Annotated in this window: 72 protein-coding genes and 1 pseudogene; 45 read left to right on the top strand and 28 right to left on the bottom strand. The window is 32.2% G+C overall.

All coding sequences use genetic code 11. The features are described 5' to 3' along the window. Positions 1–624: 624 nt before the first annotated feature. The 5 genes from ABZP37_RS13110 (at position 625) to ABZP37_RS13130 (ending at position 9,643) form a co-directional block, all read left to right on the top strand. Entirely contained in the window at positions 625–1,194 is a 570-nt protein-coding gene (locus ABZP37_RS13110) for a uracil-DNA glycosylase family protein (protein WP_366183579.1), read from the top strand. Between the two features lie 158 nt (positions 1,195–1,352). Beyond that, a complete protein-coding gene (locus ABZP37_RS13115; protein WP_366183580.1) occupies positions 1,353–2,645 on the top strand; it encodes a DUF4010 domain-containing protein in 1,293 nt (430 codons plus the stop codon). A 687-nt stretch (positions 2,646–3,332) separates the two neighbouring features. Further along, complete coding sequence (locus tag ABZP37_RS13120; RefSeq protein WP_366183581.1) at positions 3,333–4,061, top strand: TIGR00730 family Rossman fold protein; 729 nt, start codon at positions 3,333–3,335, stop codon at positions 4,059–4,061. 157 nt (positions 4,062–4,218) lie between these two features. Continuing rightward, positions 4,219–7,038, top strand: a complete 2,820-nt coding sequence (locus ABZP37_RS13125) for an aminopeptidase (protein ID WP_366183582.1) — start codon at positions 4,219–4,221, stop codon at positions 7,036–7,038. Between the two features lie 193 nt (positions 7,039–7,231). Then, the gene (locus ABZP37_RS13130; protein WP_366187538.1) at positions 7,232–9,643 is read left to right on the top strand and encodes a thiamine pyrophosphate-dependent enzyme; all 2,412 of its coding nucleotides are present in this window, start codon (positions 7,232–7,234) and stop codon (positions 9,641–9,643) included. 389 nt (positions 9,644–10,032) lie between these two features. On the opposite strand, the gene ABZP37_RS13135 is transcribed toward ABZP37_RS13130, so the two are convergent. From ABZP37_RS13135 to ccsA, 4 genes are all read right to left on the bottom strand, one after another. Further along, the gene (locus ABZP37_RS13135) at positions 10,033–10,971 is read right to left on the bottom strand and encodes a hypothetical protein (RefSeq protein WP_366183583.1); all 939 of its coding nucleotides are present in this window, start codon (positions 10,969–10,971) and stop codon (positions 10,033–10,035) included. A gap of 28 nt (positions 10,972–10,999) precedes the next feature. Further along, positions 11,000–12,811: a RagB/SusD family nutrient uptake outer membrane protein gene (locus ABZP37_RS13140; RefSeq protein WP_366183584.1), complete on the bottom strand. Its 1,812-nt coding sequence runs from the start codon at positions 12,809–12,811 to the stop codon at positions 11,000–11,002. Positions 12,812–12,858: 47 nt separating this feature from the next. Further along, positions 12,859–16,002: a TonB-dependent receptor gene (locus ABZP37_RS13145; protein WP_366183585.1), complete on the bottom strand. Its 3,144-nt coding sequence runs from the start codon at positions 16,000–16,002 to the stop codon at positions 12,859–12,861. A gap of 364 nt (positions 16,003–16,366) precedes the next feature. After that, positions 16,367–19,570, bottom strand: a complete 3,204-nt coding sequence (gene ccsA, locus ABZP37_RS13150; RefSeq protein WP_366183586.1) for a cytochrome c biogenesis protein CcsA — start codon at positions 19,568–19,570, stop codon at positions 16,367–16,369. Positions 19,571–19,969: 399 nt separating this feature from the next. Between ccsA and ABZP37_RS13155 the strand changes: the two genes are divergently transcribed. Both ABZP37_RS13155 and ABZP37_RS13160 read left to right on the top strand, forming a co-directional pair. Then, positions 19,970–21,037 (top strand): DUF3667 domain-containing protein, encoded by a 1,068-nt coding sequence (locus ABZP37_RS13155; protein ID WP_366183587.1) that lies wholly within the window; start codon positions 19,970–19,972, stop codon positions 21,035–21,037. A 644-nt stretch (positions 21,038–21,681) separates the two neighbouring features. Beyond that, complete coding sequence (locus ABZP37_RS13160) at positions 21,682–24,669, top strand: PAS domain S-box protein (protein WP_366183588.1); 2,988 nt, start codon at positions 21,682–21,684, stop codon at positions 24,667–24,669. 293 nt (positions 24,670–24,962) lie between these two features. Here ABZP37_RS13160 and ABZP37_RS13165 read toward each other — a convergent pair whose 3' ends face one another. The 8 genes from ABZP37_RS13165 to ABZP37_RS13200 all read right to left on the bottom strand — a co-directional run bounded on the left by ABZP37_RS13165 (position 24,963) and on the right by ABZP37_RS13200 (position 33,133). Continuing rightward, entirely contained in the window at positions 24,963–25,526 is a 564-nt protein-coding gene (locus ABZP37_RS13165) for a hypothetical protein (RefSeq protein WP_366183589.1), read from the bottom strand. 52 nt (positions 25,527–25,578) lie between these two features. Next, positions 25,579–25,728, bottom strand: a complete 150-nt coding sequence (locus ABZP37_RS13170; RefSeq protein ID WP_366183590.1) for a hypothetical protein — start codon at positions 25,726–25,728, stop codon at positions 25,579–25,581. Positions 25,729–26,194: 466 nt separating this feature from the next. Continuing rightward, positions 26,195–27,478, bottom strand: coding sequence for a DEAD/DEAH box helicase (locus tag ABZP37_RS13175; protein ID WP_366183591.1), 1,284 nt, complete (start codon positions 27,476–27,478; stop codon positions 26,195–26,197). A 646-nt stretch (positions 27,479–28,124) separates the two neighbouring features. Beyond that, a complete protein-coding gene (locus ABZP37_RS13180) occupies positions 28,125–28,607 on the bottom strand; it encodes an ABC transporter ATPase (RefSeq protein ID WP_366183592.1) in 483 nt (160 codons plus the stop codon). 181 nt (positions 28,608–28,788) lie between these two features. Continuing rightward, positions 28,789–29,580 carry a (Fe-S)-binding protein gene (locus tag ABZP37_RS13185; protein WP_366183593.1) on the bottom strand — a complete coding sequence of 264 codons (792 nt, stop codon included), beginning with the start codon at positions 29,578–29,580 and terminating at the stop codon, positions 28,789–28,791. 71 nt (positions 29,581–29,651) lie between these two features. Continuing rightward, on the bottom strand, positions 29,652–30,953 hold the full coding sequence (locus ABZP37_RS13190) for a 4Fe-4S dicluster domain-containing protein (RefSeq protein ID WP_366183594.1): 1,302 nt from the start codon (positions 30,951–30,953) through the stop codon (positions 29,652–29,654). Position 30,954: 1 nt separating this feature from the next. Next, positions 30,955–31,923 carry an MlaD family protein gene (locus ABZP37_RS13195; protein ID WP_366183595.1) on the bottom strand — a complete coding sequence of 323 codons (969 nt, stop codon included), beginning with the start codon at positions 31,921–31,923 and terminating at the stop codon, positions 30,955–30,957. A 49-nt stretch (positions 31,924–31,972) separates the two neighbouring features. Then, positions 31,973–33,133 carry an N-acetylmuramoyl-L-alanine amidase gene (locus ABZP37_RS13200; RefSeq protein WP_366183596.1) on the bottom strand — a complete coding sequence of 387 codons (1,161 nt, stop codon included), beginning with the start codon at positions 33,131–33,133 and terminating at the stop codon, positions 31,973–31,975. Between the two features lie 135 nt (positions 33,134–33,268). Between ABZP37_RS13200 and ABZP37_RS13205 the strand changes: the two genes are divergently transcribed. Continuing rightward, positions 33,269–35,959, top strand: coding sequence for a putative LPS assembly protein LptD (locus ABZP37_RS13205; protein WP_366183597.1), 2,691 nt, complete (start codon positions 33,269–33,271; stop codon positions 35,957–35,959). 79 nt (positions 35,960–36,038) lie between these two features. After that, positions 36,039–36,419, top strand: a complete 381-nt coding sequence (locus ABZP37_RS13210; RefSeq protein ID WP_366183598.1) for a RidA family protein — start codon at positions 36,039–36,041, stop codon at positions 36,417–36,419. Here the strand turns inward: ABZP37_RS13210 and ABZP37_RS13215 are convergent. The 5 genes from ABZP37_RS13215 to ABZP37_RS13235 form a co-directional block, all read right to left on the bottom strand. Further along, positions 36,400–36,780: a methylglyoxal synthase gene (locus ABZP37_RS13215; RefSeq protein WP_366183599.1), complete on the bottom strand. Its 381-nt coding sequence runs from the start codon at positions 36,778–36,780 to the stop codon at positions 36,400–36,402. The genes ABZP37_RS13210 and ABZP37_RS13215 overlap by 20 nt on opposite strands. Positions 36,781–36,785: 5 nt before the next feature. Continuing rightward, positions 36,786–37,640 (bottom strand): N-acetylglucosamine kinase, encoded by an 855-nt coding sequence (locus tag ABZP37_RS13220; RefSeq protein ID WP_366183600.1) that lies wholly within the window; start codon positions 37,638–37,640, stop codon positions 36,786–36,788. 120 nt (positions 37,641–37,760) lie between these two features. Further along, positions 37,761–38,765 (bottom strand): type I glyceraldehyde-3-phosphate dehydrogenase, encoded by a 1,005-nt coding sequence (gene gap, locus ABZP37_RS13225; protein WP_108741187.1) that lies wholly within the window; start codon positions 38,763–38,765, stop codon positions 37,761–37,763. A 44-nt stretch (positions 38,766–38,809) separates the two neighbouring features. Beyond that, positions 38,810–39,796, bottom strand: coding sequence for a 6-phosphofructokinase (pfkA, locus tag ABZP37_RS13230; protein WP_366183601.1), 987 nt, complete (start codon positions 39,794–39,796; stop codon positions 38,810–38,812). 233 nt (positions 39,797–40,029) lie between these two features. Beyond that, positions 40,030–44,460: a translocation/assembly module TamB domain-containing protein gene (locus tag ABZP37_RS13235; RefSeq protein WP_366183602.1), complete on the bottom strand. Its 4,431-nt coding sequence runs from the start codon at positions 44,458–44,460 to the stop codon at positions 40,030–40,032. A gap of 210 nt (positions 44,461–44,670) precedes the next feature. Between ABZP37_RS13235 and tsaD (ABZP37_RS13240) the strand changes: the two genes are divergently transcribed. From tsaD (ABZP37_RS13240) to ABZP37_RS13265, 6 genes are all read left to right on the top strand, one after another. After that, positions 44,671–45,693: a tRNA (adenosine(37)-N6)-threonylcarbamoyltransferase complex transferase subunit TsaD gene (tsaD, locus tag ABZP37_RS13240; protein WP_366183603.1), complete on the top strand. Its 1,023-nt coding sequence runs from the start codon at positions 44,671–44,673 to the stop codon at positions 45,691–45,693. A 3-nt stretch (positions 45,694–45,696) separates the two neighbouring features. Then, entirely contained in the window at positions 45,697–46,407 is a 711-nt protein-coding gene (locus tag ABZP37_RS13245) for a 16S rRNA (uracil(1498)-N(3))-methyltransferase (protein WP_366183604.1), read from the top strand. 5 nt (positions 46,408–46,412) lie between these two features. Next, positions 46,413–47,051, top strand: a complete 639-nt coding sequence (locus ABZP37_RS13250) for a DUF4159 domain-containing protein (protein ID WP_366183605.1) — start codon at positions 46,413–46,415, stop codon at positions 47,049–47,051. 64 nt (positions 47,052–47,115) lie between these two features. Continuing rightward, positions 47,116–48,207, top strand: a complete 1,092-nt coding sequence (locus tag ABZP37_RS13255) for an AI-2E family transporter (RefSeq protein ID WP_366183606.1) — start codon at positions 47,116–47,118, stop codon at positions 48,205–48,207. A gap of 2 nt (positions 48,208–48,209) precedes the next feature. Next, positions 48,210–49,391, top strand: a complete 1,182-nt coding sequence (locus tag ABZP37_RS13260) for a class I SAM-dependent methyltransferase (protein WP_366183607.1) — start codon at positions 48,210–48,212, stop codon at positions 49,389–49,391. 8 nt (positions 49,392–49,399) lie between these two features. After that, positions 49,400–49,966 (top strand): hypothetical protein, encoded by a 567-nt coding sequence (locus ABZP37_RS13265; protein WP_366183608.1) that lies wholly within the window; start codon positions 49,400–49,402, stop codon positions 49,964–49,966. 97 nt (positions 49,967–50,063) lie between these two features. On the opposite strand, the gene ABZP37_RS13270 is transcribed toward ABZP37_RS13265, so the two are convergent. Further along, on the bottom strand, positions 50,064–50,927 hold the full coding sequence (locus ABZP37_RS13270) for a hypothetical protein (RefSeq protein ID WP_366183609.1): 864 nt from the start codon (positions 50,925–50,927) through the stop codon (positions 50,064–50,066). 409 nt (positions 50,928–51,336) lie between these two features. Here ABZP37_RS13270 and ABZP37_RS13275 point away from each other — a divergent pair, with 409 nt between their 5' ends. The 3 genes from ABZP37_RS13275 to ABZP37_RS13285 are packed head-to-tail and all read left to right on the top strand — an operon-like array spanning position 51,337 to position 54,004. Further along, positions 51,337–51,558 carry a hypothetical protein gene (locus ABZP37_RS13275; protein WP_366183610.1) on the top strand — a complete coding sequence of 74 codons (222 nt, stop codon included), beginning with the start codon at positions 51,337–51,339 and terminating at the stop codon, positions 51,556–51,558. A gap of 46 nt (positions 51,559–51,604) precedes the next feature. Next, the gene (locus tag ABZP37_RS13280; RefSeq protein WP_366183611.1) at positions 51,605–53,326 is read left to right on the top strand and encodes a hypothetical protein; all 1,722 of its coding nucleotides are present in this window, start codon (positions 51,605–51,607) and stop codon (positions 53,324–53,326) included. A gap of 9 nt (positions 53,327–53,335) precedes the next feature. Then, entirely contained in the window at positions 53,336–54,004 is a 669-nt protein-coding gene (locus tag ABZP37_RS13285) for a response regulator (protein WP_366183612.1), read from the top strand. 557 nt (positions 54,005–54,561) lie between these two features. On the opposite strand, the gene ABZP37_RS13290 is transcribed toward ABZP37_RS13285, so the two are convergent. Next, positions 54,562–54,732 carry a hypothetical protein gene (locus ABZP37_RS13290; protein ID WP_366183613.1) on the bottom strand — a complete coding sequence of 57 codons (171 nt, stop codon included), beginning with the start codon at positions 54,730–54,732 and terminating at the stop codon, positions 54,562–54,564. Between the two features lie 359 nt (positions 54,733–55,091). Here ABZP37_RS13290 and ABZP37_RS13295 point away from each other — a divergent pair, with 359 nt between their 5' ends. The 4 genes from ABZP37_RS13295 to ABZP37_RS13310 all read left to right on the top strand — a co-directional run bounded on the left by ABZP37_RS13295 (position 55,092) and on the right by ABZP37_RS13310 (position 57,610). Next, positions 55,092–55,310, top strand: coding sequence for an HTH domain-containing protein (locus tag ABZP37_RS13295; RefSeq protein WP_366183614.1), 219 nt, complete (start codon positions 55,092–55,094; stop codon positions 55,308–55,310). A 63-nt stretch (positions 55,311–55,373) separates the two neighbouring features. Continuing rightward, a complete protein-coding gene (locus ABZP37_RS13300; RefSeq protein ID WP_366183615.1) occupies positions 55,374–55,727 on the top strand; it encodes a DUF6565 domain-containing protein in 354 nt (117 codons plus the stop codon). 14 nt (positions 55,728–55,741) lie between these two features. Continuing rightward, positions 55,742–57,295 carry a hypothetical protein gene (locus ABZP37_RS13305; protein ID WP_366183616.1) on the top strand — a complete coding sequence of 518 codons (1,554 nt, stop codon included), beginning with the start codon at positions 55,742–55,744 and terminating at the stop codon, positions 57,293–57,295. A 27-nt stretch (positions 57,296–57,322) separates the two neighbouring features. Continuing rightward, entirely contained in the window at positions 57,323–57,610 is a 288-nt protein-coding gene (locus ABZP37_RS13310; RefSeq protein ID WP_366183617.1) for a hypothetical protein, read from the top strand. On the opposite strand, the pseudogene ABZP37_RS13315 reads toward ABZP37_RS13310, so the two are convergent. Both ABZP37_RS13315 and ABZP37_RS13320 read right to left on the bottom strand, forming a co-directional pair. Then, positions 57,591–58,269: pseudogene (locus tag ABZP37_RS13315) on the bottom strand (ATP-dependent 6-phosphofructokinase); the annotation flags it as partial. The gene ABZP37_RS13310 and the pseudogene ABZP37_RS13315 overlap by 20 nt on opposite strands. Before the next feature lie 233 nt (positions 58,270–58,502). Continuing rightward, entirely contained in the window at positions 58,503–62,933 is a 4,431-nt protein-coding gene (locus ABZP37_RS13320; RefSeq protein WP_366183602.1) for a translocation/assembly module TamB domain-containing protein, read from the bottom strand. A 210-nt stretch (positions 62,934–63,143) separates the two neighbouring features. Here ABZP37_RS13320 and tsaD (ABZP37_RS13325) point away from each other — a divergent pair, with 210 nt between their 5' ends. The 6 genes from tsaD (ABZP37_RS13325) to ABZP37_RS13350 all read left to right on the top strand — a co-directional run bounded on the left by tsaD (ABZP37_RS13325) (position 63,144) and on the right by ABZP37_RS13350 (position 68,439). Then, positions 63,144–64,166 (top strand): tRNA (adenosine(37)-N6)-threonylcarbamoyltransferase complex transferase subunit TsaD, encoded by a 1,023-nt coding sequence (tsaD, locus tag ABZP37_RS13325; RefSeq protein ID WP_366183603.1) that lies wholly within the window; start codon positions 63,144–63,146, stop codon positions 64,164–64,166. Between the two features lie 3 nt (positions 64,167–64,169). Then, positions 64,170–64,880, top strand: a complete 711-nt coding sequence (locus ABZP37_RS13330) for a 16S rRNA (uracil(1498)-N(3))-methyltransferase (RefSeq protein ID WP_366183604.1) — start codon at positions 64,170–64,172, stop codon at positions 64,878–64,880. Positions 64,881–64,885: 5 nt separating this feature from the next. After that, on the top strand, positions 64,886–65,524 hold the full coding sequence (locus ABZP37_RS13335; RefSeq protein WP_366183605.1) for a DUF4159 domain-containing protein: 639 nt from the start codon (positions 64,886–64,888) through the stop codon (positions 65,522–65,524). 64 nt (positions 65,525–65,588) lie between these two features. Further along, the gene (locus ABZP37_RS13340) at positions 65,589–66,680 is read left to right on the top strand and encodes an AI-2E family transporter (protein ID WP_366183606.1); all 1,092 of its coding nucleotides are present in this window, start codon (positions 65,589–65,591) and stop codon (positions 66,678–66,680) included. Between the two features lie 2 nt (positions 66,681–66,682). Beyond that, entirely contained in the window at positions 66,683–67,864 is a 1,182-nt protein-coding gene (locus tag ABZP37_RS13345) for a class I SAM-dependent methyltransferase (RefSeq protein ID WP_366183607.1), read from the top strand. 8 nt (positions 67,865–67,872) lie between these two features. Beyond that, positions 67,873–68,439, top strand: a complete 567-nt coding sequence (locus tag ABZP37_RS13350; RefSeq protein ID WP_366183608.1) for a hypothetical protein — start codon at positions 67,873–67,875, stop codon at positions 68,437–68,439. 97 nt (positions 68,440–68,536) lie between these two features. Here the strand turns inward: ABZP37_RS13350 and ABZP37_RS13355 are convergent, their stop codons facing one another. Then, positions 68,537–69,400, bottom strand: a complete 864-nt coding sequence (locus ABZP37_RS13355; RefSeq protein ID WP_366183609.1) for a hypothetical protein — start codon at positions 69,398–69,400, stop codon at positions 68,537–68,539. 409 nt (positions 69,401–69,809) lie between these two features. Between ABZP37_RS13355 and ABZP37_RS13360 the strand changes: the two genes are divergently transcribed. Genes ABZP37_RS13360 through ABZP37_RS13370 form a run of 3 tightly spaced genes read left to right on the top strand, consistent with a single transcriptional unit; the run spans position 69,810 to position 72,477 of the window. Next, entirely contained in the window at positions 69,810–70,031 is a 222-nt protein-coding gene (locus tag ABZP37_RS13360) for a hypothetical protein (RefSeq protein WP_366183610.1), read from the top strand. Between the two features lie 46 nt (positions 70,032–70,077). Further along, positions 70,078–71,799, top strand: a complete 1,722-nt coding sequence (locus tag ABZP37_RS13365) for a hypothetical protein (protein WP_366183611.1) — start codon at positions 70,078–70,080, stop codon at positions 71,797–71,799. A 9-nt stretch (positions 71,800–71,808) separates the two neighbouring features. Further along, on the top strand, positions 71,809–72,477 hold the full coding sequence (locus ABZP37_RS13370) for a response regulator (protein ID WP_366183612.1): 669 nt from the start codon (positions 71,809–71,811) through the stop codon (positions 72,475–72,477). A 557-nt stretch (positions 72,478–73,034) separates the two neighbouring features. Here ABZP37_RS13370 and ABZP37_RS13375 read toward each other — a convergent pair. Further along, entirely contained in the window at positions 73,035–73,205 is a 171-nt protein-coding gene (locus ABZP37_RS13375) for a hypothetical protein (RefSeq protein ID WP_366183613.1), read from the bottom strand. 359 nt (positions 73,206–73,564) lie between these two features. Between ABZP37_RS13375 and ABZP37_RS13380 the strand changes: the two genes are divergently transcribed. The 13 genes from ABZP37_RS13380 to ABZP37_RS13440 all read left to right on the top strand — a co-directional run bounded on the left by ABZP37_RS13380 (position 73,565) and on the right by ABZP37_RS13440 (position 87,794). Then, entirely contained in the window at positions 73,565–73,783 is a 219-nt protein-coding gene (locus ABZP37_RS13380) for an HTH domain-containing protein (RefSeq protein WP_366183614.1), read from the top strand. Between the two features lie 63 nt (positions 73,784–73,846). Next, positions 73,847–74,200, top strand: a complete 354-nt coding sequence (locus ABZP37_RS13385) for a DUF6565 domain-containing protein (RefSeq protein WP_366183615.1) — start codon at positions 73,847–73,849, stop codon at positions 74,198–74,200. Between the two features lie 14 nt (positions 74,201–74,214). Next, the gene (locus ABZP37_RS13390; protein ID WP_366183616.1) at positions 74,215–75,768 is read left to right on the top strand and encodes a hypothetical protein; all 1,554 of its coding nucleotides are present in this window, start codon (positions 74,215–74,217) and stop codon (positions 75,766–75,768) included. A 27-nt stretch (positions 75,769–75,795) separates the two neighbouring features. Further along, the gene (locus ABZP37_RS13395; protein ID WP_366183618.1) at positions 75,796–76,131 is read left to right on the top strand and encodes a hypothetical protein; all 336 of its coding nucleotides are present in this window, start codon (positions 75,796–75,798) and stop codon (positions 76,129–76,131) included. 18 nt (positions 76,132–76,149) lie between these two features. After that, positions 76,150–77,805, top strand: coding sequence for a hypothetical protein (locus tag ABZP37_RS13400; protein WP_366183619.1), 1,656 nt, complete (start codon positions 76,150–76,152; stop codon positions 77,803–77,805). 10 nt (positions 77,806–77,815) lie between these two features. Beyond that, entirely contained in the window at positions 77,816–81,694 is a 3,879-nt protein-coding gene (locus ABZP37_RS13405; RefSeq protein ID WP_366183620.1) for a hypothetical protein, read from the top strand. Positions 81,695–81,700: 6 nt separating this feature from the next. Then, positions 81,701–83,038 carry a hypothetical protein gene (locus ABZP37_RS13410; RefSeq protein ID WP_366183621.1) on the top strand — a complete coding sequence of 446 codons (1,338 nt, stop codon included), beginning with the start codon at positions 81,701–81,703 and terminating at the stop codon, positions 83,036–83,038. Positions 83,039–83,167: 129 nt separating this feature from the next. Then, positions 83,168–83,728 carry a TerD family protein gene (locus ABZP37_RS13415; RefSeq protein ID WP_366183622.1) on the top strand — a complete coding sequence of 187 codons (561 nt, stop codon included), beginning with the start codon at positions 83,168–83,170 and terminating at the stop codon, positions 83,726–83,728. Between the two features lie 23 nt (positions 83,729–83,751). Then, complete coding sequence (locus ABZP37_RS13420; protein ID WP_366183623.1) at positions 83,752–84,405, top strand: TerD family protein; 654 nt, start codon at positions 83,752–83,754, stop codon at positions 84,403–84,405. A 19-nt stretch (positions 84,406–84,424) separates the two neighbouring features. Further along, positions 84,425–85,207 (top strand): OmpA family protein, encoded by a 783-nt coding sequence (locus ABZP37_RS13425; protein WP_366183624.1) that lies wholly within the window; start codon positions 84,425–84,427, stop codon positions 85,205–85,207. A gap of 368 nt (positions 85,208–85,575) precedes the next feature. Continuing rightward, positions 85,576–86,574, top strand: a complete 999-nt coding sequence (locus tag ABZP37_RS13430; RefSeq protein WP_366183625.1) for a hypothetical protein — start codon at positions 85,576–85,578, stop codon at positions 86,572–86,574. Positions 86,575–86,632: 58 nt separating this feature from the next. Continuing rightward, a complete protein-coding gene (locus tag ABZP37_RS13435) occupies positions 86,633–86,929 on the top strand; it encodes a DUF6804 family protein (RefSeq protein ID WP_366183626.1) in 297 nt (98 codons plus the stop codon). A 31-nt stretch (positions 86,930–86,960) separates the two neighbouring features. Then, the gene (locus tag ABZP37_RS13440) at positions 86,961–87,794 is read left to right on the top strand and encodes an endonuclease/exonuclease/phosphatase family protein (protein WP_366183627.1); all 834 of its coding nucleotides are present in this window, start codon (positions 86,961–86,963) and stop codon (positions 87,792–87,794) included. Positions 87,795–87,985: 191 nt separating this feature from the next. Here the strand turns inward: ABZP37_RS13440 and ABZP37_RS13445 are convergent, their stop codons facing one another. From ABZP37_RS13445 to ABZP37_RS13465, 5 genes are all read right to left on the bottom strand, one after another. Further along, the gene (locus ABZP37_RS13445; RefSeq protein ID WP_366183628.1) at positions 87,986–88,651 is read right to left on the bottom strand and encodes a M15 family metallopeptidase; all 666 of its coding nucleotides are present in this window, start codon (positions 88,649–88,651) and stop codon (positions 87,986–87,988) included. A 113-nt stretch (positions 88,652–88,764) separates the two neighbouring features. Then, positions 88,765–89,247 carry a hypothetical protein gene (locus ABZP37_RS13450; RefSeq protein WP_366183629.1) on the bottom strand — a complete coding sequence of 161 codons (483 nt, stop codon included), beginning with the start codon at positions 89,245–89,247 and terminating at the stop codon, positions 88,765–88,767. Beyond that, positions 89,247–89,759 (bottom strand): hypothetical protein, encoded by a 513-nt coding sequence (locus ABZP37_RS13455; RefSeq protein ID WP_366183630.1) that lies wholly within the window; start codon positions 89,757–89,759, stop codon positions 89,247–89,249. The genes ABZP37_RS13450 and ABZP37_RS13455 overlap by 1 nt, the downstream gene beginning before the upstream one ends. Positions 89,760–89,810: 51 nt before the next feature. Beyond that, positions 89,811–90,464, bottom strand: a complete 654-nt coding sequence (locus ABZP37_RS13460; RefSeq protein WP_366183631.1) for a hypothetical protein — start codon at positions 90,462–90,464, stop codon at positions 89,811–89,813. 18 nt (positions 90,465–90,482) lie between these two features. Further along, positions 90,483–91,169 carry a sugar-binding domain-containing protein gene (locus tag ABZP37_RS13465; protein ID WP_366183632.1) on the bottom strand — a complete coding sequence of 229 codons (687 nt, stop codon included), beginning with the start codon at positions 91,167–91,169 and terminating at the stop codon, positions 90,483–90,485. A 639-nt stretch (positions 91,170–91,808) separates the two neighbouring features. Between ABZP37_RS13465 and ABZP37_RS13470 the strand changes: the two genes are divergently transcribed. Next, positions 91,809–91,994 (top strand): transposase, encoded by a 186-nt coding sequence (locus ABZP37_RS13470; RefSeq protein WP_366187540.1) that lies wholly within the window; start codon positions 91,809–91,811, stop codon positions 91,992–91,994. Positions 91,995–92,087 lie beyond the last annotated feature (93 nt).

The raw sequence follows: 92,087 nt of genomic DNA on the forward strand, positions 1-92,087 counted from the left end.
AATACAAAAATACTTTCTTTTAGGTCTAATTTTCGATTCATATGGTTTTAATAATATAACTTTTAGTTAAACTTTATAGTAATCATTGTTGTTCGATAATAAAGACGCCAAAATCGTTACTTAAATACAATGAGCTAGAGTAATCAGTTTTTCATACAGCTGCTTTCTTTAATTGATTGAGAAAATCATAAAAAACGAAGTCAGGGATATGATACTTGTAGGTACACTAAACGGTTTAAGTCCATAAACCCCTTAATAACAATGCGAATCAAGGGTTGAAAAATTAATTTTATAAAAGCGTAGGCTATTTTCCAAAATTATGGACTAGTAATCCTTTGCTTGACCTAACTTTAATAGTTTGGAGTTGCTAATTTTACCCGCAGATTGAGTTAAGAATAAAAAGAGGAGTTATAACATCTCATCTAAATCTGACAACTATTTTTCTTTATACACGAGTAATATTATCAAGTCGAGTACAGTCGAGACTCGTTTTTAAATTCACTTTCAGCCTAAAAGAACTCTTGACTTCGCTCAATCTGATAAATTTTTATTATCAACTTCACTCAAACATTTAAATTGAGTATCTTGCTATATCAACTTCAGTCATTACTAAATCAATTAGCCATGAAGGTACTTTTGGAACAAATAAGAGCGTGTACAGTATGTGAAAAATTCCTTCCACTGGGTCCTAATCCAATTGTTGCGGCTAGTTCTAAAAGTAAAATTATAATCATAGGTCAAGCGCCGGGAAGAATCGTACATAATACAGGTATTCCGTGGAATGATAAAAGTGGCGACAACTTACGAAACTGGTTAGGCGTTGATAAAGCTACTTTTTATAATCCTGATATTTTTGCTTTGATTCCCATGGGATTTTGTTATCCTGGAACTGGAAAATCTGGAGATTTGCTACCAAGACCTGAATGTGCACCGCTTTGGCACGAGAAGTTATTGGAATCCATGCCAAATGTAAAAATGATTTTGTTGGTTGGTAAAACGGCTCAAAACTATTATTTGCATACAAAAATCAATTTGACCACTACAGTACAGCAATTCGAAAACTATTTGCCTAAATACTTTCCCTTACCACATCCTTCGCCAAGAAATAATATTTGGCAAGCAAAAAATAAATGGTTTGGACAGAAAGTAGTTCCTCACCTGAAAAGTAAAATTACAAGTATTATTACAGGCTAAGAACATTTTTTGATCTAAAAAATATTTTTCATTCTATTAAAGTTTTGTACTTTTAACTAGTATGTCTCCCTTATTTACATAAACTTAATACCGAACCAAATTAAAAATAATAATCTTGTTGCAATACAAGTGGCTTTTTTTAACCCAAATTATTAATTATGGTAAACTACACCGAAATATTAAGCCTATTCCCTAAGGAACTAATCAATTTTGTACTTGTTGTCCTTTTCTCTTTAATAATCGGTTTAGAGCAACGCAGACATTTTGCAAAATCATCAATGGAAAGTATTTTTGGTACGGATAGAACTTATACTCTTTTTGGAATTTTAGGCTTTGTTTTATATACCATTAGTCCCACAACGCTCATTCCATTTATGGGTGGTGGACTCATAATCGGATTACTATTAGCTATTTTTTATTATAATAAAATAGCCCTTAAAAACACTTATGGAGTTACCTCAATTATAGTCGCACTTATCACCTACTGCCTGACTCCTATCATCTATACACAACCTGCTTGGTTTACCATTTTATTGGTAGTCACCGTTCTGGTTTTGGTAGAAATGAAGGAAACACTCTTTAAATTTTCCGAAAGTATGAATGCGAATGAGTTCATTACCCTGGCAAAATTTCTTGTAATTGCTGGTGTGATACTTCCGCTCTTTCCTGACGAACCCATTTCTGAAATTATTACCATTTCACCTTATAAATTCTGGTTAGCTATTGTAGCGGTATCAGCTATATCCTATTTGAGTTATTTGCTAAAAAAGTTTGTTTTTCCAAATTCAGGAATTGTGCTCACTGGAATATTAGGCGGGTTGTATAGCAGTACAGCCACGACATTCATATTAGCAAGGAAAAGCAAGGAACTAGATGAAGATTATAAAATAAGTGCGGCCATTATTCTAGCAACAACAATGATGTTTATTCGGATTTTCATTCTTGCTCTTTTGTTCAACAAGGCAATTGCTCTAATTCTAGCGCCTTCATTTGCTGTTTTCACAATCGCATCTACAATAATAGCACTCTACTACTTACGATTAGATAAAATAAAGAACAAAGACAATAAGAAATCCTATTCCATAGAATCCAATTCAAATCCACTCGAAATTAAAACTGCTTTTATATTTGGTGTACTTTTTATTGTTTTTGCTATGCTGACCGGATATGTAAACACAAACTATGGAACGGAAGGAATTAAAATTCTTTCTTTCGTGGTAGGTGTTACCGATATTGACCCCTTTATAATTAATATTTTTCAAGGGAAATGGAATATCTCTAACGGTGTAATTGCAATGGCTGTCATCAACGCTGTAACGAGCAATAATCTTTTGAAAATGATATACGGGATTTCATTATCAAAAAAAACCATTCGCAAACCACTACTAATAGGGTTTAGTATTCTTGTAGTCATTGGACTCCTTACTTCTATAGTATATTTAAATTTTTAGAATCCCACTTTACAGATTTATAGATTTTGGTAGCGTAGGTTTGCATTTTGTGAACAATATTATTGATACATCAGTAAAATTAATTACAGAGTAAAATACCATAGCATCACTACTGCGCTACCTATGATGTTTTAGCTTAAATACATAATTTACAGATACTTAAAAAAAAAAAAAAAAAAAACACCCCTAACCCCTCTCAAGAGGGGAAATAGAAGTGCTAACATTCAAATAACGTCATTTTATATTGCTTTTTTTAGAATAAAAATTACTCCTCGATCTGACAAACAAAAACGGACCTAATTAAAGATTTAAGAATGCTATCTAAATAATTAGACAACAGCTTTCCTTCATTAAAGTATCTCGACTGCGCTCAATGTGACAAAAGAAGTATTAACCTATTTGTAAAATAAAAGCTAATACGTAATATCCCTTAAACATAGTACTAGAATCAAAAACAATAAAGTCTTTATCAGTTTTTTTTAAAAAAATAAATAGGCTTCTTTTATTGGATTTTTCTTTAAAAAAAGCTATATTCGTTAGCAGTTCACTAGCCTAGTTTCGGGGTCTTACAGCAAAAATCATTATAATTACATTTTGTTTTTTTTGTGTACAACTGAACTGAACTTCAAAGAAAAAGACTAGAACTGACTCCTAAACCTATTACTAAACCTATTAACTTTCTATTTTATGAGACTTGAAGATTTTGACAATGACGAAGAAAAAGTAATCCAAGATAGTTTAAAACAAAAAACTTGGAATGAAATACGAACCAATGACAGTTGGGCAATTTTTAAGATAATGGCCGAATTTGTCAATGGGTATGAAAACATGGGACGAATTGGTCCTTGTGTTACAATTTTTGGATCCGCGAGAACCTTAGCTGAAGATCCTTTTTATCAACTAGCCGAAAACATAGCTTTTAAAATAAGTCAGGCTGGTTATGGGGTTATTACTGGTGGTGGACCTGGAATTATGGAAGCGGGTAACAAAGGAGCGCATTTAGGCGGTGGTCCTTCTGTGGGACTGAATATTGTCTTACCATTTGAGCAACATTTCAACCCTTATATTGACTCGGACAAGAATTTAAATTTTGATTATTTCTTTGTCCGCAAAGTAATGTTTGTAAAATATTCGCAGGGTTTTGTCGTGATGCCTGGTGGTTTTGGTACCATGGATGAATTATTTGAAGCTTTAACATTAATTCAGACTAAAAAAATCGCCAAGTTTCCTATTATACTTGTCGGAACACATTTTTGGACAGGATTAGTAGATTGGATTAAAACCGTTTTAATTGAAGGTGAAAAAACCGTAAGTCCAGAAGATATGAATTTAATTAAAATTGTAGACACTGCTGATGAAGTTGTTACTGTTTTAGATACTTTCTATAAAAAATACAATTTGAAACCCAATTTTTAAGGCTAAAGCTGCTCCTATGAGTAGCTTTTTTTTATAATTTATACTTCCTCTATTCCATCCATTTTTCTTCAAAAAAAACTTAGAGATTCATAAAACTACAAATCCCTTTTTACTTCTATTATTTAATGTATATTAGTGATATTAAATACCGCCCCCATTGAAATTACCTATCAAAATATTGCTTCTTTTATTGTTTTCAATCAAACAGTACGGTCAACATCATTCAAAAATGTTTGTTGAAGTAAATATTGAAGATAAAATCCTAAACATTCAACAAGAAATCACTTTTTTCAATCAATCAACTGACACCATCAACACTATTGTATTGAATGATTGGAACAATGCCTACTCTAATGTGAATTCGGCCTTGGCTAGACGTTTTTCAGATGAATTTTACCGAGGTTTCCATTTGGCAAAAGAAGAAGAAAGAGGCAGTACGCAAAACCTAACCGTTATAGATCAGAACAAATTATTTCTTTCTTGGAACAGAAACACAACTGTTCCTGATGTAGTTCATGTTCGATTGAGAGAACAACTGGCTCCTAATGAAAAAATAACTATGCAACTTACTTATGTTGTAAAAATACCTAGTGATGTTTTTACAAAGTATGGGTATGATACAAAAAAAGGAATGAATTTGAAAAATTGGTTCCTCACTCCTGCCCGATACACCAATCATAACTTTGTAAAATACAACAATGAAAATCTTGACGATATTGCCAATGCTATTTCTAATTTTGACATTGAACTGAAAATTCCTTTGAATAATTTCATCACTACAGACTTAAACAATGAGAACTTTATTCGTGACAACAATAGTACTATTTATAAAATTTCTGGTAAAAACCGAACAGACTTCAACTTAAATATTGAACCTATTCCGACTTTTGAAAGCTACCAATCTAACGGATTAACTGTTCTAACTAATATTGATGATAATAAAATTTCCTCCATTCAGAAATCGCAAATTATAGATTGTGTGGTCCAGTTTGCAAACGCAACTATTGGCAAATATCCTTTTGAGAAAATTGTAATTTCAGAAACCGACTATGAACGAAATCCCTTTTATGGATTAAATCAGTTACCCGCTTTTATCAGACCTTTTTCAGACAATTTCACTTACGAAATAAAGTTTTTGAAAACCTTTTTGAATACCTATCTAAACAACAGTTTGTTTATCGACCATAGGAAAGAAGCTTGGATTCATGATGCTATTCAAGTATATGCCATGATGAAATATATTGAGTTGAATCATCCCAATAGTAAAATGTTAGGGAGCGCATCAGGCTTTAAACTCTTGAAAAGTTTTAACTTAACCAATCTAGATTTCAACGAGCAGTACAGCTATTTTTATATGCTTATGGCTAGAAAAAACTTAGACCAACCCTTAAATACTCCAAAAGATGCTTTAATAAAATTCAACGAACAGATTGCTAGCAAGTATAGAGCTGGGTTAAGTTTACGTTATTTAGATAATTACCTAGAAAAAAATACCGTTCCTAATAGCATCCGAGAATTGTATTTGAGCAAACAAGGATTAGATGTTGAAAAAGATGACTTTGAAAGTATATTAAAGAAAAATTCAGAGAAGGACATTAACTGGTTTTTCAGTACTATTATCAACTCTCGAAAAGCGATTGATTATAAATTCGCTTCTTTTTCTAAAACTCAAGATAGCATCTCGTTTTCAATTAAAAACAAAACAGGAGTTGTTGTTCCTATGCCTATTTATGGAATAAAAAATGGTGAAATTGTCTTTAAAAAATGGTTAAATTTCCAAGACAAAGACAGTCTCTATACCATTGAGCGAAAAGAGGCTGACAAAATTGTCCTTAATTACAAAAATGAAGTTCCTGAATACAATTTGAGAAACAACTGGAAGTCCTTGAAAGGTTTTTTTCCAAACAATCGTCCCGTGAAATTTGTATTGATGAAGGATTTAGAAGATCCTTATTACAATCAAATTTTATATGTCCCAACAATCGAGTTTAACATTTATGATGGCTTTATCTTAGGAATGCGTTTGCATAATAAAACAATCCTCGACAAACCTTTTATTTTTGATATTACTCCTGCCTATTCTACAAATACGGAGTCTCTTTCAGGATCAGGTTCTATATCCATCAATCATAACTACAGGAATAGCACACTTTTTAACGCTAAATATGCCTTATCAGGTTCTTATTTTCATTATGCGCCTGATGCTACCTATTTTAAATTCAATCCTTCAATTCAATTGCGTATTAGAGATAATGACTTTAGAGACAATCGCAAAGAGTTAATTTATCTTCGACAAGTTTTAGTAAATCGTGAAGTAAGCCAAATCATCAAATCTGATTTTAACGAAAATTATTCCGTTTTCAATGCTAAATACTTCAATACTAAAACAGAGGTAACTAATCACTTTAGCTTTATGTCTGAAATACAAGTATCTAGCAAATTCAGCAAAGCTATTGCCGAAGTGTCTTATCGGAAATTATTTGAAAATAACCGTCAAATGAATCTTCGATGGTATGCAGGAGCTTTTATTCATAATAACACTAACAGTGATTTCTTTAGTTTTTCACTGGATCGACCTACAGATTATATGTTTGATTATAATTATTATGGAAGGTCTGAAGATACTGGTTTTTTTAGCCAACAAATAATTATTGCCGAAGGGGCATTCAAATCTAAACTAGCAACTCCTTTAGCAAACCAATGGATGACTACTTTAAATGGAGGTTATGGCATTTGGAATTGGGTAGAAGTCTATGGTGATGTTGGTTATCTAAAAAGTAAATACCACAGCGATCGTTTTGTATTTGATAGTGGAATTCGGTTGAATTTAGTAACTGATTATTTTGAAGTGTATCTTCCTGTCTACTCTTCAAACGGATGGGAAATTAATGATAACAATTACAATGAAAAAATCCGTTTTATAGTTACTTTATCACCTAAAATCTTCCTAAATCTATTCAATCGAAAATGGTTTTAAAAAATTATGCATTTAATTTTATTTAATTGCATAATACTTACTTATCCCGTGTTAAAAAACAAAATAATCGTCAAAAATACACAAATACATACATAATCCTCAATAAAATTAAATCTATATTTTTTTTATTGCATTATGAAATTCCCTAGTTTTTCAGTAAATTTGCAATAATTAAGCTATACCTTCATATATGATGATAAAAGAAAAAAGCAACACTGCATTAACCTTTGAAGATTTCAAAACAGAAGTATTGAATGATTATACCATTGCTATAACAAGTAGGGAATGCAGTTTGTTAGGGAGAAAAGAAGTATTAACCGGGAAAGCTAAATTTGGAATTTTCAGTGATGGAAAAGAATTGCCGCAAATAACTATGGCGAAATTTTTCAAGAATGGAGACTTTCGTTCTGGATATTACAGAGATCAAACTTTTATGATGGCCATCGGAGAATTAACTCCTGAACAATTATTTGCTGGTTTATACGGAAACACGGATATCAACGAAGAACCCATGTCAGCAGGAAGACAGATGGGAGGCCATTTTGTAACGCATAGTTTGAACGAGGATGGTAGTTGGAAAAATCTTGTGCAACAAAAAAATTCTAGTGCTGACATCTCTCCTACTGCGGCTCAAATGCCCAGACTTTTAGGCTTAGCCCAAGCCTCTAAAATATACCGAAATATTACAAACATACCCAATCAAGATAATTTTTCTAATCAAGGAAATGAAATTGCTTGGGGAACTATAGGAAACGCCAGTACATCCGAAGGCGTATTTTTTGAAACAATCAATGCTGCTGGAGTACTACAAGTTCCTATGGTCATTAGTATTTGGGACGACGAGTACGGTATATCTGTACATGCCAAACACCAAACAACTAAGGAAAATATATCCGAAATTTTAAAAGGATTTCAAAAAGAAGCTAATACCAATGGCTTAGAAATAATAAAAGTTAAAGGTTGGGATTATTCGGATTTGATTGCTGCTTATGAAAAAGCGGAAAAGATTGCCCGTGAGCAACACATTCCTGTAGTTATTCACGTGGAGCAATTAACACAACCTCAGGGACATTCTAGTTCAGGTTCCCACGAGAGATACAAAAGTAAGCAGCGTTTGGATTGGGAAAAAGAATATGATTGCGTGAGACAAATGCGATTGTGGATGATTGCCATCAATATCGCTTCTCCTGAAGAATTAGATATCATTGATGCTCAAGCTAAAAAAGAAGTTGTTGAAGCTAAAAAGAAAGCTTGGACTACTTTTATCACTCCAATTATTAAGGAACAAAAAGAACTTGTTGCCATATTAGAAAAAATAGCTCATGCTTCTTTAAATCCAAAAGTAATTTTGGCTCATGCCAAAAAACTAAACGGAATTAAAGAACCTTTAAAGAAAGAAATTCTAGTAACTGCTCGTAAAGCAAATCGCTTATATACTGCTGGTGATGAAAAAACCGAACTAGTACAATGGATGAAATCTTTTGCAAATAAATATCGCGATGCTTTCAGTACCAAACTATATTCTGAATCGGAATGGAATGTATTTTCAGCTAAAGAAGTAGCTCCTGAATATCCTGAAGAAGAAGATATTATTGATTCGGACGGGCGTATGATTATTAGAGATAACTTTGACGCTATTTTCACCAAATATCCCGAAGCTTTAATTTTTGGAGAGGATTCTGGAAAAATTGGAGATGTGAATCAAGGATTAGAAGGACTTCAAGAAAAGTATGGTGAAATACGCGTTGCCGATGTAGGAATTCGAGAGGCTACCATTATTGGACAAGGAATCGGAATGGCTTTGAGAGGGTTAAGACCTATTGCTGAAATTCAGTATTTGGATTATTTACTCTATGCCATACAAATTTTAAGTGATGACTTAGCCACTTTACAATACAGAACTTTTGGAAAACAAAAAGCGCCTTTAATCATTCGTACTCGCGGACACCGATTGGAAGGGGTTTGGCACTCTGGTTCTCCCATGGGAATGATCATAAACTCTATTAGAGGAATTCACGTTTTAGTTCCTAGAAATATGACTAAAGCTGCTGGTTTTTACAATTCATTAATGGAATGTGACGAACCCGCACTTGTTATAGAATGCTTAAACGGTTATCGTCTTAAAGAAAAAACACCTATCAATTATGGTGAATTCAAAACCGCTATTGGTGTCGTTGAAACTATTAAAGAAGGAAGTGACATTACCTTAGTTTCGTATGGTTCTACTCTGCGTTTGGTGATGGAAGCTGCCAAAGAATTATCAGAAATAGGAATTACATGTGAAGTGATCGATTTGCAATCATTGATTCCATTTGATATCAAACATGACATCGTTAAAAGTGTCATGAAAACCAATCGTCTTCTTATAATTGACGAAGATGTTCCTGGTGGCGCTTCCGCTTATATTTTACAGCAAATTATAGAAGAACAAGATGCGTATAAATACTTAGATAGCAAACCACAAACTTTGTCAGCTAAGGCACATCGCCCAGCTTACGGAACGGATGGTGATTACTTCTCTAAACCGTCAATAGAAGATATTTACGAGAAGGCTTATGCCATGATGCATGAAGTCAATCCAACTAAATATCCTAGTATATATTAAAATTCAAAGGTCTGCTATATAAGCAGACTTTTTTTTTGAATACCACTTTTCTAATGAAATGTTATTGTATTAAATAATCTGATAATATCGATTACTGCTCCAATAAAGTTCAAAAACCCCTGTCCCAACGCTTTGGGATGGGTGCTTTAGTTATAGGCAACGTATCGGCATAATACCCTAATATTTTAAATTACCATATACAGACAATTTGTTTTATTTCTGTTTATTCGGCTATGGTTTCAAATTTTCAAAGACTGATTAAATTACTTCATTAATTTTAGCCATTTAAATAAAAGTGCTATTTAAGTAAAAAAAAGAGACTGCCCAAAAATCACTTTTCGAGCAGTCTCTTTTGAAACATATATTTGTATAAACAAACTATTATACCCTTACGGAACTACTCTAAATGTTGCTGGTATATTATAGATATCAGTATCATTCGGTAAGGCACCTGCAGCTGTTGAAGCTCTACTTGCAGTAAATGTACCTTTAAAATCTCCTACAGTATTAAAAATCAGCAAACCATTGTTGTTATTAGGAATTGCTGCAGTATTATTTAAAGTTAATGTAGCAGCTCCTATTTTCCATGTACGTGTAGTTGGATCACCTTTTTCTGTTAGATCAATAAATTGGAGTCTTGTTCCTTTTTTGATTGTAATTACATCTGTTGCATTTTGATGAGAAACCGTAGTTGTTACTCCTGCAACCGTTTGGGTTACTTGCATTTTTGCCACAATAGTATCCACTACTTTTACATTGAACGTATAGTCGATAACCCATTTGTCACCAACTTTTACTGCTGGTAAAACGGCGTCCATTCTTGGAACAGCAACAACAGCAGGAGCAGCAGCTACAGCAGGAACTGCAGGGGCATCACCTGTAGCAGGAACTGCAGCTTTGGCAACCACTGCAGCTTTGGCAGCAATTGCAAAAGTTTTATATCTGTACGCTACGTAGTCGTTGAACGTATTGTATAATCTCACTTTCTGGAAACCCTCATTTTTAAAATACACATGTATTGTTTTATCGGTAGTTTCTACAGCTCCTGGATAAATGATATAACTATCAAATTTTGTTTCCTTTAATGCGATTGGACCTTTCAAAAAAGAATTACCTTCTTCAATTGTCCAGGTATGATCCAAAGTACCAACTGACGCATCTGTAAATGAAGCGAATTGTCCTTTGGCAACAACAAAATTTTCTTGTTGAAAAGCACTAGTGTACCATCCCACATCAGAAAAAGCAGGTGGCGCCTCGTATGTATTATCGGTGCAGCTTGTAAATATACCAGCTATCATCAAAAGGATTATTATAACTTTATTTTTCATAATCTATTATTTTAATTATTTAAAAAAATTAATTTGTGAACGAATTATTAGAGGTTAGTTCACTACTAGGTATATCCCAATACGAATGCTTAGTTGGATCAAAGTTTGTCGCAGTGTTTCCAAATTCGTTAAAAGTAATATTAGGTTTTACTAGAACCGTACCGTTTACAGGAGTAGGAACAGGATCATCATTATCACTTAATAAAGCACCAAATCTTGTTATAGCTTTACCAGTAACTAAACTTACAGGGATTAAATGATCTGTCACATAATATCTTCTTGTTGCCAATTCCTGGAAACGAGCTTTTGCAATTCCCCATCTTCTCATGTCAATTGTTCTGATAGCATGACCTTCGATCGCTAATTCTAATGGACGTTCTGTAAACATTAAATGATTCATTAATGTAGCAGCTGTATAGGTACTATTATCGTGGTCATTGGAAGGAAATTCACCAGATCCATCAGGACCCAATAATTGTACCGCCGAACGATGTCTCACTTTATTTACATATAACAAAGCCTCTGATAAACCTGCCTCTTTTGTACCACCTTCTATCATTGCTTCAGCATACATCAAATAAACATCAGCTAATCGAATAACGCGGAAATTTATTCCAGAACGGTAAAATGTTGAGGCAACATTTTTTTCATTACTCACAATATCCCAGTTCGTGTATTTTCTAAAATACCCTGGTTCAGATCCGTTAAAAAGTGTTCCTTCTCCAGCATTTGGAGTTAAATAATACGGTGTAAAATCATCATCTGCTAAAGCTAAAGACTGAGAAGCTCTTAAACTATATTTTCTTGCTTTTACAGTGACTCCATCAGATGACAATGCCATATTTCTAGGATCTTTAGTGTCAGGCTTGTCTTTTTTATACGCCATAGTTAACCATGATGACGGCAATACTGTTCTAAAACCTCCTAGATTTCCGGGAGCCATTGCGCTACCTAGTGTATTAGATACTTGCTGTAGATCATTGGCACTAATTCCATTTTTAAAATCAGTAGAATAATTAATTTCTAAAATAGATTCAGAATTATGTTCGTCCCTAGTTGTAAAATTGCTGCCAATATCTGCTGCCAAAGAATAACTAGTATTATTAATTATCTCCTTGAAAAGCGAGGCTGCCATAATATAATTTTTTTCAAACAAATAACTTTGCCCCATCAAAGCGGTAACTGCAGTACTTGTAATTCTACCTTTCTCGGCTGTAGCTCTTGTAGCTGGTAAGTTCGTTTTTGCATATAGCAAATCATCAAGGTAAAACTTTTGAATAGTTGCGGCTGGGCTTAATGGCTTGTGAAAATCGTTTGTATCTGATGGGTCATGTTCAAATAACATCACAGAGCCATTGTTAAAAGAAGAGTACAAATAAAAATAAAACATCCCTCTCAAAGCTCGAGCTTCTGCATAATAAGCTTTTACTCGAGCAATATCTGTCACACTAGTCAGTGTAGGCAAAATTCGATCATAGGCGTCAATTACTTGATTGGCTCTAAAGATTCCGCGATACAAAGCCCCCCATTTATTATTTGGAGCAGAAGCCGAGTTATTAAAAATTTGCAAATAGTAGACATCGCCAGTATTTGGTTTCCCAAAACCTGGAAAAGCCAAATCGCTCCTTTTAGTTTCTTCACTAAGAAGCATGATGTCTTGGCTTTTTAAAGCATTATACACCGAAGTTGTTCCTATTAACAAATCATCTGCTGTTTTCCAAAAAGCAGCTACATTAGTTTGGTTCGGATTTGTTTGCTCCAAAAAACTATCGCTGCAGCCAGTGAACACTGTTGCAATTGCAACAACCACTACTATTTTATTATAAATTGTTTTTTTCATTACTTTAAAGTTTAAATATTAAACTAACCTTTTGTTTGATGTATTACTTAAAATTCTAATTGAACCCCTCCTCTTAATTGAGAAGTAATAGGGTAATTACCACGATCAATTCCTTTAGTACTTAGTCCGTTGTTTCCAACTTCAGGATCAAATCCAGTGTACTTTGTCAAGGTAATGATGTTTTGCGCTGCCAAATAGAAACGTAATTTTGAAATGGTTAGTTTAGACAATGCTTTTTTGGGAACTGAATATCCAATAGCAATATTTTTTAGTCTTGCAAATGTCCCATCCTCTAACCAATAATCGGTGTATCCTCTGTAGCTAAGGTAATCTCTCCCTCTATCTGCAGGTATGTTTGAATCAGGATTTTGTGGAGTCCAAGCGTAAACTAGATCACGGTGAGAACCGTATTTGTAACCAGCCGCTTTACTACCATTAATTACTTCGGCTCCAAAAGAAGCGTACCATTGCATAGAAAAATCAAAGTTTTTATAATTGGCTCCAAGGTTCCATCCCATTTCAAAATCAGGAGTTCCGCTTCCTGCATATTGGCGATCATTGTTATCAATAATACCATCTCCTTTATCTAGTATTCCATCACCATTTGAATCAATAGTCAAAGCATCGACAAATTTTAGATCACCTAGTTTTGCTCCCAATGTTGGAAATTGTGCATTATATTCGGATAATTCAATTGGGTCATTAATAACGCCATCTGTTTTTAAAAGATAAAACGAACCTGCTTCATGTCCCAAAGCTAATGCTGAAACGACATCTTCATTTGGAACCCCAGTCACAACGGTACTAAAAGCTAAATAGGATATTTTAGTATTTCCGTTTAATCTTGTGATTTGATTCTTATTCTGAGAAAAAGTCATTGCAGAATTCCAATTGAATTTCCCTTTATTTGCCGATTTATAATTTACAGCATATTCAACTCCTAAATTCTCCATGTCTCCAATATTTTGAATAAATGTTCCATTATTACCATTGGATATAGTACCTGCCGAATTAGGCAAAAGACTTCCTACCAATAAGTTTTTCTTTGTTGTTTTATATAAATCAGCAGTAAGCGTCAATCTGCTTTTTAGAAAAGAAAGGTCATACCCAAAATTAGTTTGGACAGAAGTTTCCCATTTTACATTCAAATTAGCAAAATCTGTTTGTGAAGCGCCACTGAATAAGGTTTGACTTGAACCATTTCCAAATACATAGTCTTGCTTAAGTGCAATGGTATTGGAATAACTATAATCTGGTAAACCTTGATTTCCGGTTGTACCATGACTCAGCCTAAGTTTAAAGCTATTGGCAACTCCTTTATAAGGTTTCCAGAAATCCTCGTCTGAAACATTCCAACCCATAGAGATCGATGGGAATATTTCGAATCTATTATCCGCAGAAAATCGAGAAGAACCATCTCTTCTTGCACTCAAACTCAATAAATATTTTCCTTTATAATTGTATTGAAATCTAGCTAACGTACCTGTAAGTGTATTTACTCTATCAGGCCCAGAAACTGCGATAGCTTCATCTGCAAGTGTACCGTTAAGTGTCGTATTGTTATTCTCAAAAATATCATACTTTTCAACAGAAAACGCAGTGAATTTATATTGTTCTGCTGAATAAACCCCCAATAAATTTATATTATGATCACCAAAAGATTTTTTGTAGCTAACAATATTCTCAATCGAATAGTTACTTGCAGCACTATCATAATTATAAACGGAAGTTCTAATTTGGGATGGAATTGCAGCACCCGTAAGATCATATGCCTTAAAGGATGGATTAATTCTTATTCTATTGTTATTAGTATAACCAATACCTGATCTAGAAGTGAATTTTAAATTTTTTGTTAGATCAAAATCAATAGTTAAGTTTCCTGTAAAGTTGTTCCCTTTGTTATTATCTTCTCTTTTGATAAGTGCATTAAGAATAGATGTTCCCACAGCATCATTATTGGTTCCGTTTGCAGAAACTTCATCAATAACTGGTTTTGCAGGATCTACATCTGGTTGATAAGGGAAATAGTTGTAAATCCTTGTCAACATGTCACCCGATAGATACTGTTTATTTTCAATTCTTGCTCCAAAACCAGTTGTAACAGTCCATTTTCCACTTTTTAACTGGGAATTTGCACGTATATTAAATCGATCATATCCTGAATTAATTACAGAACCTTCTTGATTGAAATAAGTCCCCACTACGCTATACGTAGCACCTTGTCCTCCACCAGAAACAGATAAAGAGTGGTTTTGAATTGGAGCATTTTGCACTAAAAGTCTATTTGACAAATCGGTATTGTTGGTAAATTGTGATTTGTTATTCTCAAAAGTGGTAAACGAATTATTGTAAAAAGTACCATTAAGAGTTTGTAACCTATTAAAACGGATATAGATATCTTCTTCAAAATTTGCTTTAGGCATTTCAGAGTAGATGTCTTGTACACCATAATAACTATCCAATTTAATTTTCATTTTACCTTCTTTCCCTTTTTTGGTGGTAATCAAGATAACTCCACCGGCACCACGAGTACCATAGATTGCAGACGAGGCAGCATCTTTTAATACATCAATAGTTTCGATTTCATTATTACTAATGTTAGGATTACCATCTTGAGGGATACCATCTACTACATACAATGGCCCATTGTACCCAAGAATAGAAGAAAGTCCACGAATCGAAATATTTGATTCTGAACCAGGTTCTCCAGAGCTAGCGATTACGTTCACCCCCGAAATTTGACCTTGCAAGGCTTGCCCTAAATCTGAAGTGGAGTTTTGAATTAAGTTTTCTCCTTTAAGTTGCGCCACAGATCCTGTTACTTCCTTTTTCTTTTGTGTTCCATAACCTACCACTACAACTTCGTCTAGAGACGATGCTATTGCTTTTAAAGTAACATTCAAAACTAATTTATTGACCTTGAATTCTTGACTTACAAAACCAATATATGAAAACACTAGGACATCAGTTTCTTTAGCCTTGATTTTATAATTACCATCAAGATCAGTAACAGTACCTACCTTGGTCCCTTTGATAAGAATACCTGCCCCTGGCAGTACGTCCCCATCACCCTTTACTACTCCAGTTACATTCACAGCGTTTTGTGCTTGTACCCCTCCTACGCTAATTATCAGTAAAATTGCTAATAATTTGCTCTTGAGTTTCCATTTAAAAAATAATCCTAATCGCATACATGGTTAATTAAAAGTTAAATAACGAAAGTATTGAATATGTCATAACACAAATCAAACAGATGGTTAAAATACTGTAACATATGAGCTAAATTTTTAAAAATTTGATAACTAAAAACGGAAAAACAACACCTACAAAAGCAACTGACTAGATTTTTTAACATATTTTTGTAGTCTTTAAGAGTATGTAACCTCTTAAATATCAGCAATCCCAACTAGACAACAAAAAAAAAAGAATTTTTGTCTAGTTCTACCAAAGGCGACACCCCTCTTATTGATGATCTTCTAATCTGTCATTTTATAAAATAAAAAAGCCAATAGAAATCAAATTCCTATTGGCTCATTTTGGTTATTATTACAACAACTATTTCTTATAATACTTTCTATATTTTGGATAAGTAATCGCTCCAATTACCGAAATCCCGCCTAACATATAGTAAATCCAATCTAGTGATTTGGCTTCACCACTTGCGTAAGAGTGTAATCCTACCAAGTGAAAGTTCACCCCATAATACGTAAACAAAATGGAAACAAAAGCAAACATACTCATCAGGTTAAAGATCCATTTCCCTCTTAGTGACGGAACAAATCGAGCGTGAATCACAAAGGCATACACCATAATACTAATTAAAGCCCAAGTTTCCTTTGGATCCCATCCCCAGTAGCGTCCCCAGCTTTCATTGGCCCATTGTCCTCCAAGGAAGTTTCCTATGGTTAACATTATCAATCCAATTGTCAAGGCCAACTCATTTATATAGGTAATCTCTTGAATATTCAAATCCATTTTGGTTTTGTTCTTTTCGTTGGTAAAAAAGATTAGCAATAACGAAACAAAACCTAAAATCATTCCTAAGGCAAACGGCCCGTAACTCGCCACAATCACTGCTACGTGAATCATCAACCAATACGAATTCAATACCGGCTGTAAATTGGCAATTTCTGGGTCAATCCAGTTCATGTAAGCTGCCATCAAAATCATTGCAGAAACAAAAGCAGATGAAGCTACGGTTAATTTTGATTTAATATCAAAAGCCAAACCAAAGAACATCGTTGCCCAGGCAATATAAATAATCGATTCGTACGCATTACTCCAAGGCGCATGTCCTGAAATGTACCAACGTGCGATCAATCCCAAAGTGTGTAATCCAAACAACAAACCTATAATAACGTGCATCGTGTTCACCGCTATATTCAAAATCTTACGCTCTTTGAAAATTTGTATGATAGTAAAAAACAACATTAAAATAGATGCGTAGATATACCAATAAGAAAGGTTTTGAAACACATCGTATTTGTTATATAAAATCTCAGCAGTTACTTTATCTTCAGACGGCATTACTTTAGTTCCAAATTTACGTTGAAAACCATGTAAGCTTTCCAATAATTCATCGGCATTTTTATAGTCGCTAGATATTGAAGCATTGTTTAAAGAACCAAAATACAAAGGCAAAATACTCTTTGTATAAGTAGAATCCATCCCCTTTAATCCTGCGTGTTCTGTCTCCAAATACGAAATCCATTTATTGTTGGCATCACTAGGTATTGGGAAAATTTTCATAATAGAACCACTCAAAGCCGATTCCATCAAGTTCACTTTTTTATCTGTTTCTACAAAATCCTTTTGGAACTGATTTGGGTTTGCCGTTTTATAAGCATCATCTAGATAAGGCGATAATTTGTAATTCCCTTTTTCATCAAAAAAGGCAATAAAAGGTGCATATTTTGCTTTTGCATCAATTCCAATTATTTTTCGAATACTATCATTTCCTGATTTTATATAAATAATAGGTACTTCTATCCATAGTTTAGCATATTGCGACATTGACAAAAATACTTGATCAGAATTCAATCCCTTATAATCATTTGCATGACTAACTTTTCGCAACAACTCCGATGCAAAAGTATTAATTGGTTTCATTCTTCCACCGGCATCTTGCACGACCAAACGACCAAATTTAGCCGCATGTTCAGGAGATACTTTGAACCTCGTAATCAACGAATCCAATTCTTTTTCCGTTGGTCTTCTTTGTACATGAGCACTGCTCGAGCTTTGTGTTTGCTCTTGTGCATGATCATGGTCGTGCCCATCCTCGTGGTCATGATCATGCGTTTGTGCAAAGCCATTAAAACTCAATACCAATACAAGAATCGTAATTAATTTTGCTTTTTTCTCTTTCACCACTTCCAGTTTGCGTTTGATATCAGCAAAACGAGAATGTTTGGTAAACATAATTGCCATCATAGCAAAGAACAACATAAAATACCCAAAATAAGTAATATTCGTTCCCCAAAAGTCGTGGTTTACAGACAATACGGTCCCTTTTTCGTCAGGGTCAAATGACGATTGAAAAAAGCGGTAGCCTCTATAATCCAAAATGTTATTCATAAAAATATGAGCATCAAAAGTTTCCGTATCTTGTACCGTTACCAAACTTTCAAAAGACGAATAACTCTTCTCCGTACCCGGATATTTCTTAGCAATAAAATCGTTTAGTTTTATTTTAAACGGCAATTCATACGCCTTACTACCGTAAAAAATACTGTAATCCTTGTTACCAATTTTTACCGTTTTGGACTCCCCTACTTTCCCTTTTGAGCCAGTAAGCGTTACCATTTTCTCTTGCCCTTCGGCAATTACTTTTACAATCAGCGCATTGTCGCCACCTTTGGCTTTGTAATCTTTTTTTGACTCATAAGCAATCACACCTTTTACAGGCATATCTGGCAATACAAAACGCATTTCGCCTATGCTGTATAACGAGCGCATCATTAACGGCTGCACATTATCTTTGGTCACTTTTCCTTGCAATTTATCTGCCATTCGCATAAAATCACCTTCAAACGGAGTCTGAATCGTAAAGGCCGTACCTGTAGTATTGATGTTGATAGCACCATCGGTCTGCTTGTTCAACGAGAATAAAACGTTGTGAATATTCTGCACCTCGCCCTCTTTCAAGAAATGTTCATGACGCCCACCATCACCGGCTTCGACAATCTTCATATACAAAATACCGTTTTTATCTTCCTTGATATACTCAGTGGCATTCATGATAAAATCTTGGTATTCTACCGCAAAAGGTGTTTCATCAAATTTCCCCGTAAGCGCAAAGTCATTGTTAGTAGCAGGCGAAAGCAACACTGGTTTGTCAAAAACCCTACGTTTCATTTCCCCCTTGTATTCCCCATCTACAAAAACAGTCAAAAAAGTTTTGTCCGAGTAAAACTGGTTTTCGGCAGCGCCTTCCCGTATTGGCATCACCCCTTCAAAACTAATGTAACGTGTCACAAAAGCCCCCATCAGGATAAATACAAAAGCCAAATGCAGCATCAAAGTCGCCCATTTCTCTTTTTTCCACAATTGGTAGCGCTTGATATTTCCGGCGAAATTAATCATAAAGAACACCATAATTCCCTCAAACCACCAAGCATTATATACTAAAATTCGAGCTGTATCCGTATTGTACTTGCTTTCAATAAAAGTTCCCGTAGCCATAGCAATTGCAAAAGTCAAAAAAAGCACCGCCATCAGTCGGGTCGAAAACAAGAAAGAAACTATTTTTTTATCCATTATTTGAGGAATATTATAAATTTTAAAAGTGCAACAAAAGTACTCAAAAATGTTCAGTTTGCCCGACGCTCAGTTGTTAATTTAATCCAAAAATAAGCGTATTTACTTCTTTTTTAGCCCGTTCATTTGGGCGTGCCACCAGTAGAAAAATGGGCTTATTTCACTTTGTCTTTATAAAGCCCCTTTCTCTACTTCCGTCGGGCTTTACGCGCTACTTCGGTAGCCTGCTTCAATCCCTCACGCACAACATCATTAAGATAAGTATTTACACTACTTAAAACCAACAACTTAAGCCTACTTACCCCTAAACTCACAATACTATTTAACATCATTTAATTCGCCATTAGGTCAGTTTAAAACAATATCTTTACAAAAAATAATCCATTCCAATTTACACCTGTGGCAAAAGAATCAGTACGCTTAAATAAAACCTGCCAAAATTGTAATCATTTGGTTGAAGAACGTTTTTGTCCTAATTGTGGACAAGAAAACATTGAAACTCGAGTAAGTTTTCATCATATATTTAAACATTTTCTAGAAGATTTAACTCATTATGATAATACATTTTGGAAAAGCATCTTTTATTTACTTTTAAAACCAGCGTCATTATCTATAGCGTATATTAATGGTAAACGGTTACACTATTTAAATCCTTTTCGTCTTTATATTTTCATCAGCTTTATAACCTTTCTTACTTTATCATTATTTTCAAATGAAATTGGTGTGGAAGCTACGCCTCCTAATGAAAAAAAAGAAGAGAAGACCAATGTTATAACTATTGATTCGTTACATATTAAAGATAAAAGTATTGAAGGACTCACAAAAATTGGTGTGATTAGTCAAGATAATAATGATACCATAAAAAAAATACTTAGTGGCACTGATAAAATTAATACAGAAGGAATTGTAAATTTGGGGTTTAAAAAAATTGACAAACTAGATTCTTTTAAAACAACAAGTTCTAATACATTAGAGGAAAACAGATCTGAAAACTGGCTTCTAAACAAATGGCAAACTATAAGCAAAGAGCATACAGAAGACGCAAATATTAATGATTTCTCAAAATCTTTTAATATTAATTTTCAAAAGATTTTGTTTTTATACATGCCTGTTTTTGCATTTATTTTATGGCTTTTTCATGATAAAAAAAGGTGGTTTTATTTTGACCATGGTATTTTTACACTTCATTATTTTTCATTTTTACTTTTAATGTCATTACTCATTTTTGGTTTAAATAAGTTAGAATATTTGGCAAATATATCACCCCTTTTGGGTTGGATTCAATTTAGTTTAAAAACATTAGGATATTTATATATGCTCTATTATTTTTTTCCAGCACACCGACTTTTCTACGGCGATAAATTTTTCCTTTCGTTTTTTAAAAGTTCTATTGTTTTTATAATAAACATAGTGGTTTTTGGTCTAATTATGGTGGCCTTTAGCTTGTACACTTATCTAAATTTATAAAATACAAAACCTGATAGTGGCGATTTACAATCCATGTCCACAACATTGTACCATAATCTAAACCAAATAAAGTACCGCTAACACTTTTGTGTTTTTTATATTTTTAAGAAACTCTCATTTTACTCATTGTCAACCTTTACAGGCACAGAAAGTTCTTAGGAACACATTCCCTGCAATTAAGACTTTTATTATTGGTAATTATTTCTCCTTTCTTAAAAGCAAACGAATTTTCTTTGGAAAGGGTCTCTAATACTCAAATTGTAAATTCACAGATAAAAGGTGAAGAATTTAAGAAATTTATACTACACAATTTAATAACGAAACTGTTATTAAATTGTGTAGTATAGCAAAAATTCACATAACTTACAATATGAAGTTACGGAATACAACAAACTTCAAAAAAAATCATCCTAAGCAAAGAAAAGAGAATCCAGTCCTACTCAAAATGAATCTTTAAAAATGTTCCGCATAACGCAGTTAATCAATATATAAAGCTTTGGTGGAATTACCGTTTTAATTCGTATTTTTGTTCAACAGAAAATACTCGGTTTCTACCGCATATAAATCATGTAGCCGCCAAACGGTATAGCTAATACTAAGAGAACAGCAACGTATACGATTTCATCCTTTAAAACAATATTATTATGGACATTGAGGATAAAACCAATGACGAACTCAGAACCAAGTTAAATAAATTACTTCAAGAAAAAAATTCCTTATGGGGTCAAATAGAAAAACTTGCAGCAGGGTTAGTCATTGCAAATGAAAAACTTTCTATTCAAAATAAAGAAAAAGAAAAACGTGCAGCTGAATTAATCATTGCTAACAAAGAACTTCTCTTTCAAAATGGAGAAAAAGAAAAACGTGCTGCTGAATTAGTTATTGCTAACAAAGAACTTGCTTTTCAAAATGAAGAAAAAGAAAAACGTGCTGCTGAATTAATCATTGCCAACAAAGAACTCCTCTTTCAAAATGAAGAAAAAGAAAATCGTGCAGCTGAATTAGTGGTTGCCAATAAGGAACTTGATTTTCAACACAAACAAAAAGAAAAACGTGCAGCTGAATTAATTGTTGCCAACAAAGAACTTGCTTTTCAAAATAAACAAAAAGAAAATCGTGCTGCTGAATTAATCATTGCCAACAAAGAACTTGCTTTTCAAAATGAAGAAAAAGAAAAACGTGCAGCTGAATTAATTGTTGCTAACAAAGAACTTCTCTTTCAAAATGTAGAAAAAGAAAAACGTGCAGCTGAATTAATTGTTGCCAACAAAGAACTTCTCTTTCAAAATGGAGAAAAAGAAAAACGTGCAGCTGAATTAGTGGTTGCGAATAAGGAACTTGCTTATCAAAACAAACAAAAAGAAAAACGTGCTGCTGAATTAGTGGTTGCCAATAAGGAACTTGCTTTTCAAAATAAACAAAAAGAAAATCGTGCTGCTGAATTAGTGGTTGCTAATAAAGAACTTGCTTTTCAAAATAAACAAAAAGAAAATCGTGCTGCTGAATTAGTGGTTGCTAATAAAGAACTTGCTTTTCAAAATAAACAAAAAGAAAATCGTGCTGCTGAATTAGTGGTTGCCAATAAGGAACTTGCTTATCAAAATAAACAAAAAGAAAAACGTGCAGCTGAATTAATCATTGCCAATAATGAACTTCAATTTCAAAGTGAAGAAAAGGTAAAGCGTGCTGCTGAATTAATTGTATCGAAAGAAAAGGCGGAACTTTATCTGGACATGGCCGGAAGTGCTTTTGTATCTCTGGATCAAAAAGGGAATATCCTTTTAGTAAATCAGAAGTGTTTGGAAATCCTAGAGTATGATAGAAGTGAAGATTTGAAAGGTAAAAACTGGTTTGAAACCTGTATTCCTTCAGAAATTAACAAGGAGGAAAAGCAAGACTATTCCAAAATTATGAAAGGTAAGATGGAATTAGTAGAGTATTACGAAAATGAAGTTATTACAAAATCAGGTAAGCGAAGATTAGTTTACTGGAATAACTCTCTCATCAAAGACGAAGAGGGCCAGATTAAGGAGTTACTTAGCTCAGGAATTGATATCACCAAACGAAAGCAATCGGAAGAAGCATTGATTAAAATTAAAGATGAGTTTCACTTGTTAGCAGAGTCAATGCCTCAAATTGTATGGATTACTCTTCCTGATGGGATGAACATTTACTTTAACCAACAATGGGTGGAATACACAGGTCTAACATTGGAAGAAAGTTACGGCGAAGGGTGGATTAAACCTTTCCATCCTGAAGACCAAGAACACGCATGGAATGCTTGGCAAAATGCGGTTATAAACAATGCTGGATATTCGCTTGAATGTCGTCTGCGTCAAAAGGACGGTGCCTATTTTTGGTGGTTAGTTCGGGCGGTACCTATTTTCGATAAAAAAGGAAATATCATCAAGTGGTTTGGGACCTGTACAGATATACAGAACATCAAAGAAACAGAAATAGAATTATTGAAGGCAAAAGAAAAAGCCGAAGAATCAGACCTATTAAAATCTGCTTTTCTAGCCAATATGAGCCACGAGATACGCACTCCAATGAATGGCATTCTAGGGTTTGCTGAATTATTGAAAGAACCTGGTCTAACAGGTGAAATGCAACAAGTATATATATCAATCATAGAGGAAAGTGGTGCTCGCATGCTCAATGTTATTAATGATATAGTGGACATTTCAAAAATCGAAGCTGGACTAATGGAAGTTAATATACTGGAATCAAATATTAACAAGCAAATCGAATTCATCCATACTTTCTTTAACCCTCAAATTAAAGAAAAAGGATTACATTTTTTAATTAAAAAAACTTTATCTGAAAAAGAGGCCTTTATAAAATCCGACAGTGAAAAAATTTATTCAATACTTACCAACCTTGTTAAAAATGCAATTAAATTTACCGATGAAGGAACAATAGAATTGGGCTATACTTTAAAAACAGAAAACGGGTCTGCTGAACTGGAATTTTACGTGAAGGACATGGGCATTGGTATACCTAAAAATAGACAGGTAGCCATATTTGAGCGTTTTATTCAAGCCGATATATCAGATAAAATGGCACGTCAGGGAACAGGTTTGGGGTTGTCAATTTCAAAAGCCTATGTGGAAATACTTGGAGGGAAAATATGGGTTGAAAGTGAAGAAGGAAAAGGTTCAATATTCTATTTTACTCTTCCGTATCAAACTGAACCAGTTGAAAAAATCGTTCCTGATAGAGATAATTGGTCTGAAAAATTAACTTACGAGGCTAGTACTAGCCTTTCTAGTCTTAAAATATTAGTTGCAGAGGACGATAAAATATCGAGAATGTTGATATCCAAAATAGTAAAAGGAAATAGTAAAGTATTACTAGAAGCAAGTAATGGTATTGAAGCTGTAGCTATTTGCCGTAATAATCCTGACATTGATTTAATATTAATGGATATACAAATGCCTGAATTGAATGGATATGTAGCAACGCAGCAAATCAGACAATTTAACAAAGACGTAATCATAATAGCACAATCAGCTTTTGGACTAGCTGACGATAGAGAAAAATCAATAGTAGCAGGTTGTACTGATTATATTTCAAAACCCATTAACAAAATAGAATTACTTACATTAATACAGAAGTATTTTAATAAATAATGTAATATTTAATCAATTAAAGACCAAAAAACAAAGCAGACAGCTGTAATCGTAGTTATATAAAATTGAGGTGTTTAGGTGAATTCTCCACTAATACTAGCAGGAACTTTTTGCTAGCCTAAGGGAATTAATTTAATTGAAGTTTTAAATTAAATTGCTTTTTTTAACTGTAATAAACAAAAAAACTAAAATTTAAAAAGTGAATATGATTGTAAAAAAGTTTTACATCAAATACTTTTAAAATTTTAGTTTTTTTTTATTGAATAAATAATCATAAAATGATTGAATTCAATTTATTTTCCTAATGGTAAATTATAGCCTATTCCAAGACCTAAAGCACCTACTGAATAATCTTGAGAACCTATGTTACCTTCATTACCTGTAAATACTTTTGTGTATTGTAAAGCGAAATTCCAATTGATATTATGATATCCTACTTCTGGTTTAAAATACAAACCACCTGAAGGTCTTTCTACTGGAGAATTTGAAGCTACATATTTATCACCAGTAATAAATCCATAACCTAAATCAGCACCTAGATAAAAACCGCTCGTTTGTGGATAATATCTAAAAAGAGCCGCTAATGGCACTACTGCAAAATCATTGTTTTTAATCCCACCATTGTCTTTTCCAAAAAATTGATTGTATCCCGTTACTATACCTAGGCCAAAACCTGGTGTAACTAAATGTTGATACCCTAAATCTAAACCTAAATTTGATGAAGCATTTTCTGAAGGTACTGAAATACCTCCATTAACACCTACTTTTAGCATATTTGTATAAGCAGTATCTTGCGCACTTGCCATCATCCCACTTAATAAAAATAAAGCTAAAACTGTCTTTTTTATATTTTTCATAATTTCATGTTTTAATTAATTATTCTCTTTTGTTACTTATTTGATTAATATCCTACCTTACTTTTGAGTTTGCTGAAGTTTCAATTCTTTTGTTTTCTTCAGTAATAGAAAATGTTTTTTGATCTCTAGTGCCTTTTGTATCTAATACAGTACTTCTTATCTTTGGATAGATTCTTCCCACCCTTGAATATTGTATATTCATAATCCTATTTTTTTACGTTATTTTTCTTTTACAAAGATTTAAAAAAAACACAGGATCCGCCTTATACAATTTGCATAAAATATTACATAATTAAATATGAGATTTAATTATGAGAAATTTAATTTATTTATACGAATGAAAATAATGAGCGCCAAAAGGAAAAAAACCTCCTGTTTGTACATAATCTATTGGGCATAAAAATTGTAGAGCAATCGAGAAACTATGAAATATTGGAACTGTTGATGAGGGCTATTTCTGGAAGATACACAAAAAACCATATATCTTATTTAGTATAAAAAACTCAGTGGATCTTTATGTTTTCTCTGAGCAGTACTGTAAAGCAGCAAATTTCTTATGGATTCATTAGCAAATTAGGATTCATAATAAAAAAAAACATAGCAGTAACACCAATATTTTGGTAGTCAACTGCTATGCTTTTATCTTATAGAATTTGCTGTCTGAGCTTTTAACTTCTCCTATCCGTATTGCGTTTTGGAGCTCTAGATCTGTTATCGTTATTAGAATTTTTATTAGTGCTTCCAGATGGTTTTGTGTTATTTCTAGGGGTTCTATTTTGACTCCCTCGACCTATTTTTACGGGTTCTGTTGATTCGTTTGGATCGGGTTCAAAACCTTTAATGATTTCAACTGGAAGTTTTATTTCAATCAACTTTTCAATATCTCTTAAAAAAGTAGTTTCATCAGAACTTACTAGTGATAAAGCTTCCCCACTTGCTCCTGCTCTACCTGTTCTTCCTATTCGATGCACATAATCTTCAGGAATATTTGGAATTTCATAATTAATAACATGTGGTAATAAAGGAATATCCAATCCACGCGCGGCAATATCTGTTGCTACCAAAACACGTAAGCTTCCGTTTTTAAAACCAGCCAATGCTTTTGTTCTAGCTCCTTGACTTTTGTTTCCATGAATTGCGGCACCTGAAATTCCAGCTTTCTCCAATTTTTCGCAAAGATTATTCGCACCATGTTTCGTACGAGTAAAAACTAAAACCTGTTTCCAATTTCCATCAGAAATCAACTTAATCATCAAATCTGTTTTGAGATCTTTTGCAACTCTATATACTTTTTGATCAATAGCGTCGACAGTTGTGTTTTCTGGTGTGGCTTCTACCTGAACTGGGTGTTGTAAAATACCGTGTGCTAATTTTTTAATATCCTTAGAAAATGTTGCCGAAAACATCAAATTTTGACGTTTGGTTGGCATCATCTTTATAACACGTTCAATATCTCTCAAAAAACCCATATCCAGCATTCGGTCTGCTTCGTCTAAAACAAAAATTTCAACACGTTTAAGTGATAATAATCCTTGCTTTTCTAAATCTAATAAACGTCCTGGAGTAGCCACCAAAATATCCACACCTTGGCGAATAGTAGCCGCTTGTGGATTCTGGTTTACACCACCAAAAATAACAGCACTACGTAAATCTAAAAATTCACTATACTCTTTTACGTTAGCATAAACTTGTGCTGCAAGCTCACGAGTAGGTGTTAAAATTAAAGCACGAATAGGCCTGTATTTTTCTTTTGGGTTTTCAGAAAGTAGGTGTAAAACGGGTAACGTAAACCCTGCCGTTTTTCCAGTACCTGTTTGCGCAGATGCTAATACATCTTTGCCTTGTAAAACAGCTGGAATAGCTTTTTGTTGAATTGGTGATGGAGTTGTGTATCCTTTTTTGCTAATAGCTTTTAGCAAGGCTTCAGATAAGCCTAAAGATTTAAATGACATATAATGTGTTTATGAAGTAAACACTATTTATTTAGGTCACTCCTTTACTGTTGGCAAAGGTACATCTAATTTTAGTATTACATTTTAAATAGTTGATTTTGAATAAAAAAATCCGTTAAAGCATATTTACAACACACACTAACTACCTTAATCAGTGTGCTTTATAATTAAATATTTTTTATTTTATCCATTTAAAGAATTAACCTACTTCCCATCTTTGTTTGTAAAGAAAAACAATATATTGAGCAGGAAATTCAAAATCATGGGGCAAAACACTAATGTTTTAATTATTTTCATTATCAAAAAAAACAACTTTCCTTATCTTTTCTGGATAATATTTTGAAGTATAAAACCTTCTATTTTTCATATTTAATTCCAATTATTTTATCAACTATTTTAGAATACATTCTTTTAGATTTTGCTCTAAACACAAAAAAAGTCTTAGGTTTTGTGGTTCATAAAAAGTCGCTCCTAATCAACGTATGCACGGTCAAAAAAATAATAAGCAGACCGTTCACAATCTATAACTCCACCAATTACAGGTGTTTAATTTTTTACATCAAAACTAGTGATCACATATAGCAACTTAACTTAAAACAGAAAAAGAGGCTTTTCGGCCTCTTTTATACTTTATATACTGTTACTATTAAAAGAAACGACTATGCCAACTGTCCATTGCTTCCACTTCCCAAGATTCATTGAATTCTTGAACATTATTGATCAGGTTATTGAAGACAATCGTATTTTCGGTAACTGATTTGTCTTTAACCATTTTCTTAAAATCAATTAATGGTTTATGTGCAATGTGTTCCCCTTGCTTGAAGGTTACGTTCATTTTGTCTAACAAGTCAACGTTGTATTTTTTCTCTAAGCTTTGAATAAATACTACTGAGGAATCAATAGAACAACCAGTTGCAGCTTGTACTTCTGGATTCACTGCTAATATGATGAATCTATTGTATTTTAATTGGTACGAAGATTCTAAACTAGTTCCGTGAGCAGCCCAACCTTCTAGAAATGCTAGCAAATCTGTTTCTATATCCGCCATCTCTGCATCCGAAAACTTTCTATTGGATTGGTAAATCCAAATTCTAGATTCTTCGGGTAAATTTTCAAAAGGTACGTACATGGTATTTCTCTATTATTTATTACTCATCTCATAATTCAAAATTATTTGATGAATGGATTTAGATTTATTTTAGATTTATGATTATCGAATGGAGATTCCTGATTTAGAAAGACTCATCATTCTATTAACTAGCTAGTTAAAGTGAAACTTCTTCAATAATGATTCTGTACTGATAACTAAATTACAAATCCTGTGCATTGGCAATCAACTCAGCAATATCCATCACTTTTACATCACCTTCTTTTTCTTTATTCTTTATTCCGTCTGTCATCATGGTGTTGCAAAAAGGACAACCTGTGGCTATGATTTCTGGAGTAGTTTCTAAGGCGTCTTCGGTTCTTAACACATTCACCTCTTTGTCTCCAGGTTCTGCATCTTTGAACATTTGAGCACCACCTGCACCACAGCATAATCCATTGGCTCGAGAACGTTTCATTTCGACCAATTCAGAATCTAACTTTTGAATTAAATCTCTTGGTGCTTCATATACTTTATTAGCTCTTCCTAAATAGCAAGGGTCGTGAAAAGTAATTCGTTTTCCTTTGAACTGTCCTCCTTCGATGGTTAATCTTCCATCGTCTAATAATGATTTTAAGAACTCTGTATGATGTACTACTTCGTATTGACCACCGAGTTCAGGATATTCATTTTTCAAAGTATTAAAACAATGCGGACAAGCCGTCACTATTTTTTTAGCTTCATAAGCATTTAAAACTTCAATGTTCATCATTGCTTGCATTTGGAACAAAAACTCATTCCCTGCTCTTTTTGCTGGATCTCCAGTACAACTTTCTTCTGTACCCAAAACCGCAAAAGGAACATTGGCACGATTTAGAATTCGAACAAACGCTTTGGTTATTTTTTTGGCTCTATCATCAAAACTACCTGCGCAACCTACCCAAAACAAAACCTCTGGTTGTTTTCCTTGAGCTAGCATTTCTGCCATTGTGGGTACTATTAAAACTTCTGACATTGTTTTTTGTTTAATCGGTTAATCGGTTAAACGTTTAACCGATTAACCGATTAAACATTTAAACTTTTCAACTATATTTCGTTCTTCCAATTCAATCGATCTTGTTGATTGTATTGCCAAGGAGCACCGTTATTTTCAACATTGGTCATCATTGCATTCAATGGCATAGGAGCCGCGCTTTGTTCCATTACTAAATAACGACGCATATCTATGATAATTGACAATGGACTAATACTTATTGGACATTCTTCCACACAAGCATTACATGAGGTACACGCCCATAATTCCTCAGGAGTGATGTAATCGTTTAATAAGGATTTATTATCCGGAATAAAAAGGCCTTTGTTGGTATCAATATTCTTCCCTACTTCTTCCAAACGGTCTCTAGTGTCCATCATAATTTTACGAGGAGACAACTTTTTCCCTGTTTGATTTGCAGGACAAACGGAAGTACATCTTCCACATTCGGTACAAGTATAAGCGTTTAATAATTGTACCCAATTCAAATCTTGCACATCGCTGGCTCCAAATTTAACATGAACATCTCCTTCTGGAGGTGTTGCATATGGATCAGCATTAGGGTCCATCATTAGCTTAACTTCCTTGGTTACGGCTTCTAGGTTATCCAATTGCCCTAACGGATTCAAATCTGCAAAATAGGTATTAGGAAATGCTAATAAAATATGAAGATGTTTTGAAAAATATAAATAATTCAAGAAAATTAGTATTCCAGAAATGTGCAACCACCATGCTGTTCTTTCGATTAGATGAAGAGAATTATCAGAAATACCAGTAAAGATTGGCGCTATAAATTGTGAAATTACATTTCCAGAGTTACTCAATTGAAAATGAACATCGGTGGCATTCATCACTAAGAAAAGTGTCATCAAGACCATTTCAAAATAAAGAATATAATTGGCATCATTTTTAGGAAAACCTTTTAGATCAGGATTGATAAAACGTTTTAGTTTGATAACATTTCTTCTAATCCAAAAGACAGTCACTGCTACTAAAACAAGAAAAGCTAATATTTCAAAAGATCCGATTAAAACACCATAGAGAGTTCCTAAAGAAGAAAAGATTCTATGTGTTCCAAATAATCCATCAATGATTATTTCTAACAATTCGATATTGATAATAACAAAACCTACATAAACAATGATGTGAAGGATTCCCGCAATAGGTCTTTTGACCATTTTTGACTGACCTAAAGCAATCATTGCCATGTTTTTCCAACGAATATTAGAATTATCGGTACGGTCAACAGCTTTACCTAGATTGATATTTCGGCTTATTTTTTTTATATTGATAAAAAAATAACCAAAACCAAGCACGAGTAATACCGCAAAAATTATATTATCTAAATAGTTCATACTATTCGTTTTTATTAATGGAAAGAGTATCTTTTACAGGAGCTTTATAAGGTTTATTCTTTTTTCCAAAAAGAGAAACATTTACATATCGAGTAGGGTTTAACCTTAGATCTTGTAAAAGCAATTCTAACTCTTTGGACGATTTAGAGAAATTCGTGTATAAAGCTTCATCTTTAAACAATTTACCCATGGTCCCTTTTCCTGATTCTAAACCAGTCATTATACCATTAACTTTTCCTAATGTTGAATTTAAACTTTTAATGGTTTTACCAATATTAGCCTTATTGATTGAATCGGAAATTTTAGAAAAATCGTCGGAAATTTTATTAAAGTTTGTTACCATTCCTTTAATTTGACCTTTATTATCATCTAAAATAGTATTCACGTTAGCAGAAGCTTTGTGAAATTGTTCCATAGTTTCACTTAATTCAGCTAAACTTTTCTTCAAGTCATCCTGTCCTTTTTTGTCTAAAACATTATTAAGTCCCGAAATTAATTGATCTGCATTAATTAACAATTTCTCAATTTTAACTTGTAGCGGAACTAATTGATCGCCAATTTTTTGTGTAAGACCTAATCGAACGTTCCCATTGAATTTGTCACCAGACTCTGCTAAAATTTTATCTTCAAAATTTGGCTCAATAGCAATTTGCTTTCCTCCTATAAATCCGGGTTCATATATAACTGCTGAACTTGATTTAGATATAGGGAAATCGGTTTTAACCTGAAATTCTACTAACAATTTCCCTGTAATAGGATTGATAGAAATTTTATTTATTTTTCCGATCACTAGTCCATTCAAAGTAATAGGTGCTGACTTTGCTAAGCCTTCTACATTTTCATATTCTACATAGAAAGTCTTGTAACTAGTAAACAGATCTCTCCCTTTTAAGAAACTGTATCCCCAAATAAATAATAAAATAGATGCAATTACTAAGATTGCCGTTTTAATCTCTCTTGTTAATTTCAAAATGTATGAATTTTGTACAAATTTAATATAAAATATTCAGAACCTAACTTTATTTAATAGCTTCTTGAACACTAACTTTTTTACCTCCTACAAAAGCAGTTATAAATGCAAACTCATAACCCTTTGACTTAGCCTCATCTAATAATTTTTTAGCCTCATTATAATCTTTAGTATCCCCATACATATAACGGTATAAACTATCTTCATAATTCACTGAAATTTCATTTAAGCCTTTAAAATTTTTGGCAATTAAAGGAATTTTTTTACTTATCGCTGAGATTTGAACTTTAAAAACAGTATCGGCAGAAGATTGATTTACTCCAGCATTTGATTTAACGCCTTCTATAATTCTTGTTACTGGACTGGTGGTATCTTTTGCTACAGGTTTGTTCACCACCTTAGGAGCCGATTTCAGCGTTTCTACAGGCTCCGAACCATTACCATAATATTCATTTTTATACCTAATAATTGCATTAGTAATAGACCTTGCAATTTCTCTTTGTCCGTTTTCAGAATCTAAATACACCCCTTCAGAAGGATTCGAAATAAAACCCGTTTCAATTAAAACCCTAGGCATATAAGCCTTATGAAGAACCATAAATGGGGCTTGCTTCACTCCTCCTCCTCGTATTATCTTTCCGATTTTATCAAATTCATCTTCTATTTTACTTGCCAAAGAAATACTATTTTCTAAATATTCTTCTTGCATCAACATCATCCCAATCATAGTTTCAGGAGAATTAGGGTCAAATCCCTCATATTTTCTCTTATAATCTTTCTCTAAAGTAATAACAGAGTTTTCCTTTTTAGCCACTTCCATGTTTGAACTAATTTTATTCATACCCATTACATAGGTCTCAGTTCCAAGAGCAGCTGTGTTTTTGTTAGCATTACAATGAATAGAAACAAATATGCTAGCATTTTCTCTATTGGCAATATTAGCTCTTTCGACTAAATCAATAAAAACATCCGTTTTTCTGGTATAATTAACATTGATTCTTGGATATGCCTCAAGCATTTCTCCAACTTTAAGGACAATTGCTAAAGCAACATTTTTCTCTACACGTCCACTATAAACAGCCCCAAAATCATGACCACCATGGCCTGCATCTAATGTCACTTTAAAGATATTAGATTGACTATAAGCTGATAATGATGAAACTATTACAAGAAATGTAAAAATTACTTTAATTTTATTCAAAACGTTCATAAATTATAAAGTTAATTTAATTAAAAAGCTATCGTTATAATTTGGGCAATTGATTATTTTTGGAAAAAAATAATATGTAAGTTTGCCACTTCAAATAGCGAGCCATAATTTTTTACAAAAATAGTATTTAAACCTTTGCAGACAAACTTATTTAATATCGTTTTATTATCATTTATCCTTACACTTGGATATAATAATTTATACTCTCAAGATTTGCCAAAAAAGCCAAGGGCTATTCCTATTATAAAACAAGCAGATACTGTACCAAAAACTACTATTAAAGACAAATCAGTAATAACTAAAGTTTCTGATACCCTAAAAAAAAGGGATACTATCAAAACACAAAAACCTTTTTTAGACGGAATTGTAAAATACAAAGCCAATAAATACGCTAAAATTGATCAGAAAAAAAAATTGATCACCCTTTACGATCAAGCTGAACTTTACTATCAAGATATAGAACTGAAATCGGGCATCATCGTTTTAAACTATGAAAAAAATGAAGTTTATGCTGGTAGAATTAAAGACTCAACGGGTAAATTTACACAATATCCTAATTTCAAACAGGGCGAAAATGTTATTGAACCTGACTCCATTCGCTTTAACTTTAAATCAAAAAAGGCTTTAATTTGGAATTCAAGAACGGAACAAGGAGAATTTAAAGTAAAAGCTAGTATTACCAAAAAAGAAAATGATTCGGTTTATTTTCTAAAAGGCGCTCGATTTACCACTTCAACTAACGTGGATAACCCTGAATATTACTTCCAAACCAGTAAAGTGAAATTTATACCTGGAAAAAAAGTAATTACTGGGATGACACATATGGTTATTGCCAATGTTCCTACGCCAATAGCATTTCCCTTTGCTTATTTCCCAATGAGCAAAGAAACTAATGTTTCAGGAGTAATACTACCTAGTTACAACGACTCTAATACCCGAGGTTTTTCATTGCAAAATGGAGGATATTATTTTGCGTTAAGCGATAACTATGACTTAACTGCTATTGGAGACTACTATACTAATGGTAGTTATGGATTGCGATTTGAGTCTGCTTATGCCAAGCGCTACCAATTTAGAGGGAATTTCAATTTTAGATATGAAAATTTAATTTCTAGCGAAAGAGGTTATCCAGATTATTCAAAACAAAAAATTTACAACATTCAATGGTCTCACTCTAGAGATACAAAAGCAAATCCTAATTCTAGCTTTTCTGCCTCAGTCAACCTTGGTAGTAGTAAATATTTTAACCAATCTATCAATCAATCTAATATTGGCTCTAGACTAAACAACACTTTAAGTTCATCTGTTTCGTACTCAAAAACATTCAACAGTGTTCCTGAGGTTAGAATGTCTCTTACAGCAACACATTCACAAAACACACAGACAGAAACTATAGATATGACATTACCTACACTACAATTAAGTGTAGATAGAATCTATCCGTTTGCGGGTAAAAATGACACTAAAAAAGGGTTTATCAAGAATATCAACCTGCAATACAATTTGAACGGAAAAAATAGTTTTACCACTACTGATTCTTTATTTTTTAAACCACAAATGTTTGACAATGCTAAAATAGGAGCACAACACAGTATCCCTCTTAGTACAAACTTTAAGTTATTCAAATATTTCAGTGCTTCCACTTCTGCAAATTATGAAGAAGTTTGGTATGCCAAAACAATCAAAAAAAGTTATGACACTGACCAAAGTGCAGTTGTTAGCGAGCTTCAAAATGGTTTTGATGCCTATAGAACCTACTCCTTTTCATCAAGCTTAGGGACTACAATTTATGGTACTTTTAATTTTGGTGAAGATAAAAAAATAAAATCGCTAAGACACGTCATGCGTCCTTCACTTTCCTATAGTTATACTCCTAGTTTTGAAAAATACTATGATACCTACGCAACAGATGCTACCGGGACTACCGCACAATATTCAAGATTTGAAGACGGTATATATGGCGCTCCTGGACTCACAAAATCAAGCAATCTAGGTTTCAGTTTAAGCAACACTTTTGAAGCCAAAGTAACAGACAGAGATAGCACTAAAACTGAAGCTAAAAAGATAATGTTACTTAATAATCTAAATTTATCTACCAGTTACGACTTAAATGCAGATGGAGTAACTAGTTTAGCTTGGTCTCCTGTAAGAGTTAGCGGTGGAACGCAATTATTTAAAGATAAAATGATTGTTAATTTTGGTACTACACTTGACCCCTACGCTATTGACAATTCAGGAAATAGAATTAACACTTTTAATATTGATAACGGTGGTAGTTTATTCAGAATGACAAGTGCTAATATGACTATCAATTATTCGCTTTCTAGTAAGGATAGCGATAAGAATGACAAAGAAAAGGATTCTCAAACTCAAAGAAATGGTGGAAGGGAGGATGATCTTTTTGGTTCAGCTTCTGACCTTGGCAATAACAAAAAGAGTCTTTTTGATGGTAGTGAAGAAAAAGGTGAGGATGTCGTGTCTGAATTTTTTAAATCTAAAATACCATGGGACATGACTTTTGCCTATTCCTTAACTTATAGCAATACGAATCGAGAAAAAACGTTTTCTGGAAATTCATTAATGATTTCTGCTAATACTGATTTGACACCAAAGTGGAAAATTGGAATTTCTACAGGTTATGATTTTGTTCAAAAAGGAGTTACCTACACACAATTACGCTTAGAGAGAGACTTGTCGAGCTGGAGAATGAGTGTTAACTGGACACCATTTGGAACTAATGCTAATTGGAATTTCTTTATTGGAATAAAATCAGGAATCCTTAGCGACATTAAGTGGGACAAGAATAGTACTACTACAACACGTTAATAAATATATTTTTTTATCTTTAACACACTATTTTAGTAAAAAAAATGATTGCCATTTATTTCTTAAAAATACTTTCATTATGAAAACAATAATTTTCACAGCAGAAGCTCCTGCACCAATTGGACCTTATAGTCAAGGCATATTACATAATGATACTTTGTACATTTCAGGTCAAATTGCCATTAACCCAGAAACTGGTGATATAACTACCAATAGTATAGAAGTAGAAACCATACAAGTAATGGAGAACTTAAAAGCGATACTTAAAGCTGCAAATATGACCTTTGAAAATGTTGTAAAAGCTACTATTTTCATCACTAATATGAATGATTTTGGGAGCATCAATACAGTATACGGTTCTTATCTAAATGAAAAAACCGCTCCAGCTCGTGAAACGGTTCAAGTGGCAGGTTTGCCAAAAAATGTAAATGTTGAAATTTCTATGATTGCAATGCTATAGTAATTGCATTCAATAACAACTGTGCCGAAGCTTCATTGGTTGCAATAGGCACATTGTGCACATCACATACTCTAAGCAACATATTGATATCTACTTCGTGTGCATGACTTGCTAAAGGGTCTTTAAAAAACAAAACCATTTTAGTTTTTCCCTCCGCTACTCTTGCGGCAATTTGAGCATCCCCACCCAATGGCCCAGAGAGCATTTTTTTAACTTTAAAACCAGCTTTTTCAGCCTTACCACCAGTAGTCCCTGTAGCGATGATTCTAATTTTCTCCGTTTGTAAAATTTTAATATTTTTATTCAAAAACTGAACCATATCTACTTTTTTACCATCGTGTGCTATTATTGCTATTTCCATAAAAATTATTTATTTTCAGAATGATGTGCGATTAAACCATCTATTGGTCTTCTTAGTACATTCCCTAATTGAAGTCCGTATTTATCAAAAGTAATTTGTAATTCTTCTCTCAAATAGTAGGCAATAGAACCTACGAAATGAACGGGAACTTCTTTGCAATTATCGTACTGTTTTACATAATTTTTCACAAAAGATTTCATTCCTTTGAAAATAATTTTTTTACAAAACTCGGTGTCTTTATGCTGAATTAAGAATTTAGCAAATGTCGCCATATAAGCATTAGGGTTTGGTTCTTTGTATAATTTTGCCTTTAAAAAATCTGGCTCTAAATTATATTCTTTTTCAAATTCAACCGCTAATTCTTTAGGCATTTTATTGAAATAATATTTACGTATTAATTCTTTTCCAAAAACATTACCACTACAATCATCCATGATAATATAGCCTAAAGACTGTACTTTTTGATGTAATATTTTACCATCAAAATAACTACAATTAGATCCAGTACCAAGGATACATACTATTGCTTTCTCATCTTTAGGAGTCGTTGCATATACTGCTGCATAGGTATCTTCTTCAACTACAACTGTGGTAGCATTAGAAAAATATTCCTTGAAAATTGTTGAAAGTGAACTTTTCATTCTATCTGTTCCACAACCAGCTCCATAAAAATACAAATGTGTTGCTTTATCTTTATTTTGCTCAATATCAAAACGATCATTAATACGTTCAATTATGACTTCCTTACTTAGTACCTCTGGATTCAAACCTAAAGTTTGTGTGGTAAATAAAACTTTACCTTCATCATCAATCGCAATCCAATCTGCTTTGGTTGAACCACTATCCACTAATAATCTCATGCGTTTTGGTTTTTTATGGTTATTATATTTTTATGAAAGATAATTTATTTATTGAATATAAAAAAATCCCGTTAATTGTTAAAAAAACGGGATTTTTATTATAAAATTTCAATCAATTGATTATTTTAAACCTGTAATATGTACAGATAAATCAATTAATTTACTAGAGTATCCATACTCATTATCATACCAAGAGATGATTTTGAAAAAAGTAGAATTCAATCCAATTCCTGCATTAGCATCAATAATAGAAGTTCTTGAATCACCAACAAAATCTTGAGAAACAACTAAATCTTCAGTAAATCCTAAAACACCTTTCATTGTAGTTTCAGAAGCTTTTTTCAATGTAGCCATGATTTCTTCGTAAGAAGTTTCTTTTGCTACTTTTACCGTTAAATCTACTGCAGAAACGTCTGTTGTAGGAACACGGAAAGCCATACCAGTTAATTTTCCATTCAACTCAGGAATTACTTTTCCAACAGCTTTTGCAGCTCCTGTAGAAGATGGGATAATGTTACAAGATGCAGCACGTCCACCTCTCCAGTCTTTTCTAGAAGGACCATCAGTAGTCATTTGAGTAGAAGTCGTAGCATGAACTGTAGTCATTAACGCTTCAACAATTCCAAAATTATCATTGATAACTTTAGCTAAAGGAGCTAAACAGTTTGTAGTACAAGATGCATTAGAAACGATCAAATCAGAAGCTTTAGCTTCCGTATGGTTTACTCCCATTACAAACATTGGAGCATCAGCAGAAGGAGCAGAAATGATTACTTTTTTAGCACCACCTTTGATGTGCTCATTTGCAGTTTCAACAGTTGTGAAGAAACCAGTACATTCAGCAACAACATCAACATCAACTTCATTCCATTTTAAGTCAGCAGGGTTTCTTTCTGCAGTAATACGGATGTTTTTTCCGTTTACAAAAAGTTGTCCTTCTTTAACTTCAACAGTTCCATTAAAACGACCGTGAACTGAATCATATTTTAATAAGTAAGCTAAGTGATCAACATCTAATAAATCGTTGATTGCTACAACCTCTACATTATCTCTATTAAAAGACTCTCTAAATACAATTCTACCAATTCTACCGAATCCGTTTATTCCTAATTTTACTTTTGACATTTCTTCTTTATTTAATTATTATTGTTTATTTTTTTTCTTATGTATTATGTTGACATAATATCTGAAACGCGTAATAATTCAATATCAATTTCTGATTTTGATTTAATAGCTTGTTCCAATGGTGTCAACTCCACTTTATTATTTTGTAAACCTACCATGTAGTTTGATTTACCTTCCATTAAAGACTCTACAGCCTTCACACCTAAACGGCTCGCCAAAACTCTGTCAAAACATGAAGGAGAACCTCCTCTTTGCATGTGACCTAAAACAGATACTCTTACATCATATTCAGGCAAATTAGCCTCAACATAATCTTTTAGTTCAAAAACCGTTTTACCAATTTTATCCCCTTCAGCAATTACAACAATACTAGATGATTTACCTGATGCTTTACTCTTTTTCAAAGACTCTAAAAGTCTATCTAAACCTAATTTTTCTTCAGGAATCAATATTTCTTCAGCTCCAGCTCCAATTCCTGCATTTAATGCAATATGACCAGCATCTCTACCCATAACCTCTACAAAGAATAGACGGTTGTGAGAAATAGCGGTATCTCTAATTTTATCAATACATTCTACAACAGTATTTAAAGCAGTATCATAACCAAGTGTATGACTTGTACCAAAAATATCGTTATCAATTGTTCCTGGAATTCCAATTATTGGAAAATTATACTCTGAATTAAAAAGTAATCCTCCTGTAAAGGTTCCGTCTCCTCCAATTACTACCAAAGCATCAATACCAGCTTTTAGCAATTGTTCGTGTGCTTTTTTACGACCTTCTGTTGTTCTAAATTCAGTTGAACGTGCTGATTTTAAAATAGTACCTCCTTTATTCACAATATTATTTACTGAACGTGGACCCATTTCGGCAAAATCACCTTCAATCATTCCTTGGTAACCTCTATAAATACCTACACACTCAATTTTATGATAAGCACAAGTTCTAACAACAGAACGAATAGCAGCATTCATTCCAGGTGAATCACCACCTGAAGTCAAAACTCCTATTTTATTAATCTTATTTGACATTGTTTTTAGTTTAAGTCGTAAATTTAAGAAACATATCGCACTTTTCAACCTTATGAAATACTAAATTACTCAACCTCAGTAAATTCAAACGTTTTCGTTAATAAGTTTTCAAAAAAACAAAAAAAAATCAGTTTAACTAACATAAATCTATTTTTTTCATGTTTAACTAACAATTAATCATAATTTGAAAATTTTTAAATAAAAACAACAATCCTGAATTTTCTATCTACAACTTATTCTTCATCAGGTACAATTGCCTCCCTATTGGGTTTTGATTCTACTGGTTTTGGTTCTTTTTGTTTAGAAAAATTAATGTATTCAGGTGCTAAATTTGAATCTTGAAACTGGTCAATGTATTGAATTGTTGAATTTGACTTTTGATTTTTAAATATTTTATTTACCAATTCTCGGAACGTATCAAAATCCACCTCATAAGAAACCCCTAATCCTTGCGTATAACCAATACCTTGTCCTATATAGTTAACATCATTTTCACGATTAAAGATTCGTAAGTTTAAAGTACCGTCATCATTGACTCTGTATTGTACTTCTAAGTCACCTACAACTGCTGATTCATTGATTCCTCCAAATGGAACCCCTACTTTACCATTAATAGTAAATCTTTCATTTATTTTTGAAGAAATAGTAGCTACTACTCTACCATCAGTTTCTTGACCAATACGTTTGTCAGCTGATACATAATTAAAACCAACTTTAAATTTATCATCATCAGTTCTTATAATCCCTCCTAACAAACTAGAAGCCGTTTCAAACAAACTTCCTGAAAAATCAGATTGATTCACTCCTTCTGAACTTAAAAAACCTCCTGAAGATAGTAAATACAACGCTTGAGTTTGTCTAACATCCTTATCATATAACTTATATTGAATTTCAGATTTCAACACATTACTAACGGTAGGGAACTCAATATTAAAATCAGGTTCGGGACTAGCTAAATCTCCCTTAATACCAATAATCACATTCACGGGTACTTTTCTATTAAAAGAAGAATTTTCTAAAAGTACCGCCGGATTCGCAATGGTTTTATATACGGCTTCTAAATTCAACTGAGCACGCATTGGATTTCCTTCCCAAGAAATAGATCCTCCTTTTTTTACATCAAATTTCTTATCAATAAGACCTCCATATTTGAAATTATAAGAACCTTCATAGGCTTGAAAATTCCCCCACATATTGAATTTCCCTAAAGTATTAATTTTGAATAATAACGACCCGTACCCCTTACCTTTCATTCCGTGTCCTGAATTTCGGTCTAAAATCACTTCTACTTCTGCATCAGGTGTTATATCTAAATCAAACTCTAACTCTAATCCTTTATAATTTCTAGAATTATCTAAAATCCCTTTCTTGATATTACTTTTTTCTTTTGCACTTAAAAAATGTAATAGACTATTATCACCAAGGCTTTCTGCTTGATTTATTGGGATTTTCAAAGCAGACCCCTTCTCTGACTTAGCTTCCACTTTTATAAACAAACCGTTTGTAGGTCCTGTAATACTAGCATTTCCGTCAATAAATGCAGTTCCATAATATGCTGCATCTTCACTATCTTGAGTATCTAGAACTAACAATCGTTTGGAATTGATAGCTAAATCTAATTTCCAATCCATAAATTTATCATGCTGAATACTTCCTCTCAATACTCCTTTAGTACCAAATTTAGAATCTGTGAGTATATTATTTCTTAACAGGAAGCTCTCGTCTAATAAGTCCACTATAGAACCCTCCGCCAATTTATAATCAACATTTAAGTATGGAATTGTTAGTCCTGCTCCATCTACAAAAAGTCGTCCACTAATTTTAGGCTGATTAACCGTTCCTCCTATATGTGAATTCCCTGAAACAAATCCTCTTATATTTGATAAAACACTACCTCCAAGGGAACTTAAAATTCCTAGATTAAATTTATCCAATTTTAAATCCAAATCTAAGGCCGCTTCTTTACCTACAATTGTAAAATTTCCTTTTGCGTTGAACGATTCTAGATTTTTATTCTCCAAATAGGAATCAATTGAAAATTTTTCCAGGTTTTGGTCTCCTTCAATTTCAAACTTTAAAACCCCTAAATCAGTTTCGTTAATATTCAAATGATCTATTACCAATGCGGCTGTAGGTTTATATACCGTATTATTTTGAAAAAAATTAACTTCTCCATTTAAATTTCCCTTAAAAACAAACTTATCATCAGCAGGAGTAATCTTAAACAAATCAACATCTTTAAAACTCAATTTTAAATCTTTGTTGGTTTTACCGCCTGTTTTTCCTTTTAGAATAATTTCCTGATTTTCATGTGATAAAATAATATTATTGATAGAAAAATTCTTCAATAGCTTATCAAAGACAATTTGATTATCTGCTGTCTCTTTTTCGTTCAAAAACCATAGATTGTCTTTAATTTTTAATTCAGATTTGCTAATCCCTACAACATTTTCATTTTCCTTATTGATAGTATGGTATAAATTCAAATTGAAATAATCTTCTCCTTTTGACCCTCCTTTAAACTCTGACCTAAAAAACAAGGTATCTTTATTGGTCACGTTTATCAAACTAAAATCGCGTATTTTATAATATTTAGTTTTAATACTATCTAATTCTAAATAAGCATTATACAAAGGATTTTTGTTATCTATTGCAATTCTAATATTATCAAATGTATTATCATCCGCAACAATCTTAGGTGAATTAAAATTAAGTTTAAATTCCTGAGAATCTGATTTAATACTCCCCTTAATAACCGTATTTGATCCAATCGTTATATTTGGATAAAATATTTCGATGATTTTATTATATACTGAAAAATTAAATTTTAAAAATTGTCCCTTATTAACTGGCTCCGGTTTAAAGTTGGTGTACAAGCTACCGATCGAGTTCCTAACTAAAACCCCTAACTCACTAAATTTAAACCTCCCTACAATTTCACCTTCAACAATGTCCGGAGAATTTAAGGTAATTGTTCTAATTTTACCTGCATCAAAATTAGAATTGATTGAAAAGTCATTGAACGTATAAATATCTTTTTCATTCTGATAAGAGGTGTTTTTAAAATATACATTTCCCTGTAAATTTTCAATCGTATTACCATCAACTTGAACAATAACATCCCCTTTAAAATTAGAAATAGTATCATTTACAAAATTCAATTTATGAAAATCAGCATTTCTAACATCTATATGAAAGTCATATTTACTGTCTTTTTTACTTAAATCGACCAAACCATCAAAATCCATATTTAGATTAGGATCGTCAACATTTACTTTACCTCTATAATAGGGGGGCTTAAAATTACCATTTACGGCTATATTTCTATAGTTATACTTATTATAATAAATCTTAGAAACTACTCCTTTTACACCCGTATCTAAATATTTTTTGGTAAAACCAACGCCTTCAATCTCTACATCCATGGTCACTTTACCTAAATCTTTCTCATCAAGAAAAATCCCTAAGTCAAAATCTTTGGTCACTACATTTCCATTGTATGAAGCTTTATCTATAAAGTCAATTTGATTGATACTCAAGTCTGACTTCACATCTCCGATGTCTGTAATCATTGAAAAATCAGCGTCCAAATCGGTGGCGCTCCACTGGATATTACCTTTAATATTGAAGTTTCCAATTCTTTTTAATTCAATAGGTAGTTTTTTTCCTAAAACATTCGGAATCAATTGAACTAAATTGTCATAGGAAGAAGATAATTTACTAAGATTAGCATCCATCAAAAAGCGTTGATGCTGTTTCCCCCAAATATTTTTGAAATTGATTGCTCCAAATAACCTTGTATTCTTAGAGTCGTATAAACTCAAATTATTCAAGGTCAAGTTATTCAAGGTTCCTTTTACTTTTGTCGCCAAATTAAAAGACAAATCTTTACCTAAATCATTGTAAAAAGGTCGAATGTCATTTGACGAAACTAATGACGGATATATTGTACCTTCAAATTTTACTTTGTCGTTGAAATCTGCAAAATCAGTAATTTTATAACTCAGTACGATATCTGCTTTAATCATGGACTCTTTGGTTTTGATGTCCAAATTCTTGAGTACTATTTGCTTTTTGGTATAACTAAATTTTGTATTTAATTCAGACACATATACTCCACGATGATCCAAAAACGACATTTTTTTTATTACGGAAGTAACTTCTGGCCCGTATAACTTGAAGTTTATTAATAGGGCATTTAACTTGGTAAAATCAACATCTTTGGGAGCTACTCTATTTTCGTCGCTCAAAATAAAATGACTATTTACAATTGTTGCAACATCAGCCTCAAAAAGAGTATGTTTTCCTGTAGAAGGTTTTCCGTCATCAAAAGATTTTATAAATACATCAATATTAGTATCGTCTTCGTTCTTATAGGTTTTTAAATTAAATAATAGGTTTTCTAATCTGATATCACCAAACATCAAATCACCATCTAATAACTTTTTGACATCTAAAATATTTGTATTAAGGATTTCACTGTAAATCAAAGTATCTTTATGATGGTCTCTAATTAAAACCTCTCTCAATTTAACACCTCCAAAAATATTTATTTTAGCGGTCCCCACATTGATATCAACCCCAAAATCATTATTTAAGTTCTGGGTAACATAATGTGCAATTTTAGTTTGAACGAAAGAAGTTGAAAGAGCAATTCCTAACAATAGTAAGAGGAGAATTAACCCAATAATTAAACTTAAAAATATTTTAATGTACTTTTTGATCTTCTTGATTTTTAATTTTTTCTAAAAACAGGATATTGCACAAAGAAAGAGTCTTTCCTTTCGCAAAAATTCTTTAATTTTGGCTGCGCCGTAAAATTAAAGAATTTAAAATTCGGTTTGTCAAATATAATTCAAAATTTGTGCCTTTTTATGCAAAATCCCGAGGTTTTTATTCTTGCCATCGAAAGTTCCTGTGATGATACTGCTGCCGCTGTTTTAAATAACGATAAAGTATTGTCAAATGTTGTTGCTAATCAGCTAATTCATTCACAATATGGAGGTGTAGTACCTGAACTAGCTTCGAGAGCACACCAACAAAATATTGTTCCCGTAATTGATGCCGCTCTTAAAAAAGCCAATATTCAAAAAGAACAACTCAGTGCCATTGCTTTTACCCAAGGTCCAGGACTTATGGGTTCACTACTCGTGGGGAGTTCTTTTGCGAAGTCAATGGCTAGTGCATTAAACATCCCTTTGATTGCCGTAAATCATATGCATGCACATATTTTAGCCCATTTTATTGATGAAGAAGGCTATGACAAACCAGAATTTCCGTTTTTAGCCTTAACCATTAGTGGTGGACATACTCAAATTGTGAGAGTTGAAGGTTTTTTTGATATGACCATAATTGGCGAAACAACTGATGATGCGGTTGGAGAAGCATTTGATAAAACTGCAAAAATATTAGGACTTCCCTATCCTGGTGGTCCATTAGTTGATAAAAATGCACAATTAGGAAATCCAATAGCTTTTAAGTTTACCAAGCCTAAAGTTCCGGGATTGGATTTTAGTTTTTCTGGTCTCAAAACGGCTATTTTGTATTTTATCCAAAAGAAAAAACTTGAGAACGAAAATTTCATTGACGAAAACATCAATGATATTTGTGCTTCGGTTCAACATACTATCATCGAGATTTTGATGGACAAACTAAAATTAGCTGTCAAAGAAACTGGCATCAATAAAATAGCAATTGGCGGCGGCGTTTCTGCTAATTCAGGTATTAGAAAAACGCTAAAAGAAGGCGAACAAAAATACGGGTGGAAAACCTATATCCCCAAATTTGAATACACCACAGATAATGCTGCAATGATAGGAATTGTAGGTTATCAAAAATATTTAACACAACAATTTGAAACCGCTACAGTTGTTTCAAAAGCACGAATCCAATTTTAAGCTATGCAATTATTTTACAATATTGACCTAAACGAATCTACAGAAAGCTTTTCTTTTGACAAAGAAGAAAGCAGGCACATCATTAAAGTATTGCGGAAAAAAGATGGTGATATACTACACGTTACCAATGGATTAGGACTTTTATTTGAAACTAAAATTAATTTGGCCTCCGATAATAAATGTACGGTTGATATTTTATCTTTCACAAAAAAAGAACCTTCTAAATATCATTTGCATTTGGCAGTAGCCCCTACCAAAATGAACGATCGATTTGAATGGTTTTTGGAAAAAGCAACTGAAATAGGTATTCATGAAATTACACCAATTATTTGTGATCGTTCTGAAAGAAAAGTGATCAATCAAGATCGTTATGAGAAAATAATCTTATCGGCTTTAAAACAAGCTAACGAGCTTTATTTACCCAAATTAAACCCTGCCATTTCATTTAAAGATTTTGTTGGTCAAACAGAAAAAAAAGGCCTTCAATTAATTGCTCATTGCGAAGAAACGGATAAAAAAACACTTAAATCTATTTTGAAACCAAATGAAGATGTCACCATGCTGATAGGACCTGAGGGAGATTTTTCAGATAAAGAAATCCAACTAGCATTAGAGAATAACTTCCAAGCCGTATCTTTGGGAAATACTAGATTACGAACTGAAACAGCTGCAATGGTAGCCTGTCATAGTATTGCTTTTTTTAATGAGAATTAAATCAGATGAAAAAAATCTATTTCGTTTTTCTTTTTCTGTCCTTGAACATTTTTGCTCAAGAAATTGCCTTATTGAAATATAGTGGCGGTGGTGATTGGTATGCAAATCCCACTTCATTGCCTAATTTAATTCAATTTTGCAACACCAACATTAACACCACTTTAAAAACAAAACCAGCAACTGTAGAACCAGGAAGCCCCAATCTTTTTACGTACCCATTTATTCATTTGACAGGTCATGGAAATGTGGTTTTTAGTGATGCCGAAGTAAAAAACCTTCAGGATTACTTAAACTCTGGTGGTTTTTTACACATTGACGATAATTATGGTTTAGACCAATATATTCGAAAAGAAATCAAAAAATTGTTTCCTAATACAGCCTTAATAGAAATTCCGGCAACGCATTTAATTTTTCAAAAGCCGTATGCTTTTCCGAATGGTTTACCTAAAATTCACGAACATGATGGCAAACGACCACAAGCTTTTGGAATATTTGTAAAAAGTAGATTAGTCTTACTATACACTTATGAGTGCGACTTAGGAGATGGTTGGGAAAATCCCGAAGTCAATAATGACCCACTTTCCGTTCGAGAAAAAGCGTTGAAAATGGGTGCCAATATTATACATTATATATTCAACAACTAGACTAGACTAATTTAATTTTTAGTCGGTTTTTAAACTACATTTGAATCCATATCTATCCCTTTTTATGATTACATCTAAAATAATTGCAAACGGAATTTTGAAAGCTATTGCTTTTTTAATCATCACATGTTTAGTACTTTTCTTTTTGTACCAAATTCAGACCGTCATTCTCTATCTTGTAATTTCGTTAATCCTTTGTTTAATAGCCAATCCCTTTGTTTCTTTCTTAAAAAAAAGACTGAAATTTAATAATACCATGGCGACTGTTGCAACACTTATATTATTCATTTCATTACTTATAGGTTTTGTCCTTTTATTTGTACCACTAATCATATCACAAGCAGAAAATTTATCCTTATTGGATACTAATTTACTCCAAAATCAATTTATTGTTATCGAAAAAAACATAGAGAATTATTTCAATATCAATCACATCAATTTAGAAGAACTATTGAAAGAATCAAACTTATCTTCTAAAATCAACTATAACTATTTTACAGATTTCATCAATTCAATCTTAAACCTCATTGCTAGTTTTGGAATGGGATTAGCGTCCGTTTTTTTTATCACTTTTTTCTTCCTGAAAGACCAATTACTATTTAAAGAAAAAGCTAAAATGATTCTTCCTGATGAGAATGAAGATAAAATCTTAAATTCTATCGAAAAGACTAACCAACTATTAACACGTTATTTTATTGGTTTATTGATCCAATTGACAGCTGTATTTGTCATGTATTTGATTGTTCTTTTAATCTTTAATTCAAAAAATGCTTTTATCATTGCGTTTTTATGTGCCTTACTAAATATCATACCTTATATAGGACCAATCATAGGAACTGTTTTAGCTGCTATTCTAACTTTAATTGGCGGAATAGGGACTGATTTTAGAACTGAAATGCTTCCTACGACGATTTATATTGTTATTGGTTTTTTAATCGTTCAAGTGATTGATAACAACATCAACCAACCGATTATTTTCTCAAAAAGTGTCAAATCTCATCCTTTAGAAATTTTCTTAGTAATCCTTATTAGTGGAATTACATTTGGTGTTTTTGGAATGGTAGTGGCAATTCCTATTTATACAATATTGAAAGTAGTATTGAAAGAATTCTTTCCTAAGAATAAAATAGTCTCTGTTTTAACCGAAAATATTTAGCTTTGAATACCTCTATTTTAGCACCTAAAATTCAGCATTTTATAAACCAAAACATTGGTGTTTCTTTGTCTAAATTAGCGTTGCAAAAGAATCCATTTCCAGAAATAGAATGGATTGACATTTTAAAACAAATGGAAGCAAAATCAAAAGCTAAGGACAAATTACCAACTTGGTTTCAAACGAAAGACATCCTCTACCCTACTAAAATTTCGGTAGAGCAAACATCCTCTGAAAAGACAGCGTATTACAAATCGAGTTTAATATCCGGAGAAAGTCTCATCGATTTGACTGGAGGTTATGGCGTTGATGATTTTTATTTTGCTAAAAAAATAAAAAAAGTAGTTCATTGTGAAATCAATGAAGAACTTTCAAACCTTGTCAAACACAATTTGGAGCAACTAAAGGTTTCAAACATTCAATGTTATATAGGAGATAGTAGAGAAACATTGATAGATCTCCACCAAAAATGGGATTGGATATACATTGATCCTTCGAGACGAAATGATGCCAAAGGCAAAGTTTTTATGCTTCAAGATTGTTTACCGAATGTTCCTGAAAACTTGGATTTTTATTTCACCCATTCTGACAAAATCCTGATTAAAACAGCACCTTTGCTAGACATAAGCTCAGCTTTATCCGAATTAAAAAATGTAAAAACTATTCATATTATTGCATTGGAGAATGAGGTAAAAGAATTGTTGTGGGAAATACATAAAGACTACCAAGGCGATATTTCTATAAAAACGGTTAATCTCATCAAAGATAAAACAGAAACGTTTGAATTTATTTTGGGAGAAAATACAAATTCACCTCTTTTTGGAACTCCAAAAAAATATATTTATGAGCCTAACAGTGCTGTCATGAAATCAGGTGGATTTGATGAAGTCGCATTGCATTTTAATTTAGAAAAACTTCACAAGCACTCCCATTTATATACTTCAGAAGAACGCATTGACTTCCCGGGTCGTGTATTTGAGATCCATAAAATCATACCTTATAACAAAGGAGAACTAAAAGCGACATTAGAAAACACCAAAGCCAATATTACCACCCGAAATTTTCCAGAAACGGTAGAGAATATTCGGAAGAAATGGAAAATAAAAGATGGAGGAGATACCTATTGTTTTTTTACAACCATTGAAAATAACGATAAAATAGTTTTAATTTGCAACAAAACACAATAACCATAACCATGAAAAATACCATCCTCGCCTTTTTATTAATCGCAAGCTTTCCCGTTTTTTCCCAAAAAGATTGTGAATACAGTGCTAATGTAAAAGATTCTTTAGGAGTCTATAAATTAACAAAAGAATATTTAGTCTCTGAGAAAAACTTCGCTGGAAAATCGGAATACATCTTTTGTTCTTTGGTTTCTAATGATGGATTTCCTGCTTTGAATGTACAGTTGATTCAAAAAAGTAAAGAATTTTTATCTGCAAATTGTTTTGATAAAAGTTCCAAATTATATTTACAATTACAAAACGGAAAAATCGTCACACTTTTACATGTTAACAAAGAAAGTTGCGGATCATTAATCAGAAACGACGAAGGATTTGATAACAGAGTGACAATGGGAACCTTTATGTTTGTTAAAGGAGCAATCGAAGAACTTAAAAGTTCACCTGTAAATTTGATGCGAATTAAATTCTTAACCAGTACAGATGATTTTATAGTTAAAAAAGAAATTACTTCAGAGATGAACCAAAAAGTTTATTTCCCTGAAACTTATTTTATGGATTACTTAAAATGTATTGACTAAGACTTTATATAGACCTGCAATCCTTAATTTTAGGATAAATAAAATCTTTATTCTGAATTAAAATACGGCTTTACACAAAAGTATAATTCATTCACTTCTAGTTTTTTCCCATAACATATTTGTTAATCATATACTGTGTTATGGGTTTCAATGGTTTATCATTTTCTGGATGATATCCAGGATTATTATAAAATTCCAATTCATTTCCTTTTTTGCAATACCACACTATCGGCTTATTATGTTTAAAAAAAGTCGTGCTATCGCAAACTTGAATTTTTCTAAAATTGAGCATATTCTCATCTAAAGGTATTTTAGAATATAAATTCAATACCCCCACTTTATTCTCTTCACAAGTTACCATTTCATAATGGTCATTCTGCCACTGCATACACTTCTCTTTTGGCAAAAGAAAAAATCCCACACCACAAATTACAAAAGTGATCAGTACAGCAATACTTATTTGTTTATAAAAAAACCTATTCCCATTTAGCTCTACACTTGACGCAGCCTTTAGTACCTCAATAACATTCTTTTCCTGATTTTTTATTTCATTATTTACAAGACCATCACTTTCTATTTGATTTTCACTCCTCAAATGATTTTCTGCTTTAGAAAATTTTAAATAAGGTCTTGGTTCAAAACCTACCAAAATTGCGGTAATATTCACTGCTTCCATATCTACTAAATCGGTCTCCCCTTTCAAGAAAGTCTCTATAGGTCTAAATTTATCCGTCAAATCCTTTAATTTATTGAAAGACGTAGGACTAAACTCAAAGCCGCAGAAAGAGGCAAAACTCATTAAATCATCCTTCTTGGAATTGTCCTTAAACAATTCAAAACACAAATTCCTCAATTTGGCACGTGACGGATTAAATAAGAAAGTAGAATAATTCCCATATTTCTCAAGCTCATATTGAACTTTTATGGCTTTTTTATAATCCTCTAAAGTGTTTTTTTTCATGCGTAGATAATATTTTTTTATAGGAATATCGAATTCGCATTTCATTATTAGTGTTTGCGACCAAATCTAGACCATGTTCATTTCATAAGCGAATCGGAATTTTCAGGAATCCAAAGGAATTCTAGGAATCTTAGGAATTCCCTGCTATTATCACTTCAAAACCTGCTGTTCTTTGCATCAGAATTTGTTGCTGTTCTATTTCGCGATAAGAACAAATGTACAAAACAACTTCTAAAAAAGTGTTGCTATACAGAACTGAATTATTATTCCGGGAAGTATAATAAAACCGCTCTGTACCAGCGCACTTCACTTCCCAAAAAACTAGTAATCAATACCGTTAGGCCTTGAAAATTATTCGATTCTCATTATCGAACGGCCCAACCTATGTCCAATTTTTAAACTTAAAATCATGAGAAAATTATTTTTTATTGCCGTTTTATCCGTGTCAAGCTTAGTTAATGCATCAAATGTTGTATTGAGTACAACAACAACTTTAAAACCAATACTAACCTCCAAAAACAATGAAAAACATGTCGAAAAAGAGAGCTGTATTAGTGTCCTATTTATAGCAAACGATGGTCCTGGAGATGGTGATATTATTATTTATCCTCCAAAAAGAAAAACAATATAGACACATAGTCTAAAATTATTATTATTTTCGGGGAAAGTTACAGCTAATGCAACGTTCCCCGATTATTATACTTTTCTTATTTTTATTTCTGTTGCCTTTTGTCTGTTGTCAAAAGGAGGCAAAAACTATAGAAAAAAACTTTTCTCCTAGCGCAAAATACCAACTTGCTGCAAAATTATCAGCATCGGCTGACTCCTACTTTAAAACAGCAAAATTTGATAGTGCTTTTTTTAATTACAATAAATCCAAAGAACTTTTTAAAGAAGAAAAAGACAGTACCTTCACCGCTTACAACTTAATAAAACTGGCTAAAATTCAGCAAATATTTGGCGATTACACTAGTTGTGAAGAAACACTTACTGAAGCTTTAGACTATTCAAAAGATAAGCCCGAATACCTACTAGCCATTCATAACCTATTAGGAATTACTTCCAAAGAATTGAAAAATTATGAAGACGCTATTATTTATTATAAAATTGTTTTAAATAAGATACAACAGGAGCATTTGAAAGTTATACCATTGAATAACATTGCTTCTGTTTATATTGAACAAAAAAAATATTCCCAAGCCATACTACTATTAGAACCTAGTTTACAAACTGATATACTAGACAGCCATCCCAAAACAAAAGCTATTCTGATGGATAATTTAGGTTTTGCATACTCTAAAAATGGTGAATCAAAAAAAGGATTGTCTTTGATGAACAAAGCATTAGCCATTCGTGTTCAAACCAACGATTCCTACGGAAACATCTCCAGTTATTTGCATTTAGCCGATTATTATCAGGATATTGATTCTCAAAAGTCAAATAAAAATGCTGTCTTAGCATACCAAAAAGCGACTCAAACTAAAAGTATAGATGAACAGCTACAAGCGCTTTCATTCTTAATGCTAAATAATCCCCAAAAAGGACAAAATTCTTCTGCACAATTATTTGTAAACCTAAATGACAGTATCAAAAAAGTGCGCAATAATGCCAAAAATCAATTTGCCAAAATCAAATACGACGCGAGTAAAGCCACATTAGAAAACATCAAATACAAAGAAGAAAGATCCGAGATTGCACTTCAACTTCAAACCAAAAAAAATCAAACTTATTTATTTGGATTTGGCTTCCTGCTACTACTCATTACCATTATATTTTTGGTGCATTATTTCAAAAATAAAAACAAACAAGCACGCTTACAAGCAAGTTACTCTACGGAAACTCGTATTTCCAAAAAACTTCATGATGAACTCGCTAATGATGTTTTCTATGCCATGACTTTTGCCGAAACTCAGGATTTACAAAATCCACTCAAGAAAGAAACCTTATTGGATAATTTGGATAAAATTTACAAGCGAACCCGAAATATTTCCAAAGAGAATAGTCCAATTGATACCGGCGAAAACTTTGTTTTTAATTTAAAACAAATGCTCAATAGCTACAAATCAAATACGGTTGAAGTTATCATAAAAACCCAAAACCCTATCGATTGGTCCCAAATAGAGGACAATAAAAAAATCGCAATTCAAAGAGTTTTACAAGAATTGATGGTAAATATGAAAAAATATAGCCAAGCAAATTTTGTTGTAATTGGCTTCGATTCCAACCAAAACAGCCTGTTAATAGACTATTCAGACAACGGGATTGGCTTCTCCGAAAAATTAATTTTGAAAAATGGTTTGCAAAATGCGGAAAACCGTATTCATGCTATCAATGGACTTCTTACTTTTGACACACAAACCCATAAAGGATTTAAGGCTAAAATTATAATTCCTAACTAATACTGTTTTATGTTTACAAAAGTTTTAATTGCAGATGATATTGATTTCAATGATGTAGGTGCCGCCCAAATTCTAAACGAATTAGAGGTACTCGAAGTACAATATGCCAAATATTGTGACGAAGCCTTGCTGAAAATAAAAAAAGCACATCAAGATAATAATCCGTTTCAATTGCTCATCTCCGATTTGTCTTTCAAGGCAGATCATCAAGTCAACAAACTAAACTCAGGTGAGGAATTGATTCAAGCAGTCAAAGAACTCTTTCCAGAGATTAAAATAATTGCATTTTCTATCGAAGATCGTCCACATAAAATAAAAGGACTTTTTGATGATCTCAATATCGATGGCTATGTACTAAAAGGTCGCAATACTATTTATGATCTTAAAGTAGCAGTTCAAAAAACTTTTAACAATGAACCCGATAACATTTCGCCTGAATTGTTATACCTCATGCAAGACAAAACCACCAGCGAAATCAACCAATACGATATTGTACTCCTCAAAAAACTCTCTTTGGGCATCAGCCAAGAAGGTATGGAAGCCGTTTTAAAACAAGAAGGCATCACTCCAAATAGCAAGAGCTCCATCGAGAAACACATCAATAAACTCAAAATATACTTTAAGGCCAACAACGCCACCCATCTAGTAGCCATTGCCAAAGATTTAGGCGTCATATAAATTTCCGTTTATAATTGCCATACAAAAGCTTCCTTCGGGGAGCTTTTTGTTGTTTATACCCTAAGTTAATTTAAGATAGCTTAAGTATTTTGGGCGTGCCCCGCCAAAAAAAGCGGGTCGGGCTAAACGTTACAAGTCCTCAACAAGTTCCGCTATCGCTACACTTGTTTGTGGGCTTTCCTCTTTTATCCCTCACGCAAAACAGCATTCAGCTAAACGATTTTGAATTTATAACAACGATTTTTAAATCGTACATGAAAGAGCAAATTGACAAAACATTTCATTATTTGTTTAGCATAAATAAGTGTATTGGTTTCCTAAAATCCCCTCTGACATCAAAAAATGTTAATCAAATAGCTTAAATCTATCACCTAAAAGGTATTTCCCGCATACGCTCAACACTTAAGTCAATGATTAACACAGAAAACAATTCCCAAAATTAACTTTTTCACATTTTTTTACTGTGGTTACGGTTTACCGTAAGGAAATCGTTTTTTATGAAGGTAATTTTACCAAAAATCAAGTCGTCATATTAAAATGAAGACGAGCTTATATCCTTAAAAACAAAATAAAATGAGAATTTTTAAAAATCTAGTTGTCATAACTGCTTTAGTATTTTCTACTGTTATATTAATAAACTGTGAAGGAAGAAAAGGTAAAATTAATGCTTCAATCATAGAAACTTCTATTTCCCCTCCAGTTCCAAACAAGTAAATTTTATAATTCATTCACAAAAAAATTAATTACCTACCTATTCACGATTTCAAATCCTTTTACTTAAATGAAGTTCATAAAACTTCATTTATAAAAGCTTCAAAAGTGGAAGCTTTCTGGTTTTTCTGGTATTTAGTTTTTGTGATTACGGTTTCCCGTAAGGGAATGAATATTTATGGGGGTAGGTTTGGAGAATAATAAAACAGAGGCACTTTTCAGCAAATACACACCCTATGTTTCTAAACAAAATTAATTCTAGTAAAAAAATTTCAGTGATGATCAAATTGAATGCTAGTGAATTAAATAATTTTCGCAAACCAATTCTGATCACTGCATTCTAGTTGCAGTAACGAACAGTATAATTGTAATCTAAATGGATATTAGAATCATTATAAGAATACACAATTGCATAAAGAGCAGTTTAACTGGTACTCCTGGTGAACTTAGTCAAAGACTGGAAGTTTCTGAGCGCACTTTATACAATTATATTTCTTTTATGAAGAACGACTTAAAAGCACCTATACAATTTTGTAAGATTAAAAGAACCTATGAGTATAAAGGAGAGTGTTATTTAAAATTTGAGCATAAATAAAATATTATGGGTATTAATTTACAGAAGAAGCTAATTATAAAATTAAGATCAAAATTGATTTGTTTGCTTTTTATTTTAAGCCTTTCATCATGTCAATCTTTCAAGAAAGATAATTTTTTGAACAGCTTTGAATCATTTGTTAACGATGTTGAATTGAATAGTAAAAATTACAATAAAAAAGAATGGGCAGATTCAGATAAAGAATATTATGCTTATGTCGAAATAAAATATCCTGAATTTAGAGAGACCATGACTGATGCGGAAATAAATACGACAAATGTATTAATAGGGAAATATCAGGCGCTAAAAATCAAATCAGAGATATTGAATATTAAACAAGGTTTAAATGATATTTTGGATCAAGCATCATCTTTTGCAAATGAAATCGTATCTGACACAACTTCAAATAATAAATAATTTTAATAATAACCATGAAAAATTTCATAAAAATCAGCTTACCAATAGTCACTTTATTTTGTCTACAAGGTTGTTGTAAAAAAGAAGATTCAAGTGCTTGGTCAAAATATAAGCCTCTAAACGAGATTGAAAAACATATTGAGGGATATTATGGTGCTTCATTAGGAGGAGAAGCTAATCCTAAAACGGGTAATACAGCTGTGTTTGTAGACTTTTCAGACGGATTGATTCAGGCCTATAATAATAATCCTTCAAATGCTATTATCATTCAAGCAATTACAAACAAACTTGTTAGTCCAGATATAGAGTGGTTTGCTTTGGGAAACTCAAAAATTACAAAGCTTGATTTAGCAAGTAATCAAATTTACAATAAAGTTACAGATCCCAAAGAATATAAAGATATAATGGCTCCAATTAAGGGTGCTCTGCAAAAAATAACATCTTCAAATAATGATGCATTATTAATTACCGATTTTGAAGAATATACAGGTGATGGCAAAGAGCAATTCGAGAATTATCCTAAAGAATATTTTACAAATTGGTTGGCAAAGGGAAATTCAATTACATTTTTCTATACTGATTACTCGGAAATAAACAAAAAATCTGGAATTACTACTTCAAAACATCTCTATTATACAGTGTTTACTCACGGGAAGGCAACAGAAACAAGTATGGTTTCACAAATAAGAAATGCTTTAAAAGGAAGGGTAACAACTAAGATATTTGAATTAAATAATAGTCCATATACTATTTCAAATGACTATGGAGGTAAAGATAAAACCGGAATAGCTAATAACACTTTATCACAAGTGGCAACAACTATTTTAAATGCATCTGCAGATAAGAATTTACCTTATGAAGTAATCGGTGTAGAAAATAATTGGGATGATGGTTTAGATAAATATGTTCAAAATATAATTCAAAAAGAAAAAGGACTTTTTATGAATAAATTACTATTGAATGCATCTGATCAATCTTCTTATAAATTAAAAAAGATAGCTGTAAAGGTTTATGATGTTTCCGATGATTTTGAAAAATATGCCCGTTGCAACAAAGCTAAAAATCATATTCCAGTTCTTACCAAAAATGACAAAAAGGATTTGGTTTGGGATGAAAAATCAAAAAATGACCCAATTACTGTTGAATGCTACCAACCTAACGAGAAAACAATTGTACCCAACTACCTTTACAAATCAAAGGATTCAACTGCTAATGAATGGTCTGAAGTATTTGATGTTGATAGTGGAATATTCAATAGTCATTTAAAAAACGATCCAAAAAAAATCGAGCTAAAATTGATCTTTCATAAGAATTATAAAAAAGATAATTTTAAAAAAGAGGATGCATTAATTAGAATTGATTACATAATTGAAGATGTTACTTTCAATGATACAAATCCCCAATTAAATGATTTTCAATGGACTTCCAGTACTGTAAGGGGAAATATTAATACTTCTCTATCAGAAGCTATACGAAACACTCTTCAAGATCCAAAAGTAAATCCAAAAAGCAAAATATTATATTCTTATTTCATAAAATTTGGAAATACTACCTCGACAAGTAATTAATCAAAAAAAACAATAAATTTTAACATTATGACAGCATACTTTATTTCAGCAATTTTTGCAGGAGCAATGATACTTCTAGCAGCATTTATCTCAAATTCTATCAAGTTTGAAGGAGGTAGCAATCCAACTGACCCTGGTAAAAGAAAAATGTGGTTTTGGATTATGGCTATAATTAATCCTATAGTTTGTTATACTATTGGATGGCTAGTGTTGGCTCCAAATGCAGAGAGTAAACAAATGCAATTTGATGAATATATGGCTGTGCTACCTATTGCAACAGTTGTAGGTTTCTTTATGCAATTACAACAATACTAGATGATTTACCTGATGCTTTACTCTTTTTCAAAGACTCTAAAAGTCTATCTAAACCTAATTTTTCTTCAGGAATCAATATTTCTTCAGCTCCAGCTCCAATTCCTGCATTTAATGCAATATGACCAGCATCTCTACCCATAACCTCTACAAAGAATAGACGGTTGTGAGAAATAGCGGTATCTCTAATTTTATCAATACATTCTACAACAGTAATTTAAAGCAGTATCATAACCAAGTGTATGACTTGTACCAAAAATATCGTTATCAATTGTTCCTGGAATTCCAATTATTGGAAAATTATACTCTGAATTAAAAAGTAATCCTCCTGTAAAGGTTCCGTCTCCTCCAATTACTACCAAAGCATCAATACCAGCTTTTAGCAATTGTTCGTGTGCTTTTTTACGACCTTCTGTTGTTCTAAATTCAGTTGAACGTGCTGATTTTAAAATAGTACCTCCTTTATTCACAATATTATTTACTGAACGTGGACCCATTTCGGCAAAATCACCTTCAATCATTCCTTGGTAACCTCTATAAATACCTACACACTCAATTTTATGATAAGCACAAGTTCTAACAACAGAACGAATAGCAGCATTCATTCCAGGTGAATCACCACCTGAAGTCAAAACTCCTATTTTATTAATCTTATTTGACATTGTTTTTAGTTTAAGTCGTAAATTTAAGAAACATATCGCACTTTTCAACCTTATGAAATACTAAATTACTCAACCTCAGTAAATTCAAACGTTTTCGTTAATAAGTTTTCAAAAAAACAAAAAAAAATCAGTTTAACTAACATAAATCTATTTTTTTCATGTTTAACTAACAATTAATCATAATTTGAAAATTTTTAAATAAAAACAACAATCCTGAATTTTCTATCTACAACTTATTCTTCATCAGGTACAATTGCCTCCCTATTGGGTTTTGATTCTACTGGTTTTGGTTCTTTTTGTTTAGAAAAATTAATGTATTCAGGTGCTAAATTTGAATCTTGAAACTGGTCAATGTATTGAATTGTTGAATTTGACTTTTGATTTTTAAATATTTTATTTACCAATTCTCGGAACGTATCAAAATCCACCTCATAAGAAACCCCTAATCCTTGCGTATAACCAATACCTTGTCCTATATAGTTAACATCATTTTCACGATTAAAGATTCGTAAGTTTAAAGTACCGTCATCATTGACTCTGTATTGTACTTCTAAGTCACCTACAACTGCTGATTCATTGATTCCTCCAAATGGAACCCCTACTTTACCATTAATAGTAAATCTTTCATTTATTTTTGAAGAAATAGTAGCTACTACTCTACCATCAGTTTCTTGACCAATACGTTTGTCAGCTGATACATAATTAAAACCAACTTTAAATTTATCATCATCAGTTCTTATAATCCCTCCTAACAAACTAGAAGCCGTTTCAAACAAACTTCCTGAAAAATCAGATTGATTCACTCCTTCTGAACTTAAAAAACCTCCTGAAGATAGTAAATACAACGCTTGAGTTTGTCTAACATCCTTATCATATAACTTATATTGAATTTCAGATTTCAACACATTACTAACGGTAGGGAACTCAATATTAAAATCAGGTTCGGGACTAGCTAAATCTCCCTTAATACCAATAATCACATTCACGGGTACTTTTCTATTAAAAGAAGAATTTTCTAAAAGTACCGCCGGATTCGCAATGGTTTTATATACGGCTTCTAAATTCAACTGAGCACGCATTGGATTTCCTTCCCAAGAAATAGATCCTCCTTTTTTTACATCAAATTTCTTATCAATAAGACCTCCATATTTGAAATTATAAGAACCTTCATAGGCTTGAAAATTCCCCCACATATTGAATTTCCCTAAAGTATTAATTTTGAATAATAACGACCCGTACCCCTTACCTTTCATTCCGTGTCCTGAATTTCGGTCTAAAATCACTTCTACTTCTGCATCAGGTGTTATATCTAAATCAAACTCTAACTCTAATCCTTTATAATTTCTAGAATTATCTAAAATCCCTTTCTTGATATTACTTTTTTCTTTTGCACTTAAAAAATGTAATAGACTATTATCACCAAGGCTTTCTGCTTGATTTATTGGGATTTTCAAAGCAGACCCCTTCTCTGACTTAGCTTCCACTTTTATAAACAAACCGTTTGTAGGTCCTGTAATACTAGCATTTCCGTCAATAAATGCAGTTCCATAATATGCTGCATCTTCACTATCTTGAGTATCTAGAACTAACAATCGTTTGGAATTGATAGCTAAATCTAATTTCCAATCCATAAATTTATCATGCTGAATACTTCCTCTCAATACTCCTTTAGTACCAAATTTAGAATCTGTGAGTATATTATTTCTTAACAGGAAGCTCTCGTCTAATAAGTCCACTATAGAACCCTCCGCCAATTTATAATCAACATTTAAGTATGGAATTGTTAGTCCTGCTCCATCTACAAAAAGTCGTCCACTAATTTTAGGCTGATTAACCGTTCCTCCTATATGTGAATTCCCTGAAACAAATCCTCTTATATTTGATAAAACACTACCTCCAAGGGAACTTAAAATTCCTAGATTAAATTTATCCAATTTTAAATCCAAATCTAAGGCCGCTTCTTTACCTACAATTGTAAAATTTCCTTTTGCGTTGAACGATTCTAGATTTTTATTCTCCAAATAGGAATCAATTGAAAATTTTTCCAGGTTTTGGTCTCCTTCAATTTCAAACTTTAAAACCCCTAAATCAGTTTCGTTAATATTCAAATGATCTATTACCAATGCGGCTGTAGGTTTATATACCGTATTATTTTGAAAAAAATTAACTTCTCCATTTAAATTTCCCTTAAAAACAAACTTATCATCAGCAGGAGTAATCTTAAACAAATCAACATCTTTAAAACTCAATTTTAAATCTTTGTTGGTTTTACCGCCTGTTTTTCCTTTTAGAATAATTTCCTGATTTTCATGTGATAAAATAATATTATTGATAGAAAAATTCTTCAATAGCTTATCAAAGACAATTTGATTATCTGCTGTCTCTTTTTCGTTCAAAAACCATAGATTGTCTTTAATTTTTAATTCAGATTTGCTAATCCCTACAACATTTTCATTTTCCTTATTGATAGTATGGTATAAATTCAAATTGAAATAATCTTCTCCTTTTGACCCTCCTTTAAACTCTGACCTAAAAAACAAGGTATCTTTATTGGTCACGTTTATCAAACTAAAATCGCGTATTTTATAATATTTAGTTTTAATACTATCTAATTCTAAATAAGCATTATACAAAGGATTTTTGTTATCTATTGCAATTCTAATATTATCAAATGTATTATCATCCGCAACAATCTTAGGTGAATTAAAATTAAGTTTAAATTCCTGAGAATCTGATTTAATACTCCCCTTAATAACCGTATTTGATCCAATCGTTATATTTGGATAAAATATTTCGATGATTTTATTATATACTGAAAAATTAAATTTTAAAAATTGTCCCTTATTAACTGGCTCCGGTTTAAAGTTGGTGTACAAGCTACCGATCGAGTTCCTAACTAAAACCCCTAACTCACTAAATTTAAACCTCCCTACAATTTCACCTTCAACAATGTCCGGAGAATTTAAGGTAATTGTTCTAATTTTACCTGCATCAAAATTAGAATTGATTGAAAAGTCATTGAACGTATAAATATCTTTTTCATTCTGATAAGAGGTGTTTTTAAAATATACATTTCCCTGTAAATTTTCAATCGTATTACCATCAACTTGAACAATAACATCCCCTTTAAAATTAGAAATAGTATCATTTACAAAATTCAATTTATGAAAATCAGCATTTCTAACATCTATATGAAAGTCATATTTACTGTCTTTTTTACTTAAATCGACCAAACCATCAAAATCCATATTTAGATTAGGATCGTCAACATTTACTTTACCTCTATAATAGGGGGGCTTAAAATTACCATTTACGGCTATATTTCTATAGTTATACTTATTATAATAAATCTTAGAAACTACTCCTTTTACACCCGTATCTAAATATTTTTTGGTAAAACCAACGCCTTCAATCTCTACATCCATGGTCACTTTACCTAAATCTTTCTCATCAAGAAAAATCCCTAAGTCAAAATCTTTGGTCACTACATTTCCATTGTATGAAGCTTTATCTATAAAGTCAATTTGATTGATACTCAAGTCTGACTTCACATCTCCGATGTCTGTAATCATTGAAAAATCAGCGTCCAAATCGGTGGCGCTCCACTGGATATTACCTTTAATATTGAAGTTTCCAATTCTTTTTAATTCAATAGGTAGTTTTTTTCCTAAAACATTCGGAATCAATTGAACTAAATTGTCATAGGAAGAAGATAATTTACTAAGATTAGCATCCATCAAAAAGCGTTGATGCTGTTTCCCCCAAATATTTTTGAAATTGATTGCTCCAAATAACCTTGTATTCTTAGAGTCGTATAAACTCAAATTATTCAAGGTCAAGTTATTCAAGGTTCCTTTTACTTTTGTCGCCAAATTAAAAGACAAATCTTTACCTAAATCATTGTAAAAAGGTCGAATGTCATTTGACGAAACTAATGACGGATATATTGTACCTTCAAATTTTACTTTGTCGTTGAAATCTGCAAAATCAGTAATTTTATAACTCAGTACGATATCTGCTTTAATCATGGACTCTTTGGTTTTGATGTCCAAATTCTTGAGTACTATTTGCTTTTTGGTATAACTAAATTTTGTATTTAATTCAGACACATATACTCCACGATGATCCAAAAACGACATTTTTTTTATTACGGAAGTAACTTCTGGCCCGTATAACTTGAAGTTTATTAATAGGGCATTTAACTTGGTAAAATCAACATCTTTGGGAGCTACTCTATTTTCGTCGCTCAAAATAAAATGACTATTTACAATTGTTGCAACATCAGCCTCAAAAAGAGTATGTTTTCCTGTAGAAGGTTTTCCGTCATCAAAAGATTTTATAAATACATCAATATTAGTATCGTCTTCGTTCTTATAGGTTTTTAAATTAAATAATAGGTTTTCTAATCTGATATCACCAAACATCAAATCACCATCTAATAACTTTTTGACATCTAAAATATTTGTATTAAGGATTTCACTGTAAATCAAAGTATCTTTATGATGGTCTCTAATTAAAACCTCTCTCAATTTAACACCTCCAAAAATATTTATTTTAGCGGTCCCCACATTGATATCAACCCCAAAATCATTATTTAAGTTCTGGGTAACATAATGTGCAATTTTAGTTTGAACGAAAGAAGTTGAAAGAGCAATTCCTAACAATAGTAAGAGGAGAATTAACCCAATAATTAAACTTAAAAATATTTTAATGTACTTTTTGATCTTCTTGATTTTTAATTTTTTCTAAAAACAGGATATTGCACAAAGAAAGAGTCTTTCCTTTCGCAAAAATTCTTTAATTTTGGCTGCGCCGTAAAATTAAAGAATTTAAAATTCGGTTTGTCAAATATAATTCAAAATTTGTGCCTTTTTATGCAAAATCCCGAGGTTTTTATTCTTGCCATCGAAAGTTCCTGTGATGATACTGCTGCCGCTGTTTTAAATAACGATAAAGTATTGTCAAATGTTGTTGCTAATCAGCTAATTCATTCACAATATGGAGGTGTAGTACCTGAACTAGCTTCGAGAGCACACCAACAAAATATTGTTCCCGTAATTGATGCCGCTCTTAAAAAAGCCAATATTCAAAAAGAACAACTCAGTGCCATTGCTTTTACCCAAGGTCCAGGACTTATGGGTTCACTACTCGTGGGGAGTTCTTTTGCGAAGTCAATGGCTAGTGCATTAAACATCCCTTTGATTGCCGTAAATCATATGCATGCACATATTTTAGCCCATTTTATTGATGAAGAAGGCTATGACAAACCAGAATTTCCGTTTTTAGCCTTAACCATTAGTGGTGGACATACTCAAATTGTGAGAGTTGAAGGTTTTTTTGATATGACCATAATTGGCGAAACAACTGATGATGCGGTTGGAGAAGCATTTGATAAAACTGCAAAAATATTAGGACTTCCCTATCCTGGTGGTCCATTAGTTGATAAAAATGCACAATTAGGAAATCCAATAGCTTTTAAGTTTACCAAGCCTAAAGTTCCGGGATTGGATTTTAGTTTTTCTGGTCTCAAAACGGCTATTTTGTATTTTATCCAAAAGAAAAAACTTGAGAACGAAAATTTCATTGACGAAAACATCAATGATATTTGTGCTTCGGTTCAACATACTATCATCGAGATTTTGATGGACAAACTAAAATTAGCTGTCAAAGAAACTGGCATCAATAAAATAGCAATTGGCGGCGGCGTTTCTGCTAATTCAGGTATTAGAAAAACGCTAAAAGAAGGCGAACAAAAATACGGGTGGAAAACCTATATCCCCAAATTTGAATACACCACAGATAATGCTGCAATGATAGGAATTGTAGGTTATCAAAAATATTTAACACAACAATTTGAAACCGCTACAGTTGTTTCAAAAGCACGAATCCAATTTTAAGCTATGCAATTATTTTACAATATTGACCTAAACGAATCTACAGAAAGCTTTTCTTTTGACAAAGAAGAAAGCAGGCACATCATTAAAGTATTGCGGAAAAAAGATGGTGATATACTACACGTTACCAATGGATTAGGACTTTTATTTGAAACTAAAATTAATTTGGCCTCCGATAATAAATGTACGGTTGATATTTTATCTTTCACAAAAAAAGAACCTTCTAAATATCATTTGCATTTGGCAGTAGCCCCTACCAAAATGAACGATCGATTTGAATGGTTTTTGGAAAAAGCAACTGAAATAGGTATTCATGAAATTACACCAATTATTTGTGATCGTTCTGAAAGAAAAGTGATCAATCAAGATCGTTATGAGAAAATAATCTTATCGGCTTTAAAACAAGCTAACGAGCTTTATTTACCCAAATTAAACCCTGCCATTTCATTTAAAGATTTTGTTGGTCAAACAGAAAAAAAAGGCCTTCAATTAATTGCTCATTGCGAAGAAACGGATAAAAAAACACTTAAATCTATTTTGAAACCAAATGAAGATGTCACCATGCTGATAGGACCTGAGGGAGATTTTTCAGATAAAGAAATCCAACTAGCATTAGAGAATAACTTCCAAGCCGTATCTTTGGGAAATACTAGATTACGAACTGAAACAGCTGCAATGGTAGCCTGTCATAGTATTGCTTTTTTTAATGAGAATTAAATCAGATGAAAAAAATCTATTTCGTTTTTCTTTTTCTGTCCTTGAACATTTTTGCTCAAGAAATTGCCTTATTGAAATATAGTGGCGGTGGTGATTGGTATGCAAATCCCACTTCATTGCCTAATTTAATTCAATTTTGCAACACCAACATTAACACCACTTTAAAAACAAAACCAGCAACTGTAGAACCAGGAAGCCCCAATCTTTTTACGTACCCATTTATTCATTTGACAGGTCATGGAAATGTGGTTTTTAGTGATGCCGAAGTAAAAAACCTTCAGGATTACTTAAACTCTGGTGGTTTTTTACACATTGACGATAATTATGGTTTAGACCAATATATTCGAAAAGAAATCAAAAAATTGTTTCCTAATACAGCCTTAATAGAAATTCCGGCAACGCATTTAATTTTTCAAAAGCCGTATGCTTTTCCGAATGGTTTACCTAAAATTCACGAACATGATGGCAAACGACCACAAGCTTTTGGAATATTTGTAAAAAGTAGATTAGTCTTACTATACACTTATGAGTGCGACTTAGGAGATGGTTGGGAAAATCCCGAAGTCAATAATGACCCACTTTCCGTTCGAGAAAAAGCGTTGAAAATGGGTGCCAATATTATACATTATATATTCAACAACTAGACTAGACTAATTTAATTTTTAGTCGGTTTTTAAACTACATTTGAATCCATATCTATCCCTTTTTATGATTACATCTAAAATAATTGCAAACGGAATTTTGAAAGCTATTGCTTTTTTAATCATCACATGTTTAGTACTTTTCTTTTTGTACCAAATTCAGACCGTCATTCTCTATCTTGTAATTTCGTTAATCCTTTGTTTAATAGCCAATCCCTTTGTTTCTTTCTTAAAAAAAAGACTGAAATTTAATAATACCATGGCGACTGTTGCAACACTTATATTATTCATTTCATTACTTATAGGTTTTGTCCTTTTATTTGTACCACTAATCATATCACAAGCAGAAAATTTATCCTTATTGGATACTAATTTACTCCAAAATCAATTTATTGTTATCGAAAAAAACATAGAGAATTATTTCAATATCAATCACATCAATTTAGAAGAACTATTGAAAGAATCAAACTTATCTTCTAAAATCAACTATAACTATTTTACAGATTTCATCAATTCAATCTTAAACCTCATTGCTAGTTTTGGAATGGGATTAGCGTCCGTTTTTTTTATCACTTTTTTCTTCCTGAAAGACCAATTACTATTTAAAGAAAAAGCTAAAATGATTCTTCCTGATGAGAATGAAGATAAAATCTTAAATTCTATCGAAAAGACTAACCAACTATTAACACGTTATTTTATTGGTTTATTGATCCAATTGACAGCTGTATTTGTCATGTATTTGATTGTTCTTTTAATCTTTAATTCAAAAAATGCTTTTATCATTGCGTTTTTATGTGCCTTACTAAATATCATACCTTATATAGGACCAATCATAGGAACTGTTTTAGCTGCTATTCTAACTTTAATTGGCGGAATAGGGACTGATTTTAGAACTGAAATGCTTCCTACGACGATTTATATTGTTATTGGTTTTTTAATCGTTCAAGTGATTGATAACAACATCAACCAACCGATTATTTTCTCAAAAAGTGTCAAATCTCATCCTTTAGAAATTTTCTTAGTAATCCTTATTAGTGGAATTACATTTGGTGTTTTTGGAATGGTAGTGGCAATTCCTATTTATACAATATTGAAAGTAGTATTGAAAGAATTCTTTCCTAAGAATAAAATAGTCTCTGTTTTAACCGAAAATATTTAGCTTTGAATACCTCTATTTTAGCACCTAAAATTCAGCATTTTATAAACCAAAACATTGGTGTTTCTTTGTCTAAATTAGCGTTGCAAAAGAATCCATTTCCAGAAATAGAATGGATTGACATTTTAAAACAAATGGAAGCAAAATCAAAAGCTAAGGACAAATTACCAACTTGGTTTCAAACGAAAGACATCCTCTACCCTACTAAAATTTCGGTAGAGCAAACATCCTCTGAAAAGACAGCGTATTACAAATCGAGTTTAATATCCGGAGAAAGTCTCATCGATTTGACTGGAGGTTATGGCGTTGATGATTTTTATTTTGCTAAAAAAATAAAAAAAGTAGTTCATTGTGAAATCAATGAAGAACTTTCAAACCTTGTCAAACACAATTTGGAGCAACTAAAGGTTTCAAACATTCAATGTTATATAGGAGATAGTAGAGAAACATTGATAGATCTCCACCAAAAATGGGATTGGATATACATTGATCCTTCGAGACGAAATGATGCCAAAGGCAAAGTTTTTATGCTTCAAGATTGTTTACCGAATGTTCCTGAAAACTTGGATTTTTATTTCACCCATTCTGACAAAATCCTGATTAAAACAGCACCTTTGCTAGACATAAGCTCAGCTTTATCCGAATTAAAAAATGTAAAAACTATTCATATTATTGCATTGGAGAATGAGGTAAAAGAATTGTTGTGGGAAATACATAAAGACTACCAAGGCGATATTTCTATAAAAACGGTTAATCTCATCAAAGATAAAACAGAAACGTTTGAATTTATTTTGGGAGAAAATACAAATTCACCTCTTTTTGGAACTCCAAAAAAATATATTTATGAGCCTAACAGTGCTGTCATGAAATCAGGTGGATTTGATGAAGTCGCATTGCATTTTAATTTAGAAAAACTTCACAAGCACTCCCATTTATATACTTCAGAAGAACGCATTGACTTCCCGGGTCGTGTATTTGAGATCCATAAAATCATACCTTATAACAAAGGAGAACTAAAAGCGACATTAGAAAACACCAAAGCCAATATTACCACCCGAAATTTTCCAGAAACGGTAGAGAATATTCGGAAGAAATGGAAAATAAAAGATGGAGGAGATACCTATTGTTTTTTTACAACCATTGAAAATAACGATAAAATAGTTTTAATTTGCAACAAAACACAATAACCATAACCATGAAAAATACCATCCTCGCCTTTTTATTAATCGCAAGCTTTCCCGTTTTTTCCCAAAAAGATTGTGAATACAGTGCTAATGTAAAAGATTCTTTAGGAGTCTATAAATTAACAAAAGAATATTTAGTCTCTGAGAAAAACTTCGCTGGAAAATCGGAATACATCTTTTGTTCTTTGGTTTCTAATGATGGATTTCCTGCTTTGAATGTACAGTTGATTCAAAAAAGTAAAGAATTTTTATCTGCAAATTGTTTTGATAAAAGTTCCAAATTATATTTACAATTACAAAACGGAAAAATCGTCACACTTTTACATGTTAACAAAGAAAGTTGCGGATCATTAATCAGAAACGACGAAGGATTTGATAACAGAGTGACAATGGGAACCTTTATGTTTGTTAAAGGAGCAATCGAAGAACTTAAAAGTTCACCTGTAAATTTGATGCGAATTAAATTCTTAACCAGTACAGATGATTTTATAGTTAAAAAAGAAATTACTTCAGAGATGAACCAAAAAGTTTATTTCCCTGAAACTTATTTTATGGATTACTTAAAATGTATTGACTAAGACTTTATATAGACCTGCAATCCTTAATTTTAGGATAAATAAAATCTTTATTCTGAATTAAAATACGGCTTTACACAAAAGTATAATTCATTCACTTCTAGTTTTTTCCCATAACATATTTGTTAATCATATACTGTGTTATGGGTTTCAATGGTTTATCATTTTCTGGATGATATCCAGGATTATTATAAAATTCCAATTCATTTCCTTTTTTGCAATACCACACTATCGGCTTATTATGTTTAAAAAAAGTCGTGCTATCGCAAACTTGAATTTTTCTAAAATTGAGCATATTCTCATCTAAAGGTATTTTAGAATATAAATTCAATACCCCCACTTTATTCTCTTCACAAGTTACCATTTCATAATGGTCATTCTGCCACTGCATACACTTCTCTTTTGGCAAAAGAAAAAATCCCACACCACAAATTACAAAAGTGATCAGTACAGCAATACTTATTTGTTTATAAAAAAACCTATTCCCATTTAGCTCTACACTTGACGCAGCCTTTAGTACCTCAATAACATTCTTTTCCTGATTTTTTATTTCATTATTTACAAGACCATCACTTTCTATTTGATTTTCACTCCTCAAATGATTTTCTGCTTTAGAAAATTTTAAATAAGGTCTTGGTTCAAAACCTACCAAAATTGCGGTAATATTCACTGCTTCCATATCTACTAAATCGGTCTCCCCTTTCAAGAAAGTCTCTATAGGTCTAAATTTATCCGTCAAATCCTTTAATTTATTGAAAGACGTAGGACTAAACTCAAAGCCGCAGAAAGAGGCAAAACTCATTAAATCATCCTTCTTGGAATTGTCCTTAAACAATTCAAAACACAAATTCCTCAATTTGGCACGTGACGGATTAAATAAGAAAGTAGAATAATTCCCATATTTCTCAAGCTCATATTGAACTTTTATGGCTTTTTTATAATCCTCTAAAGTGTTTTTTTTCATGCGTAGATAATATTTTTTTATAGGAATATCGAATTCGCATTTCATTATTAGTGTTTGCGACCAAATCTAGACCATGTTCATTTCATAAGCGAATCGGAATTTTCAGGAATCCAAAGGAATTCTAGGAATCTTAGGAATTCCCTGCTATTATCACTTCAAAACCTGCTGTTCTTTGCATCAGAATTTGTTGCTGTTCTATTTCGCGATAAGAACAAATGTACAAAACAACTTCTAAAAAAGTGTTGCTATACAGAACTGAATTATTATTCCGGGAAGTATAATAAAACCGCTCTGTACCAGCGCACTTCACTTCCCAAAAAACTAGTAATCAATACCGTTAGGCCTTGAAAATTATTCGATTCTCATTATCGAACGGCCCAACCTATGTCCAATTTTTAAACTTAAAATCATGAGAAAATTATTTTTTATTGCCGTTTTATCCGTGTCAAGCTTAGTTAATGCATCAAATGTTGTATTGAGTACAACAACAACTTTAAAACCAATACTAACCTCCAAAAACAATGAAAAACATGTCGAAAAAGAGAGCTGTATTAGTGTCCTATTTATAGCAAACGATGGTCCTGGAGATGGTGATATTATTATTTATCCTCCAAAAAGAAAAACAATATAGACACATAGTCTAAAATTATTATTATTTTCGGGGAAAGTTACAGCTAATGCAACGTTCCCCGATTATTATACTTTTCTTATTTTTATTTCTGTTGCCTTTTGTCTGTTGTCAAAAGGAGGCAAAAACTATAGAAAAAAACTTTTCTCCTAGCGCAAAATACCAACTTGCTGCAAAATTATCAGCATCGGCTGACTCCTACTTTAAAACAGCAAAATTTGATAGTGCTTTTTTTAATTACAATAAATCCAAAGAACTTTTTAAAGAAGAAAAAGACAGTACCTTCACCGCTTACAACTTAATAAAACTGGCTAAAATTCAGCAAATATTTGGCGATTACACTAGTTGTGAAGAAACACTTACTGAAGCTTTAGACTATTCAAAAGATAAGCCCGAATACCTACTAGCCATTCATAACCTATTAGGAATTACTTCCAAAGAATTGAAAAATTATGAAGACGCTATTATTTATTATAAAATTGTTTTAAATAAGATACAACAGGAGCATTTGAAAGTTATACCATTGAATAACATTGCTTCTGTTTATATTGAACAAAAAAAATATTCCCAAGCCATACTACTATTAGAACCTAGTTTACAAACTGATATACTAGACAGCCATCCCAAAACAAAAGCTATTCTGATGGATAATTTAGGTTTTGCATACTCTAAAAATGGTGAATCAAAAAAAGGATTGTCTTTGATGAACAAAGCATTAGCCATTCGTGTTCAAACCAACGATTCCTACGGAAACATCTCCAGTTATTTGCATTTAGCCGATTATTATCAGGATATTGATTCTCAAAAGTCAAATAAAAATGCTGTCTTAGCATACCAAAAAGCGACTCAAACTAAAAGTATAGATGAACAGCTACAAGCGCTTTCATTCTTAATGCTAAATAATCCCCAAAAAGGACAAAATTCTTCTGCACAATTATTTGTAAACCTAAATGACAGTATCAAAAAAGTGCGCAATAATGCCAAAAATCAATTTGCCAAAATCAAATACGACGCGAGTAAAGCCACATTAGAAAACATCAAATACAAAGAAGAAAGATCCGAGATTGCACTTCAACTTCAAACCAAAAAAAATCAAACTTATTTATTTGGATTTGGCTTCCTGCTACTACTCATTACCATTATATTTTTGGTGCATTATTTCAAAAATAAAAACAAACAAGCACGCTTACAAGCAAGTTACTCTACGGAAACTCGTATTTCCAAAAAACTTCATGATGAACTCGCTAATGATGTTTTCTATGCCATGACTTTTGCCGAAACTCAGGATTTACAAAATCCACTCAAGAAAGAAACCTTATTGGATAATTTGGATAAAATTTACAAGCGAACCCGAAATATTTCCAAAGAGAATAGTCCAATTGATACCGGCGAAAACTTTGTTTTTAATTTAAAACAAATGCTCAATAGCTACAAATCAAATACGGTTGAAGTTATCATAAAAACCCAAAACCCTATCGATTGGTCCCAAATAGAGGACAATAAAAAAATCGCAATTCAAAGAGTTTTACAAGAATTGATGGTAAATATGAAAAAATATAGCCAAGCAAATTTTGTTGTAATTGGCTTCGATTCCAACCAAAACAGCCTGTTAATAGACTATTCAGACAACGGGATTGGCTTCTCCGAAAAATTAATTTTGAAAAATGGTTTGCAAAATGCGGAAAACCGTATTCATGCTATCAATGGACTTCTTACTTTTGACACACAAACCCATAAAGGATTTAAGGCTAAAATTATAATTCCTAACTAATACTGTTTTATGTTTACAAAAGTTTTAATTGCAGATGATATTGATTTCAATGATGTAGGTGCCGCCCAAATTCTAAACGAATTAGAGGTACTCGAAGTACAATATGCCAAATATTGTGACGAAGCCTTGCTGAAAATAAAAAAAGCACATCAAGATAATAATCCGTTTCAATTGCTCATCTCCGATTTGTCTTTCAAGGCAGATCATCAAGTCAACAAACTAAACTCAGGTGAGGAATTGATTCAAGCAGTCAAAGAACTCTTTCCAGAGATTAAAATAATTGCATTTTCTATCGAAGATCGTCCACATAAAATAAAAGGACTTTTTGATGATCTCAATATCGATGGCTATGTACTAAAAGGTCGCAATACTATTTATGATCTTAAAGTAGCAGTTCAAAAAACTTTTAACAATGAACCCGATAACATTTCGCCTGAATTGTTATACCTCATGCAAGACAAAACCACCAGCGAAATCAACCAATACGATATTGTACTCCTCAAAAAACTCTCTTTGGGCATCAGCCAAGAAGGTATGGAAGCCGTTTTAAAACAAGAAGGCATCACTCCAAATAGCAAGAGCTCCATCGAGAAACACATCAATAAACTCAAAATATACTTTAAGGCCAACAACGCCACCCATCTAGTAGCCATTGCCAAAGATTTAGGCGTCATATAAATTTCCGTTTATAATTGCCATACAAAAGCTTCCTTCGGGGAGCTTTTTGTTGTTTATACCCTAAGTTAATTTAAGATAGCTTAAGTATTTTGGGCGTGCCCCGCCAAAAAAAGCGGGTCGGGCTAAACGTTACAAGTCCTCAACAAGTTCCGCTATCGCTACACTTGTTTGTGGGCTTTCCTCTTTTATCCCTCACGCAAAACAGCATTCAGCTAAACGATTTTGAATTTATAACAACGATTTTTAAATCGTACATGAAAGAGCAAATTGACAAAACATTTCATTATTTGTTTAGCATAAATAAGTGTATTGGTTTCCTAAAATCCCCTCTGACATCAAAAAATGTTAATCAAATAGCTTAAATCTATCACCTAAAAGGTATTTCCCGCATACGCTCAACACTTAAGTCAATGATTAACACAGAAAACAATTCCCAAAATTAACTTTTTCACATTTTTTTACTGTGGTTACGGTTTACCGTAAGGAAATCGTTTTTTATGAAGGTAATTTTACCAAAAATCAAGTCGTCATATTAAAATGAAGACGAGCTTATATCCTTAAAAACAAAATAAAATGAGAATTTTTAAAAATCTAGTTGTCATAACTGCTTTAGTATTTTCTACTGTTATATTAATAAACTGTGAAGGAAGAAAAGGTAAAATTAATGCTTCAATCATAGAAACTTCTATTTCCCCTCCAGTTCCAAACAAGTAAATTTTATAATTCATTCACAAAAAAATTAATTACCTACCTATTCACGATTTCAAATCCTTTTACTTAAATGAAGTTCATAAAACTTCATTTATAAAAGCTTCAAAAGTGGAAGCTTTCTGGTTTTTCTGGTATTTAGTTTTTGTGATTACGGTTTCCCGTAAGGGAATGAATATTTATGGGGGTAGGTTTGGAGAATAATAAAACAGAGGCACTTTTCAGCAAATACACACCCTATGTTTCTAAACAAAATTAATTCTAGTAAAAAAATTTCAGTGATGATCAAATTGAATGCTAGTGAATTAAATAATTTTCGCAAACCAATTCTGATCACTGCATTCTAGTTGCAGTAACGAACAGTATAATTGTAATCTAAATGGATATTAGAATCATTATAAGAATACACAATTGCATAAAGAGCAGTTTAACTGGTACTCCTGGTGAACTTAGTCAAAGACTGGAAGTTTCTGAGCGCACTTTATACAATTATATTTCTTTTATGAAGAACGACTTAAAAGCACCTATACAATTTTGTAAGATTAAAAGAACCTATGAGTATAAAGGAGAGTGTTATTTAAAATTTGAGCATAAATAAAATATTATGGGTATTAATTTACAGAAGAAGCTAATTATAAAATTAAGATCAAAATTGATTTGTTTGCTTTTTATTTTAAGCCTTTCATCATGTCAATCTTTCAAGAAAGATAATTTTTTGAACAGCTTTGAATCATTTGTTAACGATGTTGAATTGAATAGTAAAAATTACAATAAAAAAGAATGGGCAGATTCAGATAAAGAATATTATGCTTATGTCGAAATAAAATATCCTGAATTTAGAGAGACCATGACTGATGCGGAAATAAATACGACAAATGTATTAATAGGGAAATATCAGGCGCTAAAAATCAAATCAGAGATATTGAATATTAAACAAGGTTTAAATGATATTTTGGATCAAGCATCATCTTTTGCAAATGAAATCGTATCTGACACAACTTCAAATAATAAATAATTTTAATAATAACCATGAAAAATTTCATAAAAATCAGCTTACCAATAGTCACTTTATTTTGTCTACAAGGTTGTTGTAAAAAAGAAGATTCAAGTGCTTGGTCAAAATATAAGCCTCTAAACGAGATTGAAAAACATATTGAGGGATATTATGGTGCTTCATTAGGAGGAGAAGCTAATCCTAAAACGGGTAATACAGCTGTGTTTGTAGACTTTTCAGACGGATTGATTCAGGCCTATAATAATAATCCTTCAAATGCTATTATCATTCAAGCAATTACAAACAAACTTGTTAGTCCAGATATAGAGTGGTTTGCTTTGGGAAACTCAAAAATTACAAAGCTTGATTTAGCAAGTAATCAAATTTACAATAAAGTTACAGATCCCAAAGAATATAAAGATATAATGGCTCCAATTAAGGGTGCTCTGCAAAAAATAACATCTTCAAATAATGATGCATTATTAATTACCGATTTTGAAGAATATACAGGTGATGGCAAAGAGCAATTCGAGAATTATCCTAAAGAATATTTTACAAATTGGTTGGCAAAGGGAAATTCAATTACATTTTTCTATACTGATTACTCGGAAATAAACAAAAAATCTGGAATTACTACTTCAAAACATCTCTATTATACAGTGTTTACTCACGGGAAGGCAACAGAAACAAGTATGGTTTCACAAATAAGAAATGCTTTAAAAGGAAGGGTAACAACTAAGATATTTGAATTAAATAATAGTCCATATACTATTTCAAATGACTATGGAGGTAAAGATAAAACCGGAATAGCTAATAACACTTTATCACAAGTGGCAACAACTATTTTAAATGCATCTGCAGATAAGAATTTACCTTATGAAGTAATCGGTGTAGAAAATAATTGGGATGATGGTTTAGATAAATATGTTCAAAATATAATTCAAAAAGAAAAAGGACTTTTTATGAATAAATTACTATTGAATGCATCTGATCAATCTTCTTATAAATTAAAAAAGATAGCTGTAAAGGTTTATGATGTTTCCGATGATTTTGAAAAATATGCCCGTTGCAACAAAGCTAAAAATCATATTCCAGTTCTTACCAAAAATGACAAAAAGGATTTGGTTTGGGATGAAAAATCAAAAAATGACCCAATTACTGTTGAATGCTACCAACCTAACGAGAAAACAATTGTACCCAACTACCTTTACAAATCAAAGGATTCAACTGCTAATGAATGGTCTGAAGTATTTGATGTTGATAGTGGAATATTCAATAGTCATTTAAAAAACGATCCAAAAAAAATCGAGCTAAAATTGATCTTTCATAAGAATTATAAAAAAGATAATTTTAAAAAAGAGGATGCATTAATTAGAATTGATTACATAATTGAAGATGTTACTTTCAATGATACAAATCCCCAATTAAATGATTTTCAATGGACTTCCAGTACTGTAAGGGGAAATATTAATACTTCTCTATCAGAAGCTATACGAAACACTCTTCAAGATCCAAAAGTAAATCCAAAAAGCAAAATATTATATTCTTATTTCATAAAATTTGGAAATACTACCTCGACAAGTAATTAATCAAAAAAAACAATAAATTTTAACATTATGACAGCATACTTTATTTCAGCAATTTTTGCAGGAGCAATGATACTTCTAGCAGCATTTATCTCAAATTCTATCAAGTTTGAAGGAGGTAGCAATCCAACTGACCCTGGTAAAAGAAAAATGTGGTTTTGGATTATGGCTATAATTAATCCTATAGTTTGTTATACTATTGGATGGCTAGTGTTGGCTCCAAATGCAGAGAGTAAACAAATGCAATTTGATGAATATATGGCTGTGCTACCTATTGCAACAGTTGTAGGTTTCTTTATATACATTATTGCCGGGTTTATACTAAGTAAAATTTTTATAAACGGTAAAGTAGGAAACTGGTTTTAATATTAAAAAAAGAAAAAAATGAGTCAAGATAAATTATTTGTTATAGCTATTGGGGGCACAGGAATGCGTTGCCTAGAATCATTTACCCACTTATGCGGTATTGGGATGTTCGACAATCAGGAAATTGAAGTTCTTACTTTAGATACTGACCAAACTAATGGTAATAAAGCTAAAGCTGAAGAACTCATTCGACTATATAATCGAGTGAAAACTTTTGGCTCAAATGAAGGAGGCACACCTAATGCCAATACATTTTTTTCAGCAAAATTAAACCTGCATAGATATTGGACAAATTACGCAGGATCTGGTAGAGAAAATTATAAAAATCTATCAAAAATATCCACAGGTGTACCTGAGCAGCAGCAAAAAAACAAACTTATATCTGATTTATTTTTGGATACTGATTCTGTGCAAGAATTTGATTTAGCTCATGGTTATCGTGCCCAAACTCACTTGGGTTCAATGCTTATGTATCATGGTATAATCGAAGCAGCACGTAATATCGCTAAAGGTGTTAATGTTCAACCCGAAGAAAAGGATTTGAACTCTTTCATGTCCAAATTAGAACAAGTAGGAGCTAATGCAAGGGTGTTTATTTTAGGATCTGTTTTTGGAGGCACTGGCGCATCATCCATACCAGTTATTCCCAAAGCTCTTCAAGAATTTATCAAAATTAGGTCCGGAGGTAAATCAGATATTGACTTCTCAAAAGTAAAGTTTGGAGCAACTTTACTAACTGAATATTTTACATTTAAGAAACCTGATAATAATCAAAAATCAACAAAACGAGATAGTGTAATCGCAGATTCTTCATTCTTTCCTTTAAATAGTCAAGCCGCTTTACAATTTTATCAAGGTGACCCTACGGTAAAAAAGACTTATAAAACTTTATACCATATTGGTTGGCCCATAGTAAGTAAAAAAGTAGACGAAGAAGGTAAAGAAAAAACAGAAACAGGCGGAGCAAATCAAAAAAACCCATGTCATATCACTGAGCTACTAAGTGCTTGTGCAGCTTATGATTTTTTCACACGTAAAAAAGGAATGGATGATTCAACTGCAGATGCTGAGTATGTATACAAAGCAGTCGAATTTAAAAACAATTCTTTTAATTTTTCTTTTAATGACTTCGTTGGTAATGAAAATAAAGCTGGGGAAACTTTTGCCAATAGATTAGGAGCCTTTTTCTCATTGGCACATATATCTCTAACCGTAAATAAAGCTTCTACTGGGGATTCTGGAATAAGAGGTTTTATTACTAGATGCGATCAACAAAAATTAACCCAATATAATTCTATTTCTGATGACGATTGTGATGATATAAATAACTATTTCAAACAATTTGCCTACACTTTTGAAAATGAAAAGTTTATTCCAGGTTGGCTGTATCAGATTAGAAATACGGTTGCTCCAGGAACATTTATGTTTGATAGTAAAGCTTTCCCTGACACCTCCAGTGAATTAAAAAAATTAGATGTAGGAACATTATTTAGTGATGCTAAATATCACTGGCCCAAGGGGAGAATTATGTCAGATCGGTATGACACTTTCGTTAAAGACCAGCTTATAAAACAAAATTACAAAGAAGAGCAAAAAGTATCGACTGTTAAAGAAAAATTTATGGCACACATTTATAATGCCATTACTGAATCTCAAGCAGAATTAACAAAATAAATTTAAAAAAATGGCAGATAATCAAATAAAGGCACTTGCTATAAAAGTTCAGACCAAAGATGAACCAAGTGGTGTGCAATATGCTTGGGACAAAATACCTCAAATACAGGTTTTTACAAAAAACATTGTTATTCCTGAAATTGCAGTTGATAAAGATGGAAATACATCAGTAGATATCGGATCTATTGTATCTGGTATGCCCACCGTATACGCTAGAGCCAATTTGTTTAGAAATGCCTTGGATAACGTTACGGATATTAAAGCTGAGGCGACAGGCCTTATGCTTTTCTACAAATCATTAATAAGTGAATGGAAAGGTTTTATAAGTTGCATTGCATTAAACTATAAAGATTTTGAAATAGAGAGAGTTCATTTGTCTTACACTGATGGTAAGACAATAATGGACACGGAAAATATTTATGAACCAATTGGTGCTTTTGGCAATGTGCTTTTTGAACGAAAACCTTTATGGTGTGACCAATCCTTATCAAATAATGCCGACAAAATTCCATTTATAGATGTTATTAAGTTTAAGGGTGACGTAGTTGGGGGAACATCTCCTGATTCATTCCTATTCACTTCAGTATCATATAAAATAAAAGAGAAACTACCTTTTATTAACGTTACTAATGGCAAGTTTATAGATCCTTTACAATCTGATTTAAACTTTGAAGAACTTTCAAATATTTATGGATATGCTAAGCATATCCTAAATAATATTGAAAAATTCAGATACAACTATAATGGTTTAGAAGAGTATTTAAAACCAGATTACAGCAATTTATCAGGCTGCATCCAAAATTGGATGTCTGACATGATCAAATATCAAGAAACAAAAGGATACCCGAGGTTAGATAACCCTACTCCTCCAGAAGTTGGTTCAATTTTCCATTATCCTTTTAACCTTCTTTTTAATTATTCTACAGAATTGTATGGTTTAGACGGTCAAATTTCTAGTGATGCTACTGAGGGTAGCATTGCATTTGATCCCAAAGACCTCTTGTTACCTGATACTACCGAAATTGCCCGAATAAGATTTGGAGGTGCAGAAATAAAAAATTATTTAAAATCAAAACCAATTCTATTATTAGAAGCAACAACCTTAGGCCAGCCAAACGACTATAGCTTTTTTACATTGCCGCTAACTCCATTAGCCTTAAATTTATTTGGTTCGCAGCTTGATGCATTAGTTGGTTTAGATGACAATTCGAATGTAAAATCAAGAATAACAGCAATATATGATCCTAATGATAAAGATGGTGAAAAATTAACTGTTAAACTGAATCTGTATACTAAAACTGGGGCTTTAATAACAAAAGAATTAAAATACAATGTAAATCACGAGACTATCAAAGGTAAAGATATATTGATGTGGCCGAACTTTATTTCAAAACAATGGAATAGATATTTCCTTTATTCGGAGATCCCTCATAATGATATAAAATTTCAGGCAACTCCTTTCATTGGCGATGTTAATGACCCTTACTTTAGAATTATTTTAGATGAAAAAGGAGTTCCTGTTTATCTTGCTGATAAAGGAAAATCGACTTTACTTGCTGATAAAAACAGTAAAAATATTAAATTTGAATTGCATGTTAGTTCAAATCCTGCTATCGCAGACAACGCCTACAAATACGAAATATACGAGAGTAATCAACCTTTTAAAGGAATAAAGTTTGCATTCAATGGTATCGATTGTGGTTTTGGAATTATAAGATATCATGCTACTGATAATACAGTTTTACCACATAATATGCTTTCTATTACTAAAAATTTAATTGGAGCTAAATTAGGTGTAGATTTTGGAAGTACTAATTCATCTGTGGCTTATTATTCTGAAGGGACAAATTCCGTTTGCGATAATCTTATATTAAAGAACAGAAGGGTTTCTCTACTTTCTGATGATGCAAAAAATAATGATGAAAGACCAGCGGTTGAAGACGAAATTTTCTTTTTTCAAAATGATGAAATAATTACCAATTCAATAAAATCAGTTCTAACTATCCATGATACAAGAAGATTGGTAAATGAAGACAATATATCATCTGATTCTTTGGCTTCACAAATTGTAAAAGGAGGATTTCCCTGCTTTGAAAAAAACCTACCAATTGAAAGTGCTCAAAACAATTTATATACTTTAAATTATAATAGAGCTGGAAAAGCTGAAATAGTTTACAACATGAAATGGTCGACTCAAAGTATCGACAAAAGTTATAAAAAGGCATATTTAAGCTCTTTGCTGCTACATGTTTATGCTCAGCTTTTTATAGAAAATCATGAACCAAAAACATTAAAATGGTCTTACCCGTCCTCAATGGGCAAAGATTTATTATCAACCTATCGCGGTATTTGGGATTCTTTAAAAGAAATTAACCCAATTATAAGTGACTCCAAGCCATTAGTCATCTTTCCTCCTTCAGATCTTTCAGATCTTGGTGATACTTCTTCAGAAAACTCTTGGAGTAGCGAAGGGAATAAGGAAAATTCTAGCTGGGGACCATCTGATAGCGGCAATAACAGTTGGGGTACTGCACCAGAGTCTATACTAATGCCAGTGGATTCAGGCTGGGGTGATAGTAATACGAAGCAAAATGTAAGTACAGTAGTTGATATTGCTACTGAAACTAGTCCAATCCGTTTTGATTTTAAAGAATTAGATAATGAAGAATCTTTAACTGAAGCTTGTGCTGTAGCAAATTATTTACTTAGACCTGGAAAAGGTATAGAATTAGGACCAGATGAATTAGTCCTTTGTTTTGATATCGGTGGAAGTACTACAGATATATCTGCATTATGTCAAATGAGTGGCGGAAAGGCGATGATTAAGCAAAATTCGATCCGATTTGCAGCGCAACGCGTTGCTGATGCAACTAGGTATTCACCAAACTTCAAATCGGTGTTATTGAAAATGTGTGAAAGGAAAAAAATTAAAATTGAAGGATTAAATACTCCCAATAATAAATTTACAGAAAATACAGCACCCTATTATTTTGAACAAGTGGTAGATAGATTAGATGCGACTGATTTTGATGATTTTTATAGACTAATAGCTGCCGAATGTAAAGAGATGATGAGTGTAAACTTATACGTCACGGGTATGATTATGTTTTACGCAGGCCAGCTAACGCAGAAATTAAGAACCGAAATTGTTAAATCTGAGGATGCTCCCGCAGCTGTTAAAGCTCTTGCGCCCAAAATAAGAATAGCATTTGCAGGTAAAGGAGCTAGGATTTTTGACTGGTTCAATGCTGTGAATCCAAAAGCCGCAAATGACTACTATACACAAATGTTCATTAGAGGTATTGGAGGTGAGGCTGTAGCAAGAATAACTATTAGACCTATAAGCATAAATCCGTTACAAATTATAGACATCAACGGACAAAAATCTGACAATAATGTAGATGTAAAATATGAAGTGTCAAAAGGTTTAGCAATTCCAACAGATCAAACAAGAATATTAGTCCCTAGAAATAAAACTGCAATTGAAGTTTTAGGAGAAGAGAATTTTTGTATTGTAACTTCTACCGGAGAATTCAAATACCTAGAATCTTCTAATTCCATTACCAATGAAATGATGGAAAATATAGGTGAGTCATTTATTTGTCTTCCTCCACAAGGTAAGCAACCTTGTCCTAGGTTCATGGATTTTGCTGATTTATTTTATAAAGTGTCCTCTTCAATGTTTGGACTGAAGATGAGCCAAAATGAATTTATGGCTGGCTTTCTTGATATGAATATAGTAAATTATATTAAAGGAGAATCAGAATTTATAGAAGCACAAAAGAGAAAAAAAGATCAGAAGAAATTTGACTACGTAATACCTATAATTATTTTAGAAGGTATGAAATTTTTTGAAAATCATTTGATGAAAGCAATTCGTAATTCTTAAGTATAGATGGCATTTTGTGTACTAATAAAAATTTCAAAGTATAAGGTTTCTTTTTGGTATCAATCAGAAAGAAACTCTTATGCACCATTAATACTGAATGATTTAAACGAAATCCCATTATATTTTTATGTAAATGGAAATGATTTTATTTTTGGAAATACTGTAGCCAAAGATCGCTTTAATTCTAACCACCCAAATGCGTTCGGAAATTATTTTGAAATCATAAAAAACCCAACGCAACATTTTAATATTTATGGTAACGCAAAACCAGTTAAACAATTGCTTTATTATGGAATAGAGCAGTATTTATCTCATTTTATCAATGCTATTTTGTTTAAAAATGATTCCATTGAATCCTATAGACAAAATTTCCCCCTACGTTTTTGGTTTGACACAGATTTAGAAGAAAACGAAAAATCTTTAATCGAAAATCTGTTTTTAGAAGCAGGTTACGATAATGTTGAAAGAGTTAATTTTAACGAGTCTCTAATAGAAACATTAACCATTAATAGTGTTATAAACAGTAATATGTCTGTTTTACTACTTAATGGCATCGATAACAATTTATATCTAGAACTCTTTAAAAATATAAAAGAACCAGCGCAGGGCTTTTCAAAATTATTAGGTCAGGGTTCAGATCTAAGGATAAATATTTTAGCAGATATGATTCTTGAAGATATACTTGCGCAGAACTCTTACCTAACTTTAAACAAGGAAAATGAAATCGCAACGCTACTCTCTATTTCATCTGAGTTATTAGAAAAAAGTACTACAATAATAAAAGGGAATGCAACTTTAACTAATGGAAAACAATATTATTTTGAAGTAAATAAAATTAGCTTGAATGAAAGATTATTGTACTCATCAAATGACAGCATCATGTACGCTGCCATCGATGATATATTAAACTCAAATAGCGTATCCATTAACAATACAATTATACTGTTAGGTAGTAAAGGAATAAATACTTCTTATTTATTGAAAAAATTACTAAGTAGATACCCAAATGTAAAAGGCGTAGAAACATCAAATAGTAATGATGCTATGAAATTAATTTTTTCTAAAATAGGCCAATCGGGATACGTAGCAATAAAAAATAAGGCCTTAAAAACCCCAATTATTAATATCCCACCCCCTAGCCAAAGTACTAAAACAGTTGTAAGTGCAAGTACAATAATAAATACGCCTCCAATTATAAATGTGCCACCAAGAATAAAAACACCACCTGTAATAAAAACAGAAAAAAAGACAACTTTACCACCTCTTCCAGATATACCCAAGTTAATACTGACTACTAAAAGTAGTAAATCACCTCCACCACCTCCACCAATTCCTAAGAAATAAAAAGGTTACAAATAAGGGAATAGGGATTTAGTATCAACCTATTGTCATTTGGAAATAGAGGTTGCTTTTAACACAAGTAAAAGTACTTCAAGTCAATGTCAAAACATAAACAATCTTAAAAAAAATATTATGATAAATCTAGAAAAGAAAAAAACAATTAACCTAACAAAATCAGCTCCTTCACTAAGTAAAGTTAGAGTTGGTTTAAGTTGGGATGATGTACAAATTAATGGAAAATCACCCGATTGCGATGCTTCAGTTTTCATGCTTGGCGAAAACGGAAAAGTTCCTGCTGATGGATATTTTGTTTTTTTTAATAACCTTATTAGTGAAGACAATTCTATTACACACAATGGTGATAACAGAACGGGAGCTGGTGATGGTGACGATGAGACAATAGATATAAATCTTTCACAAGTAAGCCCATTATGTGTTCAAATGATCGTTACAATTACAATACATAATATGGATGAGGGTTTTAATTTTGATACTGTAAGTAAACCGAGTGTTCGTATTTATAATAGTGCTAATAATTCGATTATTTGTCAGTATGAATTAAGTGAGAGTTTTTCTGGTTGTGACTCACTAATTATCGGACGCCTCTATAGAAAAGGGACAGATTGGGAGTTTGAAGCAATGGGTCAGGCATTTGCAGGAGGGCTTGAGGCAACTGTAAATTTGTATTGTTAGTAATAAATTTAATATAAATAATTATGAGTAGTTTTAATTTAAGTAAAGGTGAAAGATTTTCTCTTAGCAAGTCAGCACCAGGTTTATCAATTGCACGTATAGGAATGGGTTGGAATCCAAATGAAGAGCCAAATGGACCTGATTTTGATTTAGATGTTTCTGCATTTGCAATTAATAGCAACTATAAAATCCCATCTGACACTTATTTTGTTTTTTATGGTCAAGTTCGCATGGGAAATTGCATCGAAGATGAAACAGAAAAAGGTTTTTCTAGACCAATTACTGCGGATAAATCGATTTTGGGTGCTATTGATGACCCCGACGGAAGAAGAAGTGATGGAAATGATGATGAAGATATGATTTTTGATTTGTCAAAAGTAAACTCTGATATTGAGCAAATAATCATCTGTGCTTCAATTTGTAAATATCCACATGATAATAAAAAAGATAAAAGGACATTAGCTCAAAACTTTGGGATGGTCGATGACTGTTATATTAGGATAATAAATGAACAAACTGGAGAGGAAATTGTACGTTATGATTTAGCTAAGCAATTCATTAATGAAGATGCCGTTGAATTTGGTCGTTTATTCCGAGTTGGAAATACATGGGAGTTTGAAGCCATGGGCAGAGCACATGACGGAGGTTTGCAAACACTTGTAGATATGTATACATAATTAACTTAAAATTTATACAATGGCATTCAACTTAAATAAAAGTGAAGAATCAAAGGGAAAATTTGATTTATCAAAAAATAATATTGAAGCAGCTGGAACTTATTCTGAACCAATAATCGAAAAACCTGGGAAATCAAAAAAATGGTTGTTTGTATTGGCTGGCTTAATCTTAATAGGTGGTGCTAGTGGGTATTTCTTATTAGCTTCAAAAGACTCTAAGAATATTACAAATGAGGCTACATCTATTTCTCCAATTAAATCGTTTCCTGATGAGGAAGGATTATCTAATGCTACAGGTGAAGTAAAAGACAGTTCTAAAGGCTCTAATGAAAGTATTCCAAGTGATGATAACCTCAGAAATAGAAATTCTGAAGCAAAATCACCCTCGAATAATGCAAAAACGGTTCTACCACAAACGAATGAAACTTCTGCAATCGGAGCAAATTCAAACAGTGGAAATTCTTCAAATGATTTACCATATAAAAATGGAGAATATTATAATATCTATCAATTTCCTTTTGGTGTAGCAAACTATACTTCTTCAAATGTTGAACTTGATAATTTAGTAAATGTATTAAGGAAAAATCCAGAATTAAAGATTTCAATAATTGCATATACTGACAACATTGGAGATGCGATTGTGAACCAAAAACTTTCTGTTAAAAGAGCAAAAGCTATTTTTAATTATATTGTTTCGAAAGGAATCATTGCTGAAAAAGTTTCCTATGAAGGAAAAGGTATTTCAACAAAATATGCAACTCAGGGCGAAAACCGAAGAGCAGAATTTATAATTAGAGGTTAATAAATCACTTAATAAAGGAGTATCTGCAAAAACAGATACTCCTTATTGATTAATTTAGATCAAAAAAAAATCAGTAACGTATCAACATTTACTGTAGGTCCGTTTGAAAAAAAGAAGCTCTTTGAATTATTTTAGTTATTTGTCCCAAAAATTAAAATTATTATTTTTTATTAATCATTAACAATTGGTTCGTATTCAGCCTTCAATCCACAGCTAAATATACTTGTATTCGATTTAAATATAATTAATTTCAAAGCAGATATAATAGATTTGTTATCAATTTATCTTAATTAATACTGGAGTAAAAAGATTAAAAGTGATAAAATATTTATCACTCATAATAATAAATAAAATAATAAATTCAACTAATGAATCAACATCCCATTTTCTCAGAACATCCCGGCTTGATTGCAGTATTTGCAGTAGCTATTATTATAATGCTATTATTAGATCTAGGCTTATTTAGTAAAAAAAGTCACGAAGTTTCAAATAAAGAAGCTATTTCTTGGTCTCTAGTATGGATATCATTGTCCATGTTATTTAGTGGTTTAGTATACTATTATGCGGGACCTACAAAATTTTATGAATTTCAATCAGCTTACTGGATTGAAAAGGCTCTATCAGTTGATAATTTATTTGTATTTATCTTAGTCTTTAAATTCTTTGATGTAGCTAATAAAAACAAACATAAAGTCTTGTTTTATGGAATTATAGGAGCATTAGTTTTAAGAGCAATTTTTATATTCTCGGGGGCTTTCTTAATAGAATTGACATATTTAAATAAAATATTAGGCTACTTTGGAGTTTCTGGATTTACTTACAACATAAATATAATTATGACCTTGTTTGGTTTGTTTCTAGTATATGCAGGAATTAAATCCTGGTCAGCTGGCGACGAAGACGATAATGAAGATTACAATGATACTAGGGGCGCTAAAATGATACGAAGAATTTTCAATGTTAGTGATAAGTATGATGACGATAAGTTTTTTACAATTCAAAATAGTAAAAAATTAGCAACTCCATTATTAGTTGTTGTAGCTGTAATTGAATTCACTGATTTGCTTTTTGCAGTAGATTCAATACCAGCAATTTTCGCCATTTCTAGCGACCCGTTTATTCTATATACATCTAATATCTTTGCAATTTTGGGACTTAGAGCCTTATTTTTCTTATTAGATAATTTTATCCACTTATTTGGTAAATTGCAATATGGATTAGCATTAATTCTATCATTTATAGGTGTCAAAATGATTATTTCTCCTTTTTATCATATTGACTCTGTATACTCATTGATTGTTATTGCTAGTGTTTTATCGATTTCAGTACTAGCTTCAATGATGTTTCCTGAACCTATTGAAGCCTAAATTATCAAAAGCTGACAATGGCCTCGGTACAACTGGCCATTGTTATTAAGCAATTATTATGGACAAATTAATAAAACTAACCCTCTTTATAATCCTACTCGGCTGCCTCCTTCCCTTACCCTACGGCTATTTTCAATTCGTTCGGTTTGCAGCCATGTTTGGATTTAGCTACTTAGCATACTCAGCCTCCTCACAAAAAAACAAAAATGAAGTTTTTATTTACATAGCCTTGGCACTTCTTTTTCAACCATTTATAAAAATAGCATTAGGAAGAACCATTTGGAATATTGTTGATGTAGTTGTTTCTATTGGCTTATTGAGTACTATTGTATTAAATCCAAAAAAGCAAAAATAGAAACCTGCTTAAAATCACATCATAATACATAATGAAATCACTTTTGAATAATTACAAAACACAAATTCTAGGAATTATACTTTTTCTTCTCTCCTATTCTACTGTTTTATCCGCTCAAACCAAACTCCTGTCTTGGAACATAGAAAACTTGGGCAAATCCAAATCGGATAGCGAAATCACTTTTATGGCGAATACTATAAAAGACTTTGATATTATTGCGATTCAGGAAGTGGTAGCGGGTTATGGAGGTTCGCAAGCGGTAGCGAAACTAGCCGATGAACTGAACAGAAAAGGAAATCATTGGGATTATACCATAAGCGAACCCACTTCGAGTAGCGCTTATAAAACGGAACGTTATGCTTTTATTTGGAAAACCAATAAAGTGAAAAAATTAGGTTCGGCTTGGCTCGAAAAGAAATACCATTTGGAAATCGATCGTGAACCTTTTTATTGCACTTTTGAGGCAGAAAACAAGACCTTTACATTGGTGAATTTTCATGCGATTACCAAAAGCAAACAACCAGAAACAGAAATCAAATACTTCAAATTTTTACCTGCCGAATACCCAACACTGAACTTAATTTTTACGGGGGATTTCAATTGTCCGCAGTCGCATACGGTTTTTAATCCGTTGCGAAAAATGGGGTACGCTCCTATTCTTACCAACCAAAAAACGTCTTTGAAAAGAGATTGTATTTTGGACGAATGTTTGGCATCTGAGTATGACAACCTATTTTACAATTCGAATAAAGTGGTCATTAAAAACGCTGGTGTTTTGTTTTTTTATAAAAAATTCAACTCTTTACAAGAAGCTCGTTCTATCTCGGATCATATTCCGATTTGGGCGGAGATTGAAATGAACTGATAAATTAATTGGTCTCCAATAGCATGTGTAGTTTGCGTGAAGGATAGCAGCGAAAATCCTTTTTTGGGGCTTTTTCTGCCCCAAAAAAGATTGTAGCATCCCGAAGCGTCGGGAGCCTGACCCGGAGTTTTTTACGGAGGGGCACGCCCAAATTTTCTTTATTCTATTTTAAGGTGCTTAAAAAAAACAATTTACTTCCCTTCGCAATCCCATTTTTCATTGGAAACTTTGTCGGTCAAGGCTGATTTTAAATTATAATGCCACCATTCCGAATCAAAGGAATTGAAGTATTTGGCGGTCATGATACTTTTAAGTAAGGCTCTGTTTTGTTTTACTTCGTCGGTTATCTTTTCGTAATTGTGACTGGCTTCGACACCAAAATGATCAAAAGGCGTTCCCATATCCAACTCTTTTCCGTTTTTATCCACGAGTGTAATATCCACTGCTCCTCCTCTATTGTGAATGCTCCCTTTGGCGGGATTGGCCACATATTGCGCATTGGAAACAATAGCCCACATTTTTTTTTGAATATCCAAAGGGCGGTAGCAATCAAACAACTGAATGTGATAGCCTTTTTTCATAAATTCTTTGTTGACTATAACCAAGGCTTTGACGGTTTTTAACCGTAAAAAACATTCGGCACAATCATAGACTTTCGCTTTCAAAAAATTGTCCTCCGTAGCATATTTCATATTGTAAATAAAATCGGCACTATAATCTTTTAGATTTACAAAAGTAGTATCATTTTCTTGAGGAAGCGGATTTAGACTTTTTACACTTAGTGGTAAAGTCGATTGACAAGACAACAATACGATCGAAACGATAAGTGGAATTATAAAACGGATAGAAATGTACATTGTGTTTTTTTGAATAAAAATAAGTAATTATAATCCAAACGGTAAAACTATTATAAAAAAAAGAGGCTTTATCATGCGGTAAAACCTCTTTTTGAAATCTAATCTAATAGATACTAAAACCCTTTTGCTTTTGGAGTTTGTGTTCCACTTTCGTAACGCACATTTTCTTCACTATCTAATTCTTTGAAGTAATGGTAATATGAACCATATCCTCCATTTTTATTTTCTAGTTCCAATCTTTCTATTTTCCATTCTTTAAAGCCTTTGGAAGCAGCATCTTGATCACCAATTAAGAAAAAGTAATCGTTTTTTGAAATTACTTTTCCATCTTTGTCTGTTAATTCTAAATTCACAGAAAACTTAGACTTTACTGTTTTTAATATTTTTTCATCTATAGAGAAAAAAGATTTAGCACTGTTTTCATCAATTGTATTTACAGAGAAATTCTTGTTTAAAACGATGTTTCCAGAATCATCTTTCACTTCAAATTTCACTTTACAATCTTTGTATGACTTGTAGAAGTCATCAATAATCCAGATATTTCCTTTGAAAGCTTCGTTTTTATCCCAACGGCGTTTTTTGAATTCTAAATTCACTAAAAGTGGTTGATAGGCTTTTTGACAAAATAGTACGAATTTTTAGGTTTGCGATAATTATCTACAATTGCCCATTTCATATCTGGTCCATAAGTAATGTAATGACAAAGTGCAATCCCACTTAAACTAGGTTTAACACGACGGAAATGCTCAATTCCATTTTGGAAAATAATTCCTTGTGCATCTTGAGTAGCATTAACAAATTCTTCTAGGGAACCTTTCATTTCGCTACCAAATACATCCCAGTTTTGCATGCGTAAACGAGTCAAATCGGCCCAATGGTGTCCCCAACTCAATCCTGGTGGCCACATTTCATTTTCTGTAATAAATTTCTTCAAACTTTCAACCGAAGGAACCGAAGTGATTGCAAATTCTGGTACGATAGGAAAACCATTGGCTTTTGTTTGCAACCAATCTTCATGCAACCATTCTCCCATATCGTAAAAATATCTTAAGGCATGAATCGCTTCTTTTGGTTTGAAACCAGCTGCTTGTCCTACTGGATCGGTCATTGGAGAATCTGGAACGAAAGGTAAATCTACATGTGCTTGATATGAATCTCCCTAACGCTCTAGGAAATCACGACCAAATTTAGGATCACGAGTTCTAAACATCATTTCTTCTCCACCTTCCATCATGATTAATAAAGGATGGTTTCTACGGTCAATAACAACTTTTACACCTTCGTTAAAGATTTCAGCTAAGTTTTTCTCATCAGATGGAATATTCCCTGTACCTAACGAAATCATATCTTGCCAAACGGTCATTCCCATTTCATCACAATATTGATAAAATTCTGGAACTTCAGGAGGATGCCATCCAAAAACACGAATGTTATTCATATTCATTTCTTTGGCCAAACGAATCAATTCTCTATAATCGCTCATTTCTGTTCGTCCTACAAAAATATTTGGTGGACCTCCCCAACAAGCTGAACGAATAAAGTGGAATTTACCATTGATATACGTAGAACGCGGGAATGTAACATCAACATCTTTCTTGAAACCTGGATTCCATTTGGAGGTCACTTCACGTATTCCAAATGTTGTCTCTTTTACATCTTGATTTATTTTTCCATCTTTAATCGAAATTTTCGATTGGTATAAGTTTTGATCTCCAAGATCCCAAGGCCACCATAATTTAGGGTCTTTTATATATACATTTTGGCTCACTTTATGAGTCCCCTGTGCAATCGTCCTTTTAAAATCAAATCTCATTTCGCTCATTTTGAAGTTTTACCCATTTAGAGAACCTTCAAAAGTAATTTCTTTAGGCTGATTGGTCGTATTTTCAACCGTTATTTCCATATTTACATCAGCAGAACCATTTTTATTTAGTTTTGTATGTGCATATACATCCGTAAAAGGAACGTTACCAGTACGAACCATTTTTACGGGCCCTACAATACCGATTGGCGTAATATCCCTCCAATAGTCACCAAACCAAGGTGTTTTTTTACCAGCTACAAAAGCATTTACCTGCGGTGGCGTATCAAGTTTTACCACCAACATATTTCGTTCTTTAAGGAAATCCCATTTGTGAATTCTCAAATATTCGTTCACATTGAATGAAAATTTAGAAAAAACACCTTCATGTTTCCCTAAATAATGACCGTTTAACCATACTTCGCAACCATAATCTACACTTTCAAAAACAATATCAACCATTTGGTTTTCTACTCCTTCAGTAACACTAAATTGTAGTGCATACCACCACTCATATTGTTGTACCCATTGTGCTTTCACACTATTACGACCAAAATGTAGATCATCAATCACCCCTGCTTTCCATAAATCGATATAAACATCACCAGGAACTTTAGCATTATTCCATACTAACGTTTCAATATCTTCTGCAGGAAGTTTATGAAGTCCTTTTTTAATTCCTTCGCCCGGAAGCATCATTTTAAATCGCCACCTCATTCCGTTTAAATCCGTCACCTGCTCATTTGTCTATTCCAAAGATAAAGTCGTGTTAGGCTGAGAAAATGTAAGAGTAACGGAGCCTAATGCTATAAAAATGGCAAAAAACATTCTAATTTTTTTTTTTATATAAACAATTTAGTTAGTTAATTAGATTTCAAATTTGTTAAAATAATTTATATTAAAAAAAATGTTTATATATAATCTTAAGTATATCTGGTTTTTAGTTTAAAATTAAACGCTTTTAACTTACAAAGAAACCCTCAAGGATATTTATTTGAAATACATTAAGGGGAACTACACTTATGTTAAATTATATAAAAAAAAATATGGAAAAGGTACTTAAAATCAGTTCTGAATTACAAAAAGAGAAACTAACAGAGTTCTAACTTACTGATTTAGAAAATAAATAATAAACTTCAACAAAGTGCTTCAGATACTTTTACACACAGTAAAATACTAACTTATAAGACAATGCAATGCCTATAAAGTCGTAAAAATTCTAACTAGGTTAATAAATTTTAAAAAAGGTTTTTCTGTTTATACTGAATAGTAATCCTCAAGAAAAAATATTGAACTAGAGCTATATATGTATCTTTAATATATCCCTAAAATTTCACTCTAAAAAAACTTTCTATAATACTCAATTCTGTAAAAAACAATGGAGAACTAGCCAAATGGCATGAAAAAGTAGATCAATCTGGATTTAAATCTTTCGGCACAATCTCTCGTACAATTACAAATCATTATCAGACCATATTAAATTATTTTGACAACAGAAGTACTAATGCCTCTGCAGAAATGAAATTCATGAACACCTATTAATTAAAACAATAAAATGTGAATAATCATTCGATGCCAAAATAAAAGCATTCAGATCAAAATTCAGAGGTGTTAGAAATATAGAATACTTCCTGT

Source organism: Flavobacterium ovatum (assembly GCF_040703125.1).
In the GTDB taxonomy this organism is placed as follows: Bacteria; Bacteroidota; Bacteroidia; order Flavobacteriales; family Flavobacteriaceae; genus Flavobacterium; species Flavobacterium ovatum.

Bases quoted from the DNA above. Each gene is read 5' to 3' on its own strand.
- ABZP37_RS13175 (WP_366183591.1), bottom strand. From the start codon at position 27,478: ATGTCATTTAAATCTTTAGGCTTATCTGAAGCCTTGCTAAAAGCTATT.
- ABZP37_RS13395 (WP_366183618.1), top strand. From the start codon at position 75,796: ATGACAGCATACTTTATTTCAGCAATTTTTGCAGGAGCAATGATACTT.
- ABZP37_RS13435 (WP_366183626.1), top strand. From the start codon at position 86,633: ATGGACAAATTAATAAAACTAACCCTCTTTATAATCCTACTCGGCTGC.
- ABZP37_RS13405 (WP_366183620.1), top strand. From the start codon at position 77,816: ATGGCAGATAATCAAATAAAGGCACTTGCTATAAAAGTTCAGACCAAA.
- ABZP37_RS13420 (WP_366183623.1), top strand. From the start codon at position 83,752: ATGAGTAGTTTTAATTTAAGTAAAGGTGAAAGATTTTCTCTTAGCAAG.
- ABZP37_RS13290 (WP_366183613.1), bottom strand. From the start codon at position 54,732: ATGAATTATAAAATTTACTTGTTTGGAACTGGAGGGGAAATAGAAGTT.
- ABZP37_RS13245 (WP_366183604.1), top strand. From the start codon at position 45,697: ATGCAATTATTTTACAATATTGACCTAAACGAATCTACAGAAAGCTTT.
- ABZP37_RS13190 (WP_366183594.1), bottom strand. From the start codon at position 30,953: ATGAACTATTTAGATAATATAATTTTTGCGGTATTACTCGTGCTTGGT.
- ABZP37_RS13170 (WP_366183590.1), bottom strand. From the start codon at position 25,728: ATGAATATACAATATTCAAGGGTGGGAAGAATCTATCCAAAGATAAGA.
- ABZP37_RS13410 (WP_366183621.1), top strand. From the start codon at position 81,701: ATGGCATTTTGTGTACTAATAAAAATTTCAAAGTATAAGGTTTCTTTT.
- ABZP37_RS13335 (WP_366183605.1), top strand. From the start codon at position 64,886: ATGAAAAAAATCTATTTCGTTTTTCTTTTTCTGTCCTTGAACATTTTT.
- tsaD (WP_366183603.1), top strand. From the start codon at position 63,144: ATGCAAAATCCCGAGGTTTTTATTCTTGCCATCGAAAGTTCCTGTGAT.
- ABZP37_RS13185 (WP_366183593.1), bottom strand. From the start codon at position 29,580: ATGTCAGAAGTTTTAATAGTACCCACAATGGCAGAAATGCTAGCTCAA.
- ABZP37_RS13140 (WP_366183584.1), bottom strand. From the start codon at position 12,811: ATGAAAAAAACAATTTATAATAAAATAGTAGTGGTTGTTGCAATTGCA.
- ABZP37_RS13440 (WP_366183627.1), top strand. From the start codon at position 86,961: ATGAAATCACTTTTGAATAATTACAAAACACAAATTCTAGGAATTATA.
- ABZP37_RS13200 (WP_366183596.1), bottom strand. From the start codon at position 33,133: ATGAACGTTTTGAATAAAATTAAAGTAATTTTTACATTTCTTGTAATA.
- ABZP37_RS13360 (WP_366183610.1), top strand. From the start codon at position 69,810: ATGAGAAAATTATTTTTTATTGCCGTTTTATCCGTGTCAAGCTTAGTT.
- ABZP37_RS13165 (WP_366183589.1), bottom strand. From the start codon at position 25,526: ATGAAAAATATAAAAAAGACAGTTTTAGCTTTATTTTTATTAAGTGGG.
- ABZP37_RS13445 (WP_366183628.1), bottom strand. From the start codon at position 88,651: ATGTACATTTCTATCCGTTTTATAATTCCACTTATCGTTTCGATCGTA.
- ABZP37_RS13305 (WP_366183616.1), top strand. From the start codon at position 55,742: ATGAAAAATTTCATAAAAATCAGCTTACCAATAGTCACTTTATTTTGT.
- ABZP37_RS13255 (WP_366183606.1), top strand. From the start codon at position 47,116: ATGATTACATCTAAAATAATTGCAAACGGAATTTTGAAAGCTATTGCT.
- ABZP37_RS13460 (WP_366183631.1), bottom strand. From the start codon at position 90,464: ATGAGATTTGATTTTAAAAGGACGATTGCACAGGGGACTCATAAAGTG.
- ABZP37_RS13430 (WP_366183625.1), top strand. From the start codon at position 85,576: ATGAATCAACATCCCATTTTCTCAGAACATCCCGGCTTGATTGCAGTA.
- ABZP37_RS13130 (WP_366187538.1), top strand. From the start codon at position 7,232: ATGATAAAAGAAAAAAGCAACACTGCATTAACCTTTGAAGATTTCAAA.
- pfkA (WP_366183601.1), bottom strand. From the start codon at position 39,796: ATGTCAAATAAGATTAATAAAATAGGAGTTTTGACTTCAGGTGGTGAT.
- ABZP37_RS13295 (WP_366183614.1), top strand. From the start codon at position 55,092: ATGGATATTAGAATCATTATAAGAATACACAATTGCATAAAGAGCAGT.
- ABZP37_RS13280 (WP_366183611.1), top strand. From the start codon at position 51,605: ATGCAACGTTCCCCGATTATTATACTTTTCTTATTTTTATTTCTGTTG.
- ABZP37_RS13265 (WP_366183608.1), top strand. From the start codon at position 49,400: ATGAAAAATACCATCCTCGCCTTTTTATTAATCGCAAGCTTTCCCGTT.
- ABZP37_RS13380 (WP_366183614.1), top strand. From the start codon at position 73,565: ATGGATATTAGAATCATTATAAGAATACACAATTGCATAAAGAGCAGT.
- ABZP37_RS13120 (WP_366183581.1), top strand. From the start codon at position 3,333: ATGAGACTTGAAGATTTTGACAATGACGAAGAAAAAGTAATCCAAGAT.
- ABZP37_RS13310 (WP_366183617.1), top strand. From the start codon at position 57,323: ATGACAGCATACTTTATTTCAGCAATTTTTGCAGGAGCAATGATACTT.
- ccsA (WP_366183586.1), bottom strand. From the start codon at position 19,570: ATGGATAAAAAAATAGTTTCTTTCTTGTTTTCGACCCGACTGATGGCG.
- ABZP37_RS13160 (WP_366183588.1), top strand. From the start codon at position 21,682: ATGGACATTGAGGATAAAACCAATGACGAACTCAGAACCAAGTTAAAT.
- ABZP37_RS13340 (WP_366183606.1), top strand. From the start codon at position 65,589: ATGATTACATCTAAAATAATTGCAAACGGAATTTTGAAAGCTATTGCT.
- ABZP37_RS13330 (WP_366183604.1), top strand. From the start codon at position 64,170: ATGCAATTATTTTACAATATTGACCTAAACGAATCTACAGAAAGCTTT.
- ABZP37_RS13400 (WP_366183619.1), top strand. From the start codon at position 76,150: ATGAGTCAAGATAAATTATTTGTTATAGCTATTGGGGGCACAGGAATG.
- ABZP37_RS13275 (WP_366183610.1), top strand. From the start codon at position 51,337: ATGAGAAAATTATTTTTTATTGCCGTTTTATCCGTGTCAAGCTTAGTT.
- ABZP37_RS13375 (WP_366183613.1), bottom strand. From the start codon at position 73,205: ATGAATTATAAAATTTACTTGTTTGGAACTGGAGGGGAAATAGAAGTT.
- ABZP37_RS13110 (WP_366183579.1), top strand. From the start codon at position 625: ATGAAGGTACTTTTGGAACAAATAAGAGCGTGTACAGTATGTGAAAAA.
- ABZP37_RS13285 (WP_366183612.1), top strand. From the start codon at position 53,336: ATGTTTACAAAAGTTTTAATTGCAGATGATATTGATTTCAATGATGTA.
- ABZP37_RS13220 (WP_366183600.1), bottom strand. From the start codon at position 37,640: ATGAGATTATTAGTGGATAGTGGTTCAACCAAAGCAGATTGGATTGCG.
- gap (WP_108741187.1), bottom strand. From the start codon at position 38,765: ATGTCAAAAGTAAAATTAGGAATAAACGGATTCGGTAGAATTGGTAGA.
- ABZP37_RS13390 (WP_366183616.1), top strand. From the start codon at position 74,215: ATGAAAAATTTCATAAAAATCAGCTTACCAATAGTCACTTTATTTTGT.
- ABZP37_RS13215 (WP_366183599.1), bottom strand. From the start codon at position 36,780: ATGGAAATAGCAATAATAGCACACGATGGTAAAAAAGTAGATATGGTT.
- ABZP37_RS13425 (WP_366183624.1), top strand. From the start codon at position 84,425: ATGGCATTCAACTTAAATAAAAGTGAAGAATCAAAGGGAAAATTTGAT.
- ABZP37_RS13455 (WP_366183630.1), bottom strand. From the start codon at position 89,759: ATGACCGATCCAGTAGGACAAGCAGCTGGTTTCAAACCAAAAGAAGCG.
- ABZP37_RS13370 (WP_366183612.1), top strand. From the start codon at position 71,809: ATGTTTACAAAAGTTTTAATTGCAGATGATATTGATTTCAATGATGTA.
- ABZP37_RS13415 (WP_366183622.1), top strand. From the start codon at position 83,168: ATGATAAATCTAGAAAAGAAAAAAACAATTAACCTAACAAAATCAGCT.
- ABZP37_RS13350 (WP_366183608.1), top strand. From the start codon at position 67,873: ATGAAAAATACCATCCTCGCCTTTTTATTAATCGCAAGCTTTCCCGTT.
- ABZP37_RS13210 (WP_366183598.1), top strand. From the start codon at position 36,039: ATGAAAACAATAATTTTCACAGCAGAAGCTCCTGCACCAATTGGACCT.
- ABZP37_RS13365 (WP_366183611.1), top strand. From the start codon at position 70,078: ATGCAACGTTCCCCGATTATTATACTTTTCTTATTTTTATTTCTGTTG.
- ABZP37_RS13270 (WP_366183609.1), bottom strand. From the start codon at position 50,927: ATGAAAAAAAACACTTTAGAGGATTATAAAAAAGCCATAAAAGTTCAA.
- ABZP37_RS13180 (WP_366183592.1), bottom strand. From the start codon at position 28,607: ATGTACGTACCTTTTGAAAATTTACCCGAAGAATCTAGAATTTGGATT.
- ABZP37_RS13250 (WP_366183605.1), top strand. From the start codon at position 46,413: ATGAAAAAAATCTATTTCGTTTTTCTTTTTCTGTCCTTGAACATTTTT.
- ABZP37_RS13355 (WP_366183609.1), bottom strand. From the start codon at position 69,400: ATGAAAAAAAACACTTTAGAGGATTATAAAAAAGCCATAAAAGTTCAA.
- ABZP37_RS13145 (WP_366183585.1), bottom strand. From the start codon at position 16,002: ATGCGATTAGGATTATTTTTTAAATGGAAACTCAAGAGCAAATTATTA.
- tsaD (WP_366183603.1), top strand. From the start codon at position 44,671: ATGCAAAATCCCGAGGTTTTTATTCTTGCCATCGAAAGTTCCTGTGAT.
- ABZP37_RS13115 (WP_366183580.1), top strand. From the start codon at position 1,353: ATGGTAAACTACACCGAAATATTAAGCCTATTCCCTAAGGAACTAATC.
- ABZP37_RS13465 (WP_366183632.1), bottom strand. From the start codon at position 91,169: ATGAGGTGGCGATTTAAAATGATGCTTCCGGGCGAAGGAATTAAAAAA.
- ABZP37_RS13135 (WP_366183583.1), bottom strand. From the start codon at position 10,971: ATGAAAAATAAAGTTATAATAATCCTTTTGATGATAGCTGGTATATTT.